Source organism: Corynebacterium mycetoides, assembly GCF_900103625.1.
Lineage (GTDB): Bacteria > Actinomycetota > Actinomycetes > Mycobacteriales > Mycobacteriaceae > Corynebacterium > Corynebacterium mycetoides.
In genome coordinates, this window is record NZ_LT629700.1 from 1 (window position 1) to 111,686 (window position 111,686).

Annotated in this window: 105 protein-coding genes, 1 tRNA gene, 3 rRNA genes, 1 other RNA gene, 5 pseudogenes and 3 riboswitches (1 of these 118 running past the window's edge); of the genes and pseudogenes, 50 read left to right on the forward strand and 65 right to left on the reverse strand. The window is 65.6% G+C overall.

The window, feature by feature from the left end; all coding sequences use genetic code 11:
* Positions 1–5 precede the first annotated feature (5 nt).
* Positions 6–206 (reverse strand): annotated as a pseudogene (locus BLS40_RS11030) (inositol monophosphatase family protein); the annotation flags it as partial.
* Positions 207–244: 38 nt separating this feature from the next.
* Between BLS40_RS11030 and prfB (BLS40_RS00010) the strand changes: the two are divergent.
* Positions 245–1,346: pseudogene (gene prfB / locus BLS40_RS00010) on the forward strand (peptide chain release factor 2).
* A 68-nt stretch (positions 1,347–1,414) separates the two neighbouring features.
* Here prfB (BLS40_RS00010) and BLS40_RS00015 read toward each other — a convergent pair.
* The 9 genes and pseudogenes from BLS40_RS00015 to BLS40_RS00050 all read right to left on the reverse strand — a co-directional run bounded on the left by BLS40_RS00015 (position 1,415) and on the right by BLS40_RS00050 (position 9,349).
* Positions 1,415–1,699: a hypothetical protein gene (locus tag BLS40_RS00015; protein ID WP_157672416.1), complete on the reverse strand. Its 285-nt coding sequence runs from the start codon at positions 1,697–1,699 to the stop codon at positions 1,415–1,417.
* Positions 1,653–2,066, reverse strand: a complete 414-nt coding sequence (locus BLS40_RS11335) for a hypothetical protein (RefSeq protein WP_172807980.1) — start codon at positions 2,064–2,066, stop codon at positions 1,653–1,655. Before BLS40_RS11335 ends, BLS40_RS00015 begins: the two co-directional genes overlap by 47 nt.
* Before the next feature lie 94 nt (positions 2,067–2,160).
* Positions 2,161–2,490: a hypothetical protein gene (locus BLS40_RS00020; protein ID WP_092147101.1), complete on the reverse strand. Its 330-nt coding sequence runs from the start codon at positions 2,488–2,490 to the stop codon at positions 2,161–2,163.
* 173 nt (positions 2,491–2,663) lie between these two features.
* Positions 2,664–4,076, reverse strand: coding sequence for a phytoene desaturase family protein (locus tag BLS40_RS00025; RefSeq protein WP_092147106.1), 1,413 nt, complete (start codon positions 4,074–4,076; stop codon positions 2,664–2,666).
* 79 nt (positions 4,077–4,155) lie between these two features.
* Positions 4,156–4,794, reverse strand: coding sequence for a DUF3556 domain-containing protein (locus tag BLS40_RS11285; RefSeq protein WP_092147109.1), 639 nt, complete (start codon positions 4,792–4,794; stop codon positions 4,156–4,158).
* Positions 4,761–5,276, reverse strand: a pseudogene (locus BLS40_RS11340) (DUF3556 domain-containing protein); the annotation flags it as partial. The gene BLS40_RS11285 and the pseudogene BLS40_RS11340, both read right to left, overlap by 34 nt.
* A 28-nt stretch (positions 5,277–5,304) precedes the next feature.
* Positions 5,305–5,910, reverse strand: coding sequence for a DUF3556 domain-containing protein (locus tag BLS40_RS00040; RefSeq protein WP_092147112.1), 606 nt, complete (start codon positions 5,908–5,910; stop codon positions 5,305–5,307).
* A gap of 401 nt (positions 5,911–6,311) precedes the next feature.
* On the reverse strand, positions 6,312–7,799 hold the full coding sequence (locus BLS40_RS00045) for a 3-oxoacid CoA-transferase subunit B (protein ID WP_092147115.1): 1,488 nt from the start codon (positions 7,797–7,799) through the stop codon (positions 6,312–6,314).
* A gap of 35 nt (positions 7,800–7,834) precedes the next feature.
* A complete protein-coding gene (locus BLS40_RS00050) occupies positions 7,835–9,349 on the reverse strand; it encodes a class I adenylate-forming enzyme family protein (RefSeq protein WP_092147118.1) in 1,515 nt (504 codons plus the stop codon).
* Between the two features lie 158 nt (positions 9,350–9,507).
* On the opposite strand from BLS40_RS00050, the gene ftsE (BLS40_RS00055) reads away from it, so the two are divergent.
* Genes ftsE (BLS40_RS00055) through smpB (BLS40_RS00065) form a run of 3 tightly spaced genes read left to right on the forward strand, consistent with a single transcriptional unit; the run spans position 9,508 to position 11,631 of the window.
* Positions 9,508–10,209, forward strand: a complete 702-nt coding sequence (ftsE, locus tag BLS40_RS00055) for a cell division ATP-binding protein FtsE (protein WP_092147121.1) — start codon at positions 9,508–9,510, stop codon at positions 10,207–10,209.
* A 23-nt stretch (positions 10,210–10,232) separates the two neighbouring features.
* On the forward strand, positions 10,233–11,135 hold the full coding sequence (ftsX, locus tag BLS40_RS00060) for a permease-like cell division protein FtsX (protein ID WP_092147124.1): 903 nt from the start codon (positions 10,233–10,235) through the stop codon (positions 11,133–11,135).
* Between the two features lie 4 nt (positions 11,136–11,139).
* Positions 11,140–11,631, forward strand: a complete 492-nt coding sequence (smpB, locus tag BLS40_RS00065; RefSeq protein WP_092147127.1) for an SsrA-binding protein SmpB — start codon at positions 11,140–11,142, stop codon at positions 11,629–11,631.
* A 333-nt stretch (positions 11,632–11,964) separates the two neighbouring features.
* On the opposite strand, the gene BLS40_RS00070 is transcribed toward smpB (BLS40_RS00065), so the two are convergent.
* On the reverse strand, positions 11,965–13,311 hold the full coding sequence (locus BLS40_RS00070; protein WP_092147130.1) for a glycosyltransferase 87 family protein: 1,347 nt from the start codon (positions 13,309–13,311) through the stop codon (positions 11,965–11,967).
* 241 nt (positions 13,312–13,552) lie between these two features.
* Here BLS40_RS00070 and BLS40_RS00075 point away from each other — a divergent pair, with 241 nt between their 5' ends.
* The gene (locus BLS40_RS00075; RefSeq protein ID WP_092147133.1) at positions 13,553–14,311 is read left to right on the forward strand and encodes an SDR family NAD(P)-dependent oxidoreductase; all 759 of its coding nucleotides are present in this window, start codon (positions 13,553–13,555) and stop codon (positions 14,309–14,311) included.
* Between the two features lie 71 nt (positions 14,312–14,382).
* On the opposite strand, the gene BLS40_RS00080 is transcribed toward BLS40_RS00075, so the two are convergent.
* Together BLS40_RS00080 and BLS40_RS00085 are read right to left on the reverse strand one after the other, a co-directional pair.
* Positions 14,383–14,679 carry a hypothetical protein gene (locus BLS40_RS00080; RefSeq protein ID WP_092147135.1) on the reverse strand — a complete coding sequence of 99 codons (297 nt, stop codon included), beginning with the start codon at positions 14,677–14,679 and terminating at the stop codon, positions 14,383–14,385.
* Between the two features lie 87 nt (positions 14,680–14,766).
* Positions 14,767–15,636, reverse strand: a complete 870-nt coding sequence (locus BLS40_RS00085; RefSeq protein WP_092151969.1) for a cation diffusion facilitator family transporter — start codon at positions 15,634–15,636, stop codon at positions 14,767–14,769.
* Between the two features lie 96 nt (positions 15,637–15,732).
* On the opposite strand from BLS40_RS00085, the gene BLS40_RS00090 reads away from it, so the two are divergent.
* Positions 15,733–15,897, forward strand: coding sequence for a glycerol dehydrogenase (locus tag BLS40_RS00090; protein WP_092151971.1), 165 nt, complete (start codon positions 15,733–15,735; stop codon positions 15,895–15,897).
* On the opposite strand, the gene BLS40_RS00095 is transcribed toward BLS40_RS00090, so the two are convergent.
* Positions 15,898–16,575 (reverse strand): type 1 glutamine amidotransferase domain-containing protein, encoded by a 678-nt coding sequence (locus BLS40_RS00095; protein ID WP_092147138.1) that lies wholly within the window; start codon positions 16,573–16,575, stop codon positions 15,898–15,900. It lies immediately after the preceding gene.
* Between the two features lie 64 nt (positions 16,576–16,639).
* On the opposite strand from BLS40_RS00095, the gene BLS40_RS00100 reads away from it, so the two are divergent.
* Both BLS40_RS00100 and BLS40_RS00105 read left to right on the forward strand, forming a co-directional pair.
* Complete coding sequence (locus BLS40_RS00100; protein ID WP_092147141.1) at positions 16,640–18,445, forward strand: BCCT family transporter; 1,806 nt, start codon at positions 16,640–16,642, stop codon at positions 18,443–18,445.
* Between the two features lie 160 nt (positions 18,446–18,605).
* Positions 18,606–19,832, forward strand: coding sequence for an HNH endonuclease signature motif containing protein (locus BLS40_RS00105; RefSeq protein ID WP_092147144.1), 1,227 nt, complete (start codon positions 18,606–18,608; stop codon positions 19,830–19,832).
* On the opposite strand, the gene BLS40_RS00110 is transcribed toward BLS40_RS00105, so the two are convergent.
* On the reverse strand, positions 19,829–21,001 hold the full coding sequence (locus BLS40_RS00110) for an MFS transporter (RefSeq protein WP_092147146.1): 1,173 nt from the start codon (positions 20,999–21,001) through the stop codon (positions 19,829–19,831). The genes BLS40_RS00105 and BLS40_RS00110 overlap by 4 nt on opposite strands.
* A 10-nt stretch (positions 21,002–21,011) precedes the next feature.
* Complete coding sequence (locus tag BLS40_RS00115) at positions 21,012–22,238, reverse strand: DUF418 domain-containing protein (protein ID WP_092147149.1); 1,227 nt, start codon at positions 22,236–22,238, stop codon at positions 21,012–21,014.
* 130 nt (positions 22,239–22,368) lie between these two features.
* Here BLS40_RS00115 and BLS40_RS00120 point away from each other — a divergent pair, with 130 nt between their 5' ends.
* On the forward strand, positions 22,369–23,196 hold the full coding sequence (locus BLS40_RS00120) for a S1 family peptidase (protein WP_092147152.1): 828 nt from the start codon (positions 22,369–22,371) through the stop codon (positions 23,194–23,196).
* Here BLS40_RS00120 and hisN (BLS40_RS00125) read toward each other — a convergent pair.
* Together hisN (BLS40_RS00125) and BLS40_RS00130 are read right to left on the reverse strand one after the other, a co-directional pair.
* A complete protein-coding gene (gene hisN, locus BLS40_RS00125; protein WP_092147155.1) occupies positions 23,183–23,971 on the reverse strand; it encodes a histidinol-phosphatase in 789 nt (262 codons plus the stop codon). The genes BLS40_RS00120 and hisN (BLS40_RS00125) overlap by 14 nt on opposite strands.
* Positions 23,964–24,383 carry an inositol monophosphatase family protein gene (locus BLS40_RS00130; RefSeq protein ID WP_231908465.1) on the reverse strand — a complete coding sequence of 140 codons (420 nt, stop codon included), beginning with the start codon at positions 24,381–24,383 and terminating at the stop codon, positions 23,964–23,966. Before BLS40_RS00130 ends, hisN (BLS40_RS00125) begins: the two co-directional genes overlap by 8 nt.
* Positions 24,384–24,399: 16 nt before the next feature.
* On the opposite strand from BLS40_RS00130, the gene BLS40_RS00135 reads away from it, so the two are divergent.
* The gene (locus tag BLS40_RS00135; RefSeq protein ID WP_197672618.1) at positions 24,400–24,789 is read left to right on the forward strand and encodes a hypothetical protein; all 390 of its coding nucleotides are present in this window, start codon (positions 24,400–24,402) and stop codon (positions 24,787–24,789) included.
* On the opposite strand, the gene BLS40_RS00140 is transcribed toward BLS40_RS00135, so the two are convergent.
* Together BLS40_RS00140 and BLS40_RS00150 are read right to left on the reverse strand one after the other, a co-directional pair.
* Entirely contained in the window at positions 24,786–25,688 is a 903-nt protein-coding gene (locus BLS40_RS00140) for a cation diffusion facilitator family transporter (protein WP_331710851.1), read from the reverse strand. The genes BLS40_RS00135 and BLS40_RS00140 overlap by 4 nt on opposite strands.
* Positions 25,689–25,832: 144 nt before the next feature.
* Positions 25,833–27,050 carry a ThiF family adenylyltransferase gene (locus tag BLS40_RS00150; RefSeq protein WP_231908466.1) on the reverse strand — a complete coding sequence of 406 codons (1,218 nt, stop codon included), beginning with the start codon at positions 27,048–27,050 and terminating at the stop codon, positions 25,833–25,835.
* A 41-nt stretch (positions 27,051–27,091) separates the two neighbouring features.
* Between BLS40_RS00150 and BLS40_RS00155 the strand changes: the two genes are divergently transcribed.
* Positions 27,092–28,897, forward strand: coding sequence for a BCCT family transporter (locus BLS40_RS00155; protein WP_092147161.1), 1,806 nt, complete (start codon positions 27,092–27,094; stop codon positions 28,895–28,897).
* Here the strand turns inward: BLS40_RS00155 and BLS40_RS00160 are convergent.
* The 3 genes from BLS40_RS00160 to thiO are packed head-to-tail and all read right to left on the reverse strand — an operon-like array spanning position 28,894 to position 30,979.
* Positions 28,894–29,673 (reverse strand): thiazole synthase, encoded by a 780-nt coding sequence (locus BLS40_RS00160; protein WP_092147164.1) that lies wholly within the window; start codon positions 29,671–29,673, stop codon positions 28,894–28,896. The two genes, BLS40_RS00155 and BLS40_RS00160, sit on opposite strands and share 4 nt — an antisense overlap.
* Positions 29,674–29,678: 5 nt before the next feature.
* Positions 29,679–29,888 carry a sulfur carrier protein ThiS gene (gene thiS / locus BLS40_RS00165; RefSeq protein ID WP_092147167.1) on the reverse strand — a complete coding sequence of 70 codons (210 nt, stop codon included), beginning with the start codon at positions 29,886–29,888 and terminating at the stop codon, positions 29,679–29,681.
* A complete protein-coding gene (thiO, locus tag BLS40_RS00170; protein ID WP_092147170.1) occupies positions 29,885–30,979 on the reverse strand; it encodes a glycine oxidase ThiO in 1,095 nt (364 codons plus the stop codon). Before thiO ends, thiS begins: the two co-directional genes overlap by 4 nt.
* A 123-nt stretch (positions 30,980–31,102) precedes the next feature.
* On the opposite strand from thiO, the gene BLS40_RS00175 reads away from it, so the two are divergent.
* Both BLS40_RS00175 and BLS40_RS00180 read left to right on the forward strand, forming a co-directional pair.
* Positions 31,103–31,477, forward strand: coding sequence for an ectoine synthase (locus BLS40_RS00175; protein WP_092147173.1), 375 nt, complete (start codon positions 31,103–31,105; stop codon positions 31,475–31,477).
* 122 nt (positions 31,478–31,599) lie between these two features.
* Positions 31,600–32,835, forward strand: coding sequence for an Nramp family divalent metal transporter (locus BLS40_RS00180; RefSeq protein WP_231908462.1), 1,236 nt, complete (start codon positions 31,600–31,602; stop codon positions 32,833–32,835).
* A gap of 3 nt (positions 32,836–32,838) precedes the next feature.
* Here BLS40_RS00180 and BLS40_RS00185 read toward each other — a convergent pair whose 3' ends face one another.
* From BLS40_RS00185 to thiC, 5 genes are all read right to left on the reverse strand, one after another.
* Entirely contained in the window at positions 32,839–33,279 is a 441-nt protein-coding gene (locus BLS40_RS00185; protein WP_092147176.1) for a GNAT family N-acetyltransferase, read from the reverse strand.
* Positions 33,280–33,289: 10 nt separating this feature from the next.
* On the reverse strand, positions 33,290–34,459 hold the full coding sequence (locus tag BLS40_RS00190; protein WP_092147179.1) for an MFS transporter: 1,170 nt from the start codon (positions 34,457–34,459) through the stop codon (positions 33,290–33,292).
* 5 nt (positions 34,460–34,464) lie between these two features.
* The gene (locus BLS40_RS00195; RefSeq protein WP_092147182.1) at positions 34,465–35,124 is read right to left on the reverse strand and encodes a thiamine phosphate synthase; all 660 of its coding nucleotides are present in this window, start codon (positions 35,122–35,124) and stop codon (positions 34,465–34,467) included.
* Positions 35,117–36,346, reverse strand: a complete 1,230-nt coding sequence (locus BLS40_RS00200) for a DUF418 domain-containing protein (protein WP_092147185.1) — start codon at positions 36,344–36,346, stop codon at positions 35,117–35,119. The genes BLS40_RS00195 and BLS40_RS00200 overlap by 8 nt, the downstream gene beginning before the upstream one ends.
* Positions 36,347–36,368: 22 nt before the next feature.
* Positions 36,369–38,108 (reverse strand): phosphomethylpyrimidine synthase ThiC, encoded by a 1,740-nt coding sequence (gene thiC / locus BLS40_RS00205; protein ID WP_092147188.1) that lies wholly within the window; start codon positions 38,106–38,108, stop codon positions 36,369–36,371.
* A riboswitch (TPP riboswitch) is annotated at positions 38,107–38,223 on the reverse strand. It overlaps the preceding gene by 2 nt.
* A gap of 122 nt (positions 38,224–38,345) precedes the next feature.
* Here thiC and BLS40_RS00210 point away from each other — a divergent pair.
* Entirely contained in the window at positions 38,346–39,119 is a 774-nt protein-coding gene (locus BLS40_RS00210) for a S1 family peptidase (protein WP_231908467.1), read from the forward strand.
* Here BLS40_RS00210 and hisN (BLS40_RS00215) read toward each other — a convergent pair.
* From hisN (BLS40_RS00215) to BLS40_RS00225, 3 genes are read right to left on the reverse strand one after another with little or no spacing between them, the layout of a single operon-like run.
* Entirely contained in the window at positions 39,106–39,894 is a 789-nt protein-coding gene (hisN, locus tag BLS40_RS00215; protein ID WP_092147191.1) for a histidinol-phosphatase, read from the reverse strand. The genes BLS40_RS00210 and hisN (BLS40_RS00215) overlap by 14 nt on opposite strands.
* On the reverse strand, positions 39,887–40,702 hold the full coding sequence (locus BLS40_RS00220; RefSeq protein WP_092147194.1) for an inositol monophosphatase family protein: 816 nt from the start codon (positions 40,700–40,702) through the stop codon (positions 39,887–39,889). The genes hisN (BLS40_RS00215) and BLS40_RS00220 overlap by 8 nt, the downstream gene beginning before the upstream one ends.
* 9 nt (positions 40,703–40,711) lie before the next feature.
* Positions 40,712–41,026: a DMT family transporter gene (locus BLS40_RS00225; RefSeq protein ID WP_092147197.1), complete on the reverse strand. Its 315-nt coding sequence runs from the start codon at positions 41,024–41,026 to the stop codon at positions 40,712–40,714.
* Between the two features lie 11 nt (positions 41,027–41,037).
* Positions 41,038–41,106: riboswitch (guanidine-III (ykkC-III) riboswitch) on the reverse strand.
* 10 nt (positions 41,107–41,116) lie between these two features.
* Here BLS40_RS00225 and prfB (BLS40_RS00230) point away from each other — a divergent pair.
* From prfB (BLS40_RS00230) to rrf, 15 genes are all read left to right on the forward strand, one after another.
* Complete coding sequence (gene prfB, locus BLS40_RS00230; protein ID WP_092147200.1) at positions 41,117–42,214, forward strand: peptide chain release factor 2; 1,098 nt, start codon at positions 41,117–41,119, stop codon at positions 42,212–42,214.
* 21 nt (positions 42,215–42,235) lie between these two features.
* The gene (ftsE, locus tag BLS40_RS00235) at positions 42,236–42,928 is read left to right on the forward strand and encodes a cell division ATP-binding protein FtsE (protein ID WP_092147203.1); all 693 of its coding nucleotides are present in this window, start codon (positions 42,236–42,238) and stop codon (positions 42,926–42,928) included.
* A complete protein-coding gene (gene ftsX, locus BLS40_RS00240) occupies positions 42,929–43,831 on the forward strand; it encodes a permease-like cell division protein FtsX (RefSeq protein WP_092147206.1) in 903 nt (300 codons plus the stop codon).
* A gap of 21 nt (positions 43,832–43,852) precedes the next feature.
* Positions 43,853–44,344, forward strand: coding sequence for an SsrA-binding protein SmpB (gene smpB, locus BLS40_RS00245; RefSeq protein WP_092147209.1), 492 nt, complete (start codon positions 43,853–43,855; stop codon positions 44,342–44,344).
* A complete protein-coding gene (locus tag BLS40_RS00250) occupies positions 44,341–44,988 on the forward strand; it encodes an SDR family oxidoreductase (RefSeq protein ID WP_092147212.1) in 648 nt (215 codons plus the stop codon). Before smpB (BLS40_RS00245) ends, BLS40_RS00250 begins: the two co-directional genes overlap by 4 nt.
* Positions 44,989–45,031: 43 nt before the next feature.
* Positions 45,032–45,413, forward strand: a transfer-messenger RNA (tmRNA) gene (gene ssrA / locus BLS40_RS00255).
* 199 nt (positions 45,414–45,612) lie between these two features.
* Positions 45,613–45,834, forward strand: coding sequence for a hypothetical protein (locus tag BLS40_RS00260; protein WP_092147215.1), 222 nt, complete (start codon positions 45,613–45,615; stop codon positions 45,832–45,834).
* Positions 45,835–45,843: 9 nt separating this feature from the next.
* Positions 45,844–46,833, forward strand: a complete 990-nt coding sequence (locus tag BLS40_RS00265; protein ID WP_092147218.1) for an LLM class oxidoreductase — start codon at positions 45,844–45,846, stop codon at positions 46,831–46,833.
* A gap of 127 nt (positions 46,834–46,960) precedes the next feature.
* Entirely contained in the window at positions 46,961–47,956 is a 996-nt protein-coding gene (locus BLS40_RS00270; protein WP_092147221.1) for a siderophore ABC transporter substrate-binding protein, read from the forward strand.
* Positions 47,956–48,930 carry an ABC transporter permease gene (locus BLS40_RS00275; protein WP_092147224.1) on the forward strand — a complete coding sequence of 325 codons (975 nt, stop codon included), beginning with the start codon at positions 47,956–47,958 and terminating at the stop codon, positions 48,928–48,930. Before BLS40_RS00270 ends, BLS40_RS00275 begins: the two co-directional genes overlap by 1 nt.
* The gene (locus tag BLS40_RS00280) at positions 48,923–49,936 is read left to right on the forward strand and encodes an iron chelate uptake ABC transporter family permease subunit (RefSeq protein ID WP_092147227.1); all 1,014 of its coding nucleotides are present in this window, start codon (positions 48,923–48,925) and stop codon (positions 49,934–49,936) included. The genes BLS40_RS00275 and BLS40_RS00280 overlap by 8 nt, the downstream gene beginning before the upstream one ends.
* Positions 49,933–50,688 (forward strand): iron ABC transporter ATP-binding protein, encoded by a 756-nt coding sequence (locus BLS40_RS00285; protein WP_092147230.1) that lies wholly within the window; start codon positions 49,933–49,935, stop codon positions 50,686–50,688. The genes BLS40_RS00280 and BLS40_RS00285 overlap by 4 nt, the downstream gene beginning before the upstream one ends.
* A 544-nt stretch (positions 50,689–51,232) precedes the next feature.
* Positions 51,233–52,753: ribosomal RNA gene (locus tag BLS40_RS00290) — 16S ribosomal RNA — on the forward strand.
* A 402-nt stretch (positions 52,754–53,155) separates the two neighbouring features.
* Positions 53,156–56,238 (forward strand): 23S ribosomal RNA (locus BLS40_RS00295).
* Positions 56,239–56,513: 275 nt separating this feature from the next.
* Positions 56,514–56,631: ribosomal RNA gene (rrf, locus tag BLS40_RS00300) — 5S ribosomal RNA — on the forward strand.
* The 16S, 23S and 5S rRNA genes sit together here, the layout of an rRNA operon.
* A gap of 1,052 nt (positions 56,632–57,683) precedes the next feature.
* On the opposite strand, the gene BLS40_RS00305 is transcribed toward rrf, so the two are convergent.
* The 6 genes from BLS40_RS00305 to BLS40_RS00330 all read right to left on the reverse strand — a co-directional run bounded on the left by BLS40_RS00305 (position 57,684) and on the right by BLS40_RS00330 (position 66,460).
* On the reverse strand, positions 57,684–59,828 hold the full coding sequence (locus BLS40_RS00305) for a YhgE/Pip domain-containing protein (RefSeq protein ID WP_231908468.1): 2,145 nt from the start codon (positions 59,826–59,828) through the stop codon (positions 57,684–57,686).
* 111 nt (positions 59,829–59,939) lie between these two features.
* A complete protein-coding gene (locus BLS40_RS00310; protein ID WP_092147233.1) occupies positions 59,940–60,581 on the reverse strand; it encodes a DUF3239 domain-containing protein in 642 nt (213 codons plus the stop codon).
* An 11-nt stretch (positions 60,582–60,592) separates the two neighbouring features.
* Entirely contained in the window at positions 60,593–62,227 is a 1,635-nt protein-coding gene (locus BLS40_RS00315; protein WP_092147236.1) for a DNA repair helicase XPB, read from the reverse strand.
* A 28-nt stretch (positions 62,228–62,255) separates the two neighbouring features.
* Positions 62,256–63,452 carry an ABC transporter permease gene (locus BLS40_RS00320; RefSeq protein ID WP_092147239.1) on the reverse strand — a complete coding sequence of 399 codons (1,197 nt, stop codon included), beginning with the start codon at positions 63,450–63,452 and terminating at the stop codon, positions 62,256–62,258.
* On the reverse strand, positions 63,452–64,333 hold the full coding sequence (locus tag BLS40_RS00325; protein WP_092147242.1) for an ABC transporter ATP-binding protein: 882 nt from the start codon (positions 64,331–64,333) through the stop codon (positions 63,452–63,454). The genes BLS40_RS00320 and BLS40_RS00325 overlap by 1 nt, the downstream gene beginning before the upstream one ends.
* A gap of 27 nt (positions 64,334–64,360) precedes the next feature.
* Entirely contained in the window at positions 64,361–66,460 is a 2,100-nt protein-coding gene (locus tag BLS40_RS00330) for a helicase-associated domain-containing protein (RefSeq protein ID WP_092147245.1), read from the reverse strand.
* Between the two features lie 53 nt (positions 66,461–66,513).
* Here BLS40_RS00330 and BLS40_RS00335 point away from each other — a divergent pair, with 53 nt between their 5' ends.
* Complete coding sequence (locus BLS40_RS00335; RefSeq protein ID WP_092147248.1) at positions 66,514–66,708, forward strand: hypothetical protein; 195 nt, start codon at positions 66,514–66,516, stop codon at positions 66,706–66,708.
* A gap of 61 nt (positions 66,709–66,769) precedes the next feature.
* On the opposite strand, the pseudogene BLS40_RS00340 reads toward BLS40_RS00335, so the two are convergent.
* A pseudogene (locus tag BLS40_RS00340) lies at positions 66,770–67,522 on the reverse strand (IS256 family transposase); the annotation flags it as partial.
* Positions 67,523–67,821: 299 nt separating this feature from the next.
* Between BLS40_RS00340 and BLS40_RS00345 the strand changes: the two are divergent.
* A pseudogene (locus tag BLS40_RS00345) lies at positions 67,822–69,219 on the forward strand (YeeE/YedE thiosulfate transporter family protein).
* Here the strand turns inward: BLS40_RS00345 and BLS40_RS00350 are convergent.
* Entirely contained in the window at positions 69,216–69,857 is a 642-nt protein-coding gene (locus BLS40_RS00350; protein WP_092147251.1) for a resuscitation-promoting factor Rpf1 domain-containing protein, read from the reverse strand. The pseudogene BLS40_RS00345 and the gene BLS40_RS00350 sit on opposite strands and share 4 nt — an antisense overlap.
* Before the next feature lie 12 nt (positions 69,858–69,869).
* Positions 69,870–70,024, reverse strand: a riboswitch (cyclic di-AMP (ydaO/yuaA leader).
* A 234-nt stretch (positions 70,025–70,258) separates the two neighbouring features.
* Here BLS40_RS00350 and BLS40_RS00355 point away from each other — a divergent pair.
* Positions 70,259–70,642, forward strand: a complete 384-nt coding sequence (locus BLS40_RS00355; protein ID WP_092147254.1) for a cold-shock protein — start codon at positions 70,259–70,261, stop codon at positions 70,640–70,642.
* A gap of 12 nt (positions 70,643–70,654) precedes the next feature.
* Here BLS40_RS00355 and BLS40_RS00360 read toward each other — a convergent pair whose 3' ends face one another.
* Positions 70,655–71,149, reverse strand: a complete 495-nt coding sequence (locus tag BLS40_RS00360) for a DUF2771 domain-containing protein (RefSeq protein ID WP_092147257.1) — start codon at positions 71,147–71,149, stop codon at positions 70,655–70,657.
* Positions 71,150–71,160: 11 nt separating this feature from the next.
* On the reverse strand, positions 71,161–71,979 hold the full coding sequence (locus tag BLS40_RS00365) for a glutaminyl-peptide cyclotransferase (RefSeq protein ID WP_092147260.1): 819 nt from the start codon (positions 71,977–71,979) through the stop codon (positions 71,161–71,163).
* Positions 71,980–71,998: 19 nt separating this feature from the next.
* Here BLS40_RS00365 and BLS40_RS00370 point away from each other — a divergent pair, with 19 nt between their 5' ends.
* Positions 71,999–72,712, forward strand: a complete 714-nt coding sequence (locus tag BLS40_RS00370; RefSeq protein ID WP_407922409.1) for a DUF3027 domain-containing protein — start codon at positions 71,999–72,001, stop codon at positions 72,710–72,712.
* 5 nt (positions 72,713–72,717) lie between these two features.
* Here BLS40_RS00370 and BLS40_RS00375 read toward each other — a convergent pair whose 3' ends face one another.
* Positions 72,718–73,404, reverse strand: a complete 687-nt coding sequence (locus tag BLS40_RS00375; RefSeq protein WP_092147266.1) for a hypothetical protein — start codon at positions 73,402–73,404, stop codon at positions 72,718–72,720.
* 94 nt (positions 73,405–73,498) lie between these two features.
* On the opposite strand from BLS40_RS00375, the gene BLS40_RS00380 reads away from it, so the two are divergent.
* Together BLS40_RS00380 and BLS40_RS00385 are read left to right on the forward strand one after the other, a co-directional pair.
* Positions 73,499–74,935, forward strand: coding sequence for an NCS2 family permease (locus tag BLS40_RS00380; RefSeq protein ID WP_092147269.1), 1,437 nt, complete (start codon positions 73,499–73,501; stop codon positions 74,933–74,935).
* A 1-nt stretch (position 74,936) separates the two neighbouring features.
* Entirely contained in the window at positions 74,937–75,758 is an 822-nt protein-coding gene (locus BLS40_RS00385) for a TrmH family RNA methyltransferase (RefSeq protein WP_092147271.1), read from the forward strand.
* Here the strand turns inward: BLS40_RS00385 and BLS40_RS00390 are convergent.
* Genes BLS40_RS00390 through serC form a run of 3 tightly spaced genes read right to left on the reverse strand, consistent with a single transcriptional unit; the run spans position 75,755 to position 78,658 of the window.
* The gene (locus BLS40_RS00390; protein WP_092147273.1) at positions 75,755–76,606 is read right to left on the reverse strand and encodes a DUF6928 family protein; all 852 of its coding nucleotides are present in this window, start codon (positions 76,604–76,606) and stop codon (positions 75,755–75,757) included. The two genes, BLS40_RS00385 and BLS40_RS00390, sit on opposite strands and share 4 nt — an antisense overlap.
* Positions 76,607–76,614: 8 nt before the next feature.
* On the reverse strand, positions 76,615–77,484 hold the full coding sequence (gene sepH, locus BLS40_RS00395; RefSeq protein WP_092147275.1) for a septation protein SepH: 870 nt from the start codon (positions 77,482–77,484) through the stop codon (positions 76,615–76,617).
* A 43-nt stretch (positions 77,485–77,527) separates the two neighbouring features.
* A complete protein-coding gene (gene serC / locus BLS40_RS00400) occupies positions 77,528–78,658 on the reverse strand; it encodes a phosphoserine transaminase (protein WP_092147280.1) in 1,131 nt (376 codons plus the stop codon).
* Positions 78,659–78,864: 206 nt separating this feature from the next.
* Here serC and BLS40_RS00405 point away from each other — a divergent pair, with 206 nt between their 5' ends.
* The 5 genes from BLS40_RS00405 (at position 78,865) to BLS40_RS00425 (ending at position 83,647) form a co-directional block, all read left to right on the forward strand.
* Positions 78,865–80,160 carry a citrate synthase gene (locus BLS40_RS00405; protein WP_092147283.1) on the forward strand — a complete coding sequence of 432 codons (1,296 nt, stop codon included), beginning with the start codon at positions 78,865–78,867 and terminating at the stop codon, positions 80,158–80,160.
* A gap of 54 nt (positions 80,161–80,214) precedes the next feature.
* Complete coding sequence (locus BLS40_RS00410) at positions 80,215–80,574, forward strand: FKBP-type peptidyl-prolyl cis-trans isomerase (protein WP_092147286.1); 360 nt, start codon at positions 80,215–80,217, stop codon at positions 80,572–80,574.
* 20 nt (positions 80,575–80,594) lie between these two features.
* Complete coding sequence (locus BLS40_RS00415; protein WP_092147289.1) at positions 80,595–81,440, forward strand: aldo/keto reductase; 846 nt, start codon at positions 80,595–80,597, stop codon at positions 81,438–81,440.
* Between the two features lie 268 nt (positions 81,441–81,708).
* A complete protein-coding gene (locus BLS40_RS00420; protein WP_231908531.1) occupies positions 81,709–81,987 on the forward strand; it encodes a DUF485 domain-containing protein in 279 nt (92 codons plus the stop codon).
* Between the two features lie 4 nt (positions 81,988–81,991).
* Positions 81,992–83,647 (forward strand): solute symporter family protein, encoded by a 1,656-nt coding sequence (locus BLS40_RS00425; protein WP_092147296.1) that lies wholly within the window; start codon positions 81,992–81,994, stop codon positions 83,645–83,647.
* Between the two features lie 54 nt (positions 83,648–83,701).
* On the opposite strand, the gene BLS40_RS00430 is transcribed toward BLS40_RS00425, so the two are convergent.
* Positions 83,702–84,613, reverse strand: a complete 912-nt coding sequence (locus BLS40_RS00430) for a DUF1906 domain-containing protein (RefSeq protein ID WP_407922420.1) — start codon at positions 84,611–84,613, stop codon at positions 83,702–83,704.
* A gap of 58 nt (positions 84,614–84,671) precedes the next feature.
* On the opposite strand from BLS40_RS00430, the gene BLS40_RS00435 reads away from it, so the two are divergent.
* Positions 84,672–85,502, forward strand: a complete 831-nt coding sequence (locus BLS40_RS00435) for an MBL fold metallo-hydrolase (protein ID WP_092151981.1) — start codon at positions 84,672–84,674, stop codon at positions 85,500–85,502.
* Here the strand turns inward: BLS40_RS00435 and BLS40_RS00440 are convergent.
* Entirely contained in the window at positions 85,499–85,837 is a 339-nt protein-coding gene (locus BLS40_RS00440; protein ID WP_092147299.1) for a hypothetical protein, read from the reverse strand. The genes BLS40_RS00435 and BLS40_RS00440 overlap by 4 nt on opposite strands.
* A 14-nt stretch (positions 85,838–85,851) precedes the next feature.
* Here BLS40_RS00440 and panC point away from each other — a divergent pair, with 14 nt between their 5' ends.
* Positions 85,852–86,643 carry a pantoate--beta-alanine ligase gene (gene panC / locus BLS40_RS00445; RefSeq protein ID WP_092147302.1) on the forward strand — a complete coding sequence of 264 codons (792 nt, stop codon included), beginning with the start codon at positions 85,852–85,854 and terminating at the stop codon, positions 86,641–86,643.
* Here the strand turns inward: panC and panB are convergent, their stop codons facing one another.
* A complete protein-coding gene (gene panB, locus BLS40_RS00450) occupies positions 86,644–87,462 on the reverse strand; it encodes a 3-methyl-2-oxobutanoate hydroxymethyltransferase (RefSeq protein WP_092147305.1) in 819 nt (272 codons plus the stop codon). It abuts the gene before it with no gap.
* A 10-nt stretch (positions 87,463–87,472) separates the two neighbouring features.
* Positions 87,473–88,825, reverse strand: a complete 1,353-nt coding sequence (locus BLS40_RS00455; protein ID WP_092147308.1) for a GntP family permease — start codon at positions 88,823–88,825, stop codon at positions 87,473–87,475.
* A 135-nt stretch (positions 88,826–88,960) separates the two neighbouring features.
* On the opposite strand from BLS40_RS00455, the gene BLS40_RS00460 reads away from it, so the two are divergent.
* Positions 88,961–89,827, forward strand: coding sequence for a 3-hydroxyacyl-CoA dehydrogenase NAD-binding domain-containing protein (locus BLS40_RS00460; RefSeq protein ID WP_092147311.1), 867 nt, complete (start codon positions 88,961–88,963; stop codon positions 89,825–89,827).
* Between the two features lie 14 nt (positions 89,828–89,841).
* Here BLS40_RS00460 and BLS40_RS00465 read toward each other — a convergent pair.
* From BLS40_RS00465 to BLS40_RS00485, 5 genes are all read right to left on the reverse strand, one after another.
* Positions 89,842–89,914 (reverse strand) — tRNA-Arg (locus BLS40_RS00465).
* Positions 89,915–89,928: 14 nt separating this feature from the next.
* Entirely contained in the window at positions 89,929–90,183 is a 255-nt protein-coding gene (locus BLS40_RS00470; RefSeq protein WP_231908469.1) for a mycoredoxin, read from the reverse strand.
* An 11-nt stretch (positions 90,184–90,194) separates the two neighbouring features.
* Complete coding sequence (locus BLS40_RS00475; protein WP_092147317.1) at positions 90,195–90,674, reverse strand: dihydrofolate reductase; 480 nt, start codon at positions 90,672–90,674, stop codon at positions 90,195–90,197.
* Positions 90,674–91,474, reverse strand: a complete 801-nt coding sequence (locus BLS40_RS00480; protein WP_092151983.1) for a thymidylate synthase — start codon at positions 91,472–91,474, stop codon at positions 90,674–90,676. Before BLS40_RS00480 ends, BLS40_RS00475 begins: the two co-directional genes overlap by 1 nt.
* A gap of 11 nt (positions 91,475–91,485) precedes the next feature.
* Positions 91,486–92,244 (reverse strand): 3'(2'),5'-bisphosphate nucleotidase CysQ, encoded by a 759-nt coding sequence (locus BLS40_RS00485; protein WP_092147320.1) that lies wholly within the window; start codon positions 92,242–92,244, stop codon positions 91,486–91,488.
* A gap of 32 nt (positions 92,245–92,276) precedes the next feature.
* Here BLS40_RS00485 and BLS40_RS00490 point away from each other — a divergent pair, with 32 nt between their 5' ends.
* Positions 92,277–96,863 (forward strand): ATP-dependent helicase, encoded by a 4,587-nt coding sequence (locus BLS40_RS00490; RefSeq protein ID WP_092147323.1) that lies wholly within the window; start codon positions 92,277–92,279, stop codon positions 96,861–96,863.
* Positions 96,864–96,879: 16 nt separating this feature from the next.
* On the opposite strand, the gene BLS40_RS00495 is transcribed toward BLS40_RS00490, so the two are convergent.
* Positions 96,880–97,278 (reverse strand): DoxX family protein, encoded by a 399-nt coding sequence (locus tag BLS40_RS00495; RefSeq protein ID WP_040423107.1) that lies wholly within the window; start codon positions 97,276–97,278, stop codon positions 96,880–96,882.
* Positions 97,279–97,379: 101 nt separating this feature from the next.
* Between BLS40_RS00495 and BLS40_RS00500 the strand changes: the two genes are divergently transcribed.
* On the forward strand, positions 97,380–98,174 hold the full coding sequence (locus BLS40_RS00500; RefSeq protein ID WP_092147326.1) for a DNA-formamidopyrimidine glycosylase family protein: 795 nt from the start codon (positions 97,380–97,382) through the stop codon (positions 98,172–98,174).
* Here the strand turns inward: BLS40_RS00500 and BLS40_RS00505 are convergent.
* From BLS40_RS00505 to pgi, 3 genes are read right to left on the reverse strand one after another with little or no spacing between them, the layout of a single operon-like run.
* Positions 98,134–98,772: a DedA family protein gene (locus tag BLS40_RS00505; RefSeq protein ID WP_092147328.1), complete on the reverse strand. Its 639-nt coding sequence runs from the start codon at positions 98,770–98,772 to the stop codon at positions 98,134–98,136. The two genes, BLS40_RS00500 and BLS40_RS00505, sit on opposite strands and share 41 nt — an antisense overlap.
* A 15-nt stretch (positions 98,773–98,787) precedes the next feature.
* Positions 98,788–100,275: a glutamate--cysteine ligase gene (locus tag BLS40_RS00510; RefSeq protein ID WP_092147331.1), complete on the reverse strand. Its 1,488-nt coding sequence runs from the start codon at positions 100,273–100,275 to the stop codon at positions 98,788–98,790.
* Positions 100,276–101,907 carry a glucose-6-phosphate isomerase gene (gene pgi / locus BLS40_RS00515; RefSeq protein ID WP_092147335.1) on the reverse strand — a complete coding sequence of 544 codons (1,632 nt, stop codon included), beginning with the start codon at positions 101,905–101,907 and terminating at the stop codon, positions 100,276–100,278. It abuts the gene before it with no gap.
* A 51-nt stretch (positions 101,908–101,958) separates the two neighbouring features.
* Here pgi and BLS40_RS00520 point away from each other — a divergent pair, with 51 nt between their 5' ends.
* A complete protein-coding gene (locus BLS40_RS00520) occupies positions 101,959–102,255 on the forward strand; it encodes an antibiotic biosynthesis monooxygenase family protein (RefSeq protein WP_092147338.1) in 297 nt (98 codons plus the stop codon).
* A 31-nt stretch (positions 102,256–102,286) separates the two neighbouring features.
* Here the strand turns inward: BLS40_RS00520 and BLS40_RS00525 are convergent, their stop codons facing one another.
* Positions 102,287–102,580, reverse strand: coding sequence for a chorismate mutase (locus BLS40_RS00525; protein WP_092147341.1), 294 nt, complete (start codon positions 102,578–102,580; stop codon positions 102,287–102,289).
* Between the two features lie 97 nt (positions 102,581–102,677).
* Here BLS40_RS00525 and pcrA point away from each other — a divergent pair, with 97 nt between their 5' ends.
* A complete protein-coding gene (gene pcrA, locus BLS40_RS00530) occupies positions 102,678–104,984 on the forward strand; it encodes a DNA helicase PcrA (protein WP_092147343.1) in 2,307 nt (768 codons plus the stop codon).
* Between the two features lie 5 nt (positions 104,985–104,989).
* On the opposite strand, the gene BLS40_RS00535 is transcribed toward pcrA, so the two are convergent.
* Positions 104,990–105,712: a M23 family metallopeptidase gene (locus BLS40_RS00535; protein WP_092147346.1), complete on the reverse strand. Its 723-nt coding sequence runs from the start codon at positions 105,710–105,712 to the stop codon at positions 104,990–104,992.
* A gap of 175 nt (positions 105,713–105,887) precedes the next feature.
* Positions 105,888–106,619: a M23 family metallopeptidase gene (locus BLS40_RS00540; RefSeq protein WP_092147349.1), complete on the reverse strand. Its 732-nt coding sequence runs from the start codon at positions 106,617–106,619 to the stop codon at positions 105,888–105,890.
* Between the two features lie 192 nt (positions 106,620–106,811).
* Between BLS40_RS00540 and BLS40_RS00545 the strand changes: the two genes are divergently transcribed.
* Genes BLS40_RS00545 through purH form a run of 3 tightly spaced genes read left to right on the forward strand, consistent with a single transcriptional unit; the run spans position 106,812 to position 110,270 of the window.
* On the forward strand, positions 106,812–108,152 hold the full coding sequence (locus BLS40_RS00545; protein ID WP_157672419.1) for a cell division protein PerM: 1,341 nt from the start codon (positions 106,812–106,814) through the stop codon (positions 108,150–108,152).
* Positions 108,136–108,753 (forward strand): phosphoribosylglycinamide formyltransferase, encoded by a 618-nt coding sequence (gene purN, locus BLS40_RS00550; RefSeq protein WP_092147355.1) that lies wholly within the window; start codon positions 108,136–108,138, stop codon positions 108,751–108,753. The genes BLS40_RS00545 and purN overlap by 17 nt, the downstream gene beginning before the upstream one ends.
* Entirely contained in the window at positions 108,744–110,270 is a 1,527-nt protein-coding gene (purH, locus tag BLS40_RS00555; RefSeq protein WP_092147358.1) for a bifunctional phosphoribosylaminoimidazolecarboxamide formyltransferase/IMP cyclohydrolase, read from the forward strand. Before purN ends, purH begins: the two co-directional genes overlap by 10 nt.
* Positions 110,271–110,280: 10 nt before the next feature.
* Here the strand turns inward: purH and BLS40_RS00560 are convergent, their stop codons facing one another.
* The 4 genes from BLS40_RS00560 to rpmG form a co-directional block, all read right to left on the reverse strand.
* On the reverse strand, positions 110,281–110,955 hold the full coding sequence (locus tag BLS40_RS00560) for a TetR/AcrR family transcriptional regulator (RefSeq protein WP_092147361.1): 675 nt from the start codon (positions 110,953–110,955) through the stop codon (positions 110,281–110,283).
* A gap of 111 nt (positions 110,956–111,066) precedes the next feature.
* Positions 111,067–111,318, reverse strand: a complete 252-nt coding sequence (gene rpsR / locus BLS40_RS00565; RefSeq protein WP_006841074.1) for a 30S ribosomal protein S18 — start codon at positions 111,316–111,318, stop codon at positions 111,067–111,069.
* A gap of 15 nt (positions 111,319–111,333) precedes the next feature.
* Complete coding sequence (rpsN, locus tag BLS40_RS00570) at positions 111,334–111,639, reverse strand: 30S ribosomal protein S14 (protein WP_092147364.1); 306 nt, start codon at positions 111,637–111,639, stop codon at positions 111,334–111,336.
* Positions 111,640–111,642: 3 nt separating this feature from the next.
* Positions 111,643–111,686, reverse strand: the 3' portion of a protein-coding gene (rpmG, locus tag BLS40_RS00575; protein WP_006841072.1) for a 50S ribosomal protein L33. The gene runs 121 nt beyond the window's last position; the window shows 44 of its 165 coding nt (coding positions 122–165); the start codon falls outside the window, past its right edge; the stop codon is at positions 111,643–111,645.

The following is a 111,686-nucleotide window of genomic DNA, read 5'->3' on the forward strand; positions in this document are numbered from 1 at the left end:
GCGGCGAGCACGTCGGCGACGAACTTCTCCGCGGCCGTGTCCGCCTCGGTGACGACATCCGACACCGACGTCTTCTGACTCGTCTCCAGCCCGCGGTTGCGCATGGACAGCGCGAGTTCGCCCGCCGTCTCGACGAGGGCGGGCGCGAGTTCGCGGTCTTCGGCGTGTTCCAAGTCGGCGATGAATGCGTGGGCTAGGTCGCTCATGCCAGCCATTATTGCGCCGTCCACTAGACTGCGCACGTATGCAACCGGAGACTAGCGCACGCATCCAATCGCTCGACGCGACGATGACCACCATCGAGAAGGTGATGGATCTCGACGAGATGGATTCGCGGGCCCGGGAGCTGGAGAGCCAGCGGCGGACCCGAGCCTGTGGGACGACCCGGAGCACGCGCAGCAGATCACCACCGAGCTGTCCAACGTCCAAGCGCGGCTGCGCAAAGTGCGCGGCTTGCGGCAGCGTCTCGACGATCTCCCCGTGATGTACGAGCTCGCGGAGGAAGAGGGGGACGCTTCGCTTGCCGACGACGAACTCGCCGACCTCACCGGCGCAGTCGAATCCCTTGAGGTCACCACCATGCTCTCCGGCGAATACGATGCCCGCGAGGCGGTGGTGAATATCCGCTCCGGCGCCGGCGGCGTCGATGCCGCGGACTGGGCCGAGATGCTCATGCGCATGTACACGCGGTGGGCGGAGAAGAACGGCTACAAGGTCGACATTTACGACGTCTCGTACGCGGAGGAGGCCGGCATCAAGTCGGCGACGTTCGTGGTGCACGGCGAGTACATGTACGGCCAGTTGTCGGTGGAGCAGGGCGCGCACCGCCTCGTCCGCATCTCGCCCTTTGACAACCAGGGGCGCCGGCAGACCTCATTCGCCGAAGTGGAAGTGCTGCCTGTCGTCGAGCAAACCGACCACATCGATATTCCGGACTCGGACATCCGCGTCGACGTCTACCGCTCGTCCGGTCCCGGCGGACAGTCAGTGAACACGACCGACTCGGCGGTGCGCATCACCCACCTTCCCACGGAATTGTGGTCACCTGCCAGAACGAGAAATCGCAGATCCAGAACAAGGCCTCTGCGATGAACGTCCTCCAGTCCAAACTCTTGGAGCAGAAGCGCCAAGAGGAGAAAGCGGAAATGGATGCGCTCGGTGCCGGCGGCAACGCCAGCTGGGGCAACCAGATGCGCTCCTACGTCCTGCACCCGTACCAGATGGTCAAGGACCTGCGCACAGAGTACGAAGTCAACGACCCGCAGAAGGTCCTCGACGGCGACATCGACGGCTTCCTCGAAACGGGAATCCGGTGGCGCATGGCCCAGCGGGAAGCCGGGGAGTAGACCGGCGGTCTGCCAGCGGCTCTGCCGCTACAGCGAACTCCACAGCACAGCGTCGCCGTACCAGTGGGTCAGATCGAGCGCGAGCTGGATATCGGACGCGCGCAGGGTGCCACGGTCGAGGATGTCCGGAACCGCTTGTTGCGGTACTTGACCGTATTGGGATGGGTATATAGCTGTTTGGCGGCCTCGTCCGTGCCATGGAGCAGGAACAATCGCGCGCTTTGACGCAGCAGGGCCGCGTTGTGGTCCCGCAATGCCAGTTCGCCAGGTGTGAGCCGGACAAAGTTGGACGCGACGTCCACCTGGTCAACGAACGCCGCCGCGACAGCCGCGCCGGGAGCGGCGTAATCCACAATGCGGGGGACGGAGCACTCTGCGCGTTGCGCTAGCTGTTGAAAGCGGCGCGTGAGCGTGTGCGTAGGCGAAGCCGGCCGCTCCTTTAGCAGACGGACCAAATGCCACGCGCGCATCTTTGGGAAGCAGTCCCGCGATCAGCTCCGCGGGTCCACTGTCGCTCGGCGCGAGGTTGAGGATCGGGTTCTTCATCCACACCCACATCTCGCCGGGGCGGGGAAAGACGACTAGCACTTTCGAGGTCGATCCGAGTACACGGGCCATCTTCTGAGCTATCTCAACTGATTCACTCGCGGGGAGCGGCTCCGGCGACGGCATCCAGACAACCGCGGCTGCGTGTTGGCCGTCAAGAGAGTAATTCTCCACCTCGCCGGTTTGCGGTGCCTTCTCAGGTTCGGCGAGAATCGCGTTGACCGTTTCAAGAGTCGCCGTATTGCCGGGCAGGAAGAGTTCTCTAGCTCTAGGTGTAGACCTCGACGACTTTTCCTTGCACGATGAGCAAGAACTCGTGGCAGAGAGACATGGCCTCTTCGAGCAGATCGAAGTGGTCGGTCACCGAGGACACGGCATCCTGCTCCGCGAATTGCTCCTGAATGGTGACCAGCACCGCGCGCTCGATGGCGTTCTGCCCTTGGTGGTAGGCCAAGGTGAGCGTCGTCACCGAGTAGCCGTGCCGGGCGCAAGACTGGGCGAACCGGGTGACCCCTTCCGGCAGAGCCATGTAGTTGATCGCGTCGAGGTCGAGCCTGCCCTGCAGCAAGAGCACGAGGTTGGCGATGTTCGCGTGCACGCTGTCATAGAGGTCTTCCCGCAACGACGGAGCGATGTTGGGGAAGAGAGTGTCCTCTATATATGCGTGACTGTGGAAACCAGCTCCTCGAAATTCTCTGACACTCGGTGAGCGAGAAGACCGAACTGGTCATCTTCCTGGCGTTCTGTAGCGTTCATCGGGTGGGGCGGCACCTAGGTTCGGCGGGCCTTGATCGCGCGGCTCGCCGCCTGCCAGCCGCTCATGCCGTGCACACCAGCGCCCGGCGGGGTCGACGCCGAGCAAAGGTAGACCCCGTCGATCCCGGTGAAGTAGGGGTCCGGAGCGAAGATCGGGCGGGCAAGCAGCTGAATCATGTCCGACGAGCCACCAATAATGTCGCCGCCGATGTAGTTCGCGTTGTAATCCTGCACCGCTTCCGTCGAGTAGGAGACCGATTCGACGATGATGTCGCGGAAACCAGGCGCGAACCGCTCGATCTGGGTGACGATGGCTTCCGTCGCGTCCCCGCGGTATCCGGCGGGGACGTGGGCGTATGCCCAAAGCGGGTTGTAGTCGCCGCTACTGCGCGAGGGATCGGCGAGGTACTGCTGGCCGACGAGGATGAATGGCCGGTCGGACAACCCGCCTGCTGCCGCGGCCTTTTCGGCGCGGGCGACCTCGTCTGCGGTCCCGCCGACGTGAACTGTGCCCGCCTTGCGGGCCTCGGCGTTCGTCCAGGGGACTTTGCCCTTGATGACGAAGTCGACCTTGAACGCGCCGACCCCATGCCGGAAGTTGCGGTAGGCGCGTCGCTGACGTGCCGGGAGCTCATCCCCGCAGATCTTCAACGCGATGGAAGGGCTGACGTCGAGCATGACTGCGTCGACGTTTCTAAGCTCCTTCAGTGACGTCACCTCGTGGTCGCATTCGACCTTTCCGCCCAGCTCTTCGAGCTCAGCGACCATGGCCGCAGCGATCGACCCGCTGCCACCTTCCGCGACCGGCCATCCTGCCACGTGGGCTGCGGCGGTGAGCAGGGTGCCGGCGGCCGAGCTCATCGGCGTGTCCAGCCGAGTCAAGTTGTGCGCGGCAACACCGATGTAGAGCGCCTGGGCCTCGTCCGAACGCCACCGTTTCGCTGACAGCTGTGCCGGCAGCGCCGCGTTCATTCCGAAGTAGCCGAAGGAGAGCGGGTACTTGGGAATGGTGAGCATCGGCCCGAACACGGAGCTCCCGATCTTGTCGAAGTTCGCAGCCATCGGCCCGAACGTCGCTTTCCACAGCCGTCCGTCCGAACCGAGTCCAGCGGACGTCCTCTCGATGTCCCGGTAGAGGACGCCGGCGCGGCCGCCGTCCAACGGATGGGCGAGGTCCACCTCGGGGAAAGCGAACCGCAGGCCGTGCTTGGCTAGGTCGGTCTCGCGGAAGAAGGGACTCACCACGGACATCGGGTGAACGGCGGAGCACATATCGTGGACGACACCGCTGCGCAGCGATTCATTGCTGCGCATGCCGCCGCCGGGCGTGGCCGCGGATTCATAGACAGTGACGTCGTATCCGTTGCGGGCCAGAGTGATCCCCGCGGCCAGGCCATTGGGGCCACTGCCGACGATTGCTGCTTTCATAGCGGTGCTCCTCGTTCTTAGAAGGCGATTGAAAGGTGGATCCCCCACGGCGCGGGAGGGCGCATGGGGAGAGGGCTCTTTAGACCTGCGGAACCGGCTGCTGTGCGTCCCGAGTGTAAAGGGCGATGCGCTCGTGCAGGAACTGGCGGCCCTGGAACTCCGGGTCCGGGTTGACGGGGATCGGACCGTTGGGCAGCCACGGCTGTTCCGAGATGCAGTCCTTGACCTTCCACTCACCGGTTTCCAGCACGCCCAGCGCCATGTCGTAGATCACGTAGCGCTGCGTCGATTTGTGTAGGGGCTGCGATTCGACGTATGCGACGACGCACTCGCCCGGCTTGAAGTTGAGGTGCTTCTGCACGGACGGCCAGATGGTCGGGACGTGGAAGTGGCCTTCACCGAAGTTCCAGCCCAGCAGCCATGCGGACATGTACTCGCCTTCGCGCAGTTCGTAGCCATCGACGGCGGGGCCGAGCTCGCGGGTGAGCAGCGAGAGCAAGCCGCGGCCCTGGGAGTGCATAGAGCGCCACGCGAGGACCTTGTCCATGAGCTTGAACTTAGCTTCTTCGCCGAAGCCGGCCTTGATGATCTCCTCGGGCGGGGGATAGCGCCCGGGTAGTCGGTGTACATTTTCTCGATGCCCTCCGGGGAGAAGGCCCACACGGTGCACGCCCAGTTGCCGGCGTACTGGCGCATGCTGATGAGGAACGAGATCCATTCCGGTTTGAGGTTGCCCAAGACGGGGCCAATCAGGACGCAGAAGAAGATGAATACGCCGGCCCAGACGCTGCTGATAGAACCAAGCCCGTAGCCCTCCCAAACCGGGAAGCCGAAGAAGATGAAGACTGTCAGCAGGATGTAGTGGATGTTCCACTCGAGCGGAACCGCGATCGGCATGGACAGGATGATGACGATGTGCATGCCGATGATGACGAACGCTGCAATGGCGGCCGCGTAGAAGTTGCCGGACAGCAGCAGGACCAGCGGGCAGATCAGCTCGACGACGGTTCCGAGCACGTGCGCCATGGCGAGGGACAGCCACGACGGCTGGAGGTCGTGCGGGTGCTTGCGGAAGAAGAGGCGGCTAACGCGCTTGCTGAGCATGTACGGAGCGTTGGCCATCATGACCGGAACGACGTACTCGAAGTGGCGGCCGAACTTGGACACGCCGGCACCCATCCAGACGAGGACGATGATCATCTTCACGCCAATGATGTAGTCGTGGGGTTCAGAACCAGCGCGAAGAGTAGCGCGAGGAAGTACTGGTCGTTGCGCATGCCGAGGAAGAGGTGCTGGCAGCGGTACCCCAGGAACAGGATGAGAACGAGTGGAACCAGAATCGACCACATTGGCAGCATGCCGCCGTCTGCCCCGGGATGTACTCGGCAACGTAATCGTGGTTAGTGGGTGGAATGACGATGCCTACGACCAGGGAAAGCGCCAGCGCGTAGTAGACGGCCACGTCCACGATCGAGCGGGTGTCACCGCCCTGGCCCGGCAGCCGTCCGCCGAATGGAGGGCGCTTGATCACTCCGACCTTCGACCAGTACTTGTTGGCTCCGAAGCGCGGCACGTAGTGGAAGCCCGCAGGGCCAGAGCTGGCGCCGAGACCGCAGAGCTCCCAGAGGATCGCGAACAAGAGGAACTTCTGGTAGACGATCGGCTCCGCCCACCAGTTGCTCACGTTGAGGGGGTTACCAACGCCAGCGAAAAGCGTCGAAACAGTCAAGCCGATGACCACGTAGGCCGTGCACTTGAACAGGTAGAAGAGCCTGCTTTGGGGAGCCGAGCCCGATCTCTGCGAGGCTCGCACCTGAGAGCCGCAGACGCTCACTCAGGCTAAGTTTCTTGTACTCCTCGTAGGGCGTATCGAGGAGGTCGGGTGTAGACCAAGCCATCGGTCTCTCCTTTCAATGTCTGGTTCTCCGATCCCGCTGCGCAAGGCGGGACCCGTTGTAGGTACCGCCCGTCTACCCCGGAGACCGTCTCCGGACTGTGATGTGGCTTACAGGATTGAGGCTTAACCATAAGAGGAGGCTGACACTCTCAACAATGTTTGTGTGGCTAAACAATTGAGCGATCTTTATGCCGCGCGTACAAAACATGGCTTTGACATGCAAGAACGAAACCGCCAGACATTTAGATGTGCAAAACAAAAGCGGTGGCGGCCACCTGAAAGAGGTGGCTGCCACCGCTTGAGCGAAAGAGGGGCGGGAGCGGATCCCGCAGGCGCGACTACAGCGCTACCGTGTAATCCGCCACGGTGTTGTCGGCGATGTCCTGCTCCGTCACTCCGGGTGCGAGTTCAACGAGCTTCAGCCCGTTCTCGTCCACCGTGAAGACGCACAGGTTCGTGATGATGGTGTCCACCGCGCCCTTGGCGGTCAGCGGCAGTGTGCACTCCTTGAGGATGCGCGAGGAGCCGTCCTTGCGGGCGACGTGGTCCATGATCGCGATGACCTTTCGGGCGCCCTTGACCAAGTCCATGGCGCCGCCCATGCCGGTCATCTTCTTGCCGGGGATGCTCCAGTTGGCAATGTCGCCGTTTTGCGATACCTCCATCGCGCCGAGGATCGCGGTGTCGACGTGTCCGCCGCGGATCATCGCGAACGATGTGGAAGAGCTGAAGGTGGCACCGCCCGGCAGGATCGTCACCGATTCCTTGCCGGCGTTGATGATGTCGGGGTCGACCTCGTCCTCGTAGGGGTAGGGACCAGTCTTCAGGATGCCGTTCTCGGACTGGAGAGTGATGTGGATGTCGGCGGGAATGTAGTTCGCCACCGCCGTCGGCATGCCGATGCCGAGGTTGACGTACTCTCCGTCCTTAAGCTCTTGGGCTGCGCGCTCCGCAATCTCCAATCGCGACCAGCCCTTCTTCGGCTCGTCGCTAGCCGCGGCTTCGCTCGCGGCGGGGGCTTCCTCTGTGGGCGCCTCTTCGCGCGGGCGGACCGTCGATCGTTCGATGAACTTGCTCGTCGCCTGCTCCGGTGTCAGCGGCAAGATCCGGTCGACGAAGATGCCGGGCACGTCGATCTCGTCGGGGTCCAGATCACCGGTTTCCACCATGTGCTCCACCTCGACGACGGTGATCTTCCCGCAGGTGGCGGCGTCAGCGTTGAAGTTGCCGGCGGTGCGGCGGAAAATCAGGTTGCCCTCCGGATCGGCCTTATGCGCTCGGAGCAGCGCGAAGTCAGTGATAACAGACTCCTCGAGAACATACGTCCGCGTCTCGCCCTTGAACTCGAATTCGCGGGTCTCGAGCGGCTCGGATGTCTTCACGAGCTCGCCCTCGGAGTTGTACAGCGACGGCAGGCCTCCGTCTGCGCGGGCGGTGTCCACGCCGGTCGCGGTGTAGAACGCGGGGATGCCGGCACCGCCAGCGCGCATCTTCTCGGCCAAGGTGCCTTGGGGGATGAGGTCCACTTCGATCTCGCCATTGAAGTACTGGCGCTCGAATTCCTTGTTGAAGCCAAAGAAGGAGCCGCAGAACTTGCTCACCTGCTTCGACTGGAACAGTGTGGAGAGACCGAGGTGCCGGTCGTCGATCATCGTTCCAGGGTTATTCGAGTAGACCGTGAGGTCCTTGACTCCCGTTCCGACGATCCCATCGAGCAGAACGAGCGGGTTGCCGCAGACACCGAAGCCGCCGACGGCCAGCGTCATGCCGTCTTCGAGTCCCTCGAGCGCCTGTTCCGGGCCATCGACGATTTTGGAAAAAGTCATAAGGCTTCCTTTCGGGAATTGGATTTCAAAAGTGGTTAGCCGAGAAAGTCGTCTTTCGCGATATTCCGGAGAGTCGGTTTGTCGACTTTGCCCACCGGGTTGCGGGGGAGGTCCTCCACCGCGGAGATATGCACGGGCCACTTCACCTTTGCCAGCTGCGGGCGGACGTGGTCGAGGATCGCGTCAGTGTCCACCGCGGACGGGTTCGAGTTGCTCACGTACGCCACCGGCACCTCGCCGAGCACCTCGTGCGGAAGCCCGACAACTGCGGACTCGACGACGTCCGGGTGAGTGTTGAGAGCGGCCTCGATCTCGGACGGGTAGAGGTTCTCGCCGCCGCGGATGATCATGTCCTTGATGCGGTCCACGAGGAACAGGAATCCGTTCTCGTCGAGGTAGCCGACATCGCCGGTGTGAAGCCAGCCATCGACGATCGTCTTCGCGGTTTCCTCGGGCTTGTTGAGGTAGCCGACCATGACGTTGTCGCCCTTGATCACCACTTCGCCGGGCTCGCCGACCGGTAGGAAGTTGCCGTCCTCATCCATGATCCGGACTTCCTGGCCGGGAAGAGCGCGGCCGACGGTGCCGGAGGGTGGGTCGTCGTCAAGCCGAACGGCGGTGGAGCCGACCGTTCCTTCGGTGAGGCCGTACGCCCCGCGGATCTTCACGCCGTACTTCTGCTCGAACGACTCGATGAGCTGGATCGAGGCGGGAGCGGCGCCGCAGACAGCGAACTTGAGGCTGGAGAAGTCCACGCCGGAGTCGGGCGGGAGCTGCAGCAGGTAGGCGAATATCGCCGGTACCGCGGAAAAGTACGTCGGACGGTACTCCGCGACCGCGGTGATGAACTCCATGGGATTGAATCGGTCGAGGATGCTCACCTTGCCGCCGCGGCTGTAAGGAGCGAGGAAGCTGACCAGGATCGCGTTGGAGTGGAACAGCGGCAACGGCATGAGTGCGTTAATCTCTCCGCCCATGTCCAGCGCGCCCGAGATGCTGTTCACCATCGCGTTCAGGTTCTTGTGGCTGAGCAGCACGCCCTTCGGGCGGCCGGTGGAGCCCGAGGTGTAGACGATGAGCGCGATGTCGTCGGGAGTGGGCAAGTCAGGCAGAGCCAGCGGGGAACTGGAATCCTCGTGGGTCGGGTGCTGGCCGGAAACAGCGAGTTCGAACAAGGGAAGGACCCGGGCGCCGGGGAAGCACTCTTCCGGTTGGCGCGCAGCGAAGTCGTTCGTCGTCACGACGACCTTCGCGCCGGAGTCCTCGACCTGGTAGGCGGATTCGGTCGCGGTGAACGTCGGGTTCATTGGCGTCACTGCCGCGCGGAGGCGCCACGCGGCACCCATCACGGTGAGGAGTTCAAGGCGGTTGGGCAGGAACGTGGCGACGACATCCCCGGGGCCGACTCCCAGGGTGGACAACTGGCGGGCGAGGATCTCGACTTCCTCTGCGAATTCTTGTCCGGTGAGCTCACGGAATGAATCCCGCAGCCGAGTTCCTTCGATGCCTTGGTGCAGTTCGTGCCATGGTTGGTAGCTGTAGTCCGCCACATTTCCTCCTTGGTTGTGATCTGTTTAACAGCCACTATAAAACCTTTCTAAGCAAAACATCTTGAAGTTTCCTGATCGGCTCAGAACATCCTGTGTCACCTGCGATTTTTAGGGGCGAGATTTCTATTACGGGAGGCTCGCGAACTAGAGTGACGTGAGTGATCACCTTCTCCAACGTGACAAAGGTCTACCCGACTTCGACGCGGCCGGCGCTCGACAACGTCTCGCTGACCATTGATAACGGCGAGTTCGTCTTCCTCATTGGCCCGTCCGGTTCGGGCAAGTCCTCGTTCCTCGAGCTGCTCATCCGCGAGGAGAACGTCACCTCTGGGGACATCCACTTCGACGGGTTCCATGTGAATGCGCTCAAGGGGAAGGATGTCAACAAACTCCGGCAGTCGATCGGTTACGTCTTTCAAGACTTCCGTCTGCTGCCCAAGCTGTCCGTCTACGACAACGTCGCTTTCGCGCTCGAAGTGATTGGCAAACCGAAGTCGAAGATCGAGAAACTCGTGCCGGAAGCGCTCGAAATCGTTGGCCTCGACGCCAAAGCGAACCGCATGCCGGGCGAGCTTTCCGGCGGCGAGCAGCAACGCGTCGCCATCGCCCGCGCGTTCGTGGACAGGCCACCGCTTTTGCTTGCCGACGAACCCACCGGCAACCTCGACCCCTCCACCGCCGACGACATCATGGCGCTGCTCGCCCGCATCAACAGGATGGGCACGACAGTGGTGATGTCCACCCACAACGCGCGCGCCGTCAACGACATGCGAAAGCGGGTCATCGAGCTCCATTTGGGCAAGGTCATGCGCGACGACGCCCACGGCATCTACGGGGTCCACGGCTCCACCAACGTTTAAGAGTTCTCGAGAGGAGGAACGCAATGAACTGGAACTTCATCTTCCGCGAAGGTTTCCGCGGCCTGGGCCGCAACCTCACCATGACTATCGCGCTGATCATCACCACCGCGCTGTCGCTCGCACTCGTCGGCACCGGCATTCTCATTTCGCAGGTGACCAGCAACACCAAGGACCTGTACCTCGACCGAGTCGAGGTCATGGTGGAGCTCGATGAGAAGATCTCGGTGGAGGACAAGGACTGTTCGTCGCAAAGCTGCATGCAGGTCCGCGACAAGCTGCAGAGCGACGACCGCATTGAATCGGTGACCTTCCGCAACCGTGAGCAGTCCTACGACCGCTTCGTCGAACTGTTCAAAGAGTCGGACCCAGCTCTCGTCCAAGAGACCTCGCGTGACTCAATGCCCGCCGCGCTCCACGTGCGGTTGAAGGACCCGACGGACACATCGCCTATCGACGCCGTCCGCGACCTCCCGCAGGTCACCTTCGTCGCCGACCAGGCGAGCGACGTGCGCAGCACCGCTGATTCCATGGACTCTTTCCGCAACGCCACGTTCCTCATCGCGGCGGCTCAGGCGCTGGCGGCGATCTTCCTCATCTCCAATATGGTGCAGCTCGCGGCGTTCAACCGGCGTGAGGAGATCGGCATCATGCGCATGGTCGGCGCCACACGCTGGTTCACCCAGGCGCCCTTCATCCTCGAAGCGGTCATCTCCACGTTCGTCGGCGCCATCTTGGCTACTGTCGGGGTGTGGTTTGCCAAGGCCCACGTGGTCGATCCGATGCTGACCAGGGTGTACGAGAACTTGCTCGTGGCCAAGCTGCCGGACTCGGCGGTGTGGACCGTGATGCCGCTCGTTGGACTCGGAGCCGTTATCGTTTCCGGCGTCGTCGCCCAGATCGCGTTGCGGTCGTACGTACGGAAGTAGCGCTATGGGAAAGAAAAAGAAGAAGTCCGACGGCAGCAACGTCATCGCCGCGAACCGCAAGGCGCGGCACGATTACACGATCCTGGACACCTACGAGACGGGAATAGTCCTGCAGGGCACGGAGATCAAGTCGCTTCGCGACGGCAAGGCATCCCTCGTCGAGGCCTACGCCACCATCGACGATGGGGAAGTCTGGCTCCGTAACCTCCACATCCCCGAGTATTCGATGGGATCGTGGACGAACCACTCGCCGCGCCGCACCCGCAAGCTGCTCCTGCACCGCCGCGAGATCGATTCGCTCGAGGGCAAGCTTCGCGACGGCAACCGCACCCTCGTCCCCCTGAAGCTCTACCTCAAAGACGGCCTCGCCAAGGTCGAGCTCGGACTCGCCCAGGGCAAGCAGGATTACGACAAGCGCCGCGACATCAAGCAGCGCACCGAAGACCGCGAGATCGCGCGCGACCTCGGACGGAAGTTCAAGGGGATCAAGGCGTAGGTTGTTTCCGGCTTTCTTCGAGTGCGTAACCTAACCGCGAGGGCGGTGTGATTTTCTCAGATTCATGATGAGAACCGCCACCGTAAGCGCTACCACCCACAAGACGGGGGCAGCTTGGACATAATCGGTCCAGAAGGTGGGACCAGCCGAAACGATCTTTCCCGGGAAGGGTTCGGACTCAGACCCAAGCTGACGGTAGGGGACAAACACGGTGGTGAAACCCATTGGTAGAACCCCGAGCACCGTAGTCTGGACTGCTCCCCATTAGTTGGACTGAGAAATCAGTTACCGACTAGTGGGGAGCAGTTCAGCGAGAGGGGGTCTTTGCGTTGATTACTCCGCCGCGGCAGAACCTTCCTCGGCCAGTCCGATACCTTTGGGCCGAGAGGAGGTGCTACGGACTCCACGTCCACGCGGCATGAACCCGAAGATCGCGTAACCGACGATGAACAGGAGGCACAGCGTGGTCCAGATCGTGCCGAGCCACGGGGTGGTTTGGGAGAGCTCGTCGATTCCGCGAGACGACATCGCGCGCCACACCGGGTAGGAAACGAACGGGATATGGAAGCAGACGATGGCCGCGAGGGACGAGAGGCCAGCGAGGGCGCCTTCAAGCGAAGCGCCAAAGCGGTCGGCAGCCCACTCGTTGACGGCGAGGAAGAACACCACGCTCAGGGGCACGAGCCAGACGAAGTGGTGGTACCAGGAAAAAGGGGACACCAGGCAGGAGCTGATGCCGGTGAGCGCGAACGCCATCGAGCGGTTGTTGCGCAGCATTGCCGTGCGCAGCGCGAGGCAGGTGAATACGAAGATAACGATCACCGAGAGGATCCACACCGTGCCGCCCTCCAGCCCGAAGGTGCGCTGCATCACGGAGAGGACGGATTTGGACCCCGTGTTTTCGGAACTGCCGACGCGCGAGGAATCGAACATGGCGTGTTGCCAGAAGTGGCGGGCGTCGGGCACGAAGGCGAAACCGATGATCACGGTTGCGAAGAAGGTCAGCACCGAGATGACGGCGGCCCACCAGCGTTTTTGAAACAGCAGCACCAAACCCATGTAGGCCGGGGTTAGTTTCAGCCCTGCGGCGATTCCGATGCCCATCCCCGGCAGGCGCCGGCTACCGGGCAGGATGTCGAGCGCGACGAGGAGCATGAGGAAGATGTTGATCTGCCCGAAGAAGAGCGTGCCGTGGACAGCTTCGTTGCCGATGCTGGCGCACGACAGCAGCACGCAGACCAGGAGGGTCAGTGGGGTGAGCTTGAAACCTCGCTCGCGAAACACCAAAGCGATGATCACCGCGAGGGCGGCAAGCATCCCGATCTGCCATAGGATGATGAGTGCGTTGTCCGTCAGATACGCGAACGAGGTAAACAGCACACCTGCAAACGGCGGGTAGGTAAACGGCAGGTCGAAGATGTAGGCCTTGTCGTACAGGTTCTCGCCCCGCAGCAGTGCCTGCCCGCCCATGCGATAGATCTCCAGGTCGAGGGGCACTCGCCAGCGCAACGCGTGGTCCTCGGGCTGGTGAAAAGTGCGGAAGACCATCAACGCGATCAGCGCGCTCAACCCGATGATCAAGGCGGGTGTACCGGCGAGCACTTTTTCCGGGGTGTCGGAGGCGCGGAAACGAGGTGGTGTCGCCGCGTGACGCGGTTGGGGCCTATTAACGACAGTCATTTGATGAACCTTTTGGGTGAGCTCCAACATCGGGCTCGTGGTGGGTGGGGGTTTCAACTGATCAGCTTGATTCGCTGTTTGCCACCTCATCGTTTCACAAAACCGTGCCCAGACCTGGCTTTGACGACCATCCGGCGAGCCGGATCTTCTCGAGCCGCGCGAAGCGTAGCGCGGCGCCACTCTTCGTTTACGTCGGTACACTAGATGTTGCATCGTAGGAAATACATTGAAGGGAAATAGTATGTCTACTTTTCAGGGCAAGGTCGCACTCGTTACCGGCGCAGGCTCGGGCATCGGCGCGGCGGTAGCCAAGAAGCTCGCCGCCGAAGGTGCGAGGGTAGTGGTGGCGGATCTGAAGGTCGATGCCGCCGATACGGTTGTTGAGGAGATCGTCAAAGCTGGCGGAGAGGCAGCGTCGTTCGAGATTGACACTGCCGATTCTGAGAAGAACAAGGAAGCCGTGGCGTTTGCTGTCAAGAAGTTCGGCTCCCTTGAGCTCGCTGTCAACAATGCTGGTATCGGTGGCACGTCCAACAAGGTCGGGGAGATGGATCTGGAGGACTGGGATAACGTCATTGCCATCAACCTTTCGGGCGTCGCCTACGGCAACCGCTACCAGATTGAGCAGTTCCTTACGCAGGGGAACACCTCCGAGTGCGCGATCGTAAACATGGCCTCGATCCACGGCACGGTCGCAGCTCCTGGCAATGCCGCTTACACCGCCGCGAAGCATGGCGTTGTTGGCCTGACCAAGAACGCCGCTGCTGAATATGGCGCGGAAGGCATCCGCATCAATGCTGTGGGCCCGGCATACATCGATACTCCGTTGCTCAAGAACCTGCCTGACGAAGCCCGCGAGGGCCTTATTGCCAAGCACCCGACCGGGCGTTTGGGCACGGCAGATGAGGTCGCCGCATTGGTTTCGTTCCTGCTCAGCGATCAGGCTTCCTTCATTACCGGTAGCTACCACCTTGTCGACGGTGGTTACACCGCTGTCTAGCGTTTAGCTGAGGAACGCACACGAAAAGGCCCCATCAAGGGGCCTTTTGCAACTACGTGACGGGTACTGGACTAGTGCTCGTCGTAGTGGTCGCCGTGAGCGGCGTGGCGGTGGCCGTCGTGGATGTAGTCCACGTGGTCGCCGTGGGGGACCGCGACGTGGCCGCAGCCCTCGCCGTGGGTGTGGCCGGCGTGCTCGCCGTGCTCGGTGTGCTCGGCCAGGATGCACTCGTCCCAGTGGCCGTCGTGGCTGCGGTGCAGGTGGCCGTCGTGCACGTAGTCGACGTGGTCGCCGTGGGGGACCGCGACGTGGCCACAGCCCTCGCCGTGGACGTGGTCGTGGGTCTCATGGATGGTGTGGGTGCTCATGGAACAATCCTTTCTCGCTGTTTTCAACTAGTTTCCATTAAACCCAGTTTCCAATTAGTTTTCAACAATGGGGCTAGATCGGGGGTGCTAAATCCAGTTGAACTCCACGTGGGTTGTGGTTCCCAGCGGCTCGACGTGCACGATCGTCCGCGCGCCTCCAACGGCCTCGTCCACGCCGTCTTCGACCATGTCGGCGTATTCGTGCGCGCGGTCCACATTCCACTGCCCGGGCACTTGCATGACGACGTTGACCAGGCGCTCACGCCCGAATGCAGCCGTGCGCACGTCGGTGAACTTGATTGCGTGCTGCTCTTCCACGCCGTCGAGGTAGTTCTTGATGGCGAGGCGCTCGTCCTCCGGCAGGGCCTCTGAGAGGAGGCTGACAAGAGAATTCTTGAGCAGGGTGTAGCCGGTAACGAGGATGTTGATTCCGACGGCCAGCGCGATGAGGGGATCGAGAATCTCCCACCCGGTCAGCCACACCAGCGCGATGCCCACGAGCACCCCGGCTGTGGTCCATACGTCGGTGAGGAGGTGGCGTCCGTCAGCGGCGAGAGTCGCGGAGCGGTGTTTCTTGCCCGCCCGCACCAGCGCTACGCCGACGGCGAGGTTCAACGCTGCGGCGAGCGTCGATAAGAGCAAGCCCACTCCGGCCTGCTCGATCGGCTGGGGATCGATGAGCCGCTGGACGGCGGTGTAGATGATGGCCACGGATGCGACCAAAATCATCGACCCCTCCACTTGCGCGGAGAAGTACTCGGCCTTGGCGTGACCGAAGTTGTGGTTGACGTCGGCCGGTTTCGCGGAGATTTTCAGCGCCCAGAGCCCGACGACGGCCGCGACGACGTTGATGAAGGACTCGATGGCGTCCGAGAGAAAACCCACCGACCCGGTGACCCACGCGGCGACGAGCTTGAGCACGATGGTGGCAACTGATGCGGCGATGGACAGCCACATGAATCGTTCCAGCAGCTTCTGTCCGTCGAGCACGGCGGGTCACCTCATTCCCGGATGGGCTTAGCGACGTTCGCATCCGGCCTATACTCGGTGGGCATGGATACCCGAGGCTGGATAATCGCAATTGTGGGCGCCGTCGCCGGCGCCCTGTTTTTTGGATGGTTGCTGCGGATGTTGGGGGTGAGCGGCTTCGCCTACACCGTGCTAGTGCTGGTCGGCTCGGCCGTCACCTCCGCCATCGCAGGCAGGTTACTGCGTTAATTAGATGAGCTCGAGCACGGCCTTACCGACGCCCGCGGCGCTCATCGGGTTCTGCCCGGTGACAAGGAGACCGTCGACAACGACGTGCTCGGTCATCGGGACAGCGCCCTTGCTGTACTCGCCGGCCTGCGCGCCCAGCTCGTCCTCGAGGCTGAACGGGACGTTGTCCGCGCGGCGGGCCACCTTCTCCTCGGCCCAGGTGAAGCCGGTGACCTTCTTGCCGTCGAGCAGCTTGGAGCCGTCGGCGAGCGTCACGTTAAGCAGACCGGCCGGGCCGTGGCACACGGCGGAAACGATCTTTCCGGCATCGGCGAAGCTTGCCACGGCCTCGCGCACGGTCTCCGAGGTGAAGTCGTACATCGTGCCGTGCCCGCCGGTGAGGTAGATCCCGTCGTAGCTGTCCTTGTCCACGTCGGCCAGCGCCGGGGTGTTGTCGAGGCGCTTCATAAACTCGCCGTCCTCGTAGCGCTTGTCGGTGTCGCCCATCCCGATCACGGGCGGCATCAGGCTAACGGGATCGAGGGGGACAACGCCGCCCTGCACGCTCGCCAGGTCCACGGTGTGGCCCGCTTCGGTCAGAACGTCGTAGAAGTGGGTGTACTCGCCCAGCCAGAGGCCGGTGCGGTATCCAGAGGTTTGGTAACGGTATGTGCTTGTTGCTACTGCAAGGAATTTCATTGCTCCGACCATAGCACCGTCGCGAGGCGCGCGGAAGACCCTCGATCGGCTACACTTCGCACCCATGTCGACAACCACTTCCGCCCCGAAACGCGGGCTTAAATCCGACCCGTTGATCTTTTATACGTCGGTCGGATTCATTGCCCTCTTCGTCGCGTTGACCGTCGTGTTCGGCGACCGCGCCCGCAGCGCCTACTCGGCCATCTCGGGTGCGCTGATGGACAACTTCTCGTGGTTCTACATCGGCGGGGTCTCCGCCGTCCTAGTCTTCCTCATCGTCATTTTCGTGTCCAAGTACGGCAACCTGCGGCTTGGTGACGATGACGACGAGCCCGAATACACCCTGCCCGTCTGGTTCGCGATGCTCTTCGCCGCCGGGATGGGCGCGACGCTGTTGTTCTGGGGCGCGGCCGAGCCGCTGCACCACGCCTACAATCCCCCGCGCGGTGACTTCGAACCGATGAGCCGCGAGGCCATCAATCAAGCTTTCGAGTTCACCTACTACCACTTCGGTATCCACATGTGGGTGATCTTCACCCTTCCGGGCCTGGCCATGGGCTACTTCAGCTACAAGCGCAAGATGCCGGCGCGTCTGTCGTCGCTGTTCGCCCCGCTGCTGGGCTCGCGCGTGTACGACTGGCCGGGCAAGCTTATCGACGCCTTCGGCATCATCGGCACCGTCTTCGGCATCGGCGTCTCGGTCGGCCTGGGTGTGCTGCAGATTTCCGCTGGCATGAACATCATGTGGGGCGTGCCGCTTGTCACCCCGGTCCAGCTGGGCATCATCCTGGCGATTACTGTCGCCGCGTGCCTGTCGGTGGCCTCCGGCTTGGACAAGGGCATCAAGTTCCTCTCCAACCTCAACATCGCCGCGACCGTCGTCCTCATGGTGTTCGTGCTGCTGGCCGGACCGACGCTGAAGTTGATTGGGCAGGTCACCGAGTCCTTCGGCATCTACGCCAACTCGCTGCCTGAGCTGATGTTCTGGGTGGACTCCTATAACGACAACCCCGGCTGGCACGCGACGTGGACCGCCTTCTACTGGGCGTGGAGCATCTGCTGGGCGCCGTTCGTGGGCATGTTCTTCGCCCGCATCTCCAAGGGTCGCACGGTGCGCGCGTTCATCGGCGGCACCCTGCTGCTGCCGACCACCTTCGACATCCTGTGGTTCTCCATTTTCGGCCGCGCGGCCACCGAGATCGAAGCCGCCGATCCGGGCGTGCTCACCGGGCCCGTCGTAGAGCAGGGCGATACCCCGCAGGCGCTGTTCACCTTGCTGTCGCAGTACCCGATGTACGGGCTGGTGGGCACCGTCGCCCTGTTCGTGATCATCCTGTACTTCGTCACCTCCATGGACTCCGCCGCGATGGTGATGGACATGTTCGCCTCCGGTGAGGAGAACAAGACGCCGACGTATTACAAGGTCGGCTGGGTCGTGGCCATCGGCGTGGTCACCGCCGCGTTGCTGTTCATCAATGACACGGGGATCCAGGCGCTGCAGGAGGTTGTGATCATCATCGCCCTGCCGTTCTTCATCATGTACTTCTTCATGATGTACTCGCTGCTCAAGGCAATGAACGACGACTCGGCCGCACGCCGCCGCATTCGCACCCGGCAGTGGGAGAAGACGGACAGTGCCGAGAAGCTGGAAGAGGCGGAGAACCGCCCGGCTCCGGGTTATGACGCCGAGGGCAACGAGATTGCCCGTCCCGAGCTGGAGTACGACCTGGAGGAGGGCGGCTGGAAGCTGTCGGAGTCGCTCATCATCGAGGGCGACCTCGCCATCGGCGGCGAGGTGGACCAGGACTGGGGCGGCGACTCAGAGCCGACCTTCACCATCGTCGACGAGGAAGGCCCGCGGCGCCACTAGGGGAAACATGCGTGGGAAGTGATGGAAACTCCGCAATGCGGAGTTTTCTTACGCGTTGAGCCTGCTGCGAGAGGTTGCTATATCCGCAGGTCAGGGTGGATGTCGAACGTGCTTGCTACGGTACGTGTGTTCGATACAGTTGCTAGCTCGAGGGGGAGCAATGACCACCACATATCCTGTCCAACCTGACCCAGCCGACCTGGCCGAGGGCATCGTCGCATCGTTCGCGTACCTGACGCGTCGCAAAGCGGAGATCCTGCGAGACATCGGAAGATTTGACTCCGCCGGCCTGGCGCGGCGCTTCGGAGCGTCGACAACCGCGCTGTGGCTCGTCCAGCGCCTGGGGGTGTCACAGACCACGGCGCATGAATACGTCAAGGTGGCGCGCGCCTTGCTCGAGTTTCTCCTGGTGGCGGACGCGTTTGCGTCGGGGGATCTGAATTACTCCAAGGTGCGGCTCATTCTGCCCTACGTCACCGCCGAGAACGAAGGCCAGCTCGTGGAAATGGCCACTGAGCTCGGCTATCACGAGCTCGAGCGAGCGTTGCTGGCGTTTCGCGAAGGGGAATCCGACCGCGAGAAATCCTACGTGCGCATCAGGGTCCGCGACAACGGCCGGGTGCGGCTGTGGGGCAACTTCTCTGCGGCCGAGGGGGCGCAGCTGATGGCTGCTCTCAAGCTGGGGGAGCTGGCCTACCACGACATCGACTTCGACGATCTGGACCGCGACGCCGACGGGGCGGTGGATGATCAAGCGGCCAGCGCGGCCCTCGACTCAAGCGCCACATCACTGTCCGGTTTCGGGCTGCCACCGGGCAAGGCCCTTCTGGCCTCGTTTATGGGGATGGTGAACATGGTGCGGACGTCGCCACGCTCCTCCCTGCGCACGCCGGGTGCGCACGTGAACATTGTCATGACCACGGACGGGCGCGCGTACCTGCCGCACAACCCCGGCGCGCCGTCGGAGGCGCTGAAGAACTTCCTGGACAGCGCCCATTATCGCGTGAGCCGGGTCGACGAGAAATGTCTCGTGCTCAATACAGGACGGATGCAGCGCCTAGCCACGGCGGGCCAGATCAACGCCCTGATGCTGATGTGGGGCGGGACCTGCGCCATGCCGGGATGCACGCACACGCGGTTTATGGAGATGCACCACATCCGTGACTGGGCGGACGGCGGGCCGTCGGACCTGGACAACCTGCTGCCGCTGTGCTCGGCGTGCCACGCACTCGTGTCCGAAGGGTCGGTCACCATCAAGAAAGACTACGGGGACGTGCACTTCCTCATGCCCGACGGCGCACGGTTCGTGGCCCGCGACCACGGCCTGCCCGTGCGGAGCGACGACGCAATGACCGTCGAGGAGTTCAATTCGTTGGATTTTGCCTAACTGCGTGACAAGTACCCGGAGCGGATCTGAACAAATCGCACTACTGCGGAGGTGAGAGCGAGAGCGGACAGCGCGAAGAAAGGAAGCGTCGGCCCGACGCGCGGCTCCAGCCACTGGATGAACGGCGGCAGAGCGAAACCGATGTAGGTGGCGACATAGTAGATGCCGATGACGCGACCGCGATGCGCCGGCGGGGAGTAGGTGTCCACGTCCAGCAAACCGTCGCGCAGACACAGTCCGTACGCCGTGCCCAGGAGCAGGGCCGCCACGATGAACACGGCAAACGTCGGTTGCGGGCCCGCGAGGCCGACGATGAGCATGCCGGCAGCCGAGGCAAGTGCGCCGACCACGCCCGAGAGTGGCCCCCAGTCGAAGCGGCGGCCGAGAGCCTGGAGGATGAGCGCGGTTCCGAAGCCCAGGCCGGCTGCGATCCCGGGAACGAACACCCCGGTGGGGAAGTAATGGGCCACACGCGCGGACAGGCCCACGACGGTGGTGGTGATCGAGGCGAAAACCCAGAGGGCGACGGGGACCGACGTCGCCAGCGCCTTGGCCGCGGAGCGCTCGTGGGCCGGAACAGGAGCCGGGTCCTGGGGAGGGGCCGAGGAAGCCTCGAGCGGCCTCGTGTTGGGCACGTCGCCGACGACGAGAGACACTGCGACGGCAACGAGTGAGAGGACAATCGTCACGGCGTAGGGCACCCAAATGTACGGCACCACGGAGGCGATGATGCCGGAGAAGATGGGCCCGAGAGCGAAACCCGAGGTGAGGAAAATTCCGGCAAGGGTCGCGCCCGACGCCCCTGCGAGCCGGGCGGCCCACGCGGTGCCCGCGCTGACAACCAAGCCGACTCCCAGTCCGACGACGAAGCGGCCGGCGAGCAGCGGGAACGGCGTGTGCGTCAGCATGAGAACGGCATTGCCGAGGGCGGCGACGAGAGAGCCGGTGATGACGACGGGCCGGCCGCCGAAGCGGTCGGCGAGGAACCCGCCCGCGATGAGGCAGGGGAAAAGTCCCGCCGCGTAAATGCCGTAGGCGCTGTTCGCCAGCAACGCGTCCATACCCGCGCGTTCTTTCAGGGCAACCAGCACGGAGGCGAAGTGATTCGCCCCCCAACCAGCGGTAATCAGGAAAAAGAGAACGCTGGCGAAGACCTTGCGAGTGGACATGCATACAAATTTAGCGGGCGAGACTCTTTTCGGAGCTATTTTCGAAGGGTTGAAGCGCACCCGTGCGGCCGTAGGAGAGGTGGCGGTGCGCCCACTCGAACGGGCCCTGCCTGCCGGCGGCCTCCAAGGCGGTGGCCAGCGCCAGGGTGATCAGCCAGACGAGGAGACCGACCCCGAGCTTCCCGCTTACCGACGCCTCCAGCCCCAGCCCGAACCCGAAGGGCATGGCCAGCAGAATGAACAGGAAGGACTGGGCGAGGTAGCCGGACATGGAGCGCTTGCCCAGGGCGACGAACGGGTACGCCCAGCGCGGGTTGGTAGTCATGTCCTTTGTCAGCAGGGCGAAGAATGCGAGGATGCCGGGTCCGGTGAACAGGCCGATGCCGGTATTGGCCAGCATCAGCGGCGTCTCCAGGCGCGGGTCGATGACCCCGATCGCGGACAGGCCCCACGGCAGGCCGATGAGAAGGATGATCGCCACAGCGACCAGCACCCAGGTCGTAAGGACGCGGCGGTGCTTATCGACGTTGACGAGGTAACCCTCGCGGGCCCATACGTATCCGATGATGGCGAGTCCGAGCAACTGGAGGACGGCGAACGGTGTGCTGGCGATCATCATCCCGCCGGCGCGGGCGTTCTCGGCGAAGTAGGTACCGACGCTGGTGATCTCGGTGGTGGGGACCCGAGAAGCGGGAACGCCTATGTCGGGAGCGAAGTACATCCCCACGGCCCCGAGGGTCGAGAGGAGCGCGGAGCCGACGAGGATGATATAGGCGATGATGCGGAGCGACTTCGACTGCACCGGAAAGAGAAGCGCCAAAATGACGCCGATGAGGCCGTAAATGAACATGATGTCGACGTAGAACACCAGCAACATGTGGGCGAGGCCGAACAGTGCGAGGATGACGTAGCGGCGCGCAAGGACTTTGCGGGCGGCCGCCTGCGGGTAGTGCTTGCGGTACAGGCTGGCTGTGACGAGCCCGAGGCCGAAGCCGAGGAGGGTGGAGAACATCGGCAGTCCGCGGACGTGGACGAACATGGTCGATAAGACCGCTAGGAACTGGTCGAGTCCGCTGTCCGGGCGTACGCCGCCGACGGTGTGGCCGGGTTCGCTGCCCAGGTTGTAGCCGTTGGTGAGCCAGGCAGTAGCGGAGTTAGCCGCGGCGATTCCGAGCAGAGCCAGTCCCCGAGCGAGGTCGGGGAGGATGAGGCGGGGAGAGGTCGCAGATTTGGTCACACCTGATTAACTTAGTAGTTCCATTACGTTGTGGACAAGCGTGCCCCCCGGACGTTACGAGTGTGACAAGGTAGAGTCCGGTTACATATGTTGCAGATGGTGCAATTGTTGTTAGAGAGAAAGTGAACTGATGGTTCGTCGCCTATTCACCCCCGTCGTCGCCGCGCTGATTGTCCTCGTGAGTGCGGTCCTAGCGCCGACGGCGACCGCGCAAGAGGACCCAAACTACGTGTGGCGCACCGACCCGGTGTCCAAGGTCCTGGCCGCGAAACCCATGGCCGATCGCGTCTTGCACCGCGTGCCGGGGTCGTACCACGACGCCCAGCCGATCGCGCCGGAGGCGTGGGAGGCCCAGCAGAGCAGGGGTAAGGCGCTCTACGGACCGGGCACGCCGATCTACGTCGACGGCAACGTCATGTGCACCGTCGCCGTCGCGGGCTACGACGCCGCGGGGCGCCAGGTCGCCGTCACGGCGGGCCACTGCGGCACCGAGGGGCAGACTGTGACTTCGGCGGATGCCGTCGGCGTGGGGGTCTCGGGCAGGATCGCGGCGGTCAACCGGGACCTGGATTACGCCGTGATCGAGCTGTTTCCCAACGCGGAGGTCGGGCGCACCTACAACGGCGTGACCGTCAACCGGCTGAGCGTGGAGCCCCGGGCCCTGGGCCAAGTCGTGTGCAAGTCCGGCTACGCCTCCGCCCAGACGTGCGGGGTGACCTGGATTGATGACGGCCGCACGAACCTGAACCAGGTATGCGCCATGCAGGGCGACTCGGGAGCCCCGCTGCTGGCAGCCGACGCGCTCGTGGGCATCATCAACGGCGGCATCGTCAACGCACCCTGCCACTCCCCGCTGCAGGGCCCGGTGTTCTCGCCGACGGCCTCATCGCGTTTCGACGCCATTCTGGCCGCCATGAACAGCGGCACCGCGCCGGGCAGCGGCTTTAGGCTCCCCTGATCTCGCGCAGCACAACATCATGCAGGGCCCCGTTGGTGGCGACAGCGTCGGCGCCATGAGGGCCCTGTGTCCCGTCCAGGGACGTGAAGCTTCCGCCGGCCTCGGTGACCAGAACGGACAGCGCCGCGAGGTCCCACAGGGAGACCTCCGGCTCCGCCGCGATGTCCACGGCGCCTTCCGCCACGAGGCAGTAGCTCAAGAAATCCCCGTAGCCGCGCAGACGCCAGGTCTTCTCCGTCAACGCAATGAAGTTCCCGCGCAGCCCGCGCTCCTGCCAGCCGGCGAGTGAGGAGAACGAGAGGGAGGCGTCGGCAAGCGTGCCCACCTTGGACACGTTCAGGCGCTTGAGCCCCCCGCCGTTGAAGGTGCGCCAGGCGCCGGCGCCTTCGGAGGCGTACCAGCGCCGGGCCAGGGCGGGGGCGGAGACGACGCCGGCGACCGGGACACCGTCGACAAGCAGCGCGATGAGCGTGGCCCACACGGGAACGCCGCGGACGAAGTTCTTGGTGCCGTCGATGGGGTCGATGACCCACTGGCGGCCCTCGAAGGAGGCCTCGCCGCCGAACTCCTCGCCGAGCACGGCATCGGCGGGACGCGCGGCGGCGAGCTCGGCGCGCAGCGCCTGCTCGACGGCGAGGTCCGCGTCGGAAACGGGGGTCATGTCCGGCTTGGACTCCACGCTGAGGTCTGCCGCCTCGAAGCGCTCGAGGGTGATCGCATCGGCGGCGTCCGCGAGTTTGAGGGCCAAGGCGAGGTCGTCGGCGTAGTTAGACATGCTCCGACAGTGTAGTCACCACATCGCCCACCAGGCGCGCGTTGCCCGCGACGCACCACACGACACCGCCGGCAGTGACCTTGACGGCGCGCCCGCCCGCGGCCTCCACCAGCGCCTTGCCGGGCAGCCAGTCCCAGTCGGCCACGGAGTGCTGCAGCCAGCCGCCCATCTGCCCGGACGCGACGAGCGCCAGGTCGATGGAGCCCGCGCCCCACATGCGAATCGTCGCCGCGTCTTTGACCGCGTCCGTCCACGCTTCGCGGATCGCCTCGTCCTTCATCGAGCGCGGGTGCAGGTATGTCGCCAGCGCCAGCTCGTCGAGGCCGGCGTCGGCAAGCGGGGCCAGCGGGGTACCGCCGACGGTGGCGCGACCGCCCGCCGACGTCATCGTCACCGCGACAGGCCTGCGCATCAAGTTACTCGGCGGGGTGGAACTTTCCATCGACGGGCGCGCGGTCGAGTTCTCTGAGCGCTACACCTGGTACGGCACCATGTACTCTGACGTGCCGAACTTCGCGGCCGTGATTGGCTACATCAACCACTCGTGGACGGTGCGCTCGGACATGACGGCGAAGATGATCGCGCGCATCCTGCGCCGCCTGCGCGCCAGCCAATCGACATCGGTCACCCCGGTCACCCCGGCGACGGTGGGCGAGGGCAGACCGTACATGGACATGCAGTCCGGCTACCTGTCGCGCGCAGCGGCCGTGATGCCGAGGTCGACGCAGAACTACCCGTGGTCAGCCAAGCAGAACGTGCTCGAGGACACCTGGAACACCTCCCGCGCGCGCCTTGACGACGGCCTGGTCTGGTCCTAGATCCAGTTGAACTCCACGTCGGTCTCGGTGCCCAGCGGCTCGACGTGCACCACCGTCGTCGCGCCCCCGAGCGTGCCGTCGATGCCCTCTTCGATCATGTCCGCGTACTCGTGGGAGCGATCCACGCTCCACTGGCCCGGCACCTGCATGACCACGTTGACGAAACGCTCCCGGCCGAAGGCGGCGGTGCGCACGTCGGTGAACTCCACGCCGTGATCTACGGAGAACTCATCGAGGAATGCTTTGATGGCAAGTCGCTCGTCTTCCGGCAAGGCCTCCGAGAGCAGGCTGATGAAGGAGTTTTTCAGCAGCATGTACCCGGTGAACAGGATGTTGACGCCCACCGCCAGGGCAATGAGCGGGTCGAGGATTTCCCAGCCGGTCAGCCATACGAGCACGATGCCCGCGATAACGCCCACGGTGGTCCACACGTCGGTTAGCAGGTGGTGGCCGTCGGCGCCCAGCGTCACCGAGCGGTACTTCCTGCCAGCGCGAACCAGCGCCATGCCGACGCCGAGGTTGAATCCGGCGGCGAGCGCGGAGAGGACCAGGCCCACGCCAGCCTGCTCGATGGGCTGGGGCTCAATCAGGCGCTGCACCGCGGTGTAGAAGATCGCTACCGCGGCCAGCAGGATCATCGAACCTTCTACCTGGGCGGAGAAATACTCCGCTTTGGAGTGCCCGAAGTTGTGGTTTTCATCGGCGGGTTTCGCCGCGACTTTAAGCGCGATAAGGCCGACGACAGCTGCCACCAAATTGATGAGAGACTCGATTGCGTCGGACAAAAACCCCACGGACCCGGTGACCCAGGCGGCGGCGAGTTTGAGCGCAATCGTTGCCACGGAGACTGCGATGGACAACCACATGAACCGCTCGAGCAGCTTCTGTTCATCAATCACAAGACGGTTGTCCTTCCCTGTGGCCCCAGTCCTCTACACCTGGCGGGCATGGATATGAGTCGCTGGATCATCGCAATCGCAGGCGCCGTTGTCGGAGCGCTGTTCTTCGGCTGGCTGCTGCAGATGCTGGGCGTAACCGGCATTTTATACACGGTGCTCGTGCTCATCGGCTCGGCCGTCACATCCTCGCTGGCCGGCACCTTGTTCAAGCCCCGCTAAAACGACGCGACCTGGCAATTCTATCCCGTGCCTGTTTGCCCCGCCGGGCAGGCTCGTCAGCGTGATACCGCGACGTCGAGCAAGCTCAGAGAAATGCTCCACAAAGCGCTTGGAGCGCGAGCCGGCGGCGCAGTAGACCACCACGTCACAATCGCGCGGCAGCGCATGCAGCAGGGTTCGTGCCGCCTCCGGGTCAGCCTCCCACACGCTCGTCGGCAGGTGGTGGGTTGCGCCCGGGATGTCGGAGATCGCCTTTTCGTGGCCTTCCCGCACGTCCAGCCCGAGGGCCTCGCCGCGAGCGAGCCTGTCTAGCAGCGCGCGTGCCGACGCCCCCTCCACCTCGCAGGCGCCGACACCTGCCGCGTCGTAGGTTCCGAAACCCGTCACAAGGTCTCGCGCCGGATCGCGGGCGACGTCGAAGGTGCGGATTGTTGCGCTCAGCGCGTCGTACATCCGTAGCCTACCCACCACTGACTCGCCGACGCCGGTGATGAATTTGATCACTTCGGTCGCCATCAGCCCACCGACAACGCTGGTGGTCACCCCGAGCACTCCCGCGGTGGCGCAGTCGGGCACCGAGTCCGCGCCGGGCTGGGTGGGGTAGAGGTCGCGCAGACCCGCCCCGTCGGCCGGCGCGCCGGGGCCGCTGAACCACAAGGCGACGTCGCCGCGGTAGCGCAGCACCGAGCCCCAGACGAGGGGTACGCCGGCAATTTCGGCGGCGTCGGCGGCGAGGAACTTGGTGGCGAAGGTGTCGGAGCCGTCGACAAGCACGTCGACACCCGGGAGCAGGCCCAGCGCGTTGTTGTCGCTGAAGCGGCCGTTGATGCAGTTCAGCTCGATGCCGGGCTGCAGTGCGCGGAGTCGCTCGGCCGCGACGTCCACTTTCGCGCGGCCCACGTCGTCGGCGCCGAAGAGAATCTGACGGTGGATGTTGCTTAAGTCCACGGTGTCGTCGTCGATCACGGTGATGCGCCCGATTCCCGTAGCGGCCAGGGTTTGCATCAGCGGGCAGCCCAGCCCCCCGGCGCCGATGACAAGGACGTGGGCGTTGTGCAGCGCCGTTTGCTGCTCGAGGCCGAACCCGGGCAGGTTCATCTGGCGGGCGGTGCGGCGAAGTTCGTGGTGGGGCAGGTCAGGCATATCTCCCACACTATTGAAGTGACGCGCTACACTGCGCACCCATGTCGACGAACACATCCGTTAAAAAGCGTGGGTTGCAGTCCGACCCGCTGATTTTCTACACCTCCGTGGGCTTCATCGCCCTGTTCGTCGGGCTGACCGTCATCTTCGGCGACCGCGCCCGCCAGGCATATTCGGCGATCTCGACCGCGCTGATGAACAATTTCTCCTGGTTCTACATCGGCGGCGTGTCCATGGTCCTGGTGTTCCTGATCGTGGTGTTCGTGTCCAAGTACGGCAACCTGCGGCTTGGTGACGATGACGACGAGCCCGAATACACCCTGCCCGTCTGGTTCGCGATGCTCTTCGCCGCCGGGATGGGCGCGACGCTGTTGTTCTGGGGCGCGGCCGAGCCGCTGCACCACGCCTACAATCCCCCGCGCGGTGACTTCGAACCGATGAGCCGCGAGGCCATCAATCAAGCTTTCGAGTTCACCTACTACCACTTCGGTATCCACATGTGGGTGATTTTCACCCTGCCTGGCCTGGCCATGGGCTACTTCAGCTACAAGCGCAAGATGCCGGCGCGTCTGTCGTCGCTGTTCGCCCCGCTGCTGGGCTCGCGCGTGTACGACTGGCCGGGCAAGCTTATCGACGCCTCCGGCATCATCGGCACCGTCTTCGGCATCGGCGTCTCGGTCGGCCTGGGTGTGCTGCAGATTTCCGCTGGCATGAACATCATGTGGGGCGTGCCGCTTGTCACCCCGGTCCAGCTGGGCATCATCCTCGCGATTACTGTCGCCGCGTGCCTGTCGGTGGCCTCCGGCTTGGACAAGGGCATCAAGATCCTGTCCAACCTCAACATCGCCGCGACCGTCGTCCTCATGGTGTTTGTGCTGCTGGCCGGACCGACGCTGAAGTTGATTGGGCAGGTCACCGAGTCCTTCGGCATCTACGCCAACTCGCTTCCGGAGCTAATGTTCTGGGTCGATTCCTACAACGACAACCCGGGCTGGCACGCGACGTGGACCGCGTTCTACTGGGCGTGGACGATTTGCTGGGCGCCGTTCGTGGGCATGTTCTTCGCCCGCATCTCTAAGGGCCGCACGGTGCGCGCGTTCATCGGCGGCACTTTGCTCCTGCCGACGACCTTCGACCTCATCTGGTTTTCCATTTTCGGCCGCGCCGCGACCGAGATCGAGACGGCCAACCCGGGCGTGCTCACCGGTCCCGTGGTGGAGCAGGGTGATACTCCGCGGGCGCTGTTCACGCTGCTGTCCCAGTACCCGCTCTACGGCATCGTGGGAACGGTGGCTCTGATTGTCATCATTTTGTACTTCGTCACCTCGATGGACTCCGCCGCGATGGTGATGGACATGTTCGCCTCCGGTGAGGAGAACAAGACGCCGACGTATTACAAGGTCGGCTGGGTCGTGGCCATCGGCGTGGTCACTGCGGCCCTGTTGTTTATCAACGACACCGGCATCCAGGCGCTGCAGGAAGTCGTGATCATTATCGCGCTGCCGTTCTTCATCCTCTACTTCTTCATCATGTTCGCGCTACTCAAGGCGATGAACGACGACTCCGCCGCGCGCCGCCGCGTCCGTACCCGCCAGTGGGACAAGACCGACAGCGCCGAGAAGCTGGAAGAGGCGGAGAACCGCCCCGCGCCGGGTTATGACGCAGAAGGCAACGAGATTGCCCGTCCCGAGCTGGAGTACGACCTGGAGGAGGGCGGCTGGAAGCTGTCGGAGTCGCTCATCATCGAAGGCGACCTCGCCATCGGCGGCGAGGTGGACCAGGACTGGAGCGGGGAATCAGAACCGGCGTTTACGATCGTCGACGAGGAAACCCCGAAGCGCCGTTAGAGCACCTGGTCGGCCCAGCTCGCCAGGCCCTCGAAGCTTGACGACGCCACCGCGTGCTCGCGTTTCGGAATCCGCCCGGCCCCGGCCGCCAACGCTCCGGCCTCGACTGCCAGGCGCATTGCGTTGGCCATCGCCTCCGGGTCCTGGCTGCGGTTGATGGCGCTGGCCAGCAGAACGCCGGAGCAGCCGAGTTCCATGGCGAGCGCGGCGTCGGAGGCCGTGCCGACGCCAGCGTCGATGAGCACGGGCACCTCGGCGCGCGAACAGATCAGCTCGATGTTGTGCGGGTTGAGGATGCCCAGCCCGGTGCCGATCGGCGACCCGAGCGGCATCACCGCCGCCGCGCCGATGTCCTCGAGGCGTTTTGCCGCCACCGGGTCGTCCGAGGTGTAGGCGAGCACGGTAAAGCCGGCGTTGATGAGCATCTCGCAGGCGTCGACGGTCTCCACCACGTCGGGCAGCAGCGTGCGGTCGTCGGCGATGACTTCGAGCTTGACCCAATCCGTATGCAGTGCGTCGCGGGCGAGCTCGGCGGTGATCACCGCGTCGCGCGCGGTTTTGCAGCCCGCCGTGTTCGGCAGTGGCGCGATACCGAGTCGGCGCAGCAAGTCGAAAACCGACTCACCGCTGCCGCCGGCGGAGTGGCGGCGCATCGCGACGGTCGTCAGCTCCGTGCGGGAGGCAACCAGGCAGCGCTCGAGCATGTCCATCGAGCTCGCGCCGCCGGTGCCCATGATGAGGCGGGAGGAAAACTCCCGGCCAGCGATAGTAAGCACCTGCCCTAGCCCCCCTGGACTGCGGTGAGGATGTCCACGCGCGCCCCGTCGGCAAGCTGCGTCGACTCCCACTTCGAGCGCGGGACGACGGCCGAGTCGATTGCGACGGCGGTGCCGGCGTCGGGAACATCGCCGAGCACCTCACGCACGAGCTCGCTGACCGTCGCCGCATCGGTGTCTCGCGCGGTGTCGTTGACCAAAATGTTTCTGCTCATTGTGTCCTCCTGTGGCGCATCGGGTCGCATGCACTCAAGTCTAGGCAGGGCTTTTGCTTCTCGACGAGCTCCGCTGCGCACCGCGCCGCCAGCGCCGCCAGCAAAATCCCGTGGCGGAAGTACCCGGTGCTGACAACCACGCGCTCGCTAACACGCCCGAGGTAGGGCAGATCGTCCGGCGTGGCGGGCCGGGCGCCCGCGCCGGCCTCGATGAAATCGCAGTCCTCAATGCCGGGCAGAATCTCAATCGCGTCGCGCAGAAGCTGGTACACGCCCTGGGCTTGCGCGTTTGCGCGGCCGTCCTCGCGGCTGGTTGCGCCCACGGTCAGCGTCGCATCCTCGCGCGGGATGACGTAGATCGCCCTGCCCTCCACCACACCGCGGACCACCCTGGTGGCGAGCGGGTCAAGGTGTTTCGGGGCCCGGAGCTGCAGGATATCGCCGTAGACCGGGCGCAGCTGCAGCGGGTTTTTGTCCCCCTCGTCCCACCCGGAGATGTCTTTCGCGCCGAGGCCGGCGGCGATGACTACCTGCTGGTGCGCAAGATCGGAAACGTCAGTGACCTGCTCGCGCACGAAACTCACCCCGGCGTTGGTGCAGGCGTCGATAAGCGCGCGCGTCAACAGCCGCGGCCTGACCTGGTGATCGCCGCTGCTGAGCACCGCCGAGGACAGCGCGGGAGACAGTGCGGGTTCCAGCGCCCGGGCCTGGCGCACCGTGAGGCGCTGCGCGTGCACCCCGCGGGCGTGCTGGTAGCTGAGCAGATCGTCCAGAAAGGTGCTGTCGGCGCGGTCGCGAGCAACCACGAGGGTGCCCTCGGTGCGGTAGCCCGTCGGCAGGTCGGAGTACTTCCGGCACAACGCGATCAGCTCCGGGTAGCGGCTGGCTGAGGCCTGCATCAGCGGTAGAAGCGGGTCTTGCTTGTACACCACCTCTGAAGCCGGCGCGAGCATTCCGCCCGCGTAGTGGGAGGCGCCGCGGGCTGGTGCAGGGTCGTAGACGGTGACCGAATGGCCGCGATCTGCCAGGGTTAAGGCGGTGCTCAACCCGATGATTCCCGCGCCGATGACGGCGGTTGGCGTGCCAGACATGGTTCCATTGTTCCACACGAGGGGGGCGGAATCCGGCTCGCGCCCGAGCGCGCGAGGTTGGAGTTTACGTAGGGTTGAAAGGTGTAACGCAATCGCCAACACGTAAATCTTGAGGAGGATTTCATGTTCACCAGGTCTCGCAACGATGTGGAAAAGGTTGAGTGGGGCGGAGGGACCTCCGAGCGCGTGCTCACCGCGAAGGACAATATGGGTTTCGCGGTGGCGCACACCGTGGTGCGCGCGGGCACCGAGTCCAAGCTGCAGTACCGCAACCACCTGGAGGCGTGCTACTGCATCGGCGGCTCCGGTGAGGTTGAAGACACCGAGGGCAACATCTACCCGATCACGCCGGGCACCATCTACGTGCTCGACGAGCACGACGCCCACTACCTGCGCGGCGGCAAGGACGAGGATCTGATCCTGGTCAGCATCTTCAACCCGGCGATCACCGGCGACGAGAAGCACACCTTAAGCGAGGACGGGTTCAGCTCCTACTAAAGGCATCTCTGTGAGGCGCTAGGGAGACAGGTAGTGAAATGCACCCCGCGGGGTAGCGCGACAGTACTAAGCTGTCACCAACGTGATGTAACTCACATTCATAGGCGGATTCGAGGTACGCGATGTCCACTGTTGAAACCACCACAGCGCCACAGCGTAAGTCCGGCATGTTTGGGCCGGGGCTGCTCATCGCGGCATCGTTCATCGGCCCGGGTACGGTCACCACAGCCACGGTGACCGGCGCGAGCTACGGCTACGCGCTCGTCTGGGCGATTGTTTTCTCCATCGTGGCAACGATCATCCTGCAGGAAATGTCTGTGCGTCTCGGACTCGCGGCTCGCCTCAGCACCGGCGAAGCGCTGCGCCAGACGTTTAATTCGCAGATTGTGAAGTGGCTGATGATCGTCCTGGTCGTTTCCGCGATCGGAATCGGCGGCGCTGCGTACGCCGGGGGCGACACGACGGGAACCTCGCTCGCGATCGCCAGCGTGACGGGGTGGTCGCAAGTGCTGCTCTCCGTCGGGGTGGCCGCGGTGGTGCTGGCCTTGCTGCTTTCGGGAAGCTACGCGCTTTTGGAAAAGGTGATGACGGTACTCGTGGGCATCCTGGCGCTGACCTTCGTGATCACGGCCATCAGTGTGGGGCCCGACCTCGGGGACATGCTGCGCTCCACCTTCATGCCCAGCGTGCCGGACGGCGCTGTTCTCTCCGCGGTCGCGCTTATCGGCACGACGGTCGTTCCCTACAACGTCTTCTTGCACTCCAACCTGGTGCAGGAAAAGTGGGGAGACGAGCCGCGGGACCCCGCACTGAAGAAGGCGCGGATAGACAACGTTGTTTCCATCAGCCTCGGTGGTTTGATCACGCTGGCGATCGTCGCAACGGCCGCTGCGACGATGTTTGCGCAAGGACTTCAGGCGGAATCCGCCGCCGACCTCGCCGAGCCGCTTCGCCCGATGCTTGGCGACGCCGCCCCGTGGCTGCTCGCAATCGGCCTGTTCGCCGCGGGCATGACCTCCGCTGTCGCCGGTCCAATGGGCGCGGCGTACGCGATCTGCGGCGTCATGGGCTGGCCCACGGACATGAAGAGCCAGCGCTTCCGCGCCATCGTGGTGGTCGTGGTCCTGTGCGGCGCGGCGATCGCGATCTCCGGGTTCAACCCGATCCAGGTCATCATCCTCGCCCAGGCCGCGAACGGCATCTTGTTGCCCGTCATCGCGTTTTTCCTTCTGATCACGATGAACAACAAGCGTCTGCTGGGCGAGCACGCGAACTCGCTGGTGGGAAACATCGTCGGCGGGCTGATCTTCCTGATCACACTCGTCCTCGGCGGTCTATCGCTCGCCGACCTGTTCTAACTGTCAGCGCCGCAGCCGCATCATCACGTGCGGGATGCCGGCATCAAGGAATTCCTCGCCCTCGGCGACGAAGCCGAAGCCGGTGTAGTAACCCACCAGCCCGGATTGGGCCTCGATAACAAGGCCGCCGGAGAATCGCTGGGTGTAGGCGATGCCGGTGCGCACGATCTCATGGCCGAGGCCCGTGCCACGCGCAGCTGGGGCAACGACGAAGCGGCCGAACCGGCTGCCGGAGTCGGTGGGAAACACCCGTGCGCACCCGAGCAGCTCGGCCGGATCCTCATCCGACCACGCCAGAAGGTGGCGGGTGTCCGGGTGCGCGTCAATGTCGTCGATCTCAGCAAACGGGCACTGCTGCTCGACGACGAACACGTCAACGCGAAGCTTGAACAGGGCATGGGTCTGCAGAGCGGTAAGCTGCGCCAGCGGCGAGATCGCAATCATGGCCCCAAGCTTAGGCGCGGGAGAGGTAGCCGGTCTTAATCTGGGTAAAGCGCACGACGGCTGAGGTCAGAGCCAGGGCGGCGAGCACGAGCAGGGGCACCGTCGGCCCGGCCAGCGGCTCCAGCCACTGCAACAGCGGCGGCAGGGCGAATCCGATGTAAGTGCCCACGTAGTAAATGCCGAGGACGCGGCCGCGCGCGTGGAGGGGAGCGTATGTGTCGACGTCGAGAAGCCCGTCGCGCAGGCACAAACCGTACGCCGCACCCAACGCGATAGTCGCTGCGACGAAGGCTGCGAGCGTGGGGTTGGTTCCAGCGAAGCCGGCAATCGCCAGTACCGTCGCGGAGCACAGCGCGCCGATGACGCCGGCGCGCGGGCCCCAGTCGAAGCGCCTGCCCAGAGCCTGGAGCACAAGCGCGGTGCCGAAACCGAGAACGGCGGCGATTCCCGGCATGAACACCCCGGTAGGGAAGTAGTGGGCGACGCGAGCGGCGAGCCCGACAACCGCGGTAGTGATGGAGGCGAAGACCCACACTGCCACCGGCAATGCCGTCGCCAGCGCCTTGGTGGATGAGCGCTGCGCCGGTGCCGCGGCGGGCGCTGGTGCGGGGCCGTCGGGGCCCTGGGTTACCGCGTGGTGGGGTGTGTCGCCGATGACCAGGGAGACCACGATGGCCAGCAGCGACAGAGCGAATTTCACCGCGTAGAGCTCCCAAATCCGCGACTGGGCATAGGCGAAAATTCCGGAGAAGATCGGCCCGAGGGCGAAGCCGGAGGTCAAAAAGATGCCGGCGAGGGTCGCACCTTGCGCGCCGCGGAGCCTCGCCGCCCACGCCGTTCCCGCGCTCACGACAAGTCCGACGCCGAGCCCGACGACGAAGCGGCCCGACAGCAGGGCGGCGGCGCTGTGCGAGAAGGCAAGGCCCAGGTTTCCGAGCGCGGAGACGATCGTGCCCGCAATGACAATCGGGCGGCCTCCGAAGCGGTCGGCGAGGATCCCGCCGGCCAGAAGGCACGGAAACAGACCGGCTGCGTAGATTCCGTAGGCGCCGTTGACCAGCAGCGGCTCGAGGTGCGCGCGCTCTTTAAGGGCCACGAGAACGGCCGCGAAGTGGTTCGCGGCCCATCCTGCCGTGACGAGGAAAAAGATGACGCTGTAGAAAACTTTGCGGCTGGACATGGGGATTAATCTGCTGCGCCGCGTTCGAACTCGGAGAGTACGCGCGCCACGTAGGCGCCGGTGTCCTCGGCGTTCATGATGCCGCGCACCAGAGCGAGCCCGTCGACGCCGGTGGAGGCGAGCTCGGCGGCGTCGTCGACCGTGACATCGCCGATGGCTACGACGGGCACGAGGGACTCGGCGACGAGGGGGCGGTAGCCGTCGACACCGAGTAGCGGCCGGCCCGAGTCCTTCGTCGGGGTGGCGCGAAACGGCCCGGCCCCGACGTAGTCGATGTCTCCAGCTAGTTCATTGGCCGCGCGCACGAGCTGAAGCGTCCCCGTGGTCAGTCCGATGATCGCTTCCGGGCCGAGTAGCCGCCGGGCAACGCGGACGTCGAGGTCGTCTTGGCCGAGGTGGACGCCGTGAACACCCTCGTCGCACAGGGCGAGCGCGACGTCGACGCGGTCGTCGATAAGCACGCGCGTGGCGGGGTTGGCCTCGCGCACCGCGCGGGCGACCTCGCGGCCGAGGGTGTAGAGCTCGCGCGCGGAGATGGGTTTGCTGCGCACCTGGATGACACCGGCTCCGGCGCGCGCGGCGTCTCGCGCGCGGGCGACGATGTCGCGCTCGCTACCGCTCCCGGTGACAAAGTAACAGCGCAGGTCGAGCTCGCACTTAAGCATGTGCGGGCCTCGGTTCGATCGCGCCGGTGCGCCCGTAGGCGATGCGGCGGTGAACCCACTCGAACGGGCCGGGGGTGCGGGTGGCCTCGAGGACGGAGGCAAAAAGCAGCGTGATCAGCCAGACGAGCAGGCCCACCCCGAGCTTGCCGGTGACGTTCGCGTCCAGGCCGAGCCCGAACCCGAACGGAGAAGCGAGGATGATGAACAGCAGCGATTGCGCGAGGTAGCCCGACATGGAGCGCTTGCCCAGCGCGATGAGGGGGTAGGCCCAGCGGGGCGCCGCGTGCGCCTGGGCGGCGCGCTTTTGCATCCCGTTTGTCGCCAGCGCGAACGCGGCGAGGATTCCGGGGCCGGTGAACGGCCCCCAGGACTGGTTGAGGATCCAGAAGAACTCCTCGAGGCCCGGGTCGATCACCCCGATCGCCGCGAGACCCCACGGAAGCCCGAGCAGCAGGGTGATCGCCACGGCGACATAGACCCATTGCCGCAGAATAGCGCGATGCTTATCGACGTTCACCAGGTAACCCTCCGTCGCCCAGACGTAGCCGATGATGCTCAGCCCGGCGAGAGAACCGACCGCGAAGGGGATCGAAGTGAGCATCAGCATCGCCGCGGAAAAGTTGGCGCTGAAATAGTCACCCACGGTTAACAGCTCCGTGGTGGGGGCGCGCATATCGGGCAGGGCCCCGGGCTCGAAGAAGTACACAGCAAAAGCGCCGGCGGTGCCGGTAACGGCGAAAAATCCCAGCAAGATGTAGGCGATCAGGCGCAGCCACTTCGCGCTGACGGTGAACAGTAGAGCCATGAGCACGCCGATGAGCCCATAGGTGAGCATGATGTCGCCGTAGAAAAGCGCGAGCATGTGGATTAGCCCCAGCGCAGCGAGGGTGCCGTAGCGGCGCAGAAGCACCCGGCGCGCGTCGCGCAGCGGGTAGTGCTTGCGGTACAGGCTCGCCACCACGAGCCCGAAGCCGAAGCCGAGCAGCGTGGAAAACATCGGCAGGCCGCGCACGTGAACGAACATTGCGGAGAACACGGCGAAGAAGGCGTCCCACCCGCTCGAGGGGTCGACGCCGCCGAGGGTGTCTCCTGGCGCGCCGGCGCTGGAGGTGCCGGTGGTGATCCAGGCTTGGACCGAGTTGGCTGCGGCGATGCCCAGCAGGGAGACGCCGCGGGCGATGTCGGGGAGGAGCAGCCTCTGCTTCGCGGGTGTTTTGTCCATGCCCATAACCTACTCGGGTGGCTTACTCGGGGAGGTAGACCTGCGAGCCGTGTTCGCGGAAAACATGCGCCATGTGCTGCTCGCCGAGGACGGCGTCGACGGTGGGCATGCCCAGGGATTCGATGGTGTCGCCGAACTCGTCCCGGATGTCCTGGGAGATCCGCATCGAGCAGAACTTCGGCCCGCACATGGAGCAGAAGTGCGCGGTCTTGGCCGGTTCGGCGGGCAGGGTCTCGTCGTGGTAGGCGCGCGCGGTATCCGGGTCGAGGGAGAGCGCGAACTGGTCCTCCCAGCGGAATTCGAAGCGGGCCTTGCTCATCGCGTCGTCCCAGTCCCGGGCGCCCGGATGCCCCTTCGCCACGTCGGCGGCGTGCGCGGCGATCTTGTAGGTGATCACGCCCGTCTTCACGTCGTCCTTGTTCGGCAGGCCGAGGTGCTCCTTCGGGGTGACATAGCACAGCATCGCGGTGCCGCCCGCGGCGATGTTGGCCGCACCGATCGCGGAGGTGATGTGGTCATACCCCGGGGCGATGTCGGTGACTAGGGGGCCAAGCGTGTAGAAGGGCGCCCCGCCGCACCACTCCTTTTCCTTGTCGTTGTTGATCTGGATCATGTCCAGCGGCACGTGGCCGGGGCCCTCGATCATCACCTGGACGTCGAAATCCCAGGCGCGGTGGCACAGCTCGCCGATGGTCTTCAGCTCGGCGAATTGGGCGGCGTCGTTGGCGTCGGCCACCGAGCCGGGACGCAGTCCGTCGCCGAGCGAGAAGGCGACGTCGTAGGCCGCGAAGATCTCGCAGAGCTCGTCGAAGTTCTCGTAAAGGAAGGACTCCTTGTGGTGGGCGAGGCACCAGCCGGCCATAATCGAGCCGCCGCGGGAGACGATGCCCGTGACGCGCCGGGTGGTCAGCGGCACGAACGGCAGGCGAACTCCGGCGTGGATGGTCATGTAGTCCACGCCCTGCTCGCACTGTTCGATGACGGTGTCGCGGAAGATGTCCCAGGTCAAATCCTCGGCAATGCCGCCGACCTTCTCCAGGGCCTGGTAGATGGGCACGGTGCCGATCGGGACGGGGGAGTTGCGGATGATCCACTCGCGGGTGGTGTGGATGTCGTTGCCGGTGGACAGATCCATCACGGTGTCGGCACCCCAGCGGGTTGCCCAGCGTAGCTTGTCCACCTCCTCGCGGATTGATGAGGTCACGGCGGAGTTGCCGATATTGGCGTTGATCTTGGTTAGAAACGCGTTGCCGATGATCATCGGCTCGCTCTCGGGGTGGTTGACGTTGTTCGGGATGATTGCGCGGCCAGCGGCGACTTGCGAGCGCACCTTCTCTACGTCGCAGTGCTCGCGCAGGGCGACGAACTCCATCTCGGGGGTGATTTCGCCGCGGCGGGCGTAGTGCATCTGGGTCACGCGCTTGCCGGGGTGGGCGCGAAGCGGGTTTCGCCTGGCTCCCCGCCACTCCTCGGAGGCGGAGCCGCGCTTGGCGGCCCGTGTGCCGTCGTCAAGCAGGTTGCGTTGGCGCCCGGTGTACTCCTCGACGTCGCCGCGCTCGGCGATCCACGTGCTGCGCAGCGCCGGTAGTCCTTCCTCGGGCTGTGCCCATGGCCCGCGGGTGCGGTAGGTCCGGAAGGGTTCGTTTGGACCGCTTGGCGAGTCGTCGAGTGAGATGGCGGTTTCGGGCACTTCCAGGCCGCCTGCGCGGATCGGCGCGTAGCTGTGCTTGGGGTGGATTTCTTGCGCGTACGAATCGGTCACGAATTGGCTCCTTACTTCCTTCGCTGGTGCTAACCAGGCAGGTTCGAACGGTGCCCGCGCGGCTCCTTCGGCGCGGTCTCGGCCCCTAACCAGTGGGGCGCCCGTGTGAGGTCGTGCGCACCAACCTAGTCGTGGTGGCGCGGTAATGCTATATTGCTGTTACAGAAGTTACGCAAGAGAAAGCGTCATCACATCGTCCGCCGCCTGCTCGCCCCTCTTTTCGCCCTTATCGTTGTCATGGCGGGGGCGGCGCTCGCCCACGCGCAGGAGGACCCGAATTACATCTGGCGCACCGATCCGGTGTCCAAGGTGCTGGCCGGAAAGCCCACGGCTGAACGCGTGCTGCACCGCGTGCCGGGGTCGTTTCACGATGCCGCTCCGATCGCCCCGGAGGCGTGGGACGCGCAGGTCAACCGCGGCAAGGCCCTCTACGGTCCGGGCACTCCCGTCTACATCGACGGCTCGTCAATGTGCACCATCGCCGCCGCCGGCTACGATGCAGCCGGCCGCATGGTCGCCGTCACCGCCGGCCACTGCGACTCCGAGGGTGAGTCGGTGATCTCGGCCGACGCGCTCGGCGTGGGCGTATCCGGCCGCATTGCGGCGGTCAACCGCGCACTGGACTACGCCACCATTGAGCTTTATCACAACGCCGAGGTCAGCCGCACCTACAACGGCGTGACGGTCAACCACCTCGGCGCCGCGCCGCGCGCGTTCGGCCAGGTGGTGTGCAAGTCCGGTTACGCCTCAGCGCAAACCTGCGGTGTGACCTGGATCGATGATGGGGTCACCAACCTCAACCAGGTGTGCGCGATGCAGGGCGACTCCGGCGCGCCCCTGCTCGCCGGCGACTCCCTGGTGGGCATCGTCAACGGCGGCATCATCAACGCGCCCTGCTACTCGCCCTTGCAGGGCCCGATCTTCTCCCCGACATCCTCGGCGCGCTTCGAGGCGATCCTCGCCGCCATGAACAGCGGATCCGCGCCGGGCAGCGGGTTTAGGCTCCCGTAACTTCTTTCAGCACTGCCTCGTGGAGGGCCCCATTGGTCGCGACAGCGTCGCCGCCGTGCGGGCCCTTTTCTCCACTTAACGACGTAAACGTGCCCCCGGCCTCAGAAACCAAAACGGCGAGCGCCGCGAGGTCCCACAGCGACACCTCGGGCTCAAGCGCGATGTCGACCGCGCCCTCCGCGACGAAGCAGTAGCTCAGGAAATCGCCGTAGCCGCGCAGCCGCCAGGTCTTTTCGGTCAAAGCGATGAGGTTGTCGCGCAGGCCGCGCTCCTGCCAGCCTTCCAGAGAGGACATCGACACCGACGCGTCGGACAGGGCGGAGACCTTGGACACGTTCAGGCGCTTCAGCGCGCCCGTGCTGAAGGTGCGCCACGCGCCAGCATCGGCGGAGGCGTACCAACGGCGCGCCAGGGCGGGAGCGGAGATGACGCCGACGACCGGCTGGCCGTCGACAAGCAGGGCGATCAGCGTCGCCCACACCGGCACACCGCGCACGAAGTTCTTCGTGCCGTCGATCGGGTCAATGCCCCACTGCCGACCCTCGATGACCGCCTCGCCGCCGAACTCCTCGCCGAGGACGGCGTCGGCCGGACGCGCGGCCGAAAGCTCAGCGCGCAGCGCCTCCTCGACGGCCAGGTCGGCGTCGGAGACAGGGGTCATATCGGGCTTGGATTCGACGTTTAGGTCGGCCGCTTCGAAGCGCTCGATGGTGATCCCGTCCGCGAGATCCGCAAGTTTGAGTGCGAGGGCGAGGTCGTCAGCGTAGTTAGACATGCTCAGTGAGTTTACCCGCCACCTCGTCGACGATGAGCGGGTTGCCGGCCACGCACCACGTGACGCCACCGGCCTCGACCTTGATCGCGCGCCCGCCGACTGCTTCGACGAGCGCCTTGCCAGGCAGCCAGTCCCAGTCCGCCACGGAGTGCTGCAGCCAGCCGCCGATCCCGCCGGACGCAACCGTGGCCAGATCGAGGGAACCAGCGCCCCACATGCGGATTGTCGCGGCGTCCTTGACCGCGGAGACCCAGACCTTGTGAATCGCCTCGTTACTCATCGAGCGCGGGTGCAAGTAGGTTGCCAGGGCGAGCTGGTCGAGCCCGGCGTCCTCGAGCTGCGGCAGGCGCTCGCCGTTGCGCGTGGCAACCCCGCCGGCCGCAAGCCACGTCGTGGCAAACGCGGGTCGGTGCACCGCGCCGACGAGGATCTCCTCTGGTGCGCCGACCGCGCCGTCGACGAGCGCGAGCGCGGAGCAGAAGTAGTCGGAGCCGCGCGAGAAGTTGTAGGTCCCGTCGACCGGGTCGATCACCCAGGTGCGCCCGCTTGCCGACGCCCGACTCGCCCCCTCCTCGCCCACGACGCCATCATCCGGGCGCAACGCCTCGAGCGCGTCGGCGACGAACTGCTCGGCGGCGCGGTCGGCGTCGGTCACCACGTCGGAGACGGAGGTTTTCTGCTGCGTGGACAGGCCGTCGTCACGCATGCGCAGCGCGAGGTGGCCTGCGTGCTCGACGAGTGCGGCGGCAAGCGTGGCGTCGTCGGAATCGGCATGGGCGGAGATGAAGGCAGCAGTCATGGAGACCATTATTGCGCGTTAGACAACCAGCTTCAGCCCGGCGATGCCGCCGACGACCATGAGCAGGAACGTGACCTTCAGCGGCGTGATCGCTTCTTGCCCCGGTGCAAAGGAGTACACAACCGCGAGCGAGGCGCCGACGCCGACCCACACCGCGTACCCGGTGCCGAGGGGGACGGTGCGCAGCGCCCAGGCCAGTCCCCCCATGGAAATCGCCAGGGCAACGAAGAAGACAACCGCGGGCACCGGGCGGGTCAGGGCCTGCGAGCGGTCCAGAGCGATTGCCCACACCGCCTCGAAAGCGCCGGAGAGGAGCAAAATGATCCATGCCATGGTGCGTACTTTCTGGCCGTCTTGTCGCGTTTCCGGGTGCGGCTCCCTCGTCCGGGGCCCGCGCGAACGCGCAGGCTAGACTTACATGTTATGCAACCGGAGACCTCGACACGCATCCAGAACCTCGATTCGACGCTGACCACCATTGAAAAGGTGATGGACCTCGACGTGCTGGCGGAGCGCGCGCGGGAGCTCGAGCAGCAGGCGGGCGACCCCTCTCTGTGGGACGACCCGGCGCACGCGCAGAAGGTCACCACCGAGCTGTCCAACGTGCAGGCGCGGCTGAAGAAGGTCGCGTCGCTGCGCGAGCGTATCGACGACCTTCCGGTGATGTACGAGCTCGCCGAGGGAGAGGGTGAGCCGGCACTGGTTGATGACGAGCTTTCCGCGCTGGAGGAGGCCGTCGGCTCGCTCGAGGTGCAGACGATGCTCTCCGGCGAGTACGACGAGCGCGAGGCCGTGGTCAACATCCGTTCCGGCGCCGGCGGCGTCGACGCCGCGGACTGGGCGGAGATGCTGATGCGCATGTACACGCGCTGGGCGGAGAAGAGCGGCCACAAGGTCGACGTGTACGACATCTCGTACGCGGAGGAGGCGGGCATCAAGTCCGCCACCTTCGTCGTCCACGGCGAGTACATGTACGGCCAGCTTTCCGTGGAGCAGGGCGCGCACCGGCTGGTGCGCATCTCCCCGTTCGACAACCAGGGCCGCCGGCAGACGTCGTTCGCCGAGGTCGAGGTGCTCCCCGTGGTGGAGCAGACCGACCACATTGACATCCCGGATTCGGACATCCGCGTGGACGTCTACCGCTCCTCCGGCCCCGGCGGGCAGTCCGTCAACACCACGGATTCCGCCGTGCGCATCACGCACCTGCCCACCGGGATCGTGGTGACGTGCCAGAACGAGAAGTCGCAGATCCAGAACAAGGCGTCGGCCTTAAACGTTTTGCAGTCCAAGTTGCTCGAACGCAAGCGCCAGGAGGAGAAGGCGGAAATGGACGCGCTCGGCGCCGGCGGCAACGCCTCCTGGGGCAACCAGATGCGCTCGTACGTGCTGCACCCGTACCAGATGGTGAAGGATCTGCGCACGAACTACGAGGTGGGTGACCCGCAGAAGGTGCTCGACGGCGACATCGACGGCTTCCTCGAGGCCGGCATCCGGTGGCGGATGGCTGACACCGGACAGTAACGCGCGGGTAGGGTGTGACGGGTGATTACATTCGCCAACGTCACCAAGGTCTACCCGACGTCGACCCGGCCCGCGCTGGACGACGTCTCCTTCGAGATAGAAAAAGGGGAGTTCGTCTTCCTCATCGGCCCGTCCGGCTCAGGCAAGTCGACGTTCCTCGAGCTGATGATCCGCGAAGAAAACGTCACCAGCGGCGACATCCACTTCGGCGACTTCCACGTCAACGCGCTCAAGGGAAGCGAGATCAATAAGCTGCGCCAGTCCATCGGCTACGTCTTCCAGGACTTCCGCCTGCTGCCCAAGCTCAACGTGTACGACAACGTCGCCTTCGCCCTCGAGGTCACGGGCAAGCCGAAAGCCAAGATCACCAAACTCGTCCCGCAGGCCCTCGAACTGGTCGGCCTCGACGCCAAGGCCAACCGCTACCCCCACGAGCTCTCCGGAGGCGAGCAGCAGCGCGTGGCCATCGCGCGCGCGTTCGTCGATAAGCCCCCGCTCGTGCTTGCCGACGAACCCACCGGCAACCTGGACCCCGCAACCGCAGACGAGATCATGGCGCTTTTAACCCGCATCAACCGTTTCGGTTCGACGGTGATTATGTCCACCCACAACGCGCGCGCCGTCAACGACATGCGCCAGCGCGTGATGGAGCTGAACCTAGGCAAGCTGGTGCGCGACGAGAAGCACGGCATCTACGGAACGGAGGCACGCTAGATGAACTGGGGATTTGTCGCCCGCGAGGCCATGCGCGGCCTCGGGCGGAACCTGACCATGACCATCGCGCTGATCATCACCACCGCGCTCTCGCTCATGCTCGTCGGCGCCGGGATCATGATCTCGCAGGCCACGTCCGAGACGAAGGACCTCTACCTCGACCGCGTCGAGGTGATGATCGAGCTCGACGAGAACATCTCGGCCAACGACACCGACTGCTCCTCGGCGGAGTGCCGCGAGGTGCGCGACCGCCTCCAGGCCAGCGACGGCGTGGAGCAGGTGACCTTCCGCTCGCGGCAGCAGTCGTATGAGCGCTTCGTCGAGCTGTTCCAGGACACCGAGCCCGACCTCGTGCGCGAGACCACCCCGGACGCGCTGCCGGCCGCGCTCCACGTGCGCCTGAGCGACCCCGCCGACACCCGGCCGGTGGAGCAGGTCGCCGACATGCCGCAGGTAACCGTCATCACCGACCAGGCCGACACCGTTCGCGAGGCCGCCGGCACCATGGACACCTTCCGCAACGTCACCTTCGTCGTCGCCGCGGCGCAGGCGCTCGCGGCATTGTTCCTCATCACCAACATGGTGCAGCTGGCGGCGTTTAACCGCCGAGAACAGATCGGCATCATGCGCATGGTGGGCGCGTCGCGCTGGTTCACCCAGGCGCCGTTCGTGGCCGAGGCCGTGGTGTCGGTCCTCGTGGGCGGGATCCTCGCCACACTCGGTGCGTGGCTGGGCAAGCGCTTCCTTGTCGACCCGATGCTGGGGGACCTCTACGCCTCCCAGCTCATCGCCCGCGTGCCCGATTCCGCGGTGCTCACCGTCATGCCGCTGGTCACCCTCGTGGCCATGGTGCTCGGCGGGATCGCCGCCCAGGTGGCACTGCGTTCCTACGTGAGGAAGTAGCCGGGTAAACTCGACCCGACTATGGCGAAGAAGAAAAAGAACACAACCTCCGGGGGCGTCATCGCGACGAACCGGAAGGCTCGCCACGACTACACCATCCTGGACACCTGGGAGACGGGCATCGTGCTCGTCGGCACGGAAATCAAGTCGTTGCGCGAAGGCAAGGCCAGCCTGGTCGAAGCCTTCGCGACCATCGACAACGGTGAAGTGTGGCTGCGCAACCTGCACATTCCGGAGTACTCGATGGGATCGTGGACGAACCACTCGCCCCGGCGCACGCGCAAGCTGCTCATGCACCGCCGCGAGATCGACTCGCTCGAGGGCAAGCTTCGCGACGGCAACCGGACCCTCGTGCCCCTCTCCATGTACCTTAAAGACGGGAAAGCGAAGGTGGAGCTGGGGCTCGCGCAGGGCAAGCAGGACTACGACAAGCGCCAGGCCATCAAGCGCCGCACCGAGGACCGCGAGATCGCGCGGGACCTAGGCCAGAAGTTCAAGGGGATCAAGGCGTGAAAAAGGCACTGGTGACGGGAGCGTCGCGCGGGATCGGCCGCGCTATTGCGCAGGAACTCGGCCGCGACCACCACGTACTCGTGGGGGCGTCTGCTGACGCTTCGGGGGTCGTCGACACGCTCCCGAGCGCGGAGCCCTTCGAGGTGGACCTGCGCAACCCGGAGGCGATCGCGGCCGCGTGCGCGGGCGTCGACGAGCTCGACGTGCTCGTCCACGCCGCCGGCATCTACCCCAAGGGGCCTTTCGACGAGCTCACGGCGCAGGAGTGGCGCGAGGGCTTCGAGGTCAACTTTTTCGCTGGCGTGACGCTGGTGCGCGAGCTTCTGCCCGCTTTGCGACGCTCCCGGGGCCTCATCGTCACCATCAACTCCGGCGCCGGGTTGCGCGGCCTGGAAAACGGCAGCATCTACTGCTCCACGAAGTACGCGCTGCGGGGATTCACCGACACCCTGCGCCTGGAGGAGCAGGGTCGGGTGCGGGTGACCTCGCTGCACCCGGGGCCGACCGATACCGACATGATTGCCGGCGACACCCGCGCCAAGATGGATCCGGTCGATGTGGCCAAGGCGGTGCGCCTCGCCGTCGATGCCGGCCCCGACACCGTGATCGACTTCCTGCGGATCACCCCCTTGCGCACATCCTGAGCGCTGAGTAGGGTTAGGGATCCTACGTTTCTTCGTAGTTTTTGGGGTTGATTATGGTTTCGACTTCATTGACCAAGCCAGGGGAAGCGTGCCGGTGCAGGCTGGAGACCACCGTGAGCGTCGCAGCAAACAATAAACGCAGAGAAGAACTCTCAGCGTGACTACGCCCTCGCTGCCTAAGAGCTAGCGACCGCGTGTCTGTCAGGTCGGGCCTGTTCCCGTCCCGGTACCTGGCATCGACTTAGGGGACTTGCCCAAGGGCCGTGTCAGTGCGGCCCGCGGGGACTTTCCACACTGGCTGGGCCCGCCATCCGGACATGTTCGCCTGATCCGGAGGGCCGAGTAGAGGCGTAGCGCGGACTGCGCACGGAGAAGCCCTGGCGCGGTGATGAAGGACCCGGGTTCAATTCCCGGCAGCTCCACCGAGAGGCTAGAGCCCCGGACCGGTTACGGTTCGGGGCTTTTTCTCTGCGCGTTCTCTGCCTGCGTGCATTGCCTGTTCGACCGGAATGCGTGATTGGGTCGATTTTTGGGGCCGAAACCCCCTTCCGGTCGAACACGAACCCTGGCACGAGCCGGTAAAGTGATGCACGTCACCGATTCCGCACCCAGAAAGGCCCCACCATGCGCGTAGAAGCGATCGAGATCACCCAGCACGAGGGCGACACCCTCTACTTCCGCACCACCCACCCCGAAACGGGCGAGGACCGCGTCGCTCAGCTGCGCGAGGCCATCGACGCCGGCACCGAGTTCACCGCCGAGGACCTCCTCGGCCGTGAGTTGACGGTGCACCCGGACAACATCGCCTCCTGGGAGGAGCGCGAAGTGGAGGATTCCGCGCTGTAGGCTGCGGATATGGCTGAGACCAACCCGCTTTTTCAACTTTCCACCGCGCCGTATACGCAGCTTCCCGGCTTCACCAGGACATTCCGCCAGGGCGAGCTCACCGTCGGGCTGAGCCTGCCGATCGAGGCAAACGCGGAGGAGAGCCCGCAGGATTCGCTCGAAAACCAGGTGCGCCTGGTCCGCATGGCGGAGGACGCCGGGTTCGCCGCGGTGTGGGTGCGCGACATTCCGCTGCGCGTGGAAACGTTCGGGGACGTCGGCCAGGTGTGGGACCCCTGGATGTACCTGTCGTATCTGGCCGCGCACACGTCGCGGATCGCGCTGGGCACGGCGGCGATCGTCGTGCCGTTCCAGCACCCTCTGCTCATGGCCAAGCGTGCCGCCACGCTCGACCGACTCTCCGGCGGCAGGTTCCTGTTCGGCATCGCCACGGGGGACCGGCCGGAGGAGTTTCCGGCCTTTGGCCAGGACCGCGGGACCAGGGGGGACGTCATGGCGGAGCACCTCCGTGTCTACCGCGAGGCGCTGACCACAAGCTACCGGCCGATCAGATGGTCGGGCGGGAAGATGGGCGGGTCCGACGTGGTGCCTAAGCCGTGCGCCCGGGAGGTGCCGCTGCTGGCCACGGGCTCGCTGCAGCAGACGATGGAGTGGCGTGCGGAGCACACGCACGGGTGGCTGATGTACCACAAGGGTCTGGACGTGCAGAAGGTGAACGTGCGGAATTGGAACGCGAGCGTCGAGGCGCTCGGCGGCGGGTGGAAGCCGTTCGCGGAGTCGCTCTGGCTGGACATCCACCCCGACCCCGACGCGCCGGCGGAGGGCCACACCTTCGGCTACCGGCTCGGCCGCAACGCGCTGATCCGTTTGCTGAGGGCGCAGCGCGAGATCGGGGTGAGCCACGTGATGGTGAATTTCCGTATTTCGGACCGCAGCGCCGAGGAGCAAATGGAGGAGTTCGCAACCCACGTTTTGCCCGCTATTACCCCCGCTGGATGATTTAAGAAACACTTGTGTAATGTAATTCTATGTCAGGGCGGGGGTAAGGGTTGGCTAACTTGCCCCCTGCCCGTATTTTTACCTAGGTAACCCTTACCTAATTTTTCGACATGAAAGGAAACGGAACGTGACCCGTTTCAGCGCACGCGCACTCGCGGCCACCGTGGTGGCCGCCGCCTCCCTCGCACTCGCGTCCTGCTCCACCAGCGAGCAGGAGACCACGACCTCCACCGCCGCCGCGGAATCCCAGACGGTGACTGTGGAGGACAACGAGGGTGTGAAGGAAGTTCCGAGCCCCGCACAGCGCGTCGTCGCGCTGGACAACCGCTCGTTCGAGATCCTCGACACCTGGGGCATCGAACCCGTCGCAGCCCCCCGCGCCCTCGTGCCCGTGACCATCCCCGGCATCGGCGACAACGAGAACATCGTCGACATCGGCAACCACCGCGAGCCGAACCTCGAGGCCATCGTCGCCGCCGAGCCCGACCTGATCGTCTCCGGCCAGCGCTTCCAGCAGCACGACGCCGACATTGAGAAGCTCGTCCCCGACGCCGTGCTGGTCGACTTCGAGCCGCGCGACGGTGAGCCCTTCGACAAGGAGCTCATCCGCCAGACCGAGGCTCTCGGCGAGATCTTCGGCAAGCAGGACGAGGCGCAGAAGCTTGTCGACGACTTCACCAACGCCCTCCAGCGAGCCAAGGACGCATACAACCCCGAGCAGACCGTCATGGCCGTCAACGTCTCCGGCGGCGAGATCGGCTACGTCGCCCCGACGATCGGTCGCACCTGGGGCCCGCTGTTCGACCTGATCGGCATGAAGCCGGCGCTCGAGGTGCAGAACGCGACCAACGACCACCAGGGTGACGACATCTCGGTGGAGGCCATCGCCGCTTCCAACCCCGACTGGATGCTCATCCTCGACCGCGACGCGGGCACCCGCACCGACGAGGGATCCCCGGCCGCGATGAACGTGATCAAGGACTCCGCCCCGCTGCAGAACGTGAACGCAGTCAAGGACGACCGCGTCTATGTTTCCCCGTCGGACACCTACACCAACGAGTCCATCATCACCTACACTGAGATCCTCAACGAGCTCGCAGACAAGTTCGAGGCCGCCAAGTAATGCCGCAGACCACCGCCACCACCCGCCCGGCACTTCTCAACTGGAAGTTCCTGGCGGGTGTCGGTGTTGTCGCCGGGCTCCTGTTCGCGTCGCTGGCGGTGGGGCAGTACGACATTCTCGGCAACTCAGACGGCTGGGCGATGTTCCAGACCACCCGCGTGCCGCGCACCGTGGCGCTCGTCCTGGCCGGCGCGGCCATGGCGATGAGCGGGTTGATCATGCAGATGCTCACCCAGAACCGCTTCGTCGAACCCACAACCACGGGCACGACGGAGTGGGCGGGCCTGGGCCTGTTGGCCACTATGGTGTTCGCGCCCAATGCGTCAGTCCTCGTACGGATGATCGTCGCGGTCGCCTTCGCCTTCGTGGGCACGATGGTGTTCTTCGCTTTTTTGCGCCGGGTGACCCTGCGTTCCAGCCTCATCGTGCCCATCGTGGGCATCATGCTCGGGGCCGTGGTTAGCTCGGTGTCCACCTTCTGGGCGCTGCAGACGCAGCTGCTGCAGTCGCTGGGCGTGTGGTTCGCCGGGTCGTTCACCAGCGTCATCGCCGGCCAGTACGAGGTGCTGTGGATCGTCCTGTTCGTGGTCGTGGCGGTGTTCTTCTACGCGGACAGGCTCACCGCGGCCGGCCTCGGCGAGGACGTGGCCACGAATATCGGCCTGAATTACAACCAGATCGTGCTCGTCGGCACCTCCATGGTGGCGATTGCGGCCGGGGTGGTCACCGTCGTGGTGGGGAACCTGCCGTTTTTGGGGCTCATCGTGCCCAACATCGTCTCCATGGTCCGCGGCGACGACCTGCGCTCCAATCTGCCCTGGGTGTGCCTGCTCGGCATCGGGATCGTCACCGTGTGCGACCTTCTGGGGCGCACCGTGATCGCGCCGTTTGAGATGCCGGTATCCGTCATCCTCGGCGTTGTCGGCGCTGTCGTGTTCATCGCGCTCATTGTCAGGCAGGTTCGTCGTGGGTAGCACTGCACGGAATGTCGGGGCGTTTCAGACGTCGAAAAGCAAGCGGCGCTACTTCGTCGCTTTGGCCGGGCTGGCTGCACTCGCGCTGCTGTTTACAGCGGGTCTTCTCGCCTACGGCAACCCCGTCGAATTTGGCACCCGCGCCTACTGGCTCATCGCGGAGCGCCGGATGGACGCCGTCACGGCGATGGCGGTGGTCGCCGTGTGCCAAGGCGTGGCGACGGTCGCGTTCCAGACGGTTACCGGCAACCGGATCCTCACGCCCTCGATCATGGGGTTCGAGTCCCTCTACGTGGTGATCAACACGGCCACGGTGTACTTCCTCGGGGCGACGGGCCTGCTCAGCGCCCGCACGCTGGAGATGTTCGTGCTGCAGCTCGCGCTCATGGTCGGGTTGTCGCTGCTGCTGTACACGTGGCTGCTGGCGGACAACGCCGCCAACCTGCACGCGATGCTGCTCGTCGGCATCGTCATCGGGGGAGGGCTCGCGAGCGTATCGACGTTCATGCAGCGCATGCTCACGCCCAGCGAGTTCGACGTGCTCAGCGCCAGACTCTTCGGCTCCGTCAACAACGCCAACCCCGACTTTTACCCGGTGGCCATCCCGCTGGTCGTCGTGGCGGTGACGCTGGTCATGCTCAACTCGCGCCGGCTCAATGTGCTCTCGCTCGGCCGCGACGTGGCGGTGAACCTCGGGGTGAGCTTCCGCAAGCACGCGATCTACACCCTTGTTCTCGTCTCGGTGCTCATGGCCGTGTCGACGGCGTTGGTCGGGCCGATGACGTTCCTGGGGTTCCTCGTGGCCACGCTCGCGTACCAGTTCACCGACACGTACGACCACCGCTACATCTTCCCGATGGCTATCCTGTTGGGCTACGTGGTGCTCACCGGTGCGTACTTCATCATGAACCACGTGTTTTACGCCCAGGGCGTGGTGTCCATCATCATCGAGCTGGTGGGCGGCATCACCTTCCTGGTCGTCGTCTTGAGAAAGGGGCGCATGTGATTACGCTTACTGACGTCCGCAAGGCCTACGGCGACGATGTCGCCATCGGGCCCGTCAACCTGCAGATTCCCTCGGGCGGGATCACCGCGCTCGTCGGCCCGAACGGCGCGGGCAAATCCACCCTGCTCACCATGATCGGGCGCCTGCTCGCCATTGACGAGGGCACCGTCCAGATCGGGACCATGGATGTGACCGACACCAAGTCGAAGGACCTGGCCAAGGTCATTTCCATCCTGAAGCAGGAGAACCACTTCGTCACCCGGCTCACCGTGCGCCAGCTCGTCGGGTTCGGGCGCTTCCCCTACTCGCGGGGCAGGCTCACGGCGCAGGACGAGGAGATCATCACCAAATACATCGACTTCCTCGGGCTGTCCGCGTTGGAGAACCGCTACCTGGACCAGCTGTCGGGAGGGCAGCGGCAGCGCGCATACGTAGCCATGGTGCTGTGCCAGGAGACCGATTACGTGCTTCTCGACGAGCCCCTGAACAACCTGGACATCGCCCACTCCGTCGAGATGATGAAGCACCTATACGACGCCGCCCACGACCTGGGCCGGACCATCATCATCGTGCTGCACGACATTAACTTCGCCGCCCGGTACGCCGACTTCATCTGCGCGGCCAAAGACGGGCAGATCGCGGCCTTTGGCACGCCGGCGGAGATCATGAGGGACGACCTGCTCACGGAGATCTTCAACACCGAGGTAAAGGTCATCGAGGGGCCGCACGGACCCATCGCCACGTACCACTAAGCATTTATGCCCTGTGGCCAGGTGATTTGTGTTGTGTGGTGGGTGGGGTTAATGTTCTTTCTCGCTGCCGGTTGGGTTGCTGTGAGGTGAACTTCTGGTGGTGCTGGGTTGGATGACTGTTTGACTTTGTGTTGGGTGGTTGTGTAGATTCAGTTTTCCCGCGGGGTTTGTGCGTGGGGTGTGTCGTGTGAGAACTCGATAGTGTGCCAATGTACTTTTGTTTTTTGTTTGTGGTTTGTGTGGTTGTGCATTGTGGTGTGTCTGCTCATGTTCTGCGTTGTGTGGGGTGTGGGTGGGTGTGTGCCGGTTGTGGTGTCGTGAACCTTTGATGGCGGCATTGCTGGTGGTTTCACCGTGATGTGTGATTGTTTCAGATCGCATTTTTTGCTGGCCCTGGTTTTTCCTCGTCGGATTGTGGGGTCAGTGTTTGTAGGTAATTTGAGGATTGGCCAGTTCATTGCCCTTGCTGTGTGTGGGGGTGGTGGTTGGTTTGTTTGTGGTTGGGTTTGGGCTTTTCACGCCTGGATGTTTCTGCTGAAATGTTTTTGTGGAGAGTTTGATCCTGGCTCAGGATGAACGCTGGCGGCGTGCTTAACACATGCAAGTCGAACGGAAAGGCCGAAGCTTGCTTTGGTACTCGAGTGGCGAACGGGTGAGTAACACGTGGGTGATCTGCCCTGTACTTCGGGATAAGCTTGGGAAACTGGGTCTAATACCGGATAGGAGCTGCATGTTGGTGTGTGGTTGGAAAGCTTTTGCGGTATGGGATGAGCTCGCGGCCTATCAGCTTGTTGGTGGGGTAATGGCCTACCAAGGCGTCGACGGGTAGCCGGCCTGAGAGGGTGTGCGGCCACATTGGGACTGAGATACGGCCCAGACTCCTACGGGAGGCAGCAGTGGGGAATATTGCACAATGGGCGCAAGCCTGATGCAGCGACGCCGCGTGGGGGATGACGGCCTTCGGGTTGTAAACTCCTTTCGCCAGGGACGAAGCGCAAGTGACGGTACCTGGATAAGAAGCACCGGCTAACTACGTGCCAGCAGCCGCGGTAATACGTAGGGTGCGAGCGTTGTCCGGAATTACTGGGCGTAAAGAGCTCGTAGGTGGTTTGTCGCGTCGTTTGTGTAAGTCCACGGCTTAACTGTGGGACTGCAGGCGATACGGGCATAACTTGAGTGCTGTAGGGGAGACTGGAATTCCTGGTGTAGCGGTGAAATGCGCAGATATCAGGAGGAACACCGATGGCGAAGGCAGGTCTCTGGGCAGTAACTGACGCTGAGGAGCGAAAGCATGGGTAGCGAACAGGATTAGATACCCTGGTAGTCCATGCCGTAAACGGTGGGCGCTAGGTGTGAGTCCCTTCCACGGGGTTCGTGCCGTAGCTAACGCATTAAGCGCCCCGCCTGGGGAGTACGGCCGCAAGGCTAAAACTCAAAGGAATTGACGGGGGCCCGCACAAGCGGCGGAGCATGTGGATTAATTCGATGCAACGCGAAGAACCTTACCTGGGCTTGACATACACTAGATCGCTGTAGAGATACGGTTTCCCTTTGTGGCTGGTGTACAGGTGGTGCATGGTTGTCGTCAGCTCGTGTCGTGAGATGTTGGGTTAAGTCCCGCAACGAGCGCAACCCTTGTCTTATGTTGCCAGCACGTTGTGGTGGGGACTCATGAGAGACTGCCGGGGTTAACTCGGAGGAAGGTGGGGATGACGTCAAATCATCATGCCCCTTATGTCCAGGGCTTCACACATGCTACAATGGTCGGTACAACGCGTGTGCGACACTGTGAGGTGGGGCTAATCGCTGAAAGCCGGTCGTAGTTCGGATTGGGGTCTGCAACTCGACCCCATGAAGTCGGAGTCGCTAGTAATCGCAGATCAGCAATGCTGCGGTGAATACGTTCCCGGGCCTTGTACACACCGCCCGTCACGTCATGAAAGTTGGTAACACCCGAAGCCAGTGGCCTATCCTTGTGGGGGAGCTGTCGAAGGTGGGATCGGCGATTGGGACGAAGTCGTAACAAGGTAGCCGTACCGGAAGGTGCGGCTGGATCACCTCCTTTCTAAGGAGCTTTATTGTTTTGTGCCTGCCCCGTGCGCATGGTTGTGTGTGGGGTGTGGGTGTGGTGGTTGAGTCGCCGTGTGTGTGGCTGCCACTGTAAATATTAAAAAAAATTGTCCGGGTGGACGCGCACCGGCATGGGCTGTTGTGAGTGCCTTATGCGAGTGTCGCATCGTGATGTGTGTCCGTGTGGGCCGCAGGCAGGAAACGAGTGTGGGTGTGTTGGCATGCTGTTGGGTCTCTGGGGCAGCACGTGTGTTGTTTCCTTGTGGCCTTGCCGTGTGTGGCTGTGACTTTCCGGGTGTTTTCGGGGGGTTGTGGTTGTGCGGGGTGGGTGTGGTGTGTGAGAACTGTATAGTGGACGCGAGCATCTTTATTTTTTGTGTGTGTTTGTTTTTTGTGTGTGTTTTTTGTTTAGGGCGTACGGTGGATGCCTTGGCATGCTGAGCCGATGAAGGACGTGTGAGGCTGCGTTATGCCTCGGGGAGTTGCCAACTAAGCGTTGATCCGAGGATGTCCGAATGGGGAAACCTGGCACCAGTTGTGTGGTGTTACCTGCAGGTGAATTCATAGCTTGTGTGGGGGTGACGCGGGGAAGTGAAACATCTCAGTACCCGTAGGAGAAGAAAATAATAATGATTCTGCTAGTAGCGGCGAGCGAACGTGGATGAGGCTAAACCATGTGCGTGTGATACCTGGCAGGGGTTGCGTGTGTGGGGTTGTGGGATGCGATTTGTTGCAAGGGCTGCCACCTTTGCCTGCGCTTATGGTTGTGTTAGCGGAAGTCACTTGGGATGGTGCGCCGGAGTGGGTGAGAGCCCCTGTACGTGAAAGCATGATTGTGGTGTGGTGGATTGTGTCCCGAGTAGCAGCGGGCTCGTGGAATCTGCTGTGAATCTGCCGGGACCACCCGGTAAGCCTAAATACTCAGTGTGACCGATAGTGGATAGTACCGTGAGGGAATGGTGAAAAGTACCCCGGGAGGGGAGTGAAATAGTTCCTGAAACCGTGCGCTTACAATCCGTCAGAGCACCTCGTGTGTGTGATGGCGTGCCTTTTGAAGAATGAGCCTGCGAGTCAGCGGCATGTCGCGAGGTTAACCCTGGTGGGGTAGCCGTAGCGAAAGCGAATCCGAACAGGGTGTTGTAAGTGGCATGTCCTGGACCCGAAGCGGGGTGATCTACCCATGGCCAGTGTGAAGCAGCTGTAAGAGGTTGTGGAGGCGCGAACCCACTTAGGTTGAAAACTGAGGGGATGAGTTGTGGGTAGGGGTGAAAGGCCAATCAAACTCCGTGATAGCTGGTTCTCCCCGAAATGCATTTAGGTGCAGCGTTATGTGTGCTTGCCGGAGGTAGAGCTACTGGTTGGTTGAGCGGGACTATCATCTTAGCAATGTCAGCCAAACTCCGAATGCCGGTTGAAGTGGTGCATGGCAGTGAGACTGTGGGGGATAAGCTTCATAGTCGAGAGGGAAACAGCCCAGATCGCCGGTTAAGGCCCCTAAGGGTGTACTAAGTGGAAAAGGATGTGGGATCGCGAAGACAGCCAGGAGGTTGGCTTAGAAGCAGCCATCCTTGAAAGAGTGCGTAATAGCTCACTGGTCGAGTGGTTCCGCGCCGACAATGTAGTGGGGCTCAAGTACACCGCCGAAGCCGCGGCACATGCTTTTGTGTGTGGGTAGGGGAGCGTCGTGTATGGGGTGAAGCAGTACCGTGAGGGGTTGTGGACTGTGCACGAGTGAGAATGCAGGCATGAGTAACGAGTGGTAAGTGAGAATCTTATCCGCCGGATGACTAAGGGTTCCTGGGTCAAGTTCGTCTTCCCAGGGTGAGTCGGGTCCTAAGGCGAGGCCGACAGGCGTAGTCGATGGTTAACGGGTTGATATTCCCGTACCCGTGTGCATGCGTCAAAGGGTGAAGCGGTGATACTAACTGCTGTGCGTTGCCGCACTGTTCCGCCTTGTGCGGGTGGTGTGGTGGTAATCGGTGGGGCCTGAGTCGTGGTAGCCCAGTGATGGGGTGACGCAGTGAGGTAGCCCAGCCACTTATTGGATTGTGGTGTAAGCGTGTGGCACGAGTCCTTGTTAAATGCGGGGCTTATTGTGTGTGAGGCGTGATGCGTAGCCCTTGTGGGTGATGTGGGTGATCCTGTGCTGCCGAGAAAAGCCTCTAGCGAGTGTGTGTACGGCCCGTACCCGAAACCGACACAGGTGGTCAGGTAGAGAATACTAAGGCGGTCGGGTGAACTGTGGTTAAGGAACTCGGCAAATTACCCCCGTAACTTCGGGAGAAGGGGGACCATGGTTGGTGATCAACTTTTTACGGTTGTGAGCTGGTTGTGGTCGCAGAGAATAGAGGGGAGCGACTGTTTATCAAAAACACAGGTCCGTGCGAAAACGTGATGTTGATGTATACGGACTGACGCCTGCCCGGTGCTGGAAGGTTAAGAGGACCTGTTAGGGCATTTTGGTGTCCGAAGCGGAGAATTTAAGCCCCAGTAAACGGCGGTGGTAACTATAACCATCCTAAGGTAGCGAAATTCCTTGTCGGGTAAGTTCCGACCTGCACGAATGGCGTAACGACTCCCCTGCTGTCTCAACCACAGGCCCGGTGAAATTGCAGTACGAGTAAAGATGCTCGTTTCGCGCGGCAGGACGAAAAGACCCCGGGACCTTCACTATAGCTTGGTATTGGTGTTCGGTGCGGTTTGTGTAGGATAGGTGGGAGACTGTGAAGCTGTCACGCTAGTGGTGGTGGAGTCGTTGTTGAAATACCACTCTGACCGTAGTGGATACCTTAACCTTGGCCCATGATCTGGGTTGGGGACAGTGCCTGGTGGGTAGTTTAACTGGGGCGGTTGCCTCCCAAAGAGTAACGGAGGCGCCCAAAGGTTCCCTCAGCCTGGTTGGCAATCAGGTGTAAGAGTGTAAGTGCACAAGGGGGCTTGACTGTGAGACGTACGTGTCGAGCAGGGACGAAAGTCGGGACTAGTGATCCGGCACCAACGTGTGGAAGTGGTGTCGCTCAACGGATAAAAGGTACCCCGGGGATAACAGGCTGATCTTCCCCAAGAGTCCATATCGACGGGATGGTTTGGCACCTCGATGTCGGCTCGTCGCATCCTGGGGCTGGAGTAGGTCCCAAGGGTTGGGCTGTTCGCCCATTAAAGCGGCACGCGAGCTGGGTTCAGAACGTCGTGAGACAGTTCGGTCTCTATCCGCCGCGCGCGTTGAAACTTGAAGAAGGCTGTCCCTAGTACGAGAGGACCGGGACGGACGTACCTCTGGTGTGCCAGTTGTTCCGCCAGGAGCATGGCTGGTTGGCTACGTACGGGAGGGATAACCGCTGAAAGCATCTAAGCGGGAAGCCTGTTTTAAGATGAGGTTTCTGTTGAGGTTCCCTAGAGACGATGGGGTTGATAGGCCGGATCTGGAAGGTGGGTAACCATCGGAGGTGACTGGTACTAATACACCGACTAAAAACACGGGCAACCAAACAAACGATCAATGTTGAGCACACGACTTTATTGTGTGTGCCGCGTCCACTATGCAGTGTCTGACACACCACACCCCACGGTACGAGCGTGTACCCGGTGCAGGCCGCACCAACCGAACACGCAGCATGATTGTTGTGATCATGATTGCGGGGGTTGGGTTAATTGGATATGTGTTGTCGCATCACCACATCAAACAGGTGCGCACCGACCGGCCAGGCCGGTGTGTGCGCGGGTTTGTGTGTGGGTCGGCACGCCCCATTGGGTGTGTCGGTGGTTGATGGCGGCGGGGAAACGCCCGGTCCCATTCCGAACCCGGAAGCTAAGCCCGCCCGCGCCGATGGTACTGCCCCCGGGAGGGGGTGGGAGAGTAGGTTACCGCCGACCCAACAACTTCACAATCAACAAAAAATAGAGAATACTGTGCGCCCCGGCCACCACACCCCCACAACCAAAAGGGGGGGTGCGGTGACCGGGGCACACACATATGCGCACATGGCGGTGGCACCACCCGGCAACACTCAACCCGCACCGTGGGCAGGGTGATATCGGCCCCGTACTCCGCACCCCGGAGCCGCTGGGGCTATATGCCGGCAACCACTCGCAGAAAGAAACTCTGCATTGCGGAGTGCCCATAAGCAGCGGCTAACGCGTTTACCCCACGGCGTGCGGTTCTCATCCCTCGAAAAGACCGCAATGCGGACTGATCGCTCCACGCTGGCGGCCTCAAACTCCACGTTGCGGATTTCCACAACATTCGGTTAATGGGATCACCCCGCCGAGCGTGGACAGCATTCCCCAGAAAGTCCGCAATGCGGACCGGTCGAAAAACACTGGTGAAAAGCTCCGCATTGCGGACTTTCAATAAGCATCGAATGATGGGTGCGCATCGCCGAGAAACGCCCGCACTCCGGCAACAACGTTAAAGTCCGCAATGCGGACCATTCGCGGAGATCGACCCGAGGCTACCGGCGGATCGCACCCCGCCTTCAACTCCGCATTGCGGACTTCCCACAACATCCGGTTAATGGTTTTCTTCGCTGTGTACGGTTCGCGTCCCTCGAAAAATCCGCAATGCGGACTAACCGTGCGGCACCAACGGGCGAGGACTCCGCAATGCGGACTTCCCACCAGGTACGCCTTATGGACTGATTCCGCACATCGGGCCCACCATGGGGCGTTGCGGCTACAAAAGTCCGCATTGCGGACTTTCCACAAGAGGATGCTTATCGTTGCGCAGGACCGCTTGTCGTCGTGTGGCTCGACTGTATCGCGAAAACTCCGCATTGCGGACTTCGAACTGGATACGCCCTATATTTTCGCGCCACTCAAGGCCAGTAGTTCTGGGTTACTGCTGGCCGGTTCCGACCAGCATGTGCGCCCGGGTGGCCCGGGAGGTCCGGGAAGCCCCGAGCCACGCGAGCGTCGACAAGCGAAAGCTAGCGGACGATGGGGGAGAGCGGCTGCTCGCCCACGCGCACGTTGGTGTCCTCGAGCTTCAGGCCGTCCTCGGCGAGCTCCCCCGCAGCCCCGTGGCGGCGCGTGTTGTAGATCGCGATCGATGCGGCGAGGGCGGCCAGGGTGAATGCGATGAGTGCCACGATGGCGATGACGAACGTCGAATCGTAGAGACCGTCCGTGGCGCGCATGAAGGCGAAGCGGGCGTAGCTCATCGGGTGCAGGCGGTGGAAGAACTGGAGGGGACCCGGGATCGTCGGCAAGGGCCAAATACCGCCGAAGACGAACAGGCCCAGGGTGAAGAAGCCGACGGAGAAGAGCCCGCCGACGAGGCGTCCGAACAGGATGCGGAAGAACTGGAAGAGTGCGGTGCCGTTCGCGGCGATCAGGGCGATGACGAGGCCCATGGTCAGCCAGTTGTCCGGCCGCCAGCCGGTAAGTACCGAGATGGCGGTGAAGACGGCCATGACCAAGAGGTTGATGCCGAAGATGAGCCCGAAGCCCTTCAGCACGGGGCCGAGCGGGGTGCGGCTGTCGCGGCGGAGTCCGACAACGTGCGGCAACAGTGCGGAGAGCACCGCCATGACGAGGTAGCCGAAGACGAGCAGGACGATGATGGAGAAGCCGCTCTCGATGGTCTTAACGGTTGGGTTTGCCGGGTCGACGACGGCCTGCGTCGGGTGCATGTTCGCCTCTTCGAAGAGGATCGGCACAGCCATTTGCTTTGCGGAGCGGTCGAGATGAGACACAACGGGAGCCTTTGCCGCGCCCTCGTCCAGCTTGCCCTTCAGTTCGCCGGAGCCGTCCTTGAGCTGGTTGACGCCGTCGACGAGCTGGGTTCCGCCGTCCATCAGCTGAGTGGTGCCGTCCTTCAGGCGCACGGTGCCATCGGCAAGCTGGGTGGTGCCGTCCTTCAAGCGCACCGTTCCTTCGGAGAGTCGCTCTGTGCCGGCGCGCAGTTCGGTGGAGCCGTCGGCGAGCTGGGCGGAGCCGTCGAGAAGCTGGTTCATGCCCGAGATGTAGGGGGCGTCCGGGCTGTTGAGGTTGTAGCTGAGTTCCGCTGTGCCGGCGCGCAGGCGGTTGAGCTCGTTGACCATGTTCTGTGGGTTCGCGGGGTCGATGCGGCCGATGGAGGCCTCTAGGCGGTCAGCCTGCTCGTTCATGCCCACGCTGCGCAGGGTGGAAATGACCGGGGTGACCTGGCCGGCGACACCCTGGACCTGCTCCAGAAGGGGGATGAGGGTCCCGGTGAGCTGCTGGACACCCGCGTCGATCTGCACCGCGCCGCCGCCCAGCTGGGTGGTGCCGTCCTTGAGGGTGACCAGGCCGTTGCTGAGCTGGTGCGCGCCGTCCTCCAGGCGGACCGCGCCCGCGTTGAGTTCGCCCGCGCCGGTGTTCAGCTCCGTTGCGCCGGCGTCGAGCTGGACCGCGCCGTTGTTGAGGTCGGTGGCACCGCTGTCGAGCTGGGTGATACCGTCGACGGCGCGTCCGGTGCCGTCCTGGAGGCGGACAAGGCCGTCATCGATCTTGCCGGCGCCGTCGGCGGCGCGCTTGACGCCGTCGCCAAGCGAGGTGAGGCCGGAGAGGGTCTCGTTCGCGTACGTCTCTGCGATGGTGGAGGAGACCTGCGCCTGGAGCTGGGGGATCAGCGACGAGGTGATGATCTTGCCGTTCGTGCCGCCGTAGTCGTTGTATTCCACAAGCACCTCGGACTGGCGCGGGTTGTCGGAGATGACAGAGAGGGTGCGCTCGGAGAAGTCCTCGGGGATGGTCACCACGAAGAGGTAGTCGCCCTTGGTCAGCCCGAGGTGGGCGTCCTCGTCCGAGAGCTCCTGGAAGTCGAGGTATCCGGTTTCGAGGAGGCCCTTGACCACTTCGTCGCCCACGGCGCGGAACTCGCCGTCGCGCTCGAACCCCTTGTCATGGTTGACCACGGCCAGGGGCACGTTGGGCAGGGTCTTGGACGGGTCCCACATGGACCACATGAAGGTCGCGGCCATGAGAAGGGGAACGACGAGGAGCAGCATGATGCCGATGCGCGCGGCCATGCTCAGCGGCCGCCAATCGAGCATTCGGGCCATGGCTGAGCGCTTGGGGGTTTCACCGGCGGAGATACTAGTTGACACCGCGGACTTCCTTTCGGATGGTTTTCGCTTGGGAAACTAAGTTAATGCATCCTAAACGTCCTGACGGTGATTTTTCTTATTTTGTGGGGAAACAGGTTACCCCCGTCACACTTAAAGGGGCAGCAGGTCGTTCTTCGCCCGGCGCACCTCGTCCACCCGGTCCTTGTTGGCGCGCAGCGTCCGCCACTGCTCGTCGGGGATCGCGGCCAGCGCCCTGGCGACGACCGCCGCGTCCGGGGTCCCCCACGCAATCGGCATCGGCGTGATCACCTTCCAATGGTCCTGGTCCGCGGCGTCGCGACGCCCACCGACAGCCGCGACGGGCACCTTCGCGCCCACCGTGTTGTCCACGTGCGGGATGTTCGACACGTCGTGCACGGTCAGCGCCCAGCGCGGCGCCGAGGCGTCGACGCTCGTGTTCACGAGGGCGAGGAGCGTCGTGCGGGTGCCGGGGTGGCCGGCGATGATGGCCGGGGCGAGCGGGTGCGCGCCGTAGAGCGACTGCGCCGTGCCCACCGACTTCGGGATCGCGAGGCCGACGATCAGCATCATCACCCCGAACAGGGCGAGAGCGAGCGTCCCCAGCAGGTGCCAGGGCGACGCGGGATCAACGAACACCCACACGGCGACGGCCGCGGCGAGGCACAGGATAAACAGCGCGATGCCGGAGAGGGTGAGGCTGCGGGTGTCCCGGAGCATCTCGTTGTGTTCTTTCGCCCAGTTCTCGTCAACGTCGAATGTGAATGCGGTCATGGGCCCACAGTTTAGAGGTCGTCGGCGTCCACTAGGCGGTAGGCGTAGCCCTGTTCGGCCAGGAAGCGCTGGCGGCGCAGCGCGTACTCGGCATCCAGCGTGTCGCGGGCGACAACGGTGTAAAACGTCGCGCCGCCCCCGTCCGCCTTGGGCCGCAGCAAGCGGCCGAGGCGCTGCGCCTCCTCCTGGCGGGAGCCGAAGGTGCCGGAGACCTGGATGCCCACCGCGGCCTCGGGGAGATCGAGGGAGAAGTTCGCCACCTTGGACACCACAAGCGTGGGCAGCTCGCCGCGGCGGAACGCGTCGAAGGCTGCTTCGCGTTTGCGTGTCGACGTCGTGCCGTGCACGAGCGGGGCACCCGTGCGCGCGGCGATCGATTCCAGCTGGTCCACGTACGCGCCGATGATGAGGACCTGCTCGCCGGCATGCTGCGCCAAAAGCTTGTCGACGACCGCGTCTTTGCCGGCCGACGTCGCCGCCACGCGGTAGCGCTCCCGCGTCTCGGCGGTGGCGTAGGCCAGGCGCTCCTCCTCGGTCAGCGTGGTGCGCACCTCCACGCATTCGGCGGAGGCGATGTAGCCGGCGAGCTCGAGCTCCTTCCAGGGGGCGTCGTAACGCTTCGGCCCGATGAGCGAGAAGACGTCGTCCTCACGGCCGTCCTCGCGCACGAGCGTGGCGGTCAGCCCCAGGCGGCGGCGCGATTGCAGGTCGGCGGCCATGCGGAAGACCGGGGCGGGCAACAGGTGCACCTCGTCGTAGATAATGAGGCCCCAGTCGCGCGAATCGAACAGCTCGAGGGCGCGGTACTCGCCCTTCGTTTTGCGGGTGACCACCTGGTAGGTGGCGATGGTGACGGGGCGGATTTCCTTGCGCTCGCCCGAGTACTCGCCGATTTCCTCCGGGGTCAGGGTCGTGCGGCGCAGCAGCTCGTCGCGCCACTGCCGCCCGGCGACCGTGTTAGTGACCAGGATCAGGGTGGTCGTCTTCGCCTGCGCCATAGAGGCCGCGCCCACGATGGTCTTGCCCGCGCCGCACGGCAGGACTACCACTCCGGACCCGCCCTCCCAGAAGGACTCGGTGGCGTAGCGCTGGTAGTCGCGAAGTTCCCAGTCGTCGTGCGTGAGGTCAATGGGGTGCGATTCGCCGTCGACGTACCCGGCGAGGTCCTCGACCGGCCAGCCGAGCTTGGTCAGCTCCTGCTTGATGCGGCCCCGCTCGGAGGGGTGGACGGGCACGGTGACGTCGTCGATGGCCGCGCCGATGAGCGGACGGATCGCCTTGCTGCGCGAGATCTCGGTGAGTATCGCAGCGTCGTCGGCCTCCAGCACGAGCCCGTGGGCAGGGTGGTTGACCAGGCGGACGCGGCCGTAGCGGGCCATCGTCTCCGCGACGTCGACAAGTAACGACTGTGGTACGGGGAAGCGGGAGAAGCGCTCGAGGGTGTCCACCGCCTGCTCGGCGTCGAAACCCGCAGCGCGCGCGTTCCACAGCGCGAGTGGCGTGATGCGGTAGGTGTGCACGTGCTCGGGGGCGCGCTCGAGCTCCGCGAACGGGGCGAGGGCGGCGCGGGCCTCGGCGGCGCGGGGGTGGGAGAGATCCAGGAGAACAGTTTTGTCGGACTGGATGATCAGCGGGCCGTCGAGCATGCGACCTAGGCTACGCCTTTCAGGGCCTCTAAGATCGCAGGGCTTTCAGCCACGTCATCTTCCGGCCGTTGTTGAGGATTGAGTTGCGGTAGATGCGCGCCGCCACCCAGACCGCCCCGGCCGTCGCCACCGCCGCGAGGGCGAAGGAGCCGAGCAGCTGGGCGAGGGTGAAGTCGCCGGCAGCGTACGTCAGCGGCGCGGTGAGGATGGAAACCGGCGGAATCCAGCTCATCACCTGCATCCACCCCGCGGAGGTCTGCGTCCAGCCGAACAGGGGGACGTACATCGTGGTGATGAGCAGCAACATGATCGGGGACTGCGTGGACTGCAGGTCCTCCGTGCGCTGGACCATGGAGCCGGCGGCGGCGTAGAGGGCGCCGAAGAACAGCATCGACAACAGCCACGCGACAAGCAGCACGGGCAGCATCGTCAGGATCGACCGGGAGAAATCGGCGGTGTCCGCTAGCCCCGAGACGGACAGCGCGATGGCGCCGACCGCCAGGATGAGCACGGTGAGCACGAAGCCGAAGATCACGTTGCCCAGGATTTTCCCGGCCAAAAAATCCAGCGGCCTCACGGACGCGAGGATGAGCTCGACCACCCGGGACGACTTCTCCGAGGTCACGCGGCCGCCGATGTTCGCGGCGAAGAGGAAGATGGTGAAAATGATCACCACCAGCGCGACGAACACCGTCAGGAGCCGCGCGAAGTCCTCGTCAGTGCGGTCCCCGTCTGCGGAGAGGTCTACGGAGGTGACCTGCGTCGCCGGAAGTGCCTGCGCGTACTCCTGCTGGGAAACACCGAGGCTGTCGAGGGCGCGGGCGGTGGCGTAGGAGGACGCGATGGACTCGATCGTGCTCATCGTGCTTGCCGACGGCCCCCCGTCCTCCATCACCTCCCACCCGTTCGGGCCGGCGACGATTGCGGTGTCGACGTCCCCGTCACGGACCAGTTGCTCGGCCTCGGCGCGGTCGCCGACCTCCCGTGCGTCGAACGGCGAGCCGGCGAAGGCGGCGGCGGGCACGCCGACGACCGCGACCGGCGCGGCATCTTGGTCGGCGTCTTTGTTCGCCTGCCACGAAAGGAAACCGATCAGCCCGACGATGGCCGCCAGCAACAGCGCGACCGTGACCCAGATGGACTTCATGCGGGAGAGCACCTGGATCTCGCGCACCGCGGTCGTCCTGATCGTGTGCGCGGGGGAGTACGGGCGGGTGGCTGCCATTACTTCACGGCCTCCTTGAATAGGTCGGTGAGGTTGGGGATGACGCGGGTGAACTCGGTGACGTCGCCGGCGTCCAGCGCGGCGCGCAGGACGCGCTGGCTGTCCGCGGGATCGTTGATCTCGACGGTGACATGGCTGGCGCTTTCCTCGACCACCAGCGCGTCGTCGGGATACCACCCGCGCGCCGTTGTTCCCACCCGGTAGCGGATGGGCCCGCTCCGGCGCAGCTCGTCGACCCCGCCCTCGGCCACCATGCGCCCGTGGGAGACAATCCCGATCCGGTCGCACAGGCGCTGGACCAGGTCGAGCTGGTGGGAGGAGAAGATGACGGGGACGCCGTGATCGCGGGCGCGGGAGATGAGCATCTGGCTCATGACGTCCACGGCGACGGGGTCGAGGCCGGAGAAGGGCTCGTCGAGAATGAGCACATCCGGGTCGTGGATGAGGCTGGCGGCGAGCTGCACGCGCTGCTGGTTGCCCAGCGAGAGGTCGTCGAGTTTGTCGTCCAGTCGCTCGCCGAGGCCGAGCTCGGTGAGCAGCTGCGTGCCGTTGCGTGTTGCCTCCTGCGTGCTCAGGCCGTTGAGCATGGCCAGAAACACCAGCTGGTCAAGAATCTTCTCCTTGCCGTAGAGCCCGCGCTCCTCGGGCATGTATCCGATGCGCCGGCGGGAGTCGTCGTCAAGCGGGCGGCCGTCGAAAAGCACCTCGCCCTCGTCCGTGGACAGGACACCAAGCGCGATGCGCATGGTGGTGGATTTGCCGGCGCCGTTGGAGCCGACGAAGCCGTACACCTCGCCCGGATGGACTGTCAGGCTCATCCCGTCGAGCGCTTGGGTGTCGCCGAATCGCTTGCGCAGGTTGCGGATTTCCAAGGTGGGCATGGCAACGACACTACAGTTAAGGTGAGACTATTGCAGTGCGACCTTCGTGATGCGGGGAAGCGCGACGCGCACGACGGTGTCCGTGCCCTCGTCGAGCGCGTCGACCTGGCCCGCGGTCACGGACAGCGGAAGCACGGTGCGCTGCTGGCCGCGGCCGTTTTTGTCCACGTACCCGATGGCCACGTGCCGGCGCGCCCGAGCGGCGGCGTGGAGGGTGGGAAGAAAATCGCCGGATTCGGGCTCGCTTGACAGCGGCGCCCGCAGCGCCGCGAGCACAGCGTCAACGTGGGCGTCGTCCACGGCGCGGGTGCGTGGCATGGTCGAGGGCGTGGACGCAACCAGCTGCGGCTCGGGGGTGAGGTTCAGCGTCGCGCCCTGGTCGTCCTCGGCGGCCGGCTGGAAGCCCTTCTCGCGCAGTAGCCTGAGCAGCTCGGGCAGCGGAATGTCCGCCACCGCGGCGGTGGGCGCGAGTACGCGCAGGCCGGGCAGTGCGCTCGCCGCGGAGGCGAGCAGCGCTTCGTCGGCGCAGCGCAGGTAGCTCAGCGCCGTGCCCGCGCGCAGGGTGCCGTGGTGGCGCGCTACGTCGTTGATAAGGAAGGTCATCGCGCTGGGCACCTCCCCGACGCAGTGCGCGGCTAGCCAGCCGCGAAGCTCGTCCGCGGTGCGCCCCGCACCCAGCGCTCGGCGCACCGAGGCGTCGGTGACGCGGTACACGCTGGCCACGCCGGGGGATTCGAGGTCCGCGAACGACTCGATGAACGCCGTCATGTCGGGAGCCAGCGGCCCCGGCGCGAGGATGGTCATGTCCGCCTGCGCGATGACGTAGTTCACCTCGGCGGGCACGAGCTGCCGGGTCGCCTCGGTGGCGTCGCGGGCGTCGCGGCCGTGGATAAGCGCTAGCGCTGGCTCGGAGGCGGCGTTGTCGGCGAGCGCGCCGACGGCGTGGCCCTCGCTCACGATCGCGCTGAGGACCTCGGGGGCGAGCCCGGCGGCGAGGAGCGGCATGAAGTGGTGGAGGTCCGCCTCCAGGTCGGCGCGGGTGCGCGGCCCGCGGGCGAAAAGCGTGACGACGCCCACCCGGGCGCCCCGGATCTCCGGCGCCCGCGTCTCCTCGGAGAGCAGGCGGGCACCGGCCTCGGTACGCCACGGCGAGGCCAGCCACCCCGACAGCATAAGCGCCCACTGGTCGGCGAGCGGCGCGTCCAGCCAGGCCAGACCGTCGCGGCTGGCGGCTAGGGAGCCGGTGTCACCGCCGTCCACGCTACCGCGGCCGATGAGCCCCGCGGCCTCCGCGACCGTAATGGGCAGGGCGGGGTCGAAGCCGAGGGCCTTGGCGAGGCCGGAGACGGAGCGTACGCCGACGCTGCCGTCCTTGTTCAGCGCGACGGGATCGGCCAGGAGGTGGGTCAGCAGCTGGCGCGTGCGGCGCACGAACTCGAGGCCGGCGGCGGTGGCGGAGGCCCGCACCGACTCCCAGTCGGCGGGTTCGGCGGGGGTGCGGGGCACCAGCGGGTAGTGGCGCGCGGAGCCGCCGCGCAGGGCCTCGCGGACGGGACGCGGCAGCCGCACGGTGTTCGCGTTGACGCGCACTAGCAGGCCCAGCGAGATCAGGTGCGGCACGGGCAACGCGGGGTCGGCGTCGGGGGCGGCCGCGCGGGTGGTGCCGGTGGAACCCGCCGCCGCGAGCGTTTCCAGCACTTGGCGCTCGCGGGGGGTGATCTCGCCCAAGAGGTCTGCGAGGTTGTCGGGGGCGGTGTCGATGATCCTCCACCCCGGCGGGAGCGCGGAGAGGACGCCGGGGCTGACCGTCACGGCGCTGTCCGGGCCCACGATGAGCGCGTGCTCCCGCAGGTGGGCGGCGGCACCTGCCCCGTCAAACGGCAGCCCAAGGGAAGTTATGTCGACGGGGTCCAGCTCCGCCCCGCGGTCGCCCAGTGTCTCGAGGAGTGCGATGTCGGCGGCCGTGAGGCGTCGCAAAGCGCGCGCGATCGACCCCGGGAGTGCGAGCCGGGTGGCCAGCGACGCGAGCGACGGCGGGGTGGGGAAGGTCGCGTCGGGGCGGGAGCGGATGAGCGTGCGGAGCTCATCGTCGCTCATGGCGGAGAGGGCGGAAAGCAGGGCAGACATTGTGGGGGTTAAGTTTACGTGCGTTTCGGCGGCGGACATGAAACAATAAGTCCATGGCTTCCAACGTTGACAAGATCGGCCGCGCAAACCCGGCGTGGCCCGAGCACACCCCAGGTAACGGTCACCCGGTGACGGAGATCTCCTCGAAACTCGCGGGCGCCTCCAGCCCGTTCGGCGACGACCTCGTTCTGCCCCGCCCCTACGAGGAAACCGGCTACGTCCACCCGACGACGCGCATCAACCGCTAGCTGCGGGTTTACGGGCCTCCGCGCGTGCGGAGGCCCTTTTCCGCGGGTTAAGTAGCAAAAAGTGTGCACCGCGGTTGGCCAGATCTGCGCAGACTGATGCCCAGAATGCGGCGCCTTCGTTATCGGCGATCCACAATCCCAGGATGTGTTTGATGCCGTCCATGTCGACACCGACAGCCATGTAGCAAGACTTGTTGACCACGCGGTGGCCATCGCGGATTTTTACGCGTAGCGCGTCGAGGAAGATCACTGGGTAGAACTCGTCGAGCTGGCGGTTTTGCCAGATCATGACCTCTTCTAACACCGCGTCGGTAATGGTGCTGATCGTATCTGGGCTCATATCCACCCCGAGGGTGGTGGCGAGGTGGTGCTGAATATCGCGCACGGTCATCCCACCGGCTTACAGCGAGATGATCATGTCGTCGAGCTCGGTCAAACGGCGCGACCCCTTCGGCACCATCTGCGGGGTGAACGTGCCGGCACGATCCCTCGGCATGGTCACTTCCACCGCGCCGTAGCCAGAATTGACGGTCTTGGTGTACGACCCGTTGCGGTGATTGCTCTCCTGTGCGGTTTCCACCCGGGCCTTCGCCTTACGGTCGGCATGGCCGTAGCCCAAATGTGCATCCATCTCCGCCTGCAGACCGGCGTTGATCGATGCCTGCAACAGGCCTTTGACGAGGTCGCTTGCATCATCAGCAGTGGTAGACAGTTCGCTTATCAGGCTGGCGAGCTCAGAATTTTCCATCAGCTTCTCGCTGATCTCGTTAACCCTCGCCGGGTCGTGGCCTTTCTTCGGTGACACCGTAGTCATTATCGGTGAAACTCCCTTTCAATCAGAGCCTCACACACAAATTTCCTGACACCCTCGTAGTCACCTCAGGAAGTGAACCAGCCGGCTAGTACCACACGCGAATGAGAATCCGTGGATTGAACCAAGAACAGCCAAAGTAACGATAACCACGTTATTATCGGCTGCTTTATGCCACCTACCCAGCAGGAACACTGAAAAGCAGACACACTTTCTGCTACTTAACCCTTTTCGTGCCGGTTGTGAACCAAGCGGTCTACACCCCCTAGACAAATTAGTCCGTTCGGGGTACGTTCCCATGCATGCTCATATCCGGATTAGGTATCGGCGCCCTGCTCGGCGCGATCATGCAGCGGGGGCGCTTCTGCGTCACCGGCATGCTGCGTGATGTTTTCCTGCAAAAGAAGGGGCGCGGACTCGTCGCCCTGTTCATCGTCATTTCTGTCCACGCCGTCGGCCTAGCCGCGCTCACCTCCCTGGGCGTGATCGCGCCGGAGTACCGCGCCTTCCAGCCGCCGGCGGTCATCCTCGGCGGGTTCATTTTCGGCCTGTCCATCGTCCTGGCCGGCGGCTGCGCGTCCGGGACGTGGTACCGCTCCGCGGAAGGCCTCGTCGGCTCGTGGTTCGCCCTGATCTTCTACGGCCTGTCCGCAGCCGCGATGAAGAACGGCGCGCTGCACGGCTTTGAAACGTGGATGAAGCAGTGGGACACGGAGCTGACCACCCTGCCGCAGACGTTTGGCGTCTCCGCATGGTAGTTCGCCATTCCACTCGCGCTCGGCACCGCGTGGGCCGTGCACCACTACCTCGCCCAGGACGCGGCGCGCCCCAAGGTGACGCTTGACCAGCCCTGGTACAAGAAGGCGCTGCACCCCTACATCGCCGGCGCGCTCATCGGCGTGCTCGGGGTCATCGCGTGGCCGTTGTCCGCCGCCACCGGGCGTAACGACGGCCTGGGCATCACCACCCCGACAGCCCACGTCGTCTCCTACGTCACCACGGGTGACCCGAAGTTCATCAATTGGGGCACGCTGCTCGTGATCGGGCTGTTCATCGGCGCGTTCATCGCGGCGAAGGCGTCCGGGGAGTTCCGCGTCCGCGTGCCGGACGCCACGACGACGGTGCGCGCCATTATCGGCGGCATCGGCATGGGCGTCGGCGCTGCCCTCGCCGGCGGATGCACCGTGGGCAACGGCATGGTCCAGACCTCGCTGTTTAGCTACCAGGGCTGGGTCGCCCTCGGTTTCATCGCGCTCGGCGTGTACGTGGGCACCAAGGTGTGGCTGAAGCCCTCGGCGGCGAAGCCCGCTACCGCCGGCACCTACACCACCGACGACTCGATCCGCTCGGCGGAAGATGCCGTCATCGGCGCGCCGTCCGCCGGCGGGTACCAGGTGGCCACGGGGCTTGTCACCCTGCCCGCGGCGCAGAAGCAGGAAACGAAAGCGCGCCCGCTCGGGGACGGGCGCTACAAGCTCGACACCTTGGGCGCCGTGTGCCCCTTCCCGCTCATCGAGGCGAAGGATGCCATCAGCGAGCTGGAAGACGGTGAGAAGCTGGTGATCGACTTCGATTGCACCCAGGCCACCGAGTCCATTCCCCAGTGGGCCGCCGACAGCGGCCACGGGATCGAGAACTTCGTGCAGAACCGCGACGCCGGCTGGCAAATCACGGTGGTCAAGGGCGCCGCTGCGGTCTAGCGGCCGGTGATCTGGGCGATCACGGCGTTGATGTCGCCGGACAGGATGGCGTCAATCAGCGCCTTGTTGGCCAGGTAGAAGTCGTTGTAGTTGTCGCGGTTGGCCGCGTACGCGGTATGGATCTGAACCGGAACCGCGATGTTGTACTGGTTCAGTTTCGCCACGACGGCCTTGTACAGGGCGTCCACGTGGTTGGTCTCCGGCTGCGTGGAGGCAACAATGGGGGCCGCGGACTCGACGACGGGTGCCGGCGCGGCCGGCACGTCGCGGTTGGTGGGCGCGGAGTTCAGCCCGAGGCGGGCGGAGCAGGCTGGCCAGGCGCCCCATCCCTGGCCAGCCAGGGTGCGCTCGCCGACGATGATCTGCTGCTCGCGGGTCGCCTGGTGCGCGTAGGGGGCGAACTGGTCGCCGCCGTACGCGCGCCACGTCGACGCGGAGAACTGCAGCCCGCCGTAGTAGCCGTTGCCGGTGTTAATGTGCCAGTTGCCGCCGGCCTCGCACTGCGCGAGCCGGTCCCAGTCCGAGTCGGGCGCGGCGTTGGCGGCCGGGGCGGCGATGCCGGTGAGTGCGGCTGCGGCCGCGGCGCCGGCGAGCGCCCTCTTGGCGCCGGATGCGGTCTGCTTAAAGTGGCGTCCCATGTAAAACGTGTGTCCTCTCTTATTAACCGCCTGCGAAGTTAGCTGTCGGGTTCTGGCTGAAGGTGCCAGGCCGCGTGCGCGGCTTCACCCCAAGGAGTGTCCTCCTGCGCGTAGCGCGATCGGGTTCTCCGCTTCTGTCCTTGTGAAGTTTTCGGGGAAGTACGTAGGGCCGGACAGAACTCGGCGTGGCCTTGCGGCGACTATATCGGTCTATAACGATTGAGTCACGCTGGAGACACGAATCGGGCGAGATTGCGGGAAATCTCCTTTCGGAGATGGCGCTTTTGTCCAGTTCAGGATAAGCGTGACACAATTAGGTGAAGTGGGTCACATATGAAAAGTGGCGCGGAGAAAAGCGCCCCGGAGAGTAATATGAGGGCCTTTGACAGGAAGGAAGACGCATGCCCGTTGGAAAAGTGAAGTGGTACGACGCCGACAAGGGTTTCGGATTCGCCTCAAACCCCGGCGGCGAGGACGTGTTTGTGGGAAAGGCCGTGCTGCCCGAGGGGGTCGATGAGCTCGTCGCGGGACAGCGCATTGAGTTCGACTTCGCCGCCGGACGCCGCGGCCCGCAGGCGCTGCGCGTCCAGGTTTTGGAGACCCCGAAGAGGCGCGTCGCCCACCGCTACAAGCCCGAGGAACTGAATAAGCTCCTGGGGGACATGATGACGGTGCTGGAAACGCAGATCCAGCCCGCTCTGGTGCAGGGGCGCTACCCCGATCGCGCGCACGGCAGGCAGGTCGCCGAGATCCTACGGGCGGTGGCCAAGGAGCTCGACGCCTAACGCGCGGCGCGGTTACGCCGCGTCGTCGAAGGCGACGGACCAGGTGGCCACAACGGGGGTTTCGTTGCCGGAGTCGTCGGCATCGACAGCCAGGGCTGACACCTCGACGACGACGAGCGTCGCGTCGTTCTTGACGGCCTCGACGGTGCCCTCGGTTGCCTCCCCGGACTGGAAGATCTGCTCGTCGTTGGCGGCGGGGTCGTCGTAAATGCTCAGCAGCCGCCAGCTCGACGCCGCGATGTCGTGGGGCACCGTCACCGTCACCGGCTGCGACGGGTCGAGCTGCATCGTCGGGGGCTCGTCGCCCACGCACTCCGCGTCGAGCTCGCAGACCGTGTACGGCTCGACGCCCAGCGTCTGCGCCGCCGTTGACACCTCGACCTGGACCTCGCGCACCGGGCGCGACGGCTTGTTGCGCTGCCAGTCCGCCAGCAGATAGAAGCCCGCAACCAGCACGACCGCGCTGACAACGAGGATGGCCAAGAGCTGCAACGGCTTCGTTCTCATGGTGGTCAACCTTACTTCGCCGGTTCGAAGCGGACCCTGTAGAGATCGGGCCACCGCTTGCCCGCGAGGTAGAACTCGTCCGTGCCGGGGATATGCGCGATGCCGTTGAGCACGTTGTTCGGGTCCGGGGCCGCGTTGTTGGGCAGCCCGGAGGCGTCGATGACCGCGGTGACGTCGCCGGAGGAGGCGTCGATACGCATGATGCGCGAGGTGAGGAACACGTTGGCGTAGATGTCCTCTCCCACGCACTCCAGCTCGTTGAGGCGGTCAACCTCGCGGCCCTCGAGAGTGACGGTGAAGCGCTCGCGCTCCTCCAACGTGTCCGGGTCCATCCGCCGCAGCTGGGAGGTGCCGTCGGAGAAGATGACCTCGCCCGGTCGCGCGCACAGGCCCCAGCCTTCCCCGCCGTAGCGCGCCCGGCCGATCTCGTCCAGCGTGTCCGCGTCGCGCTTGATGGCCACCCCGTCCTGCCAGGTCAGCTGCCACAGAGTGTCGCCGACGCGCGTGATTCCCTCGCCGAAAAACGCCGGGTCGACCTCGCCGCTCGCCAGGACCTCGCCCGTCGGTGTGGAGCGGTAGATGCGCGACTCGCCGACCTGGCCCGTGCCCACGTAGAGCGAGCCGTCCGGCGCGACCTCGAGGCCCTGGGTGAAGCTCGTGGGGTCGAAGTCCACGCGCTGTTGGACGACCGCGACGAGCTGTTCCACGCGGGGCCCGCTTGCCGACGCCTGCTGTGGCGCCCGCTCCGGCGCCGCGCAGGCAGTAACGAGCGAGACGAGCGAGACGAGCGCGACCGGCAGGGCTGCGGCGGAGAGTGGGTAGCGGGGCATGACCTCTATACTAAGCGTCGTGACACAGTCCAAGAACCGCAGCAACCCCCTCCTCGGCCGCAGCGCCGTCGCCGCCGCCCGCGACGCGCTCGCGGAGATCGCCGAGGGCGAGGTCGGGGCGCACATGGGTGTCTCGGCGGTGACGGCGAACGTGGCCACGCACCGCTTCGAGGCGGACGTGCCGGGCTACCCCGGCTGGGAATGGAACGCCGTGGTCGCGTGCGCCACGGGATCGAACTGGGTCACCGTCAACGAAGTGGCCCTCGTGCCGGCGAGCGCCGCGCTGCAGGCGCCCGACTGGGTGCCCTACTCCGAACGGCTGCGCCCGGGCGACCTCGGCCCCGGCGACGTCATGGAACCCGCGCCGGACGATCACCGCCTGACCAGGGATTCCTTTGACGCCTCGGCAGTGACCTTCGTCGGCCGCGAGACGGCCCAGTACCTGACTAAGACGGGGCTCGAGGAAGCGAAGCAGCGCTGGCGCACCGGCGATTTCGGCCCCACCAGCGAATTCGCGGAGCAGGCGGCGATGCACTGCCGCACCTGCGCGTTCTACGTTCCCCAGGGCGAGCCGATCGGGGAGAACTTCGGGGTGTGCGTCAACGAGTACTCGGCCGACGGGCGCGTCGTCGCCTCCAGCTACGGCTGCGGCGCCCACTCCGAGACGAAGGTGGCCGACTCCGACCTCGGCGAGGCGGAGAACCTCTTTGACGACGAGCAGCCGGTCTTCTAAATCTGCTAGATCTGCGCCGACCGTAGCCGGCGCAGCTCGTTGACGTCGCGGTGGGTGGGCACGCCCTCCCGCTCCACGGTGCTGCGCCCGGCGGTCAGCGCGCCGTACTCGCGCCGCTGCGCGACGAGCCTTGCGCCGTAAATCGGGTCCACCACCCACGTCTCCGTGCGCACCAGGTCGTGGGCCTTGAATCCGTCCGCAGACCGCACGATGCCGCACCCCGCATCCGCGAGGATCTCGAGTACCCCGTCGAGTGCGATGGAGGGGGTCGTCGCCGGGTGGGAGGAGACCGTGACCGCCCCGCCGGCGACCGTGAGCAGGGGAGAGAAGACGGACTGGACCACGCGGGAGGAGGCGTCGGCAAGCAATGCTTCGTGGGTGGGAAGGCCGACGAGGATGCTGCGCTGCCAGCCCAGATCCGGGCCGTTGCGCTCGGGGTGGGCGCGCTCATCGCGCACGGGCCGCGCCTCGACCGTGATTTCCAGCGGAGCCGGCGCGAGCGGGCGCAGGGCCACCGCGACGGAGCCGCGGGAGACCTCGAGCACCACGCGCCGGGTGCCGGTGATCGTGGACAGGCGGACGCGCAGCCGGTTGACCTCGGCCGAAGACACCCCCAGGTCGCGCAGCGCGCGGGCGTAGGCGGGGGCGTCGATGACGGCTCCGTCGGCGACCACAAAGGTGAATACGTGCACGGCGTTTCCTGTGTTTTCGGTTTGGATTTTGCCTGAGACGGTGCAAGGCTATGACAGGAAAATTTCATCATCCCGTCAGACAAGGGGCATCGTCGTGAGTTCTAGAACCAGCTGGCTAGACCGATACTTCCATATCTCCGACCGCGGCTCGACAGTAGGCACGGAAATCCGCGGCGGCGTGGTCACGTTCTTCGCCATGGCCTACATCGTCTTGCTCAACCCGCTGATCATCGGCACCAGCCCCGACCGCGAAGGCGTCGTCTTGGGCATCCCGCAGGTCGCGGCCGCAACCGCGCTCGCGGCCGGCGTGATGTCCATCCTCTTCGGCGTGGTGGCCAAGTACCCCTTCGGCATCGCCGCCGGGCTTGGCCTGAACACGCTGGTGGCGGTCACGCTCGTCGGCCAGCAGGGCCTGACTTGGCCCGAGGCGATGGGGCTGGTGGTCATTGACGGCATCATCATCTGCATCCTCGCCATCTCCGGCTTCCGCTCCGCCGTTTTCCGCGCCATCCCCGACTCGATGAAGGTGGCCATGACCGTGGGCATCGGCATGTTCATCGCGCTCATCGGGCTTGTCGACGCCGGCTTCGTGCGCCGCATCCCCGACGCCGCCATGACCACCGTCCCGGTGCAGCTCGGCATCGGCGGCTCGATCGCCTCCTGGCCCACCTTTGTGTTCATCATCGGCCTGATCATCAGCGGGTTCATGGTGACCCGCAACATCCCCGGCGGCCTGTTCATCGGCATCGTCATCACCACCGTCATCGCGCTGATCGTCGAGGCTCTGACCGGCTCCGGCTCATCCGCCGATGACCCGCGCGGCTGGTCGCTTGCGGTGCCCCGGATGCCCGACTCCCTCGGCGGCGTGCCCGACCTGTCGATTGTGGGCAACATCGACTTGGTCGGCGGGTTCGTCCACGCCGGCGTGGTGGCGGCGTCGCTGCTCGTGTTCACCCTCGTGTTGGCGAACTTCTTCGATGCGATGGGCACCATGACCGCGCTGGGCCGCCAGGGCGGGCTTGTCGACGCCGACGGCAACCTGCCCGGCTTCAAGCGCGCCCTCGTCGTCGAGGGTGTCGGCGCCGTCGTCGGCGGCGCCGCCTCCGCGTCCTCCAACACCGTCTACGTCGACTCCGCCGCCGGCATCGCCGACGGCGCCCGCACCGGCCTGGCCAACGTGGTCACCGGCCTGTTGTTCCTGGCCGCGATGTTCTTCACCCCGCTCTACGCCGTCGTGCCCATCGAGGCGGCGGCCCCCGTCCTCGTGGTCGTGGGCGCGCTCATGATGATGCAGATCGGCCAGATCGAATGGAACTCCTTCTACATCGCGTTCCCCGCCTTCCTCACCATCGTGACCATGCCGTTTACCTACTCCATCGCCCACGGCATCGGCGTCGGGTTCATCGCGTTCACGCTCATGGCGCTGTTCGCGGGCAAGCGGCGCGAGATCCACTGGATCATGTGGTTTATTTCGGCACTGTTCGTCCTGTTCTTCGCGCACGGGCCCCTGATGGCCGCGCTCGGCGCCTAGCATGCGCACGCGTATCGACGACCCCGCGGACGCGCGGCTGGACGACATCCGCGACCTGAAGCACTCCGACGCGCGCGAGGGACTCGTCTACGCGGAAGGGCCCCTGATCTGCGGCCGGCTGGTGGAGTCCCGCTTTCCGGTGCGCTGCGTGGTCGGCTTCGGCGGGCGCCTGGACAGCTTCCTCGCCGAGCACGGGGAACAGCTCGCCGCCGGCATCCCGGTCTACGAGGTGTCGCGCCCCGTCCTGGCCGAGGTGGCCGGCTACGACATGCACCGCGGGCTGCTCGCCGTCGCGGACCGTCCCGCGCCCATGAGCGTGGGCGACGTTATTGCGGGCGCGCGGACGCTGCTCATTCTCGAGGGCGTGGGCGACCACGAGAACATCGGCTCGATGTTCCGCAACGCCGCCGGAATGGGCGTCGACGGCGTGCTTTTCGGCGCCGGCACGGCCGACCCGCTCTACCGCCGCAGCGTGCGCGTGTCTATGGGCCACGCGTTGCGCATGCCGTTCGCGCACCTGCCCGGCACGGTGACCACGTGGCAGCGCTCCCTGGACGAGTTGCGGGACTCCGGTTGGCGGCTCGTCTCGCTCACCCCGGCGGAGACGGCCGAGCATCTCGCCGACGCTCTCGTGGATGCCACCGGCGCGCCCTGGGAGAAGGTGGCGCTACTCGTGGGAGGGGAGGGGCCTGGGCTGACGGAACACGCCATGCGCGCCACCGACATCCGGGCCCGCATCCCGATGGCCCCGGGCACCGACTCGCTCAACGTCGCCACGTCAGCCGCTATCGCCTTCTACGAGCGCCAGCGCAGCCTGCGCTAACGGTCCGAGTGCCGGATGCGCTCCTTGATCGCCGCCGCCAGGGACCTCGCGCGCCGGGACAGGGTGCGTCCGATGCGCCGGGCCGCGGCCAGGGAGGCGTCGGCAAACTCGGCGAACTCCCCGCCCTCGTCGTCGGCCTCGGGGGCGACGTAGTCGTCATACCCCATGTCCTTCTCGGCGAACCGGGTGGCGACCTCTCCCACCGTCTTCGTTGCCGACTTCTTCGCGGGCGCGGCGATCTTGGGCTCCGGGCGGCCGTCGACGGCGAAGCCGACGACATTGACGTCGGGGCCCTCCGGAGCCACGTCGATGCCTAGCCACGCCTCCTGCGCCGCCCGCGCGAGCTCCTTCGGGATGAAGGGAAGAGAGATCCCGCCGAGTTGTTCGGTGGTCTCTCCCGACCAGTACGGCGCCTCGAACGGCTCGGGGAGGCCCACGTCCTCGAACACGGAGCCGCGGGTGGCCGCGAACGCGCGGCGCAGCTGGTCGCCCGAGAAGTGGGCGAAGCCCGCGAAGTCCGAGTCAGTGCCCTCGGCGAAAATGTACGTGTCTGCAGAGGGCAGGGCGGTGCGCAGGAAGTCCGCGGTCTCCGAGACCGTGTCGACGGCCTCGACGAATGTCTGCACGACCGCCACGGACGGGTAGCCGGCGATGTAAAACTCGGCGCGGCCCGGCGTGGACGACCTGTTCAGCGGGAATTCCCCGATCGGGGTGATCGGCCAGGCCGGGTTGATCTGCGCGAGCAGCTTGCGCCCGAAACCGCGATCCGCCTTCGGCTCGGCCGCCAGCACCTCGCCGGGAGTGGGCGTGTCCACGAACCAGAACGTCATCACACAGGGGAAGGCCATCGCCGCACTCACTTCCGGGGCCGTTTCGTGTTGGTGCGCACACCGAGCAGGACGTCCTCCCAGTGCGGGGTGACGGCCTTGCGGCGCCGCTGCTGTGGCTGCTGCCCCTCTTCGGGGTGGCGGAGGAAGTCGCCCTCCACGATCTCCGCGTCGGGCTGGGCGCCCGTCTCCGGATCGTCTTCGTTCTCCGCGCTGTACGCGGTGTTATCTCCGTGGGGCTCCGCCTCGACGGCGGTGAGCGATCGCACGGGCTGGACAAAGTCCGGGTCGGTCATGTCGGCGGCGACGTTGTTGCGGGCCTCCGTGGTGGCCGCGGACCCCATGGAGCGCTTGAATGACCACAGGCCCTCGTTCTCGCTCAGCCCGGTTTTCCAGCGCACGTGGATGACCCAGTCGTCTCCGGCCTCGCGGGTCGCGTCCCACTCGGCCGCCGACAGGGAGCCACCCCGGGCCGCGAACGCGGTGGCCAAAATTTCGAAGAGGGTGAGCTTGGCGGGGCCGTTCTCGCGCAGGGGGTGGGATCGTTTGGCCGCCTCGGCGACCTGGAAGCGCTCCAAGATCACCGGGTGGGCGTAAGGCTCGATCCTGCTCTCCGCCACGCCCATCTCGTCCGCGAGTTCCTTCTGTGAGGCCCCGGCGCGGATCCGCGCCTGGATTTCGTTCGGGCGCAGCGACAGGGGAGTCGACAGCAGCGGGTCGGGCGCGATCGAGTCGTACACGGGGGAGGCCTCGTCCGGCGCGTCCGGCTTTACGTGCCCGTCTTGCTCTGCGGCCTCGGCGAGTTCCGCGCGCGCGAGCTGGTACCGCGTCCCGTCGTTATCCCGCAGGACGAGGAACGTCTCTGTTGATTCCTCGGCGGCTACGTGCAACTCGCGCATCAATGCTCCTTTTAAGCTTGTTCCACTTCACCCTAGCCGATGCCTAGCGTCCGACGCCCTGATCGAGCAGGTAATCTATCGCGCCGGTGAGCTTGTCCACGTCCGCTGAGTCGACGGCGGGGAACATGCCGATGCGCAACTGGTTGCGGCCGAGCTTGCGGTAGGGCTCCGTGTCCACGATGCCGTTGTCGCGCAGCGCCTGCGCCAGGGCGGCGGCGTCGACGGAGTCGTCGAAGTCGATGGTGCCGACCACCAGCGAGCGCTTGGCGGCATCGGCGACGTACGGGGTGGCCAGCTCGTGGTTGTCGGCCCAGCCGTAGAGCGTCTGCGCGTTAGCGGTGGTGCGCGCAACCATGCCGTCGAGCCCGCCGTTGTCGTTCATCCACCGCACCTGGTCCGCCAGCATGAGCAGCGTGGCGACGGCCGGCGTGTTGTACGTCTGGTTCTTCCGCGAGTTCTCCACCGCCGTCTGCAGGTCCAGGAACGCCGGGATGAAGCGTCCGGAGGCCTTGACCGACTCAATGCGCTCTAGGGCTGCGGGGCTCAGAGCCGCCAGCCACAGCCCGCCGTCGGAGGCGAAGCATTTCTGGGGGGAGAAGTAGTAAATGTCCACCTGGGACATGTCGACGGGGAGGCCGCCGGCGCCGGAGGTGGCGTCGACAAGCACGAGGGCGTCAGTGCCCTCCGGTCGAACGACGGGCACCATCGCGCCTGTCGACGTCTCGTTGTGCGCCCAGGCGACAACGTCCGCGTCCGCCCCGGCCAGCTCGGCGGTCCCGGGCGCGTCGCCCGGGGCGGACTCCACGATGTGGGGCGCGTCCAGCCACGGGGCGGTCTTCGCAGCCTTTGCAAACTTGGAGGAGAACTCCCCGAAGCTCAAGTGGGCGGACTTCTTCTCGATCACGCCGAACGTCGCAGCGTCCCAGAACGCCGTCGCGCCGCCGAGGGAGAGGACGATTTCGTAGCCGTCGGGCAGGTTGAACAGCGCGGACATGCCTTCCCTGATCTCCCCGACGACGTTCTTGACGGCCGGCTGGCGGTGGGAGGTGCCGATCACCGTGTCCGCGCCGCGCACGATCGCGTCGATCTGGCCGGGGCGGACCTTGGACGGCCCGCATCCGAACCGGCCGTCAGCAGGCAGATATTCGGAGGGGAGGGTAGGGAAGGTGCTCATGAAGGCCCCAATCTGTCGGAGGTAAGCGTGGTGTCGCATACTATCACCTCACAGGCTCTGAAACCCCTGTCTGATGTGGTGGGGGCGGAAAACGGGTAATCATGTCGTGCGCATCACAAGCTTTGCTAGGATTAGCTTTTGACGCTCCCACCGGGCGAGTGTGGCTCGACGGGATGCCCAATTACTCTATTGAGGAAAGGTTTGCAGTGGCTACTGACAACAACGATAAGGTCGTGCTCCACTACCCGGGTGGCGAGTACGAAATGGACATCAAGCGTGCCACCGAGGGCAACGACGGCTTCGAGCTAGGAAAGCTGCTCGGAGAGACCGGCCTGGTAACCTTCGACCCCGGTTACGTATCCACCGGCTCCACGGAGTCCAAGATCACCTACATCGACGGCGACGCGGGCATCCTGCGCCACCGCGGCTACGACATCGCGGACCTGGCCAACAACGCCACCTACAACGAGGTGTCCTACCTGCTCATCAACGGTGAGCTGCCGACCACCGACGAGCTGGAGAACTTCAACTCCGAGCTGCGCCACCACACCCTGCTGGATGAGGACTTCAAGGCCGCGTTCAACATCTTCCCGCGCAATGCTCACCCGATGGCCGTCCTCGCGTCCTCCGTGAACATCCTCTCCGCCTACTACCAGGATCAGCTCGACCCGCTGGATGAGGAGCAGCTGGACAAGGCCACCGTGCGCCTGATGGCCAAGGTGCCGATGCTGGCTGCCTACGCCTACCGCGCCTCCAAGGGCAAGCCCTACATGTACCCCGACAACTCGCTGAACCCGCGCGAGAACTTCCTGCGCATGATGTTCGGTTACCCGACCGAGCCGTACGAGGTCGACCCGGTGCTCATCAAGGCCCTGGATAAGCTGCTCATCCTGCACGCCGACCACGAGCAGAACTGCTCCACGTCCACGGTGCGCATGATCGGCTCCGCGCAGGCCAACATGTTCGTCGCCGTCGCCGGCGGCATCAACGCCCTGGCCGGCCCGCTGCACGGCGGCGCGAACCAGGCGGTGCTGGAGATGCTCGACGACATCAAGAACAATCACGACGGCGACGCCACCGACTTCATGAACCGAGTGAAGAACAAGGAAAAGGGCGTCCGCCTGATGGGCTTCGGCCACCGCGTGTACAAGAACTACGACCCGCGCGCCGCCATCGTCAAGGAGATCGCGCACGAGGTGCTCGATCACCTCGGCGGCGACGAGCTGCTGGATCTGGCCATGAAGCTGGAGGAGATCGCGCTGAACGACGACTACTTCATCTCCCGCAAGCTTTACCCGAACGTCGACTTCTACACCGGCCTGATCTACCGCGCGATGGGCTTCCCGACGAACTTCTTCACCGTCCTGTTCGCCATTGGCCGCCTCCCCGGCTGGATCGCCCACTACCGCGAGCAGCTCTCCATGAACTCCAAGATCAACCGCCCGCGCCAGATCTACACCGGCGCAACGCAGCGCGAGTTCGTCCCGCGCGCCCAGCGCTAGTACCTGTCCCCGACAAGGCCCCCACAAGGACGCCACAAGGAGTTGCCTTTTTCCATGGAAAAGCCCACGATTGACATCCCGCAGGAGCCGGCGCCCGTCGACCTCGTCATCAAGGACGTCGTGGTCGGCGACGGCACGGAAGCCGTCGAAGGCGGGTTTGTCAAGGTCCACTACCTCGGCGTCGACTACGAGACCGGGGAGGAGTTCGACTCCTCCTGGGACCGTGGCGAAGCCGCCGAGTTCCCGCTCGCCGGCCTGATCGAGGGCTGGCAGGAGGGCATCCCCGGCATGAAGGTCGGAGGCCGCCGCGAGCTGACCATCCCGCCGGAGAAGGCCTACGGGCCGGCCGGCGGCGGGCACCCGCTGGCCGGGCGCACGCTCGTGTTCGTCATCGATTTGCTGGAGGCGAGCTAACTTCCGGCATAATTGAGGGCATGGATACGAACACAGTTAAGACAGTTGCCCTCTCAAACGGCATTGAGATGCCACTCCTCGGTCTCGGCACCTACAAACTCACGGTGGCCGAGACCGAAAACATTGTCCGCACAGCCATCGAGCTGGGCTACCGCCACATCGACACCGCCGCCTTCTACGGCAACGAGGAGGAGGTCGGCCGCGCGATCAACGCCGCAATTTCCGCCGGCGACGTCACGCGCGAGGAGCTCATCGTTACCACCAAGCTCTGGAACGACGATCAGGACCGCGTGGAGGACGCCTTCCACGAGTCGCTGACCCGCCTCGACCTCGACTACATCGACATCTTCCTCGTGCACTGGCCGTGGGCGCAGCGCGGGCTCTACGTAGAGGCGTTCAAGCGAATCGCCAAACTGAGCGAGGCGGGTAAGCTTCGCGCCGCCGGCGTGGCCAACTTCTATCCCGAGGTGCTCGACCGGATCATCACCGAGACGGGAGTCGCCCCCGTTCTCAACCAGGTGGAGCTGCACGCCGGGTTCACGCAGCCCGAGCTACGCGCCTACCACCGCGAGCACGGCATCCTCACCGAGGCGTGGGCGCCGCTCGCGCGCGGAAAGAACTTCGATGAGCCGGAGATTCGCGCCGTGGCCGACGCCCACGGCGCGACCCCCGCCCAGGTGTCGCTGGCGTACCTCATGCAGCTGGGGTGCTCCGTCATTCCGAAGACGGCTAACCCGCAGCGGCTCGTGGAGAACTTCGGGGGCGCCAGGATCGAGCTCACGCAGGAGGACGTCGACACGCTCGACCGCGTCGCGGGCGGCCGGATGTACGCGGATCCGAGGGAGTTTCCGGGGGACGTCAAGTAGCTAGACCTCGAGAGGGGGTAGTTGCCGCGTCCATACTTTCCGCAGGCTAACTACCCCGACGGGGGTGGCCCCGAAAATTGTTTATGCTTTAACTAGCAAACGTTGCATGGGATCCTGTGACTTCCGATAAATTTTGTGTGTCCAGTTATAACGAACACATGTGAGAGCCTTAGGCGTCTCGTGTGGACAGCACAGAAAGGATGGGGCCGTGTCAGGATCGACCGCAATCCCCACCCGGAGAGAACCGACTCCGGACGAGTTCGTCGCCATGCAGCGCAGCGAGGAGTTCCAGGAGCTCCGCAAGACCTACCGCGGCTTCACCTTCCCGGTGTCCGTCGCCTTCTTCGTCTGGTACCTCTTCTACGTCGTCGTGGCGACGTTCTTCCCGGAGACCATGGCGCAGCCTTTCCTCGGGATGAACGTCGGTATCTGGCTGGGTATCGCCCAGTTCATCACCACCTTCTTGATCACGTACGTCTACGTGCGCTACGCCAACAAGAACATCGAGCCGCGCGCGGCCCACATCCGCGAAGAAATGGAGGGCTAGAACTATGAGCACCGTGTACCTAGCCCAGGAGGCCGCCAAGCCGGAGGGCGTAGGCAACCCCGTCCTCAACATCGCCATCTTCGCCGTCTTCATCATCGTCACGATGTTCATCGTGACCCGTGCCGGCAAAACCACCTCGGAGTCCGCGGACTTCTACACCGGCGGCGCCTCTTTCAGCGGCACCCAGAACGGCCTCGCCATCGCCGGCGACTACCTCTCTGCGGCGTCGTTCCTCGGCATCGTCGGGTCCATCGCGTTGACGGGCTACGACGGGTTCCTCTACTCCATCGGCTTCTTCGTCGCGTGGCTCGTCGCCCTCCTGCTCGTCGCGGAGCCCCTGCGCAACGTGGGGCGCTTCACCATGGCGGACGTGCTGTCGTTCCGCCTGCGCCAGAAGCCGGTGCGCGTCGCCGCCGCTTTCGGCACGCTGTTCGTCTCGCTGTTCTACCTCATCGCGCAGATGGCCGGCGCCGGCTCGCTGGTGTCCGTGCTGCTCAACCTGCACTCCTTCTCGGCCCAGGCGGTGTGCGTCGTCGTGGTCGGCATCGTCATGATCGCCTACGTCCTCATCGGCGGCATGAAGGGCACCACGTACGTTCAAATGATCAAGGCCGTGCTGCTCATCAGCGGCGTCGCCATCATGACCGTGCTGGTTTTCGTGGCCGTCAAGGGAGGCATGAACACCCTGTTCACGGAGGCCGTTGATTCCCACGCGGCGTCCGAATACATCCGGGAGAAGGGCTACGAGGCGAGCGCGATCATGGCCCCCGGCCTGAAGTACGGCGCCACCGTGACCAGCCAGATCGACTTCATCTCGCTCGGTCTCTCCCTGGTCCTCGGTACCGCCGGCCTGCCGCACGTGCTCATGCGCTTCTACACCGTGCCCACGGCGAAGGAAGCCCGCAAGTCCGTCACCTGGGCCATCGTGCTCATCGGCTCCTTCTACCTGCTCACCCTCGTGCTGGGCTACGGCGCTGCCGCTCTCGTCGGCCCGGACCGCATCCTCGCGGCGCCGGGCGGCGCCAACGCCGCGGCTCCGCTGCTCGCCTTCGAGCTCGGCGGCTCCATCTTCATGGCGCTGATCTCCGCGGTCGCCTTCGCCACGGTGCTCGCCGTGGTCGCGGGCCTGGCCATTACCGCCTCCGCCTCGGTCGCCCACGACATTTACGACGCCGTGCTTCGCGACGGCACCGCCTCCGAAGAGGAGCAGGTCCGCGTCTCCCGCGTCACCGTGGTGATCATCGGCATCGTCGCCATCGTCCTGGGCATCCTCGCGATGTCGCAGAACGTCGCCTTCCTGGTCTCGTTGGCCTTCGCCATCGCGGCGTCCGCGAACCTGCCGACGATCCTGTACTCGCTGTACTGGAAACGCTTCAACACCACGGGTGCCGTGGCGTCGATGTACACCGGCCTGATCACGGCCCTGGTGCTCATCGTCCTCTCCCCGGCGGTCTCGGGCGCCCCGTCCGCCATGTTCCCGAACGCCGACTGGTCGATCTTCCCGCTGACCAGCCCGGGCATCGTATCCATCCCGCTGGCGTTCCTCGCCGGCATCATCGGCACCTACCTGGGCAAGCCGGACAACATGGAGGCACTGCAGGCCGAGATGGAAGTCCGTTCGCTGACCGGCGTCGGCGTCGAGGCCCCGGTCGACCACTAGTTACCATTCAGCGAAAAAAGACCCGCCGCGGCGGGTCTTTTTTCGTGCGGTGCTCTAGGGGAGGAACGCCCTGGCCTGGGCGATGGCCTGGTCGATGGTGGCCGGCAGCTGAGCGGAGAGCTGCGAGGAGAGCTGGGACGAGCCCTGCAGCAGCTGGTCCACCGGGATCGCGGGCAGCGCCGGGGCGGCGGGGGCGACCGGGGAGGCCTGGCCCGGGGTCCACTGCCCCCAGTCCGCGGTGTAGACGTTGTTGATGTCGCAGACGACGCCGTCGATGGTGGTCTGCCACTTTGCCACCTGGTGGATGTTGGCACGCGGGTGGATGCGCCCGTTGGAACCCCAGTCGTGCATCCAGTAGAAGGAACCGATTCCGTCCTCGGACGCCCACTGGATGCAGTTGTAGTTGCCGTAGACGCCGGTGAGGTAGCCCGCGGCCGTCAGCGCCGCGCTGAACGCCCGCAGGTAGGGGCGGATCTGGTTGTCGTACTGGGGGCGGGTCGGGTTGTCGTCGATGGCGATGTAGATCGGCCGCCCGGTGGGTCCGCCCGCGGCCCGGTGCAGGTGGATGGCCTGGGGCGCGTGGGTCGCGGCGGCGGCCGCCCCGCCCAGCCAGTCCGCGGTTTGGGCGCGGCCGAACTGGTAGACGGATGCGGTCGCGAGCCCGTTGGCTTTGAAGTCCTGGGTCTCGGCGAGCGAGACGGGCTTGCCCAGCATCCACGTCGCGTCCGGGCGCGGCTGCGAGACGTAGCGCACGGCGCCGAGATGCCCGGCCGCCTTGACGGAGCGACCGGAGGGTACGCCGGCGGAGTAGTCGAGCACGGTGCCCACCACGGCGCGCTGGGCGTGGGCGGATGGGGCGAGTCCGGCGGTGGTCACGGTGCCGGCCGCGGCGGCCAGGGCCGCGGTTTTGAGGAATCGGCGGCGGTCAAGGGGGGAGTGGGGCATGGAGTCCTCCAAAAGAGACATCATCTTTCACACGAATTTACTCCCGTAACATACCACCTGGGTGCTAGCGTCGGGGATTTTGATTACCAGCACGTTTTACGGAACGTCCAGCGTGCACGTCACGGACGGGGACACGAACATCTTCGTCGATGCCTTCCTCACCCGGCCCAGTCTTGCCCGGCTGGTGTTCCGCAGGCTGGAACCAGACGAGGCGATCATTGACGCAGCGCTCGCGCGAGGGGGCGTCGATAAGCTCGATGCCCTATTCGTCGCGCACTCGCACCACGACCACCTCTTGGACGCGCCGCGCGTGGCAGACAAACTCGGCGCGACGCTGTACGGATCGCGCTCGACGCTCAACTACGGCAGGAGAGAAGGGCTAAGGGAAGACAGGCTCGCAGAGATCGCCGGCGGGTCGCGGGTCACCGTCGGCGACTTCACCGTCACCGTCGTCGAGGCTCCGCACAGCCCCGGCAACGTCGCCCCCGGCGTCATCCGCGGCGCGCTCGCGTCCCCCTGCCACGTGCTCGAGTTCAAAGACGGCGGTTGCTTCGTCTTCCACCTCCACCACCCGGGAGGCGAGATCCTTGTCCTGCCCAGCGCCAACTACCGCCCCGGGTTTGTGGACGGCCTGCGCGCGGATGTCGTCTATCTCGGCATCGGCGCGCTCGGCAGGCAGCCGCGGCAGTTCCAGGAGGCGTACTGGGCGAACACGGCGGGCGCGCTTCAGCCCGCGACGGTCATTCCCATCCACTGGGACAACTTCGGCCGGCCGCTGTCCAAGCCGTTCACGCCGCTGCCTTTCCCGGCTGATAACGTCAGGGCGTCCCGGCGCTTCCTGGAGGACAAGGCCGCCCGCGCCGGGTGCGATCTCCGCTTCCCGGAGCCGTTCAGCGTGCACACCCTCTAGTGGGGCAGCTGCTCCCAACGCACGGTGGCATCAAACCGGCTGAAGTGCGCGGCGGCGTCTTCGGTGGCGTACGCGATCGCGTCGGCCACGTCCTCGCCCCCGGCCATGAAGTCGATCACCCGCGTCGTGGGCGTCGCGCTGCCGGTGACTTCGTGCGCGGACCAGCCGCCGCTGCCGTGGACGCCGCCGCGCTCCGGCAGCGCGTCGAAGAACGAGGCGACGGCGCGCCGCGCGGTCGCGGCGTCGGAGAACGTGAAGTGCGCGCGCAGGGTGACGGGGTCGCCCGGGCGCTTCGTGCCCCACGCCCAGTCGTAGTCGACGGAATAGGTCTCCATTACATTTTCCTTACATGACCGCAATTGTTCATACGCCCGCCGAACTTACCGCCGCGCTCGGATCCACGTCGCCGCTCGTGCTCGTGCCCACCATGGGCGCGCTGCACGAGGGCCACCTCTCCCTGGTGCGGGAGGCAAAGAAGCTGGGCGGGCCCGTGGTGGTGAGCATCTTTGTCAACCCGCTGCAGTTCGCGCCAGGCGAGGACCTCGACGCCTACCCGCGAACCCTGGAGGCGGACGTCGCGCTGTTGGACAACGAGGGCGTTGACGCCGTGTTCGCGCCGTCCGCCGCCACGATGTACCCCAACGGGCCGCGCACCACCATCCACCCGGGACCCGCGGGTGCCATCCTCGAGGGCGCGTCGCGCCCCACCCACTTCGCCGGCGTGCTTACCGTGGTGGCCAAGCTGTTGTCGCTCACCCGCGCCACCGACGCCTTCTTCGGCGAGAAGGACTACCAGCAGCTGGTGCTCGTCCGGCAGATGGTGGACGACCTCAACCTGCCCGTGCGCATCCACGGCTGCCCGATCGTGCGTGAGGATTCCGGCCTGGCCATGTCGTCGCGCAACCGCTACCTGTCGGAGGATGAGGCGCGGCTCGCGCAGGTGCTGTCGCGGGCCCTGGCCACCAAGGACCTCGCCCAAGCTCGCTCGCTTATCGACGCCACCCCCGGCGTGGACCTCGACTACCTGGCGCTGACCACGCCCGACCTGGAACCCGCCGGCGCGGACGACGCGGGCCCGAAGCGCCTGCTGGTCGCGGCGCGGGTGGGAACGACGCGGCTCATCGACAACGTGGCGGTCTAGCTAGAAGGCGTGCTCCGCGGCGGGGAACGCGCCCTCGTGCACGGCCTGCTTGTAGGCGGCGGCCGCGGAGCTCAATTCCGCGCCCACCTGGCCGAAGTTGCGGACGAACTTCGGGCGCCTCCCGCCGGCCGGCAGATCGACCATGTCGTGCCACACCAGCACCTGGGCGTCCGTGCCGGCTCCGGCGCCGATGCCGATGGTGGGGATGGGCGTGCCGCGGGTGATCTCAGCGGCGAGGTCGGCCGGGACCATTTCGAAGACCACCATGTCGGCTCCGGCAGCGACGACGGCAGCGGTGTCGTCGATAAGCGATTGCGCAGCCTCGTTGCGGCCTTGGACCTTGAACCCGCCCAGGTTATCCACCGACTGCGGGGTAAAACCCACGTGGGCGCAGACCGCCAGGCCCGCGTCTTTCAGCGCGCGGATGCGCGAGCTGACGCGCACGCCGCCCTCGAGCTTGACCATGTGGGCGCCCGTGCGGTGGATGAGCTCGGTGGCGCTTGTGACGCACTGCTCGTCGCTGGCCTCGTACGTGCCGAAGGGGAGATCCACCACAACGAGCGCGTTTCCCGCCCCGCGCACGACCGCGGCGCCCAGGTAGGCCATTTCGTCGAGGGAGACCATGTTGGTGGTCTCGTAACCGAAGACGACGTTGGCGGCGGAATCGCCCACAAGCAGGCACTCGATACCAGCCGCCGCGAAGGCGCGGGCCGTGGAGTAGTCGTACGCCGTGAGCATCGCCCACTTCTCCCCGCGCGCCGTCTTCTCTTTCAGGTCCGACACGCGGACCTTCTTTGTGGGGGTCAGGTAACCAGTCATGGGACTGAGACTAAAGGATGAACAATCCGAGAATCCAGATAAACACCATCGCCGTGCAGCCCATGACGCCCGTGACCACGGTCTGCGAGCGGTACGCCTGCTGTGGCGTCATCTTGGAAAAGTTGGTGACCACCCAGAAGTGGCTGTCGTTGGCGTGGGAGACCACCAGCGAACCGGCCGAGATCGCCATCACCACGAGCCCGATCTGCAACGGCGTTTCCATACCGAGTGTGGGCAGCAGCGGGGCAACGAGGCTGGAGGTGGTGACCATCGCCACCGTCGCCGAGCCCTGCGCCGTCTTGAACAGCACGGAGACGAGGAAGGGGAAGAACAGACCCAGGCTGGACAGCTGGGTCGCGTTGTTGGAGATGAAGTCCACCACGTCGGTCGAGGAGATCACGCGGCCGAGCACCCCGCCCGCGGCAGTGATGAGGATGATCGGGCCGACGGTGCGCAGGCCCTCCTCCACGAAGACGTAGAAGCGGTCCATCATGTGGGTGTCCATCAGCAGCAGCACGGCGAAGAGGAAACCGATGGCCAGGGCGATCATCGGGGTGCCGATGAAGGTGAGCACGCCGCTGTAACCGAGCGCGGAGGAGATCGAGCCGATGGCCATGAGAATGATGGGCACCACGATCGGGGTGAGCGAGAGCGCCGTCGACGGCAGGCGGGTGTACGATTTCTTCAGCTCGTTGTAGGCGGCCTCCACGTCCTCGTCGGGCACGGCCTCCGACTCGGGGGTGATGATCTTCGGGCCGATCCAGACGGAGTAGAAGTACGCGGCGATCATCACCGGGATGGACACGAGCGCGCCCAGGGCCATGACCAGCAGCAGGTTGTCGCCCAAGCCGAGGTTGGACGCGGACGCCAGCGGGCCGGGGGTCGGCGGGATGAACACGTGCGAGGTGAACAGGCCGGCCGACAGCGCGATCGCCATCGTCGCCGGGGACGCACCGGTGCGCTGGGCGAGCGCCCGGCGCACCGGGTTCAAGATGACGAAGCCGGAATCGGAGAACACCGGGATGCACACAACCCAGCCCATCAGCTGGATGGCGAGCACGGGGTGTTTCTTGCCGATCACGCGCACGATGGCGTCGGCAAGCTGGAAGGCCGCACCGGTCTTCTCCAGGATGAAGCCGATGAGCGTACCGAAGATGACCACGAGGCCGAAGGACTTGAAGGTCGCGGCGAAGCCGTCACCGATGACGTTGGTGATCTCGGTCAGCGGGATTCCGCCGATGAGTCCGAAGACCAGCGACACAAACAGCAGAGAGAGGAAGGGGTGAATCTTCCACTTCGAGATCATCAGGATGAGGAAGATGATCGAGAGGACGAACACGCCCATCAACGGTAAGCCGGTCATAGTGCTCCTTGGAACCTGGGAAAATTATGTACAGCCTATCGGACACCTCCTCCAGCTCCGGCAACGGGCTGAGGGAAAAGGCGTATCGTCGGAGTCGTACCCACAAAACACGGGAAACAGCTACAAGGAGTAACAATGAGCACAGCAATGATTTTCGGTGGCGGTTTGATCGGCATGTCCTTCGCCGAGCGCTTCGCGGAACACGGGTGGGCGGTCCGCGTTGTCGACGTGCGCCCGGAGGTCGGCGAGGACGTGGCCAAGCGCCTGGGAGAGAAGGGCGATTTCTTCACCGACCTTGAGGCCGCCCTCGACGGCGTGGACTTCGTCCAAGAGGCCGGGCCGGAGAAAATCGAGTTTAAGAACGATATCTTCCGCCAGTTTGCCCAGTTCGCGCCGGAGAACGCGATTTTGGCGTCCTCCTCCTCGGCGCTCCTGCCGTCGAAAATCGCGGAGGGCAACCCCGCGGCCGACCGCATTATCGTCGGCCACCCGTTCACCCCACCGGACCTCATGCCGGTCCTCGAGATCGTGCCGAGCCCCGAGACCTCGACGGAGACCCTCGACCGGGCGATGGAGGTCTACCGCGGGATCGGTTTCGATCCGTCGCGGCTGAACAAGGAGATCCCCGGCTTCGTGGGCAACCGCATCCAGAAGGCCATCATGATGGAGGCGATCTACCTGATTCAGGAGGGCGTGGTCGACGTGGAGAACTTCGACCGCATCGTGCGCAACTCGCTGGGCCTACGCTACGCGGCGGTGGGTCCCTTCGAGGCCAACCGCCTTGGCGGCGGGCCAGATGGCATCACCAAGCTCTTCGACACCATTTTCCGCGGCTGGGAAAAGTCGATGCCCGCCGGAGAGCCGGACATGGACAACCTCGACGGCGTGATCGCGCAGGTCAATGAGGCCTACGGGAATGACACCGACTCCTTTACCCAGCGCTCTGAGGTGCGCGACGCGAAGCTCAAGGGGATCGTCGAGGCGATTTCCGAGGTGGAGTAGGGGGCGGCAAAAAGCGCCCCAGAGAGGAATCGAACCTCCGACACCGGCTTTAGGAGAGCCGTGCTCTATCCACTGAGCTACTGGGGCAACGTCACAAAAGGTTAGCGCATGGCGTGGTACTTCTTCACCACGGCCCCCACGCCCGGATTCGTCGCGTGGGTGCCGTCCGCGAACTTCACCGTGGGCACGATGCGGTTGCCGTTGTTCACGGAGGCGACCCAGTCGGATTCCGCGGCGTGGGCCGGGTCGTCGACGTCGACGACCTCGTACTCGACGTCGGTGCGCTTGAGCCCGGCAAGCAGGCTGCGGCAGAAGGGGCACCAGCCGGTGGCGTAGATGGTTACAGGTGCAGACACGTCAGTACCTTTCAGTTTCTTTCGAAGCGTTGGAAGCGGTAGCGCAGCCCCGTCGACGAGGTGAGCCATTCGGTTTCGCTCTGGAGCTCGAAGTCGTCCGGAATACGTGGCGCCTTGACGGCGGAGGGGCCGAGAGAGGCGTCGAAGGTGGCGTCGATAAGCGTGCGCTCGATGACGTCGACCTCGTCGAGGGTGGACTCGTAGAGTTGGGCGCCCCCGATGATCCAGGCGTCGGTTTCTAGGTCGGGCAGGTCGCGCGAGACGAACGCCCCGTCGGACCAGGCGCCGGAGGGTTTCGACGACAGGATGTGGTTGGGCCGGCCCGGCAACGGCCGCTTCGGCAGAGCCTCCCACGTGCGCCGGCCCATGATGATGGGGTGGCCGAGCGTGATGTCCTTGAAGTGCTTCAGGTCCTCGGGCAGGTGCCACGGCATGCCGTCGCCGTCGCCGATGACCCGGTCGAGGCTCTGCGCCCAGATGGCGCCGAGCACTAGACCGACACCTCGGCCGTAATCGTCGGGTGGGGGTCGTAGCCGGTAACGGAAATATCGTCGAAGCCGTAGTCGAACAGGCTCGCCGCCTTGCGCAGCTGAAGCTGGGGATAGGGGCGCGGCTCGCGGGAGAGCTGCTCGCGGACCTGCTCGACGTGGTTGTTGTAGATGTGGCAGTCGCCGCCCGTCCAGATCAGCTCGCCCACCTCCAGGCCGGCCTGCTGGGCGAACATGTGGGTCAGCAGCGCGTAGGAGGCAATGTTGAACGGCACGCCCAAAAACATGTCGGCGGACCGCTGGTAGACCTGCAGACTCAGCCGGCCGTCGGCGACGTAGAGCTGGAACAGCAGGTGGCAGGGCATGAGCGCCATCTTGTCCAGCTCGGAAACGTTCCACGCGGAGACCAGGTTGCGGCGCGATTCCGGATCCTCCTTGAGCACCCGCAGCGCCTCAGAGATCTGGTCGATGTGCGCCCCGTCGGGCGTGGGCCAGGAGCGCCACTGCACGCCGTAGACCGGCCCGAGGTCGCCGTCGGCGTCCGCCCACTCGTTCCAGATGCGGATGTTGTTCTCCTGCAGCCAGCGCACGTTCGACTCGCCGCGCAAGAACCACAAAAGCTCACCCACAACGCCCTTGAAATAGACCTTCTTCGTGGTCAACAGGGGGAAAGACTCGGACAGGTCGTAGCGCAGCTGGCGCCCGAAGACGCTGAGCGTTCCCGTTCCCGTGCGGTCGCCCTTGGGGGTGCCGTTGTCCAGGATGTCGCGCAGCAGATCTTCGTAGGGGGTGGGCACAGTCATGGTCACGGACTCTAATCCGTTGCGCCCTGCCCGGCAAAGGCCGCGCAGGCGGCAAGAATGTCGTCCGCCAGCTCGGGGCGGCAGATGACCAGATCGGGGATGTAGGTGTCGGAGTTGTTGTAGCGCAGCTCGGAGCCGTCGAGGCGCGAGGCGTGCAGCCCGGCGGCCAGCGCCACCCCCACCGGCGCGGCCTGGTCCCACTCGTACTGGCCGCCGGCGTGGATGTAGGCGTCATAATCGCCCAGCAGCACGTGCATGGCCTTCGCGCCGGCGGAGCCCACGCCCACGGCCTCGAAGCCGAGCTTGTCCGCCACGAAGTGGGCCACCTCGGGCGGGCGGTTGCGCGACAGCGCGATGCGGCGCGACAGCGGCCCGGACACGTGGCGCACGTCAGAGGACTTGAACACCACGCCCAGGTCGGGCAGGCCGACGGCGGCGTGGGTGGGCAGGCCGTTTTCCACAAGCGCGACGTGTACTGCCCAGTCCTGGCGGCCGGTGGCGAACTCCTTGGTGCCGTCGAGCGGGTCGATGATCCACACCCGCTCCTTGTCCAGGCGCTCGGGGTTGTCCGCCGCCTCCTCGGAGAGGAAACCGTCGTCGGGGCGGTGCTGCTCCAGCACGCGCGCGATCCAGTTCTGGGCGAGGTCGTCTCCCGCCTCGCCGAGCTCGCGGCCGCGCAGCAGGCCCACGCCGCGGATTCCCTTGAGGATTTCGCCCGTGCCCTGGGCGATGAGGTTGGTCAGCCGCGAGTCCGAGTACTGAACTGTCATGGCCTATAGACTACCCGGTTAAAGTGTTGCGCATGACCGCTCGAGTTCTGGACCGTTTCCGCCCTCAGGTGGCCACCTGGTTCAGCGAGGTCTTCGCCGCGCCCACCCCCGTTCAGGAGGGCGCGTGGGAGGCCATCTCCAACGGGGAGAACGCGCTTGTGGTGGCACCCACGGGCTCGGGCAAAACCCTCGCGGCGTTCCTGTGGTCGCTCAATTCACTGGTGGAGCGCGCCGGGCAGCAGGCCCTGCCTATCGACGGCGCCGCGCGCTCGACCCACGGCGGCGTGAAAGTCCTCTACATCTCCCCGCTCAAGGCGCTCGGCGTGGACGTGGAGAACAACCTGCGCGCCCCGCTCGGCGGAATCGCGCGCGTGGCGCAGCGCATGGGGCTGGACGCCCCGGACATCTCCGTCGGGGTGCGCTCCGGCGACACCCCCCAGGCGGAGCGCAACCGCCAGGTGCGCACACCCCCGGACATCCTGATCACCACCCCGGAGTCGCTCTACCTGATGCTCACCTCCAAGGCGGCGGGCGTCCTAGCGTCCGTCGACACCGTCATCGTCGACGAGATCCACGCGCTCGCCGGCACGAAGCGCGGAGTGCACCTGACCCTGTCCCTGGAGCGGCTGCGCCGCATCGCGGGCGATTTCCAGCGCATCGGTTTGTCCGCCACCGTGCGCCCCTTGGACGCCGTGGCCAACTTCCTCGGGCCGCGCACGACGATTGTCAACCCGCCGGCGGTCAAGAAATGGTCGCTGGGCGTGCACGTCCCCGTGGAGGACATGAGCGATCTCCCCGTGCCCGAGGACGCCTCCACCATCGGTGAGGCCGTCGTGGATGACCTCTTGGGGGCAGAGGAGGCGCCGGTGCAGGCGTCGACAAGCATTTGGCCCCATATCGAGCAGGCGGTCTACGACCAGGTCATGGCCCACCGCTCGACCATCGTCTTCGTCAACTCGCGGCGCACGGCCGAGCGGCTGACCAGCCAGCTCAACGAGCTGTGGGCCAAAGAGCACGACCCGGAGAGCCTGAGCCCCGCTTTACGACGCCCGCCCGCGCAGCTGATGAAGTCCGTCGACACCGCGGGGCACGCGGCGCCGGTCATCGCCCGCGCCCACCACGGTTCCGTGTCTAAGGAGGAGCGGCTGACCACCGAGACGATGCTCAAGGAGGGCTCGCTGAGAGCTGTGATCTCCACGTCCTCGCTGGAGCTGGGCATCGATATGGGCGCGGTCGACCTGGTCATCCAGGTGGAGTCGCCGCCCTCGGTCGCCTCCGGGCTGCAGCGCGTCGGGCGCGCCGGCCACGCGGTGGGGCAGGTCTCCGAGGGCGCCTTCTACCCCAAGCACCGCGCGGACCTGGTGCAGTCGGCGGTGACGGTGCCGCGGATGCGCGCCGGGCTGATAGAGGAGCTGCACACGCCCGTCTCGCCGCTGGACGTGCTCACCCAGCACACCGTCGCGGCCGTGGCGGTCGAGGACCTCGACGTGGACGAGTGGTACGACACCGTGCGCCGCGCCTGGCCGTACCGCGACCTCTCGCGCGACGTGTTCGACGCCGTGATCGACCTGGTGGTGGGCGTGTACCCCTCCACCGACTTCGCGGAGCTGCGGCCCCGCGCTGTGCTCGACGGCACCGTGTTGAAGGCGCGCCCCGGCGCGCAGCGCGTCGCCGTGACCAACGCCGGCACCATCCCGGACCGCGGCATGTTCGGGGTGTTCCTCGTCGGGGCCGACTCCGCGCCGCGGCGCGTCGGCGAGCTGGATGAGGAGATGGTCTACGAGTCGCGCGTGGGCGACGTGTTCACGCTCGGCGCGTCGAGCTGGCGCATCGAGAACATCACCCGCGACCAGGTACAGGTCTCGCCCGCGCCGGGGCACACCGGGCGTCTGCCGTTTTGGACGGGCGACTCGCTCGGCCGCCCGTACGAGCTGGGAAAAGCCATCGGTCAGTTTCGACGCGAGCGCACGCTCGACGACTCGCTCGACGAGTTCGCCCGCCGCAACGTGCTGGCGTACCTCGAGGAGCAGGAGGAGGCCACCGGGATCGTGCCGGACGAGCAAACGCTCGTGCTGGAGCGGTTCACCGACGAGCTGGGGGACTGGCGCGTGGTGCTGCACACCCCGTTCGGCAAAGGCGTCAACGCGGCCTGGGCGCTGGCCACCGGCTGGCGGGTCTCCCAGGACACCGGCATGGACGCCCAGGCCGTGGCCGGCGACGACGGCATTGTGCTGCGCCTGCCACAGGGGGACAAGGAGCCCGACACCTCCCTCTTCCTGTTCGACGCCGACGAGATCGCCGACATCGTCACCGAGCAGGTGGGAAACTCAGCCCTGTTCGCCTCGCGCTTCCGCGAGTGCGCCGCCCGCGCGCTGCTGCTCCCGCGCCGCAACCCGGGCAAGCGCGCCCCGCTGTGGCAGCAGCGCCAGCGCGCCGAGCAGCTGCTGGACGTCGCCCGCAACTACCCCTCGTTCCCCATCATCCTGGAGACGGTGCGCGAGTGCCTGCAGGACGTGTACGACGTGGCGTCGCTGCGCGAGGTGATGGGCGACCTTGCCACCCGCCGCATCCGCGTGGCGGAGGTGACCACCTCGCAGCCCAGCCCGTTCGCGTCCTCGCTGCTGTTCAACTACACCGGCGCGTTCATGTACGAGGGCGACACCCCGCTGGCCGAAAAGCGCGCCGCCGCCCTCTCTCTCGACCCGGCCTTGCTGGCGAAGCTGCTGGGCACGGTCGAGCTGCGCGAGCTTCTCGACGCCTCCGTCATCGCCGAGGTCGACGCCTCGCTGCGCCGCGTGGGCAGGGCGCAGACCTCCGAGCAGTTCGCCGACACCGTGCGCATCGTGGGACCGGTGCCCGTAGACGACCTCTCGCTCTACACCCCGGTGCCGCTGGCATCCCTCGAGGCGGCGCTCGGACCGCGCGTGATGCGGGTGCGGTTCGGGGGCCGCGAGCACATCGCGCAATCGATCGACGCGCCGCTGCTGCGCGACGCCCTCGGTGTGCCCGTCCCGCCGGGTGTCCCCGCGCAGGTAGCCACCATCACCGACGCCTTGGCCCAGCTCGTGGGCCGGTGGGTGCGCACCCGCGGGCCGTTTACCCTGCGCGACCTTGCAGACGCCTTCGGGCTCGCGGTCGGCGCCGCCTACTCCGCGTTGCAGCCGCTGGTGGACTCCGGCAAGGTGATCGAGGGCCGCTACCGCCAGGGCGTGGAGGAGACCGAGTATGTTGCCAACGAGGTCCTGCGCATCATCCGCTCCCGCTCGCTGGCCGCCGCCCGCGCCCAGACCCGGCCCGTGTCCCAATCCGCCTACGGGCGGTTCCTCCCCAGCTGGTCGCACGTCGCACCCGCGGGAAGCCGCCCCGCCCTGCGGGGCGCGGACGGGGTGTACACCGTGCTCGAGCAGCTCGCCGGGGTGCGGCTGCCGGCCTCGGCGTGGGAGTCGCACGTCCTGCCCTCGCGGGTGGGCGACTACAGCCCGGCCATGCTCGACGAGCTCACCTCCTCCGGCGAGATCGCCATCGTCGGCGCCGGCAAGGCGGGCGCGCGCGACCCCTGGATCATGCTGCTGCCCGCCGACTACGCCGGCCAGCTCATGCCGGACGTCGAGGAGCCCACACTCTCCCTGACCCAGACCCAGATCCTGTCCAAGGTCCGCGGCGGCGGGGGCTTCCTCTTCACCGACCTGCTGGAGACCACTACCGTCGACGAGCTGCGCGAATCCATGTGGGACCTGGTCGAGGCCGGTTTCATCGCCCCCGACTCGTTTACCCCGATCCGCGCGCGCCTGGCCGGCGGAAAGACCGCGCACCGCGCCAAGCGACGCCCCACGCGTTCCCGCATCAGGTCCGGGCGCACCTCGTTTTCCACGCTGACGCCCCCCGACATGGTGGGGCGCTGGGCGGCGACCCCCGCCGTGGACACGGACGCGACGCGGCGATCGGTCGCGTTCGGCGAGGCATGGTTGGACCGCTACGGCGTGGTCACCCGCGGCAGCGTCGTCGCCGAGGGCGTTCTCGGCGGGTTCGCGCTGGCCTATAAGGTGCTCTCCGGCTTCGAGGAGTCGGGCAAGGCCATGCGCGGTTACCTCGTCGAGGGCCTGGGCGCCTCGCAGTTCTCCACGCCCGCAACCATCGACAGGCTGCGCGCCCACCAGGATTCCGACGACGTCGTGGGCTGGCCCTCGGGCACGCGCGAGCCCGACGCGTACGTGCTCGCGGCCACCGACCCCGCGAACCCCTACGGCGCGGCCCTTCCCTGGCCCGAGCAGGGCCCGGCGCGGTCAGCCGGGGCAATGGTTGTGCTTGTCGACGGCCTCCTGGCCGCACACATCACCCGCGGCGGCAAGACCATGACCACGTTTTTCGAGCATTTCCCCGAGGGGGTGGGCGACCCCATGCCAGTGGTTCTCGCCGCGCTTGCCGACGCGGTCGCCGCCGGCCGCATGAAACCCTTAAGCGTGGAGAAGCTCAACGGGGAGCCCGCGTTCTCCCTGCGCGAGTACGGCGCGGCCCCCACCCACAAGGGGGTGAAAATCGGCGGCGCCAACACCCAGGCGCCGAAGCGCCGGGGCAGGAGCCTCGCGGAGGCGGTGGAGGAGCTCAGCTTCGACGACTAGCGCTGTCTAGCGCCGTCTAGCGCTTGGGCACCCCCGCGGCCCACAGCGCCGCCGCGATGAGCGCGGGTTGGCCGAAGAGGCGGACGAGGCGCTTCGCGTTGTTGTCCAAGCCGAATGCGTCGTGGCGCTCGGCGTACTGGCCGATGTTTCCCGGGTAGATCGCGGTGTAGAACGTCGCCAGCGCGATGCCCGTCTGGCGGTAGCGCTTGGGAAGGGCGAGCAGGGATGCGCCGAGGGCTATTTCGGCGAGGCCGGAACCGAGGACGACGAGGTCCTTGTCCATTGGGAACCAGTCCGGGACCTGAGCCCGGAAATCCTGGCGTGCAAAAGTGAGGTGGCTGATACCCGCGAAGCTCATGAACGCACCGAGGGCGTAGCGGGTCATCCGCTGAGATTGGCTGGGTTTACGGGACATATGCGTTACCTCCGGGTACGCAACTTAAAGCGACTGATAGTACGAGGGAGATAGTACTCCCCAGAATCCCCGTTGTACGGCTGTAGCGTTAGTATCAAGCAATGCCCGAAGGCGATTCCGTCTACCAGCTCTCCAAGCGCCTGCAGTTCATGGCGGGCCGGGAGGTCACCCGCGCGAGCCTGCGCGTGCCGCGCTACGCCACCGTGGACTTCACCGGCATGACGTGCGAGCGGGTATGGCCCTACGGCAAGCACCTGTTCATGCAGTTCGGCCCGGAAATCCTGCACACGCACCTGAAGATGGAGGGCACGTGGGCCATCCACCGCGCCGGCACGCGCTGGCGCAAGCCCGGACACACCGCCCGAGTGGTGCTCCAGCTTGCCGACACCGCGGGCGACATCGAACTCGTCGGTCACTCGCTCGGGCTGGTCGAGGTGTTTCCCGCCCGCGAATACCCCCTGCGCATGGGCTATCTCGGGCCCGACATGCTGGCCGACGACTTCGACCACGACGAGGTGGTGCGGCGCATCGCCTCCGCCCCCGGCATGGAGATCGGCCGGGCGCTGCTGGACCAGAAAAACGCCGCGGGCATCGGCAACGAATACCGGGCGGAGATCTGCTTCCTCGCGGGCACGCATCCCGCGCGGCGGGTGCGTGAGGTGGACGTCGACACGCACGTGCGCCTGGCCCGCAGGCTCATGTGGGCGAACAAAGACTCCCCAGTCCGCGTGACCACGGGGGTCAGGCGGGCCGGGGAGACGAGCTACGTGTTCGGGCGCAACAACAAGCCCTGCCGCCGGTGCACGACCTTGATCCAGAAGGGGTTTCTGGGCGGGGAGGGCGACTTGGAGCGCGTTATCTGGTGGTGTCCGCGCTGTCAGCCTGCCGCTCGTTGACCGCGCGGCGGATAAAGAAGGCGAGCACGCCCACGATGAGCAGGGCGAGGATGACGTAGACCACGTTGGAATAGGCGTTGACATAGTTCTCCACAATGTGCCAGTTGTCGCCCAGCACGTACCCCAGCCAGATGAGGATGGCGTTCCAGATGGTGGAGCCCAGCGTGGTCCACAGCCCGAAGGCGACTAGGTTCATGCGGTCGAGCCCCGCCGGGATCGAGATCAGGGAGCGCACGCCGGGGATGAGGCGGCCGAAGAACACCGAAACCTTGCCGTACTTGTCAAACCACGCGAGCGCCTTGTCCACGTCCGACCCCTTGACCAGCCACATCCACTCCGCGATCGCGCGCAGGCGTTGCGCGCCCAGCCAGGCGCCGAGGCCGTAGAGGAGGTACGCGCCGGTGACGGAGCCCACCACCGACCAGATGAACACCGACACAAAGTTCAGCGAGCCCTGCGCCACGGTGAAGCCGGCGAGAGGCAGAACCACCTCGGAGGGGATGGGCGGGAAGAGGTTCTCCGCGAGGATGGCCAGACCGACGCCGGGGGCGCCGATCACCTCCATCAGGTGAACGAGCCAATCAATAATAGCCTGCATGCGGCTTATTGTGCCCTAGGCGACCGACGTCGACCAAGTATGCACCGGCGCGCCGGTCGCCTGGTTTTCCAGATATTTCCGCAGGACCCGCGCGAGCGCCTCCTCGCGCTGCGGGGTGTCGGGCCGCGACCCGGCGCCGGCCTCCGTGAGGGCGGCGAGCTGCCACGTCGCCCCGTTTTGGCGGGTGACCACGCGGCCTTCGATGATGCCGAGATAGTCGTCGATGCAGCCCTGGTGGACACCGAGTGCGGCCAGGCCGGAGCGGGCGTCGTCGAGCAAATGCTCCTTGACCAGCTCGCAGACGTCGATTCTGCCCAGCGTCGGCCACTTCACGCGGGCCGTGAGGCCATCGCGCGCGCCGGCGATAAAATTCTCCTCCGCCGTGGCGAAGCTCATCCGGGACCACACCGGGCGCGTCTGCTCGCCGAGGAACTTCACCAGCCCGTAGTAGAAGGCCGCGTCCGCGATGATGTCCGCGGGCGTGGGCCCGGCGGGCAGCAGGCGGTTTTCCACGCGGATGTGGGACAGCTCGCCGTTGGGGTCGTAGATCGGGCGGTTCCAGCGCCACACCGTGCCGTTTTGCAGGTTGAGGTAGTGCAGGCCCGGGCTGTCCCCGGTCATGATCGGCTTCCCGGCCTCGACGCGCCCCTCCGGAAGCAGGGGGGAGAAGTAGCGCACGTTCTCCTCGAACAGGTCGAACACCGAGGTGATCCAGCGCTCGCCGAACCACACGCGCGGGCGCACGCCCTGGTTGATCAGCTCCTGGGTGCGGGTGTCGATGGCCTGCTGGAAGACCGGGATGCGCGACTCGTGCCACAGGCGCCGCCCCATGAACAGCGGCGAGTTCGCGCCGACCGCGGCCTGCACGCCGGCGATCGCCTGCGAGGCGTTCCACGCGTCTGCGAAGCGGTTCGGCGCGACCTGCAGGTGCAGCTGCATGGAGGTGCACGTCGACTCGGTGGAGATGTCCTCGAAATCGTGGCGGTAGGACTCCATCCGGGAAACGTCGATATGCAGCAGCTCGCCGCGCGATTCCATCACCGAGTTGTTCAGGCCGCGGTAGCGGTGCTCGTTGGTGATCCAGCCCGGGTCCTCGAGAAACTCCGTGGTCATCGTGGGCAGCGTGCCGATCATGGCCACCTGCGTGCCGGCCCTTTCCGCGGCCCCGGCGACCTCGTCCAGGCGCTCGCGCAGCCGCGACTCCAGGGTGCGCAGCCCGTCGCCCTCGATTGACTGCGGCGGCAGGTTCAGCTCCACGTTGTAGGAGCCGATCTCGGACTGGTACTCGCCGCTCAGCCGATCCAGCACCTCCCTGTTGCGGGGCGCGGGGCGCATGGATGAGTCGACAAGGTTGAGCTCGAGCTCGAGCCCGATCGTCCCCCTGTCCACGAACTCGGCCTCCTGGAGGTGGCGGTCGAACACCTCCAGCTCATCCTCGAGCCGCTTGCGGTAGGTCGTGCGCTGCCGAGGCGTGTAGCGGTCGGAGGAGATGGCGTCGCCCATTTAACGCGCGTTCCTGTACCAGGCGATCAGGGCGTCGGTGGAGGAGTCGCCTGTGTCTGGCTCCACCTCGCCGGAGACGGCGGCGGCGAGGTCGTTGGCCTGCTGCTTGCCCAGCTCAACGCCCCACTGGTCGAAGGCGTTGATGTCCCAGATCGCCGACTCGGTGAACGTGATGTGCTCGTACAGCGCGATGAGCGCGCCGAGGGCGTGCGGCGTGAGCTCGTCGGCCAGGATCGTCGTCGTGGGGCGGTTGCCCGGCATGACCTTGTGGGGGGCCAGCTGCTTATCGACGCCCTCGGCGACGATCTCGGACTCCGTCTTCCCGAAGGCGAGCACCTTGGTCTGTGCGAACATGTTGCCCATCAGCAGGTCGTGCATGGAACCGGTGCCGTCCGCCGCCGGCAGATCCCGCTTCGGGGTGGCGAACCCGATGAAGTCCGCCGGAACCATCGTCGTGCCCTGGTGGATGAGCTGGTAGAAGGCGTGCTGGCCGTTGGTGCCGGGCTCGCCCCAGAAGATCTCCCCAGTGGCGTAGCTCACCGGGCGCCCGTCGCGGGTGACGGACTTGCCGTTGGACTCCATGGTCAGCTGCTGCAGGTAGGCGGGGAAGCGGGCGAGGTCCTGGGAGTAGGGGAGCACGGCGTGGGTCTGCGCGCCGTGGAAGTTGCGGTACCACACGTTGATCAGGCCCATGAGCGCGGGAACGTTGCGCTCCACGGGTGTGGTGCGGAAGTGCTCGTCCACTGCGTGGAAGCCCTCTAGGAAACGCATGAAGTCGTTCGGGCCGATGACGGCCATGAGCGACAGGCCGATGGCGGAGGCCACGGAGTAGCGCCCGCCGACCCAGTCCCAGAACGGGAACATGTTGGCGGTGTCGATGCCGAACTCGGCGACCTTCTCGGCGTTGGTGGACACGGCGACGAAGTGCTTGGCAATGACGGATTCGTCGCCGTCGAAACGCTCGAGCACCCAGCGCTTGGCGGCGTGCGCGTTGGCCAGCGTCTCCTGGGTGGTAAACGTCTTCGACGCCACGATGAACAGTGTCTCCTCGGGCACGCAGCGCTCGAGGACGTTGACCATGTCGGCGGGGTCCACGTTGGAGACGAACTCGGCGGTAATGCCGGCGGTGGCGTACGAGCGCAGCGCCAGGGTGGCCATCGCGGGGCCGAGGTCGGAGCCGCCGATGCCGATGTTGACGACCTTTTTAATCCTGCCCTCCCGGCGCAGTTCAGTGGCGAAGTCGCGCATGCGGCCGAGCACCTCGTGCACGTCGGCCGCGGCGTCCTGGCCGTCGACGGTGAGCTCGGACCCGTCGGGCAGACGAAGCGCGGTGTGGAGGACGGCGCGGTCCTCCGTGGTGTTGATGTGGACCCCGGCGAACATGTCCTCGATGCGCCCGGCGAGGTCCGCTTCGCCCGCGAGGTCGACCAGGGCGGCGAGGACGGCGTCGTCGACAAGGTTCTTCGACAGGTCGACGTGCAGGCCGGCGGCGTCGAACGTGAGCTTGTCGGCGCGGTCGGGGTCGGCCGCGAACAGCTCGCGCAGGGTGAGCGGGTGCTCGTCGCGCAGCTTCTCGAGTGCGGCCCAGGCGGGTGTGGAGGTGATGTCGGTGGAACGAGGCGTTGCGGTCATGGGTAACACGCTAGTTCAAAACCTGTCGCCAGGTAGGCCTAATATGCAGGTATGAGCATCGTGAAGATCAACGCAATTTCCGTGCCTGAGGGCGCGGGCGAGGAACTCGAGCGCCGTTTCGCCGCGCGCAAGCACGCGATCGACTCACAGCCCGGTTTCGAGGGCTTCGAGCTGCTGCGCCCGGTCAAGGGCGAGGACCGCTACTTCGTGGTCACCCGCTGGGCGGATCAGGAATCCTACGACGCGTGGTGGGAATCCGAGGGCCGTGGAGCGCACGGGGGCCACGGGGGCGACCGCAAGCCCGTGGCCACGGGGGCGTCGCTGCTCGAGTTCGAGGTCGTGTTCTAGGCCTGTTATAGGTCTGTTCTAGGTCGGGCCGTCAGCCCAGCTTCCCGCGGCCGAGGCGCAGGAGGACCCCGGCCAGCGTGGGGCCCTCCTCTCCGAGCTCGTCGCGGAACTGGTTGATAATGGCCACCTCGCGGGTGTGCACCAGGCGCGTTCCGCCGGAGCCCATCCGCGTCTTGCCGATCGCCCGTGACACCTCCGAGCGGCGCTTCACGGCATCCAGAATCACCCGGTCGAGCCTGTCGATCTCCTTGCGGTATTCCTGGATCTCGGTGTCCGACAAGGGGTCGTCGGTACCGGAGGGCATGCGGATCTCGAACTCACTCATGGCTCGCCATTATGCCACCCGTTATGCCACCCGTTATGCCACCCAGGGGGCCATGTCGGGTCGTGATTGTAGGGTTAGGGTCATCATGAACACAGACATGAACACGGATCTGGTTTTGGGACTCAACCCGCAGCAGGAAAAGGCCGTCACCCACCAGGGCGGACCCCTGCTCATCATCGCCGGCGCAGGGTCGGGCAAGACGGCGGTGCTCACCCGCAGGATCGCCTACCTGCTGGGCGAGCGCGGCGTCGCCCCCTGGCAGATCCTGGCGATCACCTTCACCAACAAGGCCGCGGCGGAGATGAAGGAGCGCGTCGCGGATCTGGTGGGCCCGGAGGCGCAGCGCATGTGGGTGGCCACCTTCCACTCGGTGTGCGTGCGCATCCTGCGCCAGCAGGCCCAGCTCGTGCCGGGGCTGAACACCAACTTCACCATCTACGACTCGGACGATTCGCGCCGCCTCCTGGCCATGATCGCGAAAGACCGCAACCTGGATCTGAAGAAGTTCTCGGCGCGCACCCTGGCCAACGCGATTTCGAACCTGAAGAACGAGCTCGTCGGCCCGGAGGAGGCAGCCGCCCGGGCGGAGCGCACCCGCAACCCCTTCGATCTCACCGTCGCCGGGGTGTTCGCGGAGTACCAGGCCAGCCTGCGCCGGGCCAACGCGCTCGACTTCGACGACTTGATCGGTGAGGTCGTGCGCATTTTCAAGGAGCACCCCCAGGTTGTCGAGTACTACCGCCGCCGCTTCCGGCACGTGCTGGTGGACGAGTACCAGGACACCAACCACGCCCAGTACGAGCTCATCCACACGCTCGTGGGCGACGGCCCGGACGCGCCCGAGCTGGCGGTCGTAGGCGATTCTGATCAGTCCATCTACGCGTTCCGCGGGGCGACGATACGCAACATCGAGGAGTTCGAGCGCGACTACCCCAACGCGACCACGGTCATGCTGGAGCAGAACTACCGCTCCACCCAAAACATCCTCAGCGCCGCCAACGCGGTCATCGCGCAGAACGAGGGCCGGCGGCCGAAGAAGCTCTGGACGGCGCACGGGGAGGGGGACCGGATCGTGGGCTACGTTGCGGACAACGAGCACGATGAGGCCCGCTTCGTCGCCTCCGAGATCGACCGGCTGGCGGACGAGGGCACCGCCTACAGCGACATCGCGGTGATGTACCGCACCAACAACGCGTCCCGCGCGCTGGAAGACATCTTCATCCGCTCCGGCATTCCGTACAAGGTCGTCGGCGGCACCCGGTTCTACGAGCGCCGCGAGATCCGCGACATAGTGGCCTACATGAAGGTCATCGACAACCCGGACGACACGGTGAGCCTGCGCCGCATCGTCAACGTGCCCAAGCGCGCGATCGGGGACAAGGCCCAGGCGATGGTGGCGCTACACGCCCAGAACACAGGCGTGAGCTTCGGCCGCGCGCTTGTCGACGCCGCCGCGGGCGAGGTCAGCATGCTCGCCGCCCGCTCCACAAACGCGATCGCTGGTTTCGTCGAGCTTATCGACGGCCTCCGGGCCGAACTGCCCGAGATGAAAAACGAGGTCACCGGGATGCCGGATCTGGGCCAGCTGGTCAACCGCATCCTGGAGGTGACGGGCTACCGCGCCGAGCTCGAGGCGTCGAACGACCCGCAGGACGGCTCCCGGTTGGACAACCTCAACGAGCTGGTGTCGGTCGCGCGCGAGTTCTCCTCGGAGGCGGCCAACCAGATCGCCTACATGAGCCAGGAGGAGCTCGACAGCGCCCTGGCCGAGGGCGAGCCCATGCCGGGGTCGCTGCAGGCGTTTTTGGAGCGCGTGTCCCTCGTGGCGGACGCGGACCAGCTGCCGGACAACGACCAGGGCGTGGTCACGCTGATGACGTTGCACACCGCCAAGGGCCTCGAGTTTCCCTACGTGTTTGTCACCGGGTGGGAGGACGGGCAGTTCCCGCACCTGCGCGCGCTCGGGGATCCCGCCGAACTGGCGGAGGAGCGCCGCCTGGCGTATGTGGGCATCACCCGCGCCAAGAAGCGCCTCTACCTCACGCGCGCGATGCTGCGCTCGTCGTGGGGTTCCCCGGTGACCAACCCCGCCAGCCGCTTCCTGACCGAGATCCCGGAGGATCTCGTCGACTGGCGCCGGGTGGAGCCGGAGCGCTCCATGGTCACCGACGCGTGGGGCACGCCGAGGCGCCGCCCGTCGAGAAGCGGCACCCGCACTGGCGCAAAGGTGAACAAGAACCTGGACCTCGCGCCAGGCGACCGCGTCAACCACGCCAAGTACGGCCTCGGCACTGTCACAGCCGTCGAGGGCTCCGGCGTGCGCGAGACGGTGACGATTGACTTCGGCTCCTCTGGCACCGTCCGCCTCATGCTCATCGGGGGAGTCCCGATGGAAAAACTCTAGATGTCTTAGATGGTGATGCCCTGGCGCCCCAGCCAGACCTGCGGGTCGACCTGGTTGACGCCGTCCGGCTTGATCTCGAAGTGGAGGTGCGGGCCCGTGGAGCGCCCCTCGTTGCCGATGGTGGCGATCTGCTCCCCGGCGGTGACGCGCTGGCCGATGCTCACGTTGTAGTGGCGCATGTGGCCGTAGACGGAGACCTCCCCGCCGTCGTGGCGGATCACGACCCAGTTGCCGAAGCCCTGCGCGGGGCCCGCGTTGATGACGGTGCCGTCCATGACCGCGTAGATGGGGGTTCCGGCGTCGTTGGCGATGTCCATTCCCTGGTGCATGCGTCCCCAGCGCTGGCCGAAGCCGGAGCTGACGCGTCCTGTCGAGGGGGTGACCACGGTGCGCCCGTCCGCCGTCTGGCCCGTTTGGTAGACGACGGCGTCTTCGCCGGCGGGCGGGACGATCTGGATGGTTTCGGGCGGGAGGTTGAGGAGCTGTTCCTCCGCGCGCGGGTCGTAGACCACGGAGTGGTCGCCCGCCGTGACGGTGGCGCCGGTGGTGAAAATCTGTGCCGCGGCGACCGCAAGCGCGCCGGCGATTTCGACGTCGCTGTTGACGGGCGACCCGTCGAGGTTGACGGTCGGGGCCGCGAGGGCGTGGGCGGGGGCGGCGGTGAGTGTGGCGGCTGCGACGACTGAGGCGATTGAGGCGACTGCGGCGCTAAGCAGGGGTCGTTTCATGGTGTCACAATGTATCGCCACCGCCGCGGACCGGCAACGGTCTGACGTGCGGTTTTGTCGAATCCCTGTTCCCCGGAGCGGGAAACGGCCAGCGTACCGGCGGTGTTACTGGTGTGAAAGTTGTTAACTACTGAGGTTGGCGAGGGGGTGGAGCGTTCTACCCCCGTTCAACCAGTTAGAGCGTGATGCCGCGGGCGGCGAGCCACGGAACCGGATCAACCGGAGTGTTCCCGTCGGGGTGAACCTCGAAGTGGAGGTGGGTGCCGGTGGAGAAGCCGCGGTTGCCCATGCCGGCGATCTTCTGCCCGGCCTTCACGCGCTCGCCGACGGCGACGTCGAGGGTCTCCATGTGGCCGTAGACGGTGATGGTGCCGTCGTCGTGAAGCAGGCGGATCCACTGGCCGTAACCCTGCGCGGGGCCGGAGTCGAGGACAGTGCCGTCAAGAACGGCGAGGATCGGGGTGTTGGTCACGTTGGCGATGTCGATGCCAGCGTGGAACGCGCCCCAGCGCGAGCCGAAACCCGAGGTGAAAGCGCCCTCCGCCGGCTTCGCCGACATCGGGGCGCGCAGCAGCTCATCGGCCTGGGCAACGAGCTCAGAGTGCTGCACAGCCTTGTTGAGTTGGTCTGAGAGGTTCTCCACCGGCTTGTACTCTGCGATGGCGAGGATCTGCGGCGCGGCGTCGGCGGAAGAAAGCTGGGTATCTACGGCATCGGTGTCAGCCGCAAGCTCGAAGTCGACGGTGGGCTCGTTGGCCTTGTCGGACTGGATTGCTGCTGCAGCTGCGCCGGAAACGCCGGCGGTGGACACGGCACCCGTTGCGACGGCGACGAGAGCGACGCGTCCCTTGTTGGGGGACTTCTTGCGGTGCTTGCCGCCTGTGCGTGCCTTCGTGGAATTGAACATGCAGTCCTCTTTGTTCGTCCGCGGTTTCGGTATTGCCACAGGATTGTGACCTCTCCGTTACTTACGAAGGGACACTGTAACGGTTTGGTCAAGGCATGGCAAGCCAAGTGCCGATTTTGGATATCCCAATATATGTGCGAAACGTTACATCGCTCTCACCGGGGGCTTTCCGGGTGTGGGACAATAGCGCCGATGAGTACGAAGTCGAGCCCGCACACCACGCCGCCGAGGACAACGCCGTCCGCGCGCCGCCGCCGTAGAAGTATGCCCCAGGCCGCGGCACAGACGCGCACGGCGCCCGCACCCCACGCTCCCGAAACGTGGGGCGAGCGCCTCCGCCACTACCTGCCCTTCGCGGCCGCGCCGAGCGTGGTCGCGGCGCTGTCTGTGGTTGCGCTGAGCCTGGCGCTCGTGTTGCTCACCGGATCGCCGTTGGCCTACCTCCCCGCGGCGATCGGCGAGACCTGGCTGGTCGCGCACGGGGTGCCGGTGACCTTCGACGGCGTGACCCTCGGGTTGACCCCGCTGCTGCCTCCGGCCGCAGTCGCCGCGCTGGTGGCGCAGCGGGTGCGTGTGGCCACGCGCAAGCGCGTGAGCATCCTCGACCTGGCGGCCATCACGGCCCTCGGGCTGGGCATCCCGCTGACGCTGACGTGCATCGCCCTGTTTATGGTGGCGGACGCGTCGGCGGTGTACCCGGTCGCACCCCCGAACGCATTCGCCGCCCTCGCCCTCACACTGGGCGTGCACGCCGCGGGAATCGTCGCCGGCATCGGACCCGTGGTGTGGCGGGCGCTCGCCGGCCGCGCGGGCGCACCGGCGTTCGTGGTCGACACGGCCCGGACAGCGGCGACCGCGCTGCTGCACCTCGTCGGCGCCGCCGCCGTGGTGTACCTCTGCCTGCTACTCGCCGGGTGGGGGAGGGTTTCCTCGCTTGTCGACGCCTACCCCACGCTCCCGGGCCCCGGCCTAGCCGCCCTGATCGCGCTGACGCTGCTCTACCTCCCGAACGCTGCCGTGGCCACTCTCAGCGCGCTCATGGGCGGCAGCGTGGAGTACGCGGGCGCGCAGGCGTCTCTCTTCAGCGTCGACAACGTCGCCCTGCCGCCGCTGCCGCTGTTCGCCGCCATCCCGGCGGCCGCCCCGGCGTGGGCGCCGGTGCTCATGCTCGTCCCCGCAGCGGCTCTCGTCCGTTTCTTCGCCTCCCGCGCGCTGGGCCCGCGGGATGTAGCTCTCACCGCCGCGTGGTCGGGGGTGTGGACGCTCGCCGTCATACCGTTCGCGGGCGGGAGCGCCGGCGCCTACGGGTACGTGGGGGCCCACGTCGTCGCCACGCCGGCGCTCGCGCTCGCCTGGGTCGCGGCCGTCGGCGGGCTCGTGTGGCTGATCGCGAGCATGCGCCACGCCAAGCCGGAACCGGAGCCGGAACGAGAGCCGGAACGAGAGCCGGAGCCGGAGCCGGAAGAGGAGAAGCCCGCCGGCGGTAGCACAAAGTGGGTCCCTCCCACGACCGAGGATGACGTGCGCGATTAGACTCGTCGACGTGCCTGAACCATCGCAGAAATCCGTCGTCGCCCTTGTCTCCGGCACGGGGACGCTGCTTCAGTCCATCCTGGACAACCAGGACGATTCCTACCGCGTCAGCCTCGTCGTCGCCGACACCGACTGCCCCGCGCTCAGGCGGGCGGAAGACGCCGGGGTTGCCACCCGGGTGGTGGAGCTGGAGGGGGACCGCGCCGAGTGGAACCGCAGGCTGCGCGATGCTGTCTCGGCGGCGGACCCGGCCATCGTGGTCTCGGCGGGATTCATGCGCATCCTCGGCCCCGACTTCCTCGATGTGTTCGAGGGCCGCCTGATCAACACCCACCCGGCGCTGCTGCCCGCGTTCCCGGGGGCGCACGCCGTGCGCGACGCGTTGGCCTACGGGGTCAAGGTCACGGGCACCACGGTCCACTTCATCGACGGCGGTGTGGACACCGGGGAGATCATCGCCCAACGAGCCGTCGAAGTCCGCGAGGGCGAGACCGCGGCGGAATTGCACGAGAGAATTAAGGTACAAGAGCGCGCGCTCATTGTTGATGCCCTGCGCAGCGCTTTCATCACCGACGGAAAGGTTCATTTCCCATGGTTGTAGACCATATCGCGATTAAGCGCGCCCTGATCAGCGTGTACGACAAGACCGGGCTGGACGAGTTGGCACGCGCCCTCGGTGAGGCGGGCGTGGAAATCGTCTCCACCGGCTCCACCGCGAAGCGGATCGCCGAGGCGGGCGTGGCCGTGACCGAGGTCGCCGATCTCACCGGGTTCCCCGAGGTGCTCGGCGGCCGCGTGAAAACGCTGCACCCCCGCGTGCACGCCGGCATTCTGGCTGACCTGCGCGACGAGGATCACGAGCGCCAGCTCGCGGACCTCGGCATCGAGCCGTTCCAGCTCGTCGTGGTCAACCTTTACCCGTTCGAGGAGACCGTGGCCTCGGGAGCGAGCTTCGACGAGTGCGTGGAGCAGATCGACATCGGCGGCCCCTCTATGGTGCGCGCCGCCGCGAAGAACCACCCCTCGGTGGCCGTCGTGACCGACCCGCGACGCTACGCGGACGTTATCGACGCCGTGCGCGGCGACGGCTTTTCGCTGGACGACCGCCGCGAGCTCGCCTACGAGGCGTTCTCCCACACCGCCGACTACGACGCCGCGGTCTCCGACTGGTTCGCCGAGCAGGTCGACTCCGACGGCGAGGGCGACCTGCGCTACGGGGAAAACCCGCACCAGGCTGCCAGCCTGATCAACGAAGGCTGGGGGCTCGCCAACGCGGTCCAGCACGGCGGCAAGGAGATGAGCTACAACAACTACCAGGATGCTGACGCCGCGTGGCGGGCGGCCTGGGACCACGATCGTCCGTGCGTGGCCATCATCAAGCACGCCAACCCCTGCGGCATCGCGGTCTCCGACGACTCCATCGCCGAGGCGCACCGCAAGGCCCACGCCTGCGACCCCGTCTCGGCCTACGGCGGCGTCATCGCCGTTAACCGCGAGGTCACCCTCGAGCTGGCGGAGTCCATCAAGCCGATCTTCACCGAGGTCGTCGTCGCCCCCTCCTATGAGGACGCCGCCCTCGAGCTGCTCAAGGAGAAGAAGAACCTGCGCATCCTCGAGGTGGAGCCCGAGTTCCGGGGCGAGGAGCTCAAGCAGATCTCCGGCGGCTTCCTCGTCCAGGAGCGCGACACGTTCCAGGCGGAGGGCGACGCGGTGGACAATTGGCAGCTGGTGGCCGGCGAGCCCGCCTCGGACACCGTCCTCGCGGACCTCGAGTTCGCGTGGCGCTCCATCCGCTGCGTGAAGTCCAACGCGATCCTCATCGCCTCAAACGGGGCATCCGTCGGCGTGGGCATGGGGCAGGTCAACCGCGTCGATTCCGCGAAGCTCGCCGTCGAGCGCGCCAACACGCTTGACGACGGCGTCAACCGCACCACGGGGGCAGCCGCGGCCTCCGACGCGTTCTTCCCCTTCGTCGACGGCTTCCAGGTGCTTGCCGACGCCGGCGTCACCGCAGTCGTGCAGCCCGGCGGATCCATCCGCGACGAGGAAGTGATCGCCGCCGCGAAGGAAGCCGGCGTGACGATGTACCTCACCGGCACCCGCCACTTCGCGCACTAGGGCGCGTACTCTAGGCGTCCTCGAGCACCTTCGAGACGAGGTCGAGGGTGCGCATGCCGCGGTTCTCCGGCAGCTCGGCGTGGAGCACGTCGAGAACCGCGTCGGCGATCATGACCGACGGCGCGGGCAGGGCATCGTCGACAAGCGGGTAGGGGGCTTTGCCCGTGTTGTCGCGCATCTCGATCGCGCCCAGGGTCATGTGGAAAGGCAGGTCGATGCGCGGGTCGTCGTCGCCGACGATTTCCGCCGCGAGCCCGCGGAACACGTCCTCCAGGGCGCGCCGCGCCTCGTGGTAGTCGTGGAACTCCTCCGAGTTGGCGACGGGCAGCTGGTAGAGGCGGCCGATGTTCCAATTAGAGGACAGCAGAATGCGCGTCTCCGCCGCGACGAGGGCCCAGAGCTTCAGGGCGGGGCTTTCGTCCATGTCAGCCAGGTCCGTCGCCAAGTCGAGCGAGGGCTGGACCGTGCCCATGAGCAGGGTCAGGAAGATCTCCGTCTTGGACGGGAAATGGTAGTACAGCGATGCCTGCCGGATGCCCACCGCATCGGCGATCTGGTGCGTGGACGTCATGGCGAAGCCCTGGGTGGTAAACAGCTCGGAGGAGGCGTCGAGAATCTCGTCGCGAGCGGTTTTTCCCTTGCGTCGCGGGCTTTTCTTGCGGGGACGACCCACTGTTCCAGACATGACACCTTATTCTACTTAAAAGCACCCGCCACACTCCCATGGGGAGCGGCGGGTGCTTTGTTTGAGTCGAAGACTCTACGCTGCTGTTGTCAACCGAACCTCGGGGGAGGTTTAGCGGCTGGTGAACGGCAGGAGAGCCATCTCGCGCGCGTTCTTCACAGCGGTAGCGACCTGGCGCTGCTGCTGCGGGGTCAGGCCCGTGACGCGGCGGGAACGGATCTTGTGGCGATCCGAAATGAATAGACGCAGTGTCTTGACGTCCTTGTAGTCGACCTTCTCAATGCCTTCGGCCTTGAGCGGGTTCTTCTTCGGGCGACGGGACTGCTCCATGCGCTGCTTGCGCTGGTTGTTTCCACGCTTCATAGTGTTAGCTCCTCCTTACCACGAGGACTTACGGACGCCCGGAAGCTCACCGCGGTGAGCCATCTCGCGCATGCGGACACGGGACAGACCGAACTTGCGGAGGTAGCCGCGGGGGCGACCATCGTGCGAGTCACGGTTGCGCACGCGCGACGGGGAGGCGTCGCGCGGCTGACGGTTGAGCTCAAACTGAGCGTCGAGACGATCCTCGTCGGAGGTCTCGGGGTTGCGGATGATTGCCTTGAGCTCAGCGCGACGCTCGGCGTAGCGTGCGACGATTTCCTTGCGCTGCTCGTTCTTGGCGATCTTAGACTTCTTAGCCATAAATTATCGCTCCTCGCGGAATTCGACGTGCTTACGCACGACCGGGT

Excerpts from the sequence above, each read along its gene's own strand:
- BLS40_RS00310 (WP_092147233.1), bottom strand. The coding sequence starts at position 60,581 with ATGACCGCATTCACATTCGACGTTGACGAGAACTGGGCGAAAGAACAC.
- purH (WP_092147358.1), top strand. The coding sequence starts at position 108,744 with ATGGTTGTAGACCATATCGCGATTAAGCGCGCCCTGATCAGCGTGTAC.
- BLS40_RS00350 (WP_092147251.1), bottom strand. The coding sequence starts at position 69,857 with ATGGGACGCCACTTTAAGCAGACCGCATCCGGCGCCAAGAGGGCGCTC.
- pgi (WP_092147335.1), bottom strand. The coding sequence starts at position 101,907 with ATGACCGCAACGCCTCGTTCCACCGACATCACCTCCACACCCGCCTGG.
- BLS40_RS00105 (WP_092147144.1), top strand. The coding sequence starts at position 18,606 with ATGACCACCACATATCCTGTCCAACCTGACCCAGCCGACCTGGCCGAG.
- BLS40_RS00485 (WP_092147320.1), bottom strand. The coding sequence starts at position 92,244 with ATGACAGTTCAGTACTCGGACTCGCGGCTGACCAACCTCATCGCCCAG.
- BLS40_RS00430 (WP_407922420.1), bottom strand. The coding sequence starts at position 84,613 with ATGTCTCTTTTGGAGGACTCCATGCCCCACTCCCCCCTTGACCGCCGC.
- ftsX (WP_092147206.1), top strand. The coding sequence starts at position 42,929 with ATGAACTGGGGATTTGTCGCCCGCGAGGCCATGCGCGGCCTCGGGCGG.
- BLS40_RS00360 (WP_092147257.1), bottom strand. The coding sequence starts at position 71,149 with ATGAGAACGAAGCCGTTGCAGCTCTTGGCCATCCTCGTTGTCAGCGCG.
- BLS40_RS00265 (WP_092147218.1), top strand. The coding sequence starts at position 45,844 with ATGGCTGAGACCAACCCGCTTTTTCAACTTTCCACCGCGCCGTATACG.
- BLS40_RS00410 (WP_092147286.1), top strand. The coding sequence starts at position 80,215 with ATGGAAAAGCCCACGATTGACATCCCGCAGGAGCCGGCGCCCGTCGAC.
- BLS40_RS00365 (WP_092147260.1), bottom strand. The coding sequence starts at position 71,979 with ATGCCCCGCTACCCACTCTCCGCCGCAGCCCTGCCGGTCGCGCTCGTC.
- BLS40_RS00260 (WP_092147215.1), top strand. The coding sequence starts at position 45,613 with ATGCGCGTAGAAGCGATCGAGATCACCCAGCACGAGGGCGACACCCTC.
- thiO (WP_092147170.1), bottom strand. The coding sequence starts at position 30,979 with ATGTCTGGCACGCCAACCGCCGTCATCGGCGCGGGAATCATCGGGTTG.
- BLS40_RS00315 (WP_092147236.1), bottom strand. The coding sequence starts at position 62,227 with ATGCTCGACGGCCCGCTGATCATCCAGTCCGACAAAACTGTTCTCCTG.
- BLS40_RS00425 (WP_092147296.1), top strand. The coding sequence starts at position 81,992 with ATGAGCACCGTGTACCTAGCCCAGGAGGCCGCCAAGCCGGAGGGCGTA.
- panB (WP_092147305.1), bottom strand. The coding sequence starts at position 87,462 with ATGACTGGTTACCTGACCCCCACAAAGAAGGTCCGCGTGTCGGACCTG.
- BLS40_RS00095 (WP_092147138.1), bottom strand. The coding sequence starts at position 16,575 with ATGAAATTCCTTGCAGTAGCAACAAGCACATACCGTTACCAAACCTCT.
- BLS40_RS00180 (WP_231908462.1), top strand. The coding sequence starts at position 31,600 with ATGTCCACTGTTGAAACCACCACAGCGCCACAGCGTAAGTCCGGCATG.
- BLS40_RS00560 (WP_092147361.1), bottom strand. The coding sequence starts at position 110,955 with ATGTCTGGAACAGTGGGTCGTCCCCGCAAGAAAAGCCCGCGACGCAAG.
- BLS40_RS00355 (WP_092147254.1), top strand. The coding sequence starts at position 70,259 with ATGCCCGTTGGAAAAGTGAAGTGGTACGACGCCGACAAGGGTTTCGGA.
- BLS40_RS00275 (WP_092147224.1), top strand. The coding sequence starts at position 47,956 with ATGCCGCAGACCACCGCCACCACCCGCCCGGCACTTCTCAACTGGAAG.
- hisN (WP_092147191.1), bottom strand. The coding sequence starts at position 39,894 with ATGTCTAACTACGCTGACGACCTCGCCCTCGCACTCAAACTTGCGGAT.
- BLS40_RS00070 (WP_092147130.1), bottom strand. The coding sequence starts at position 13,311 with ATGACTGTCGTTAATAGGCCCCAACCGCGTCACGCGGCGACACCACCT.
- prfB (WP_092147200.1), top strand. The coding sequence starts at position 41,117 with ATGCAACCGGAGACCTCGACACGCATCCAGAACCTCGATTCGACGCTG.
- BLS40_RS00320 (WP_092147239.1), bottom strand. The coding sequence starts at position 63,452 with ATGGCAGCCACCCGCCCGTACTCCCCCGCGCACACGATCAGGACGACC.
- BLS40_RS00085 (WP_092151969.1), bottom strand. The coding sequence starts at position 15,636 with ATGTGGCTGTCCATCGCCGCATCAGTTGCCACCATCGTGCTCAAGCTC.
- BLS40_RS00190 (WP_092147179.1), bottom strand. The coding sequence starts at position 34,459 with ATGTCCAGCCGCAAAGTTTTCTACAGCGTCATCTTTTTCCTCGTCACG.
- smpB (WP_092147209.1), top strand. The coding sequence starts at position 43,853 with ATGGCGAAGAAGAAAAAGAACACAACCTCCGGGGGCGTCATCGCGACG.
- BLS40_RS00185 (WP_092147176.1), bottom strand. The coding sequence starts at position 33,279 with ATGATTGCGATCTCGCCGCTGGCGCAGCTTACCGCTCTGCAGACCCAT.
- BLS40_RS00490 (WP_092147323.1), top strand. The coding sequence starts at position 92,277 with ATGACCGCTCGAGTTCTGGACCGTTTCCGCCCTCAGGTGGCCACCTGG.
- hisN (WP_092147155.1), bottom strand. The coding sequence starts at position 23,971 with ATGTCTAACTACGCCGACGACCTCGCCTTGGCCCTCAAACTCGCGGAC.
- ftsX (WP_092147124.1), top strand. The coding sequence starts at position 10,233 with ATGAACTGGAACTTCATCTTCCGCGAAGGTTTCCGCGGCCTGGGCCGC.
- serC (WP_092147280.1), bottom strand. The coding sequence starts at position 78,658 with ATGAGCACCTTCCCTACCCTCCCCTCCGAATATCTGCCTGCTGACGGC.
- BLS40_RS00495 (WP_040423107.1), bottom strand. The coding sequence starts at position 97,278 with ATGTCCCGTAAACCCAGCCAATCTCAGCGGATGACCCGCTACGCCCTC.
- BLS40_RS00535 (WP_092147346.1), bottom strand. The coding sequence starts at position 105,712 with ATGAAACGACCCCTGCTTAGCGCCGCAGTCGCCTCAATCGCCTCAGTC.
- BLS40_RS00025 (WP_092147106.1), bottom strand. The coding sequence starts at position 4,076 with ATGAAAGCAGCAATCGTCGGCAGTGGCCCCAATGGCCTGGCCGCGGGG.
- BLS40_RS00325 (WP_092147242.1), bottom strand. The coding sequence starts at position 64,333 with ATGCCCACCTTGGAAATCCGCAACCTGCGCAAGCGATTCGGCGACACC.
- BLS40_RS00415 (WP_092147289.1), top strand. The coding sequence starts at position 80,595 with ATGGATACGAACACAGTTAAGACAGTTGCCCTCTCAAACGGCATTGAG.
- BLS40_RS00080 (WP_092147135.1), bottom strand. The coding sequence starts at position 14,679 with ATGAGCACCCACACCATCCATGAGACCCACGACCACGTCCACGGCGAG.
- BLS40_RS00525 (WP_092147341.1), bottom strand. The coding sequence starts at position 102,580 with ATGAGTGAGTTCGAGATCCGCATGCCCTCCGGTACCGACGACCCCTTG.
- BLS40_RS00225 (WP_092147197.1), bottom strand. The coding sequence starts at position 41,026 with ATGGCATGGATCATTTTGCTCCTCTCCGGCGCTTTCGAGGCGGTGTGG.
- BLS40_RS00540 (WP_092147349.1), bottom strand. The coding sequence starts at position 106,619 with ATGTTCAATTCCACGAAGGCACGCACAGGCGGCAAGCACCGCAAGAAG.
- BLS40_RS00420 (WP_231908531.1), top strand. The coding sequence starts at position 81,709 with ATGCAGCGCAGCGAGGAGTTCCAGGAGCTCCGCAAGACCTACCGCGGC.
- BLS40_RS00100 (WP_092147141.1), top strand. The coding sequence starts at position 16,640 with ATGTCGACAACCACTTCCGCCCCGAAACGCGGGCTTAAATCCGACCCG.
- BLS40_RS00520 (WP_092147338.1), top strand. The coding sequence starts at position 101,959 with ATGAGCATCGTGAAGATCAACGCAATTTCCGTGCCTGAGGGCGCGGGC.
- BLS40_RS00460 (WP_092147311.1), top strand. The coding sequence starts at position 88,961 with ATGAGCACAGCAATGATTTTCGGTGGCGGTTTGATCGGCATGTCCTTC.
- BLS40_RS00220 (WP_092147194.1), bottom strand. The coding sequence starts at position 40,702 with ATGGTCTCCATGACTGCTGCCTTCATCTCCGCCCATGCCGATTCCGAC.
- BLS40_RS00330 (WP_092147245.1), bottom strand. The coding sequence starts at position 66,460 with ATGTCTGCCCTGCTTTCCGCCCTCTCCGCCATGAGCGACGATGAGCTC.
- BLS40_RS00155 (WP_092147161.1), top strand. The coding sequence starts at position 27,092 with ATGTCGACGAACACATCCGTTAAAAAGCGTGGGTTGCAGTCCGACCCG.
- BLS40_RS00210 (WP_231908467.1), top strand. The coding sequence starts at position 38,346 with ATGGCGGGGGCGGCGCTCGCCCACGCGCAGGAGGACCCGAATTACATC.
- BLS40_RS00505 (WP_092147328.1), bottom strand. The coding sequence starts at position 98,772 with ATGCAGGCTATTATTGATTGGCTCGTTCACCTGATGGAGGTGATCGGC.
- BLS40_RS00335 (WP_092147248.1), top strand. The coding sequence starts at position 66,514 with ATGGCTTCCAACGTTGACAAGATCGGCCGCGCAAACCCGGCGTGGCCC.
- BLS40_RS00385 (WP_092147271.1), top strand. The coding sequence starts at position 74,937 with ATGCGCACGCGTATCGACGACCCCGCGGACGCGCGGCTGGACGACATC.
- BLS40_RS00045 (WP_092147115.1), bottom strand. The coding sequence starts at position 7,799 with ATGACTTTTTCCAAAATCGTCGATGGCCCGGAACAGGCGCTCGAGGGA.
- rpsN (WP_092147364.1), bottom strand. The coding sequence starts at position 111,639 with ATGGCTAAGAAGTCTAAGATCGCCAAGAACGAGCAGCGCAAGGAAATC.
- panC (WP_092147302.1), top strand. The coding sequence starts at position 85,852 with ATGACCGCAATTGTTCATACGCCCGCCGAACTTACCGCCGCGCTCGGA.
- BLS40_RS00500 (WP_092147326.1), top strand. The coding sequence starts at position 97,380 with ATGCCCGAAGGCGATTCCGTCTACCAGCTCTCCAAGCGCCTGCAGTTC.
- BLS40_RS00195 (WP_092147182.1), bottom strand. The coding sequence starts at position 35,124 with ATGCTTAAGTGCGAGCTCGACCTGCGCTGTTACTTTGTCACCGGGAGC.
- BLS40_RS00075 (WP_092147133.1), top strand. The coding sequence starts at position 13,553 with ATGTCTACTTTTCAGGGCAAGGTCGCACTCGTTACCGGCGCAGGCTCG.
- BLS40_RS00150 (WP_231908466.1), bottom strand. The coding sequence starts at position 27,050 with ATGCCTGACCTGCCCCACCACGAACTTCGCCGCACCGCCCGCCAGATG.
- sepH (WP_092147275.1), bottom strand. The coding sequence starts at position 77,484 with ATGCGCGAGTTGCACGTAGCCGCCGAGGAATCAACAGAGACGTTCCTC.
- purN (WP_092147355.1), top strand. The coding sequence starts at position 108,136 with ATGACGTGCGCGATTAGACTCGTCGACGTGCCTGAACCATCGCAGAAA.
- BLS40_RS11285 (WP_092147109.1), bottom strand. The coding sequence starts at position 4,794 with ATGGATCTCGTTCCTCATCAGCATGCGCCAGTACGCCGGCAACTGGGC.
- BLS40_RS00440 (WP_092147299.1), bottom strand. The coding sequence starts at position 85,837 with ATGGAGACCTATTCCGTCGACTACGACTGGGCGTGGGGCACGAAGCGC.
- thiS (WP_092147167.1), bottom strand. The coding sequence starts at position 29,888 with ATGAGCAGAAACATTTTGGTCAACGACACCGCGCGAGACACCGATGCG.
- BLS40_RS00110 (WP_092147146.1), bottom strand. The coding sequence starts at position 21,001 with ATGTCCACTCGCAAGGTCTTCGCCAGCGTTCTCTTTTTCCTGATTACC.
- rpsR (WP_006841074.1), bottom strand. The coding sequence starts at position 111,318 with ATGAAGCGTGGAAACAACCAGCGCAAGCAGCGCATGGAGCAGTCCCGT.
- smpB (WP_092147127.1), top strand. The coding sequence starts at position 11,140 with ATGGGAAAGAAAAAGAAGAAGTCCGACGGCAGCAACGTCATCGCCGCG.
- BLS40_RS00130 (WP_231908465.1), bottom strand. The coding sequence starts at position 24,383 with ATGCGCAGGCCTGTCGCGGTGACGATGACGTCGGCGGGCGGTCGCGCC.
- BLS40_RS00200 (WP_092147185.1), bottom strand. The coding sequence starts at position 36,346 with ATGGACAAAACACCCGCGAAGCAGAGGCTGCTCCTCCCCGACATCGCC.
- pcrA (WP_092147343.1), top strand. The coding sequence starts at position 102,678 with ATGAACACGGATCTGGTTTTGGGACTCAACCCGCAGCAGGAAAAGGCC.
- BLS40_RS00455 (WP_092147308.1), bottom strand. The coding sequence starts at position 88,825 with ATGACCGGCTTACCGTTGATGGGCGTGTTCGTCCTCTCGATCATCTTC.
- BLS40_RS00175 (WP_092147173.1), top strand. The coding sequence starts at position 31,103 with ATGTTCACCAGGTCTCGCAACGATGTGGAAAAGGTTGAGTGGGGCGGA.
- BLS40_RS00510 (WP_092147331.1), bottom strand. The coding sequence starts at position 100,275 with ATGGGCGACGCCATCTCCTCCGACCGCTACACGCCTCGGCAGCGCACG.
- BLS40_RS00120 (WP_092147152.1), top strand. The coding sequence starts at position 22,369 with ATGGTTCGTCGCCTATTCACCCCCGTCGTCGCCGCGCTGATTGTCCTC.
- BLS40_RS00545 (WP_157672419.1), top strand. The coding sequence starts at position 106,812 with ATGAGTACGAAGTCGAGCCCGCACACCACGCCGCCGAGGACAACGCCG.
- BLS40_RS00390 (WP_092147273.1), bottom strand. The coding sequence starts at position 76,606 with ATGGCCTTCCCCTGTGTGATGACGTTCTGGTTCGTGGACACGCCCACT.
- BLS40_RS00480 (WP_092151983.1), bottom strand. The coding sequence starts at position 91,474 with ATGACTGTGCCCACCCCCTACGAAGATCTGCTGCGCGACATCCTGGAC.
- BLS40_RS00090 (WP_092151971.1), top strand. The coding sequence starts at position 15,733 with ATGGATACCCGAGGCTGGATAATCGCAATTGTGGGCGCCGTCGCCGGC.